At 39.0% G+C, this 115,343-nt stretch carries 91 protein-coding genes and 1 tRNA gene (2 of these 92 cut by a window edge); 44 read left to right on the forward strand and 48 right to left on the reverse strand.

Annotation, left to right across the window (positions count from 1 at the left end; genetic code table 11):
* Positions 1-372: the 3' portion of a 2OG-Fe(II) oxygenase gene (locus tag Q4597_RS02335; protein WP_215437110.1), read on the forward strand. 270 nt of this gene lie to the left of the window's left edge; the window shows 372 of its 642 coding nt (coding positions 271-642); its start codon lies off the left edge, out of view; the stop codon is at positions 370-372.
* A 180-nt stretch (positions 373-552) separates the two neighbouring features.
* On the opposite strand, the gene Q4597_RS02340 is transcribed toward Q4597_RS02335, so the two are convergent.
* Genes Q4597_RS02340 through Q4597_RS02350 form a run of 3 tightly spaced genes read right to left on the reverse strand, consistent with a single transcriptional unit; the run spans position 553 to position 3,205 of the window.
* A complete protein-coding gene (locus Q4597_RS02340) occupies positions 553-1,320 on the reverse strand; it encodes an enoyl-CoA hydratase/isomerase family protein (RefSeq protein WP_303404595.1) in 768 nt (255 codons plus the stop codon).
* Positions 1,321-1,359: 39 nt separating this feature from the next.
* The gene (locus tag Q4597_RS02345) at positions 1,360-2,694 is read right to left on the reverse strand and encodes an MATE family efflux transporter (protein WP_303404596.1); all 1,335 of its coding nucleotides are present in this window, start codon (positions 2,692-2,694) and stop codon (positions 1,360-1,362) included.
* A gap of 10 nt (positions 2,695-2,704) precedes the next feature.
* Positions 2,705-3,205: a GNAT family N-acetyltransferase gene (locus tag Q4597_RS02350; RefSeq protein ID WP_303404809.1), complete on the reverse strand. Its 501-nt coding sequence runs from the start codon at positions 3,203-3,205 to the stop codon at positions 2,705-2,707.
* Positions 3,206-3,255: 50 nt separating this feature from the next.
* On the opposite strand from Q4597_RS02350, the gene Q4597_RS02355 reads away from it, so the two are divergent.
* Positions 3,256-4,056 carry a universal stress protein gene (locus Q4597_RS02355; protein ID WP_215437101.1) on the forward strand — a complete coding sequence of 267 codons (801 nt, stop codon included), beginning with the start codon at positions 3,256-3,258 and terminating at the stop codon, positions 4,054-4,056.
* A 74-nt stretch (positions 4,057-4,130) separates the two neighbouring features.
* Positions 4,131-4,207 (forward strand) — tRNA-Ala (locus tag Q4597_RS02360).
* Positions 4,208-4,229: 22 nt separating this feature from the next.
* Here the strand turns inward: Q4597_RS02360 and Q4597_RS02365 are convergent.
* Positions 4,230-4,406, reverse strand: coding sequence for a hypothetical protein (locus tag Q4597_RS02365; protein ID WP_303404597.1), 177 nt, complete (start codon positions 4,404-4,406; stop codon positions 4,230-4,232).
* Positions 4,407-4,577: 171 nt separating this feature from the next.
* On the opposite strand from Q4597_RS02365, the gene Q4597_RS02370 reads away from it, so the two are divergent.
* The 11 genes from Q4597_RS02370 (at position 4,578) to Q4597_RS02420 (ending at position 21,605) form a co-directional block, all read left to right on the forward strand.
* Positions 4,578-5,135 carry an RNA polymerase sigma factor gene (locus tag Q4597_RS02370; RefSeq protein WP_215913572.1) on the forward strand — a complete coding sequence of 186 codons (558 nt, stop codon included), beginning with the start codon at positions 4,578-4,580 and terminating at the stop codon, positions 5,133-5,135.
* Between the two features lie 127 nt (positions 5,136-5,262).
* Positions 5,263-6,393, forward strand: coding sequence for a FecR family protein (locus Q4597_RS02375; protein WP_303404598.1), 1,131 nt, complete (start codon positions 5,263-5,265; stop codon positions 6,391-6,393).
* Between the two features lie 170 nt (positions 6,394-6,563).
* Positions 6,564-10,019: a TonB-dependent receptor gene (locus Q4597_RS02380; protein WP_303404599.1), complete on the forward strand. Its 3,456-nt coding sequence runs from the start codon at positions 6,564-6,566 to the stop codon at positions 10,017-10,019.
* An 18-nt stretch (positions 10,020-10,037) separates the two neighbouring features.
* Positions 10,038-11,516: a RagB/SusD family nutrient uptake outer membrane protein gene (locus Q4597_RS02385; protein ID WP_303404600.1), complete on the forward strand. Its 1,479-nt coding sequence runs from the start codon at positions 10,038-10,040 to the stop codon at positions 11,514-11,516.
* A gap of 202 nt (positions 11,517-11,718) precedes the next feature.
* Complete coding sequence (locus tag Q4597_RS02390; RefSeq protein WP_303404601.1) at positions 11,719-12,903, forward strand: TlpA disulfide reductase family protein; 1,185 nt, start codon at positions 11,719-11,721, stop codon at positions 12,901-12,903.
* 9 nt (positions 12,904-12,912) lie between these two features.
* Positions 12,913-14,109, forward strand: coding sequence for a TlpA disulfide reductase family protein (locus tag Q4597_RS02395; protein WP_303404602.1), 1,197 nt, complete (start codon positions 12,913-12,915; stop codon positions 14,107-14,109).
* A gap of 82 nt (positions 14,110-14,191) precedes the next feature.
* Complete coding sequence (locus Q4597_RS02400; RefSeq protein WP_303404603.1) at positions 14,192-17,002, forward strand: pitrilysin family protein; 2,811 nt, start codon at positions 14,192-14,194, stop codon at positions 17,000-17,002.
* 141 nt (positions 17,003-17,143) lie between these two features.
* The gene (locus Q4597_RS02405) at positions 17,144-17,590 is read left to right on the forward strand and encodes a protein-disulfide reductase DsbD domain-containing protein (RefSeq protein WP_303404604.1); all 447 of its coding nucleotides are present in this window, start codon (positions 17,144-17,146) and stop codon (positions 17,588-17,590) included.
* Between the two features lie 19 nt (positions 17,591-17,609).
* A complete protein-coding gene (locus Q4597_RS02410; protein WP_303404605.1) occupies positions 17,610-19,562 on the forward strand; it encodes a protein-disulfide reductase DsbD in 1,953 nt (650 codons plus the stop codon).
* A gap of 8 nt (positions 19,563-19,570) precedes the next feature.
* Positions 19,571-20,083 (forward strand): acetolactate synthase small subunit, encoded by a 513-nt coding sequence (locus Q4597_RS02415; protein WP_303404606.1) that lies wholly within the window; start codon positions 19,571-19,573, stop codon positions 20,081-20,083.
* A 22-nt stretch (positions 20,084-20,105) separates the two neighbouring features.
* The gene (locus Q4597_RS02420) at positions 20,106-21,605 is read left to right on the forward strand and encodes an aminotransferase class V-fold PLP-dependent enzyme (protein WP_303404607.1); all 1,500 of its coding nucleotides are present in this window, start codon (positions 20,106-20,108) and stop codon (positions 21,603-21,605) included.
* Between the two features lie 157 nt (positions 21,606-21,762).
* Here Q4597_RS02420 and Q4597_RS02425 read toward each other — a convergent pair whose 3' ends face one another.
* Positions 21,763-22,965 (reverse strand): GAF domain-containing sensor histidine kinase, encoded by a 1,203-nt coding sequence (locus Q4597_RS02425; RefSeq protein WP_303404608.1) that lies wholly within the window; start codon positions 22,963-22,965, stop codon positions 21,763-21,765.
* Positions 22,966-23,216: 251 nt separating this feature from the next.
* Positions 23,217-24,563, reverse strand: a complete 1,347-nt coding sequence (locus Q4597_RS02430; RefSeq protein WP_303404609.1) for an exopolysaccharide biosynthesis polyprenyl glycosylphosphotransferase — start codon at positions 24,561-24,563, stop codon at positions 23,217-23,219.
* Positions 24,564-25,073: 510 nt separating this feature from the next.
* On the opposite strand from Q4597_RS02430, the gene Q4597_RS02435 reads away from it, so the two are divergent.
* From Q4597_RS02435 to Q4597_RS02445, 3 genes are read left to right on the forward strand one after another with little or no spacing between them, the layout of a single operon-like run.
* Positions 25,074-26,363 carry a DUF5690 family protein gene (locus Q4597_RS02435; protein ID WP_368506670.1) on the forward strand — a complete coding sequence of 430 codons (1,290 nt, stop codon included), beginning with the start codon at positions 25,074-25,076 and terminating at the stop codon, positions 26,361-26,363.
* A gap of 2 nt (positions 26,364-26,365) precedes the next feature.
* A complete protein-coding gene (locus Q4597_RS02440) occupies positions 26,366-27,529 on the forward strand; it encodes a TIGR03364 family FAD-dependent oxidoreductase (RefSeq protein WP_303404610.1) in 1,164 nt (387 codons plus the stop codon).
* Complete coding sequence (locus Q4597_RS02445) at positions 27,522-28,199, forward strand: phosphonatase-like hydrolase (protein WP_303404611.1); 678 nt, start codon at positions 27,522-27,524, stop codon at positions 28,197-28,199. Before Q4597_RS02440 ends, Q4597_RS02445 begins: the two co-directional genes overlap by 8 nt.
* A gap of 85 nt (positions 28,200-28,284) precedes the next feature.
* Here Q4597_RS02445 and Q4597_RS02450 read toward each other — a convergent pair whose 3' ends face one another.
* A complete protein-coding gene (locus Q4597_RS02450; RefSeq protein ID WP_303404612.1) occupies positions 28,285-28,851 on the reverse strand; it encodes a helix-turn-helix domain-containing protein in 567 nt (188 codons plus the stop codon).
* Between the two features lie 272 nt (positions 28,852-29,123).
* Between Q4597_RS02450 and Q4597_RS02455 the strand changes: the two genes are divergently transcribed.
* The 9 genes from Q4597_RS02455 (at position 29,124) to Q4597_RS02495 (ending at position 43,390) form a co-directional block, all read left to right on the forward strand.
* Positions 29,124-32,342 carry a SusC/RagA family TonB-linked outer membrane protein gene (locus Q4597_RS02455; RefSeq protein ID WP_303404613.1) on the forward strand — a complete coding sequence of 1,073 codons (3,219 nt, stop codon included), beginning with the start codon at positions 29,124-29,126 and terminating at the stop codon, positions 32,340-32,342.
* A gap of 31 nt (positions 32,343-32,373) precedes the next feature.
* Positions 32,374-33,819, forward strand: coding sequence for a SusD/RagB family nutrient-binding outer membrane lipoprotein (locus Q4597_RS02460; RefSeq protein WP_303404614.1), 1,446 nt, complete (start codon positions 32,374-32,376; stop codon positions 33,817-33,819).
* Between the two features lie 77 nt (positions 33,820-33,896).
* A complete protein-coding gene (locus tag Q4597_RS02465) occupies positions 33,897-35,543 on the forward strand; it encodes an alkaline phosphatase family protein (RefSeq protein ID WP_303404615.1) in 1,647 nt (548 codons plus the stop codon).
* 103 nt (positions 35,544-35,646) lie between these two features.
* The gene (locus Q4597_RS02470; RefSeq protein ID WP_303404616.1) at positions 35,647-37,014 is read left to right on the forward strand and encodes an aspartate aminotransferase family protein; all 1,368 of its coding nucleotides are present in this window, start codon (positions 35,647-35,649) and stop codon (positions 37,012-37,014) included.
* Between the two features lie 2 nt (positions 37,015-37,016).
* A complete protein-coding gene (locus Q4597_RS02475) occupies positions 37,017-38,612 on the forward strand; it encodes a fibronectin type III domain-containing protein (protein WP_303404617.1) in 1,596 nt (531 codons plus the stop codon).
* Positions 38,609-39,694 (forward strand): sulfatase-like hydrolase/transferase, encoded by a 1,086-nt coding sequence (locus Q4597_RS02480; protein ID WP_303404618.1) that lies wholly within the window; start codon positions 38,609-38,611, stop codon positions 39,692-39,694. Before Q4597_RS02475 ends, Q4597_RS02480 begins: the two co-directional genes overlap by 4 nt.
* A 380-nt stretch (positions 39,695-40,074) precedes the next feature.
* Positions 40,075-40,938, forward strand: coding sequence for a UDP-2,3-diacylglucosamine diphosphatase (locus Q4597_RS02485; RefSeq protein WP_303404619.1), 864 nt, complete (start codon positions 40,075-40,077; stop codon positions 40,936-40,938).
* A gap of 22 nt (positions 40,939-40,960) precedes the next feature.
* Positions 40,961-41,968: a glycosyltransferase family protein gene (locus Q4597_RS02490; protein ID WP_303404620.1), complete on the forward strand. Its 1,008-nt coding sequence runs from the start codon at positions 40,961-40,963 to the stop codon at positions 41,966-41,968.
* A 6-nt stretch (positions 41,969-41,974) separates the two neighbouring features.
* A complete protein-coding gene (locus Q4597_RS02495) occupies positions 41,975-43,390 on the forward strand; it encodes a GH1 family beta-glucosidase (protein WP_303404621.1) in 1,416 nt (471 codons plus the stop codon).
* Positions 43,391-43,618: 228 nt separating this feature from the next.
* Here Q4597_RS02495 and Q4597_RS02500 read toward each other — a convergent pair whose 3' ends face one another.
* Genes Q4597_RS02500 through uxaC form a run of 4 tightly spaced genes read right to left on the reverse strand, consistent with a single transcriptional unit; the run spans position 43,619 to position 47,770 of the window.
* A complete protein-coding gene (locus Q4597_RS02500; RefSeq protein ID WP_215437051.1) occupies positions 43,619-44,914 on the reverse strand; it encodes a TRAP transporter large permease in 1,296 nt (431 codons plus the stop codon).
* Between the two features lie 5 nt (positions 44,915-44,919).
* The gene (locus tag Q4597_RS02505) at positions 44,920-45,378 is read right to left on the reverse strand and encodes a TRAP transporter small permease (protein ID WP_289037568.1); all 459 of its coding nucleotides are present in this window, start codon (positions 45,376-45,378) and stop codon (positions 44,920-44,922) included.
* A 1-nt stretch (position 45,379) separates the two neighbouring features.
* A complete protein-coding gene (locus Q4597_RS02510) occupies positions 45,380-46,360 on the reverse strand; it encodes a TRAP transporter substrate-binding protein (protein WP_303404622.1) in 981 nt (326 codons plus the stop codon).
* Between the two features lie 12 nt (positions 46,361-46,372).
* Entirely contained in the window at positions 46,373-47,770 is a 1,398-nt protein-coding gene (gene uxaC / locus Q4597_RS02515) for a glucuronate isomerase (protein ID WP_215437044.1), read from the reverse strand.
* 310 nt (positions 47,771-48,080) lie between these two features.
* Between uxaC and Q4597_RS02520 the strand changes: the two genes are divergently transcribed.
* Entirely contained in the window at positions 48,081-48,791 is a 711-nt protein-coding gene (locus tag Q4597_RS02520; RefSeq protein ID WP_303404623.1) for an SDR family oxidoreductase, read from the forward strand.
* 20 nt (positions 48,792-48,811) lie between these two features.
* On the opposite strand, the gene Q4597_RS02525 is transcribed toward Q4597_RS02520, so the two are convergent.
* From Q4597_RS02525 to Q4597_RS02540, 4 genes are all read right to left on the reverse strand, one after another.
* Positions 48,812-51,565: a PD-(D/E)XK nuclease family protein gene (locus Q4597_RS02525; protein ID WP_303404624.1), complete on the reverse strand. Its 2,754-nt coding sequence runs from the start codon at positions 51,563-51,565 to the stop codon at positions 48,812-48,814.
* 62 nt (positions 51,566-51,627) lie between these two features.
* A complete protein-coding gene (locus tag Q4597_RS02530) occupies positions 51,628-52,986 on the reverse strand; it encodes an OmpA family protein (RefSeq protein ID WP_215437037.1) in 1,359 nt (452 codons plus the stop codon).
* A 113-nt stretch (positions 52,987-53,099) separates the two neighbouring features.
* Positions 53,100-54,293: a glycine C-acetyltransferase gene (kbl, locus tag Q4597_RS02535; RefSeq protein WP_303404625.1), complete on the reverse strand. Its 1,194-nt coding sequence runs from the start codon at positions 54,291-54,293 to the stop codon at positions 53,100-53,102.
* Between the two features lie 4 nt (positions 54,294-54,297).
* Positions 54,298-57,405, reverse strand: a complete 3,108-nt coding sequence (locus Q4597_RS02540) for an exodeoxyribonuclease V subunit beta (protein WP_303404626.1) — start codon at positions 57,403-57,405, stop codon at positions 54,298-54,300.
* Positions 57,406-57,524: 119 nt separating this feature from the next.
* On the opposite strand from Q4597_RS02540, the gene Q4597_RS02545 reads away from it, so the two are divergent.
* Positions 57,525-58,133 carry a superoxide dismutase gene (locus Q4597_RS02545; protein WP_215437030.1) on the forward strand — a complete coding sequence of 203 codons (609 nt, stop codon included), beginning with the start codon at positions 57,525-57,527 and terminating at the stop codon, positions 58,131-58,133.
* Between the two features lie 959 nt (positions 58,134-59,092).
* Here the strand turns inward: Q4597_RS02545 and Q4597_RS02550 are convergent.
* From Q4597_RS02550 to Q4597_RS02565, 4 genes are all read right to left on the reverse strand, one after another.
* Positions 59,093-60,991: an amidophosphoribosyltransferase gene (locus tag Q4597_RS02550; protein ID WP_215913537.1), complete on the reverse strand. Its 1,899-nt coding sequence runs from the start codon at positions 60,989-60,991 to the stop codon at positions 59,093-59,095.
* 45 nt (positions 60,992-61,036) lie between these two features.
* Positions 61,037-61,963 (reverse strand): PfkB family carbohydrate kinase, encoded by a 927-nt coding sequence (locus Q4597_RS02555; protein WP_215437025.1) that lies wholly within the window; start codon positions 61,961-61,963, stop codon positions 61,037-61,039.
* 203 nt (positions 61,964-62,166) lie between these two features.
* Positions 62,167-62,802: a viroplasmin family protein gene (locus Q4597_RS02560; RefSeq protein ID WP_215437023.1), complete on the reverse strand. Its 636-nt coding sequence runs from the start codon at positions 62,800-62,802 to the stop codon at positions 62,167-62,169.
* Positions 62,802-63,371, reverse strand: a complete 570-nt coding sequence (locus Q4597_RS02565) for a phosphoribosylglycinamide formyltransferase (RefSeq protein WP_303404627.1) — start codon at positions 63,369-63,371, stop codon at positions 62,802-62,804. The genes Q4597_RS02560 and Q4597_RS02565 overlap by 1 nt, the downstream gene beginning before the upstream one ends.
* Positions 63,372-63,530: 159 nt before the next feature.
* Here Q4597_RS02565 and Q4597_RS02570 point away from each other — a divergent pair, with 159 nt between their 5' ends.
* The 5 genes from Q4597_RS02570 (at position 63,531) to pyk (ending at position 67,889) form a co-directional block, all read left to right on the forward strand.
* Positions 63,531-63,764: an acyl carrier protein gene (locus Q4597_RS02570; protein ID WP_008269813.1), complete on the forward strand. Its 234-nt coding sequence runs from the start codon at positions 63,531-63,533 to the stop codon at positions 63,762-63,764.
* 112 nt (positions 63,765-63,876) lie between these two features.
* Complete coding sequence (gene fabF / locus Q4597_RS02575; protein WP_215913534.1) at positions 63,877-65,130, forward strand: beta-ketoacyl-ACP synthase II; 1,254 nt, start codon at positions 63,877-63,879, stop codon at positions 65,128-65,130.
* Positions 65,131-65,136: 6 nt separating this feature from the next.
* Positions 65,137-65,874: a ribonuclease III gene (rnc, locus tag Q4597_RS02580; RefSeq protein WP_289037608.1), complete on the forward strand. Its 738-nt coding sequence runs from the start codon at positions 65,137-65,139 to the stop codon at positions 65,872-65,874.
* A gap of 110 nt (positions 65,875-65,984) precedes the next feature.
* Positions 65,985-66,449: an IPExxxVDY family protein gene (locus Q4597_RS02585; protein WP_215437014.1), complete on the forward strand. Its 465-nt coding sequence runs from the start codon at positions 65,985-65,987 to the stop codon at positions 66,447-66,449.
* Between the two features lie 3 nt (positions 66,450-66,452).
* Positions 66,453-67,889, forward strand: a complete 1,437-nt coding sequence (gene pyk / locus Q4597_RS02590) for a pyruvate kinase (RefSeq protein WP_303404628.1) — start codon at positions 66,453-66,455, stop codon at positions 67,887-67,889.
* A 28-nt stretch (positions 67,890-67,917) separates the two neighbouring features.
* Here the strand turns inward: pyk and Q4597_RS02595 are convergent, their stop codons facing one another.
* The gene (locus Q4597_RS02595; RefSeq protein ID WP_303404629.1) at positions 67,918-68,427 is read right to left on the reverse strand and encodes a PAS domain-containing protein; all 510 of its coding nucleotides are present in this window, start codon (positions 68,425-68,427) and stop codon (positions 67,918-67,920) included.
* 176 nt (positions 68,428-68,603) lie between these two features.
* On the opposite strand from Q4597_RS02595, the gene Q4597_RS02600 reads away from it, so the two are divergent.
* The 3 genes from Q4597_RS02600 to Q4597_RS02610 all read left to right on the forward strand — a co-directional run bounded on the left by Q4597_RS02600 (position 68,604) and on the right by Q4597_RS02610 (position 70,817).
* Positions 68,604-69,452, forward strand: a complete 849-nt coding sequence (locus Q4597_RS02600; protein ID WP_303404630.1) for a helix-turn-helix domain-containing protein — start codon at positions 68,604-68,606, stop codon at positions 69,450-69,452.
* Positions 69,453-69,776: 324 nt separating this feature from the next.
* A complete protein-coding gene (locus Q4597_RS02605; RefSeq protein ID WP_289037612.1) occupies positions 69,777-70,325 on the forward strand; it encodes a carboxymuconolactone decarboxylase family protein in 549 nt (182 codons plus the stop codon).
* A gap of 105 nt (positions 70,326-70,430) precedes the next feature.
* Positions 70,431-70,817, forward strand: a complete 387-nt coding sequence (locus Q4597_RS02610; RefSeq protein WP_303404631.1) for a cupredoxin domain-containing protein — start codon at positions 70,431-70,433, stop codon at positions 70,815-70,817.
* An 87-nt stretch (positions 70,818-70,904) separates the two neighbouring features.
* Here Q4597_RS02610 and Q4597_RS02615 read toward each other — a convergent pair whose 3' ends face one another.
* On the reverse strand, positions 70,905-71,066 hold the full coding sequence (locus Q4597_RS02615) for a hypothetical protein (protein WP_215941072.1): 162 nt from the start codon (positions 71,064-71,066) through the stop codon (positions 70,905-70,907).
* A gap of 198 nt (positions 71,067-71,264) precedes the next feature.
* Here Q4597_RS02615 and Q4597_RS02620 point away from each other — a divergent pair, with 198 nt between their 5' ends.
* Entirely contained in the window at positions 71,265-71,723 is a 459-nt protein-coding gene (locus Q4597_RS02620) for a small multi-drug export protein (protein WP_215436996.1), read from the forward strand.
* A 20-nt stretch (positions 71,724-71,743) separates the two neighbouring features.
* On the opposite strand, the gene Q4597_RS02625 is transcribed toward Q4597_RS02620, so the two are convergent.
* The 9 genes from Q4597_RS02625 to pdxA all read right to left on the reverse strand — a co-directional run bounded on the left by Q4597_RS02625 (position 71,744) and on the right by pdxA (position 80,255).
* Entirely contained in the window at positions 71,744-72,193 is a 450-nt protein-coding gene (locus Q4597_RS02625; RefSeq protein WP_303404632.1) for a 3-oxoacyl-ACP synthase, read from the reverse strand.
* A gap of 6 nt (positions 72,194-72,199) precedes the next feature.
* On the reverse strand, positions 72,200-73,921 hold the full coding sequence (locus Q4597_RS02630; protein ID WP_303404633.1) for an IlvD/Edd family dehydratase: 1,722 nt from the start codon (positions 73,919-73,921) through the stop codon (positions 72,200-72,202).
* 103 nt (positions 73,922-74,024) lie between these two features.
* Positions 74,025-75,140 (reverse strand): FAD-binding oxidoreductase, encoded by a 1,116-nt coding sequence (locus Q4597_RS02635; protein ID WP_303404634.1) that lies wholly within the window; start codon positions 75,138-75,140, stop codon positions 74,025-74,027.
* Positions 75,141-75,184: 44 nt separating this feature from the next.
* Positions 75,185-76,537, reverse strand: a complete 1,353-nt coding sequence (gene accC, locus Q4597_RS02640) for an acetyl-CoA carboxylase biotin carboxylase subunit (RefSeq protein ID WP_215436984.1) — start codon at positions 76,535-76,537, stop codon at positions 75,185-75,187.
* A gap of 84 nt (positions 76,538-76,621) precedes the next feature.
* Entirely contained in the window at positions 76,622-77,113 is a 492-nt protein-coding gene (gene accB, locus Q4597_RS02645; protein WP_215436982.1) for an acetyl-CoA carboxylase biotin carboxyl carrier protein, read from the reverse strand.
* 33 nt (positions 77,114-77,146) lie between these two features.
* Positions 77,147-78,139 (reverse strand): beta-ketoacyl-ACP synthase III, encoded by a 993-nt coding sequence (locus Q4597_RS02650; protein ID WP_303404635.1) that lies wholly within the window; start codon positions 78,137-78,139, stop codon positions 77,147-77,149.
* 179 nt (positions 78,140-78,318) lie between these two features.
* Entirely contained in the window at positions 78,319-78,516 is a 198-nt protein-coding gene (rpmF, locus tag Q4597_RS02655) for a 50S ribosomal protein L32 (protein ID WP_215436978.1), read from the reverse strand.
* Positions 78,517-78,523: 7 nt separating this feature from the next.
* Positions 78,524-79,045 (reverse strand): DUF177 domain-containing protein, encoded by a 522-nt coding sequence (locus Q4597_RS02660; protein WP_215438200.1) that lies wholly within the window; start codon positions 79,043-79,045, stop codon positions 78,524-78,526.
* 163 nt (positions 79,046-79,208) lie between these two features.
* Entirely contained in the window at positions 79,209-80,255 is a 1,047-nt protein-coding gene (pdxA, locus tag Q4597_RS02665) for a 4-hydroxythreonine-4-phosphate dehydrogenase PdxA (protein WP_215913522.1), read from the reverse strand.
* A gap of 59 nt (positions 80,256-80,314) precedes the next feature.
* Between pdxA and Q4597_RS02670 the strand changes: the two genes are divergently transcribed.
* Positions 80,315-80,911 (forward strand): riboflavin synthase, encoded by a 597-nt coding sequence (locus Q4597_RS02670; RefSeq protein ID WP_303404636.1) that lies wholly within the window; start codon positions 80,315-80,317, stop codon positions 80,909-80,911.
* Position 80,912: 1 nt separating this feature from the next.
* On the opposite strand, the gene Q4597_RS02675 is transcribed toward Q4597_RS02670, so the two are convergent.
* Complete coding sequence (locus tag Q4597_RS02675) at positions 80,913-84,713, reverse strand: transglutaminase domain-containing protein (RefSeq protein ID WP_303404637.1); 3,801 nt, start codon at positions 84,711-84,713, stop codon at positions 80,913-80,915.
* A gap of 239 nt (positions 84,714-84,952) precedes the next feature.
* Here Q4597_RS02675 and Q4597_RS02680 point away from each other — a divergent pair, with 239 nt between their 5' ends.
* A complete protein-coding gene (locus Q4597_RS02680) occupies positions 84,953-85,369 on the forward strand; it encodes a hypothetical protein (RefSeq protein ID WP_215913519.1) in 417 nt (138 codons plus the stop codon).
* Positions 85,370-85,399: 30 nt separating this feature from the next.
* Here the strand turns inward: Q4597_RS02680 and Q4597_RS02685 are convergent, their stop codons facing one another.
* The gene (locus tag Q4597_RS02685) at positions 85,400-87,211 is read right to left on the reverse strand and encodes a sodium:solute symporter family protein (RefSeq protein WP_303404638.1); all 1,812 of its coding nucleotides are present in this window, start codon (positions 87,209-87,211) and stop codon (positions 85,400-85,402) included.
* Between the two features lie 82 nt (positions 87,212-87,293).
* Here Q4597_RS02685 and Q4597_RS02690 point away from each other — a divergent pair, with 82 nt between their 5' ends.
* Positions 87,294-88,049, forward strand: coding sequence for a sulfite exporter TauE/SafE family protein (locus Q4597_RS02690; protein WP_303404639.1), 756 nt, complete (start codon positions 87,294-87,296; stop codon positions 88,047-88,049).
* A gap of 329 nt (positions 88,050-88,378) precedes the next feature.
* On the forward strand, positions 88,379-90,943 hold the full coding sequence (locus Q4597_RS02695) for a zinc-dependent metalloprotease (RefSeq protein ID WP_303404640.1): 2,565 nt from the start codon (positions 88,379-88,381) through the stop codon (positions 90,941-90,943).
* A gap of 4 nt (positions 90,944-90,947) precedes the next feature.
* On the opposite strand, the gene Q4597_RS02700 is transcribed toward Q4597_RS02695, so the two are convergent.
* From Q4597_RS02700 to cobA, 16 genes are all read right to left on the reverse strand, one after another.
* Entirely contained in the window at positions 90,948-92,009 is a 1,062-nt protein-coding gene (locus tag Q4597_RS02700; RefSeq protein ID WP_215436960.1) for a mandelate racemase/muconate lactonizing enzyme family protein, read from the reverse strand.
* A complete protein-coding gene (locus Q4597_RS02705; RefSeq protein ID WP_303404641.1) occupies positions 92,006-93,079 on the reverse strand; it encodes a DUF1611 domain-containing protein in 1,074 nt (357 codons plus the stop codon). Before Q4597_RS02705 ends, Q4597_RS02700 begins: the two co-directional genes overlap by 4 nt.
* An 11-nt stretch (positions 93,080-93,090) precedes the next feature.
* A complete protein-coding gene (locus tag Q4597_RS02710) occupies positions 93,091-94,152 on the reverse strand; it encodes a pyridoxal-phosphate dependent enzyme (protein ID WP_303404642.1) in 1,062 nt (353 codons plus the stop codon).
* 92 nt (positions 94,153-94,244) lie between these two features.
* A complete protein-coding gene (locus Q4597_RS02715; RefSeq protein ID WP_303404643.1) occupies positions 94,245-95,285 on the reverse strand; it encodes a kelch repeat-containing protein in 1,041 nt (346 codons plus the stop codon).
* Between the two features lie 38 nt (positions 95,286-95,323).
* A complete protein-coding gene (locus Q4597_RS02720; RefSeq protein WP_303404644.1) occupies positions 95,324-96,763 on the reverse strand; it encodes a rubredoxin in 1,440 nt (479 codons plus the stop codon).
* Positions 96,764-96,775: 12 nt separating this feature from the next.
* Positions 96,776-100,306 carry a nitrate reductase gene (locus Q4597_RS02725; RefSeq protein WP_303404645.1) on the reverse strand — a complete coding sequence of 1,177 codons (3,531 nt, stop codon included), beginning with the start codon at positions 100,304-100,306 and terminating at the stop codon, positions 96,776-96,778.
* Between the two features lie 141 nt (positions 100,307-100,447).
* Positions 100,448-101,791, reverse strand: a complete 1,344-nt coding sequence (locus Q4597_RS02730; protein WP_303404646.1) for an alpha-amylase family glycosyl hydrolase — start codon at positions 101,789-101,791, stop codon at positions 100,448-100,450.
* A 39-nt stretch (positions 101,792-101,830) separates the two neighbouring features.
* The gene (locus tag Q4597_RS02735) at positions 101,831-102,502 is read right to left on the reverse strand and encodes a response regulator transcription factor (protein ID WP_215913509.1); all 672 of its coding nucleotides are present in this window, start codon (positions 102,500-102,502) and stop codon (positions 101,831-101,833) included.
* Positions 102,503-102,649: 147 nt separating this feature from the next.
* Positions 102,650-103,954: an alginate export family protein gene (locus tag Q4597_RS02740; RefSeq protein ID WP_303404647.1), complete on the reverse strand. Its 1,305-nt coding sequence runs from the start codon at positions 103,952-103,954 to the stop codon at positions 102,650-102,652.
* Positions 103,955-103,998: 44 nt separating this feature from the next.
* Entirely contained in the window at positions 103,999-104,826 is an 828-nt protein-coding gene (locus Q4597_RS02745) for an ABC transporter ATP-binding protein (protein WP_155601150.1), read from the reverse strand.
* Positions 104,827-104,836: 10 nt separating this feature from the next.
* Positions 104,837-105,676, reverse strand: coding sequence for an ABC transporter ATP-binding protein (locus Q4597_RS02750; RefSeq protein WP_215436932.1), 840 nt, complete (start codon positions 105,674-105,676; stop codon positions 104,837-104,839).
* Positions 105,677-105,694: 18 nt separating this feature from the next.
* Positions 105,695-106,795: an ABC transporter permease gene (locus Q4597_RS02755; protein WP_303404648.1), complete on the reverse strand. Its 1,101-nt coding sequence runs from the start codon at positions 106,793-106,795 to the stop codon at positions 105,695-105,697.
* Between the two features lie 38 nt (positions 106,796-106,833).
* The gene (locus Q4597_RS02760) at positions 106,834-108,216 is read right to left on the reverse strand and encodes a CmpA/NrtA family ABC transporter substrate-binding protein (RefSeq protein ID WP_303404649.1); all 1,383 of its coding nucleotides are present in this window, start codon (positions 108,214-108,216) and stop codon (positions 106,834-106,836) included.
* Positions 108,217-108,469: 253 nt separating this feature from the next.
* Positions 108,470-109,228, reverse strand: a complete 759-nt coding sequence (locus Q4597_RS02765) for a Crp/Fnr family transcriptional regulator (protein WP_303404650.1) — start codon at positions 109,226-109,228, stop codon at positions 108,470-108,472.
* A 9-nt stretch (positions 109,229-109,237) separates the two neighbouring features.
* Complete coding sequence (locus Q4597_RS02770; protein ID WP_303404651.1) at positions 109,238-110,659, reverse strand: MFS transporter; 1,422 nt, start codon at positions 110,657-110,659, stop codon at positions 109,238-109,240.
* A 276-nt stretch (positions 110,660-110,935) separates the two neighbouring features.
* Positions 110,936-111,709 (reverse strand): uroporphyrinogen-III C-methyltransferase, encoded by a 774-nt coding sequence (gene cobA, locus Q4597_RS02775; RefSeq protein ID WP_303404652.1) that lies wholly within the window; start codon positions 111,707-111,709, stop codon positions 110,936-110,938.
* A 124-nt stretch (positions 111,710-111,833) separates the two neighbouring features.
* Here cobA and nirB point away from each other — a divergent pair, with 124 nt between their 5' ends.
* The 3 genes from nirB to Q4597_RS02790 all read left to right on the forward strand — a co-directional run.
* The gene (gene nirB, locus Q4597_RS02780) at positions 111,834-114,350 is read left to right on the forward strand and encodes a nitrite reductase large subunit NirB (protein ID WP_303404653.1); all 2,517 of its coding nucleotides are present in this window, start codon (positions 111,834-111,836) and stop codon (positions 114,348-114,350) included.
* 62 nt (positions 114,351-114,412) lie between these two features.
* A complete protein-coding gene (nirD, locus tag Q4597_RS02785; protein ID WP_215913502.1) occupies positions 114,413-114,790 on the forward strand; it encodes a nitrite reductase small subunit NirD in 378 nt (125 codons plus the stop codon).
* Positions 114,791-114,887: 97 nt separating this feature from the next.
* On the forward strand, positions 114,888-115,343 hold the 5' portion of the coding sequence (locus Q4597_RS02790; RefSeq protein WP_215436911.1) for a DUF4202 domain-containing protein. The gene runs 138 nt beyond the window's last position; 456 of the gene's 594 nt are visible here — the first part of the coding sequence; it begins with the start codon at positions 114,888-114,890; its stop codon lies off the right edge, out of view.

Below are 115,343 nucleotides of genomic sequence, written 5' to 3' on the forward strand. Positions count from 1 at the left end.
AAACTTTTCTTTGACCGCATTAATGATTTGGCCTCATATCTTAATAAGACTTGTTTTCTGGGAATTATGAGAAAGGAATTTCATTATGCCGTTTATCCGGAAGGAAAGTTTTACGCAAGGCATTTGGATACTTTTCAAAATGACGATAGGCGAAAACTTTCTATAGTTTGTTACCTAAACGAAGACGATTGGCAACCCGAGCACGGTGGCGAACTGGTTCTGTACCTGAATGGAGAAAACGGGGAAATACCAAAAACCATTTACCCGTTTCCGGGTAGGGCAGTAATTTTTGAAAGCCGAGATTTAGAGCACGAAGTAAAGCCTGCAAAACGCGAACGGTTGAGCATTACCGGCTGGTTAAAGACCCGCTAACCTAATGTAAACAGGGACAAACTACCTCTTGAATTTTCTTTTTGTACGAACGCGGTTTACAAAGTAGACTACCACCACAAAAAGGGCTAGAATAGGAAAAACAAGGTCGCCATTCAGGAAATTTAAAATATTCATAACTGAGATTTAAAAAAGTAAAACGTCAACTACAGTCGGTTATTGTTATTTTTTGAATTTAGAAAGCGCGTTACGGGTAAATTCCGAAAGCACCAGTTTTCCGGTAATGGCCGCTCGCTCGCTCAAAAGACTGCTCCAGTGGTCCGTACCCTGCCAGAGTACTTTTTTCCAATCTTCCAGAGCTTCTGGGTTATAGGCCGATAATTGTTCTACATGAAAATCAAGCGTCTTGTCCAATTCCTTTATATCATCAAAAACTTTAGAGAAAAGTCCTTTTTCCTGAGCCCAATACGCATTTTTCCAGTCCGTTGGAGCCAATGACAGTTCTGAAATAGCTGCCGTTCCCACTTTGCGTTCCACGGCCGGAGCAATGACCAATGGAGCAATACCTATGGTAAGTTCGGACAATCTAATGGATGCGGCTTCTGTTGCGTATACATAATCACAAGCGGCAGCAAGACCTACGCCCCCACCTACTGTCTTGCCCTGTACACGGCCCACAATAACCTTTTTACACTGGCGCATGGCATTGATAACATTGGCAAAACCACTAAAAAACACCTTGCCTTCCTCCAAATTGGATACGGCCATAAGCTCGTCAAAAGAAGCACCTGCACAAAAAGCGCGGTCACCTTCAGACCTTAAAACAATTACGGATATAGCATCGTTATCAGAGAGTTTATTAAACTCCGCCGTTAACCTATCCAATAGCTCCGCTACAAATGAGTTACTGGCCGGGTGGCCAAACTCTATGGTTGCGACCTTGTTATCTATTTTGGTATAAAGACTTCCGTTTTCTCGGGTAGTTCCCATAACTATGGTTTATTTGTTCAACAAATGTAAGTATCAAAATTAATCGATTTGTAAAAGCGGCCTAAACTTTCTGACAAACTTAACGACCAAGGCCCCACCACGAATGGCCATCCATACGGTAAAAGCTATCCAAATTCCATAAAGCCCCCAATGGAGATACTTCCCCAAAAAAAGAACGGGAACAAAACCTAGAAATGTAGCTGCCAACAGGGTGTTTCTAAGGTACTTCATTTCCCCCATACCCTTGAACATACCATCAAAAATAAAGGCAACCGTATTCATGGGCAGACCTAAGATTACGATAAAAAATACTGCATAAAAGGCATTCAGGACCACAGTTTCCTTCGAAAATAGCAGACCTATAGGTTTGTAGAACAAAAAGCCGGCAACTACTAGTATAACACTTACCAGCAGGCCGTATAACATAATTTTTTTGGCCAGCTTCCACAATCCGTTGTAATCTTTTGACCCCAAAAGCCTACCCCCCATGATATTTCCGGCTGCCGCATATCCATCAATAAAAAAAGCGGAGAACAGCCAAATATTGACCGCTATGGTATGCGCACCAATGAATTTAGGCCCCAGTTCCGTGGCCTCCCTAACGGCCAATATTAACGCCGTATTTAAAGCCAAGGCACGTACAAAAAGATTAAGGCTCATGACGACCAATCTACCCAGTTCTTGATGAACCGGTAGTTTCAACCGAAGGCTTATATCTGTTTTCGTAACCAAAAGAACAAAGGCCATAATGGCCATAATAGCCTGTGCCAAAAGGCTTGCCCATGCCGCACCTTCTAAATACATAGGCTGCATGACTCCTTCTATTCCGTAAACAAAAACAAAATCTAACAACACGTTAAGAACCGCCCCAACAATGGCAATCAACATGGGGTAATATGTATTTTGCAAACCACGAAAAATACCCATGACCGCAAATACGAAGAGCGTAAGCGGGAACCCCCATACCCGTATGGAATAATAAGACACACAATAATCTAGAATCTTGCCCGTGGCATTGAGCAATTGAAAAATATCCTTTACGATAAAAATGGTGGAAAGTAGCACGAGGATGCTCAGCCCAATATTCAAGAATATAGCTTGTGCCGGTAACGTTTTTACCTCATCTATACGCCCCGCGCCCAAATACTGGGAAATTATGGCGGATATAGCACTTCGGGTCTGACCTAAAATCCATATTAACATAGAAAGAAAGGAACCTACGATACCTGCCGCGGCAAGTGACTCCAGACCATCTACAGGAATATTGCCCACAATGGCCGTGTCCGTAATAGATAATAACGGCTCTGCAATGCCTGCAATGGTTGCGGGTATTGCTAGCTTATTAATGGATTTAAAATTGATTTCGGCCTTCAAGAGGGCGAAATTACAACACTAATTCATAACAATGAAAAGGATGTTCACTCTGTTTTGGAAAGAAAATATCACCCAATCGCTGAAATCCTCTTGCCTCATAAAACCTATGGTTTCTTTTATTCTGACTGAACGTATCCAAGCGAACCGAAGCAAAGGAATTTTCCCGTGCATAATTTTCGGCAAAAGCCATCAATTTTTGAGCGTAGCCCTTACCCTGAAAGTCTGGATGTACGGATACACGGTGTATATAGATATTCTTTCCCGATGGCGTAAGCCATTCAATAGGTACGTACTCCTCATCCATTAAAGTAGAAATCACAATAGTTCCTATGATTTGATTATCTTTCTCCAAAACATAGAGTTCCCCACGTTCCACATCTGCCTCAAATGCCTGTTTTGAAGGATAGTGCTCGTTCCATTGAAAAATTCCATAAGCTATCATTGCAGCGGCACAGGCTTTAGTTACCTCAAGAATTTGTGGAATATCCAATAATTTGGCAGGTGAGATCATTTTCATTAGTTTTATTAAATCGTAAATTTAAACGATAAATCCGAAAACATATGAAACATATACTGGTACCTATTGGTATTTCCCCCGATGCACACAAGACTTTGCAATATGCCGTTGACTTTGCCGCACAATTCGATTCTGAAATTTACGTGATGGAAGTTTTCAATGCATCCGTAGGAGCCGGTAAAAGTTTAGCTAACGTTCCTCAAAAGCTTGCAGAGAGTGGCAAGGAACGGTTAAAGGAAGTCATAGAGAAAATAGACACAAAATCTATTGAAATAAAAATAGCCACTTACAACGGTGGTATTGTTGATGGACTGAAGGATATAGATAAAGAGTTGGGTATTGACTTGATAATCATGGCTCCCAGAAGTAACGATATTACCGAAGCGGTCTATCTTGGAAATACTTCCGGAAAAATCATAAAGCAAACGGATATACCAACATTGATAGTACCCAAGGGAAGTGTCTTTACTGCTCCGAAGGTGATTCTGACTGCGTTTAAATCAGGGATTTTAAAACGAAACCGTATTCTTAATCCATTATTGGAAATCAAGAAAAAATTTGGCTCTACCGTAAACCTTCTCTTGGTAAAAACACCAGGGTATACAGACTCTGACCTAAGAATAAACACGGCACTTATGGACGTTAGCTCTCAAGTAACGATGACAGAAGCCCCTACTACCTATTTGGGCGTGTTAGAGCGCTTTGAAGCACAACACCCAGATTTATTATGTGTATTTAGACATAAAAGAGGGTTCTTCAAGAAACTTTGGGAAAAGAACACCATACTTAAATCCGAGTTCTCTTCACGTATTCCGGTACTTGTACTAAGTGTAAAGAAGGATTAAATAGGTTGTTGCAATTACTTTGCTAACTATTTTGATACTTAGTAGAAAAGTATTTCCTTTGCGCCAGCCAAAATGGGGGATTAGCTCAGCTGGCTAGAGCGCTTGCCTGGCAGGCAAGAGGTCACCGGTTCGACTCCGGTATTCTCCACCAATATTCAAAGCTTCAAGAGTAATTACTTTTGAAGCTTTTTTTGTTTTATTCCGGTTTCTTTTAGCAGTGATATCTGAAAATAAATGCCCGAGCGTTTATCTGGGTTGCTTTTTAATTCGATTCTGCCACCCAATTTCTCAATAATAGCCCTAATAGTAGCCAAACCTATTCCCGTATCCGTAGGGTTTTCTTTCCGCAAAGTTTCGAATATGTAAAAGATTTACAAATTCATCAACTTGTATTAAGATTATAATTTTATGTTTATTGGAGATTTATAAAAATTTAATTATTCACAAATGTTTTCTTAATATTAATTTTTCATCAATATCTTATATAGATTTGTTAAAACAGATAACAGCTCCCTAAATTAATGAACCTTATTCTTGAGGAAATAAGAAAAAAAAACGAAAAGGTTTTTAAAAACTTTTTTGATAAGCATTATGAAGAATTTGTTGTTTATGCTAACGGTTATCTTTTTGATAAAGATTCCAGTGAGGACATTGTACAAGAAATTTTCATCTATATCTGGGAGCATGCAAATAAATTAAATATTGAAACTTCTCTAAAGGGCTATATCTATGCCATGGTGAGAAACAAATGCTTCAACTACTTAAAGTCCATAAAGATTACTGATAATTTAGAATTATTGGATTTTAATATCAATCTAATTACTGAGCATGTTTTTAATTCTACTTCAGAAGAAGATAAAGCAATTGTATATCATCAAATTTTAAGGATTGTAGATACACTGCCTGAAAAAATGCAACAAATTGTTAAACTGAAATTTTTGCACAACTATAAATATGCAGAAATAGCAAATGAATTAGGAATTTCTATAAATACAGTTAAAACCCAACTAAAAAGAGCAAAATCAAAAATTACCGAAATGGTAACAATTCTTCTTATGTTGCTTCAAATAAATCAGTAAAAATCCACTTTATCTGACTTAAATTCATATAGTTCTAAAATATTTTGAAAAAAATATATTTTTCTTGTCACCCATTATTGTCTAATTGTTGTCATAATGTTAAAGCATGGTTAAACAAGACAGCTAAATGGAATTCAAATTAATTTTAAAGAAACTCAATAACACCCTTTCAGATGAAGAAGCCATTATTTTTCGGGAATGGTATAATGAATCTGATCTTCATAGAGAATACTTTATTAGGGTTAAGGAAAATTACCAAGATGAAACTTTTTTAATTGATATTGAAAAAGGTTGGAATGCGATAGAAAAGAAAATTAACCCGGTTGTTGTTAAGAAAACTAACTATTTAAAGTATGCCGTTGCGGCATCTATTGTTCTAGTAATTTCTATCACTTTCTTATTTAAAAAGGAAAATGTTGAAAAAGGTGTCAATCCATTAGTCACAAATAACAATATTAACATAGGTACTGATAAAGCCACTTTAACCTTAGAAGATGGTACTGTAGTAGATTTAGAGAAAGGACAACAATATATTTCTGACAATTTAGCAAGTGATGGCCAAGAATTGGTCTACAAAGAACCAAGTACCTCACCAAAAGAAATTGTCTATAATTATTTAACTATTCCCAGAGGTGGTCAATACCATGTAATTCTATCAGATGGTACAGAGGTTTGGTTAAACTCTGAATCTCAAATAAAGTATCCTGTAACTTTTGCAAATGGAAAAACCAGACAACTAGAATTAGTCTACGGCGAAGCTTATTTTGATGTGTCGCCAAGTCATAAAAATGGCGGTTCTAAATTTAAAGTACAAACAGGAACACAAGAAGTGGAAGTGTTAGGTACAGAATTCAACATTAAAGCTTATAACGATGAAGAATATATCTACACCACGCTTGTAGAGGGAAAAGTTACCATCAAAAACAATAAACAAAAAGAGATTTTAAAACCTAAGGAGCAAGCTGTTCTTAAAATTAATGACAACAATTTTGTGGTAACAGATGTTGAAGTTTTCTCAGAAATAGCTTGGAAACGAGGCCTGTTTAGTTTTAAAAATAAACCGTTAAAAGACATCATGAAAGTGATGTCAAGGTGGTATGACGTTGATGTAGTTTTTGAAAATAAATCATTAGAACATATTGAATTTAAAGGTGTTATTGACAAAAACCAAAATATAGAAGATGTATTAACTCTAATTAAAAACACCAATTTTATAAATGGCTATGACATAAAAAACAATACCATTTTACTGAAATAATTAAAAATAAGGAGGAAGAAAGCATAGACCGTGGAAAGTATAAAGCTTTATCCCCCTTTTTAAATCACTAATTAATTAAAATGTTTAACTAACTAATAACGACCAAATTTATGGAAATTAAATTAACTCCGGTTTTTTTCTTGTATAGAAAAAAGCTACTTCTGAACATTATGAGAACAGCCATTTTCTTATTGTGCTTTAGCGTTTTTGGCGCAACACCTAGTAACGTTTTTTCGCAAAATGCTAAAATTAAAATTGACAAAAGTCAAACGGTAACTGTAGATCAGGTCTTTGACTTAATTATGAGTCAAACAGATTATACTTTTATTTATCAAGTAGATATGTTTGAAAATTTCCCGAAGGTAAAACTCACGAAAGGGACCATAGATGCCAATAAACTCCTCGAAAAAAGCCTGTCTAGCGGGCAGTTTAATGTTAGTCTAGCCAATAACAAAACGATAATAATTAAAGAAACCAAACAACAACAACAACAACAACAACAACAACAACAACAACAACAACAACAAACCATAACCGGAACAGTTACCGATAAAAGTGGTGTGCCACTTGCTGGTGTATTAATTGTGTATGGCGAAAACAACCAGGAAGGGTTTTATAAAGAAGGTGTCGGCACCGATTTTGATGGAAACTATACCTTAACCTACACACCTAAAGACAATAGAACACGGCGTATTTCCGCCATTTACCTAGGTTACCTAACCGCTACGAAACTTGTAGAAGACAGATCGGTCATTAATTTTGTTCTTGAAGAAGATATTAGTAAACTTGATGAGGTGGTTGTAGTAGGATATGGCAATACCGTTCGAAAAGATCTTACAGGTTCTGTTGGTTCTATTAAAAATCAGCAAGTAACCCAAGTGCAATCTCAAACCGTGGATCAAGCTTTAGTTGGCCAATTGTCCGGTGTATTTGTTGAATCTAATTCTGGGGCCCCTGGAACCGGGGCCTCTGTAAACATTAGAGGATTAAGTCAAATTATAGGGGATAATCAACCGCTCTACGTTATTGATGGTATTCCTATTGTTGTAAATCCAAATTTTGGATCAGGTGCTAGTGCAGGAAATAGAGAAAATCCGCTGTTGGCACTGGACCCAAATAATGTAGAACGTATTGATGTTTTAAAAGATGCATCTTCGGCTGCTATATATGGTTCTCGTGCTGCTAACGGTGTTATTTTAATCACTACAAAAAAAGGGAAACGCAATCAAGCGCCTCAGTTTAATTTTTCAACAAATACAACATTTCAAAACCCAACGCGGAAAGAAGATTATTTAAATGCCGAACAATACAAAGCATTTGCTTCAGAGCAAGCTCAAATAATTCTTGATGGATTACCACCATCCTTTCAACCCGCTTTTACAGTACCCTTTGCTATAATAAATGAACCTGAAAACTTTTTTGGAAAAGAAGATACAGATTGGCAGGATGAAATTCTGAATAAGGGCGCTTTATGGAATCAGTATAACTTTAGTGTTAACGGTGGTTCGGAAAAAACAAATTATTTTACCTCGGCATCGATAAATAATCAAGAAGGTCTTTTAATAGGAAATAAGTTTACAAAGTATAATTTAAGCGCAAATTTTGATTCTCAAATAAAAGATAATTTTAAAATTGGTGCCTCTATAAACTATACGTATGGCAAAAATAATCAATCTGGCCTTTTATCCTTAAATAATGGAAATTTTAGACCAGACCTAGGTGTTTTTGATACTGATGGTAACGCTACCGAAGTACAAACTAATAACGGTTTTAGAGGTCGTACTTTTATAAATCCAGTAGAAAATTTAGGTAAAGTTAGAGATCGGGCCATTTCGCAAAACGTTTTAGCTTCGGTATACGGAGAGCTTATTTTAGTTAAAAACTTAAAACTAAGATCACAAATTAATGTGGGTTTAAATAACGATAAAAGTTCAGTATTTCATCCGTCGTTTACCTCTAGTGCCATATTAGAATCTCAAAGCAGAAACTTTCAAGGCGCATTTAAAGCCAACCAAACTACAGACGGCTATACAACTTCGTTTAGCAATACATTAAATTACAATGCAACGCTTAATGAAGACCATCGCTTAGATGTAGTTGCAGGTTTGTCATGGGATAGATTATATTTAAATTTTGAAACTCAGAATTATTCTGGTTTTCCAGATGATTTTGAACTTACTGACATAAACTCTGCAACTGATGCCTATGATTTTGGAAGCAATACTTCCGAAACAGGTTTAAATTCTATTTTTGGACGACTAAATTATAACTACAAAGACCGTTATTTAGTTACGTTTACAGCAAGAAACGATACGTCTACAAAATTTGGACCCAACAACAGACGCGGTTTTTTCCCTTCCGCAGGATTTGGATGGAATATACACAATGAAACTTTTTTTAATAACGAAAGTTTTGTTAGTAGATTAAAACTAAGAGCGAGTTTAGGACGAACCGGTAATGATAACATACAGGCATTTTCGTACCAAGCTTTCTATACTACTTTAGGAATCGGCACATTTTATGACGGCATAAATGGTGTTTCTGTACAAGACTTGCCAAACCCAGATATACAATGGGAGACTACAGACCAACTAGATTTAGGATTAGAATTTGGGTTGTTCAATGGACGTATAAATGGGGAGGCTGTCTATTTTGAAAAGAATACAAGCGACCTTATTTTACTAACACCGGTACCACACGAAACCGGATTTCAAGATTTCTTTGGTAACGTTGCCGACGTATCCAACAAAGGATGGGAATTTAATATAGGTGCAGATGTTATTAGCTCCAAAGATTTTACATGGAATACTAATTTTAATATCTCTTTTATTAAAAATAATGTTGATGCTTTAAAAGGCGGAACCAATGAAAATGATCCGTTTTTACCAGCACTAAATGGTATTCAAGAAGGAGAACCCATTGGTTATATATTGGGTTACGATGTAGCAGGCATAGCACAAACTCAAGATGAAATAGATGCTTTAAATACAGCTGCTCCAAATGGGAATTATTTTAGTGGTCTAAGGGCTCCAGGAGATTATATTTTTAGAGATATTGATGGTGATGGAGAAATTACAGATAATGACCGCAAGAATTTAGGGGATATTAACCCAGATTATTTTGGGGGATGGAATAATAAGATAACATACAAAAACTTTGATGTATCATTCAATTTTCAATTTGTACAAGGAAACAGTAGGGAGTGGACCATCCCAAGCAGATTTGCAAATAGCAGAATAGATTTAAGTTTTAATCATCCCGTTCAAGTATTGGATACATGGAGTGAAAATAATACCTCTGCCACTTATGCAAGATTGGGTTCTAGTACACATAGACCATCTGGAGGTGCTACTTCAAAAGATGTACAAGATGGTTCTTACACAAGACTAAGATACCTTGGGTTGGGCTATAATTTGCCGCAAAATGTGGTTAACAATATGGGCCTTAGTACAGTTAGGTTCACATTAAGTGGCAACAATTTGCTTACTATCTCTAATTATCCCGGTCAAGACCCAGAGAACGTTACCGTAGCTCCAGGCGGCTCATCAATATCTAGAAGTACTGATGCAGGTTTTGCCTATCCACAGGCAAGAACATTCACTCTTGGAGTTCAATTAAGTTTCTAATCAGAAAAAATGTATCAAATGAAAACGATAATATATATATATACCCTGGTATTAATTCTAATGATTACATGTTTTAGTTCATGTGAATTGGCAGAAGAAATAGATGATTTTGAGCGCCCTTTTTCTTTAGGAGCTACGGAAATAACTAATGAATCTACTGCAGAACTTGCCTTAACTGGTATTTACGCTGGTTTTGGAACTTTTATAGGCGCAGGAAACCCACATATTTACATTATACCGTCATTATTAAGTGGTGTAGCGCAACCTGGTTTTAGTAGAGATGCTGAAAGTGAAGCCATTTCAATTAATGTTCCACTTGCAACGGGTACCGTTGATATGAGAGGTGGTTATGCAAGATTATATGGTATTATCAATAATGCCAATTGGTTACTTGAAGGGATTGAAGATATACCAGAAGCTACATTTTCTAACCCCGATAGAAAAACTGAAATCATCGCAGAGGCTAAAGGCATGCGTGCTACAGCTCACTTTTATTTATTACGTCTTTGGGGCCAATTTTATGATTTGAATTCTAATTTTGGAATCGTGGTAAAAACCGCTCCAGCAACATCAAATGAAGCATTTCCTAGAAATAACGTAGCAGATAGTTATGCTATTATTATGGAAGATTTAGACAATGCTATAGCACATGCGCCAGATTTAAGAGCTAAATACTTTATCAACAAGTCTTATGCAAAAGCTCTAAAAGCGAAAGTGTTATTATATCAAGGCAATTATCCTCAAGCTGCCGCATTAGCAAAAGAGGTACTTGACACTTCAGGTAGTGATTTTCAATTGGCCGCTACAGTTACTGAAATTTTTGACAATACTAATGAAGCCCTTTTTAATTCAAGCGAGCTTCTTTTTGGTTCAAGGGGGATTACAAATGAAGAAGATTTAAGGTTAGGTAATTTTTGGGGTGGAGATTATGCAGAACTTACTGATGATTATCGTAATATTTTTGCCGAAAATGTTGTAATTAATGGTCAAACTATTAGTTACGATGATAATAATCGGTTCTTTGAGGACTTCTCTGGAGGTACTGGTAAATTTGCAGAGTTTTTCTCTCCGGAAGAGACTTTTGAAATGCTATACCATATGCGTATCGCAGAACTATACTTAATTTATGCCGAAGCTGATGCTAGAGCAAAAAATACCGTTACTGCTGATGCACTAGGAGCTTTAAATGCTGTAAGAACAAGAGCTGGAGCTACTACAACTGGTGCTGATGGTTTTGAAACCTACCCAACAAATATTACACTACCTGAGTTTTTAGAAGCTGTTAGAGTTGAAAAATGGGTTGAGTTAGGTACAGAAATGGGAGAAGAATGGTTTGATTTGGTTCGTTATGATGCAGCTGATGGTTTTGGATCTGGTTTTCAAGTATCCGATGTTAAACCTTCTGCGACTGATCCTGATAAATTTATTTTACCTATTCCATCAGAATCTATTCAATCTGGAGGTAATGTTGTAGAACAAAACCCTGGTTATAATTAATTACTAAGTTTCCAATCATCTAAAAAAATTAGATGATTGGAAACTTTATAAAACCTTCACTTTTTTAACAATATCTAGTATGCCATATTTAATGGCTATACTCTCTTTTACATGCTCACTGATACTATTTTAGGTTGTAGCTATAATTAAGTATGGCGGTAATCTCTATATAATTAATTGTTTTAATATAAAATTTGATATAATGAAAAAACCATTCAAAAAAATATTTTTTGTGGTGCTAATTGTAATAATTGCGGTCGCTTGTAAAACGCAGGAAACACATCCTAATCAGTTTACTTTAACTGGAGAAATAAAAGGGTTGTCAGGTAATTTGTTCTTTAGGCACCCAGATAAAGAATACACAAAAGAAACTCCTCCAGATACGATTAAAGTTATAAATGGTAAAATTCAATTTTCTGACACTATTTCTAAACTAACGCTAATTACTGCTTATCCAGATTTTCAAGGTCCAGATAAAAAGATATTTAAGATTCCGGCTGATAGTCTAGGTTATTTCCCGGTTAAATGTGCTTATTTCATGTTTTACGCCTTTCCTGGAGCAGATATTCAAGTTTCAGGCGAAGCCACAGACTTTATGAATGCCTACCCTAGTGGCGATAAATTTAATGATGCTTTGGCTGCAGTAAATAAACTAACGTTTCCAAACTATAATGAAATGGGAAACATTGCTGTAGCTAATACACATGAAAAAGATTCATTAATTATAACTAAGAATGAAGAAAAGGCCAATAGCATCTTTGACCAGAATACAGATGAACTAGTTACCCATATTAAAAGCAACCCAAAATCATTGGCTGCCACGTGGTATTTAAATGATTTGTTACGAAGAAGACATATTGATGAAATACAAGCTGAAGCCTTATTTAATGGGTTATCAACAGATTTATCAGAACATGAAGATTATAAAACTATAGCCACCAGAATAGCGGGGATAAAGAATACCAAAGAAGGTTCTCCTGTTCCTTTAATTAAAACAACAGCTACATTAGATGGTAGTCAATTTAATATCAATTCATTAAGGGGGAAATATGTGCTTATAGATTTTTGGGGTGTTTGGTGTGGCCCTTGTGTAAAAGAAATGCCAGAAGTAAAAGTTTTTCAAGAAAAATACAAAGATAAACTGGTTGTTTTAGGCATTAATTCTGGGGACACGAAAGAAAAAGTCCAAAAATTTATTGATGAGAACAACTATGATTGGCAACAGATACTTAGCACCAAAAAGAACACCGCTGATAATTTTGTAACCCGATTTAACGTACAAGGCTTTCCAACAAAGCTTATAATCGACCCCAGAGGAAATATTGTAAAACGATTTGTTGGAGGAGGAGAGGATGCTTTTAAATTTTTAGAAGAATTATTAAAATAAATGCTAATCATGAAAATAGGATTTAAACCAAAATATACATTAACGTTTTGCTTAGTTGCAATATTTGCTTTTACGAATTGTAAAAAAGAAGTGCCTTTTGAGGGCTATACTATTACAGGAACTGTAAGAGGTCTAGACCTAGGCACAGTAAAATTATTAGAAACTAATTTTATAGATAGAGGAGCTGAGCCTATAATCATTGATAGCACCCAAATGACAAACGGTGTTTTTGAGTTCAAGGGAATTATTGAGCATCCAGATCGTGTATCCATAACAATAGGTGATGAATTTAGAAGTACATTCTTTTTAGAGAACAGTACTATTGATTTAAATTTTGATGCAACTGAGTCAAATCGTGGTGAGCTTAAGGCAAAAGTTACAGGTTCAGCATTACAGGAAATTTATGACCTACAGCAAGCGAAAATAGATAGCATCACGAACCAGGATAAATTTGCCATTTTAAAAACGATAAGACCCAAATTAGAAGTAGCCTATAAGTCTAAAGATGAAACTAAAATAGAAGCGTTTCAAGCATGGAGCAGTCAATTTAAAGATTTGCAAAACGAACAGCAAAATGAACGAAGATCTTTTATGATTCAATATGTAAAAGATCATCCAGAGTCTGCGGTAGCACCTTGGGTTTTAAACTTTCAGTTTAGCGAAGGACGCATGTCTAAAGAAGAAATGAAAACCATTTTCCCAATATTTAAAGGTGATGCCAAACATACTGCTATGTTTAAGTATTACGAGAAGACCTATAATGATTTGTTCAAAAACTTAGGAGAAGGAGCCATTGCTCCTGATTTTAAATTGAATGATGTAAACGGCAAGGAAATAACACTATCTAAAATAAATGCTAAGTACAAATTGGTTGATTTTTGGGCTTCTTGGTGTGTTCCTTGTAGAGCTTCTTTTCCACATTTGAAAGAATTGTACAAAACATACGGAAAAGATGGGTTTGAAATTGTTGGTGTTGGAACTGCTGATGCGGAAGAAAAATGGAGAAAGGCCATAGAAGAGGATAAAACACCTTGGATGCACTTAAATGACACTGGTGCAGACCATCAATGGGGTAAGGTTGCTAGGCAATATGGTGTGCCATTTTTACCAACTGCGTTTTTAATGGATGACAATGAAAAAATCATACTTAGAAATCCAAAGAAAGAAGAACTAGATGCCAAGTTAAAGGAACTATTTGGCCATTAATAAAAGTAGCATCCTTTGTTAGGGTAAATTAAGATTTTTACTCCATTGTAATTTAAATGAATAAATATAAAATAGTAATCAAATGATAAGTAAAACGTTTTTAAAAGCTCACGTCTTTATACTGTCAATGTTATTGACATCATTTTTCTTAAGTGCACAAGAATCTGCTTCAAAATTTACCAAAGTGACCGAGCTTGAGGGTATAGAAGAATATTTGTACACGCCTAATGGCATGAACATCTTATTAGTTCAAGATAATGCAGCTCCAGTAGTAACAGTACAAATTGTTTACCGCGTTGGATCTAAACATGAAGTACCAGGTAATACCGGTTCTACACATTTATTAGAGCATTTAAATTTTAAAGGTACACCTACCTTTAATAAACGAAAAGGTACATCCATCGATAGTAAATTGAATAGTATTGGAGCAAGAATGAATGCCACTACCTGGTATGACAGAACCAATTATTATGAAACCATTCCAAGTGACCATATAGAGACAGCACTTCATATAGAAGCAGATAGAATGCGAAATTCTTTATTATTAAAAGAAGATAAAGAATCAGAAATGACTGTGGTTAGAAATGAATTTGAACGCGGTGAAAATAACCCAAATAGTTTGTTAAATAAGGAAATGTGGGCTACAGCTTATATGGCACATCCTTATCATCATAATACTATTGGTTGGCGCTCAGACATTGAAAAGATGCCTATAGAAACATTAAGAGATTTTTATAATACTTACTATTGGCCAGATAATGCAACATTGACCATTATTGGAGATTTTCAAAAAGAATCACTTTTTAATTTAGTTGACAAGTATTTTGGTAAAATCACTAAGGCACCACATGCTATGCCTCAGCCTTATACAACAGATCCAGATCAATTGGGGCCAAGAAGAATAACTATTAAGAAACCTGGTCAACAAGGCATAGTGTCTATAGGGTATAAAATACCAGGTAGAATGCATGATGATTTACCTGCATTACAAGTATTAAGTCAAATTATAGGATCTGGAACGTCTTCTATACTTAATAAAACATTTGTAGATACAGGTATAGCTCTTTTTGGGTATTCAAGCGCTTCAGAGTTTAAAGAAGTAGGATTATTGAGTGTTTCGCTAGGCATTACTCCAGATAAAGATCATGAAGAGATAAATGAACAATTACTTGAGATGATAGCCACAGTAAAAAACGATGGTGTAACTCAAGAAGATGTTAATCGCATTGTTGCAAAGCTTAATGCGCAAACCATTTTATCTAGAGATGGTTCGGGCAGTATTGCACGGGAATTAAATGAAGCCATCGCAGGAGGCGATTGGAAAGACTACATTAATGCAAATAAAAGGCTTAGTAAAGTTACAGCAGAGGATGTAAAACGTGTTGCAAATACGTATTTATTGGAAGACCAAAGTACAACAGGCTATTTTATCCCAAAAGTACCAGGAGAGAATGAGGCTATAAGTCAAAAGCCTGCCAACTATATACCTAATAATGATAATAAATATTTTTATAGAAATCCAGAGCATCCAAAAGAAGATTGTCATACAGATTCCAAGATACTATCTCAAGAAGAAATTTCTGAGATTACCTCAGCATACCAAACCATTGAAATATCTAATAAAGGAGAGAAGTTTACTCGAAAGAACATTGTAGGAATTGATGTAATTACTGCCAAAACTGGAGCAAAAGATTTTTTAACCGTATCAGCAAGTTTTCCTATAGGAGATTATTTAAATACAAATGGTAATGAAATGGTGCCATCCTTAACAGCACAAATGCTAAGTAAAGGCACCTTAAATAATGATAAATTTCAATTTTCTCAAAAACTCGAAAAGTTAGGGGTTACATTAAGAGTTAGCGCTGGCACTCATAATATGAGTATAGGTTTTAAGTGCTTGAAAAAAGATTTATATGAAGTTGTTACTTTATTATCTGAAGAATTAAGATTTCCACTATTTGATGAAAAAGAATTCAACCTTCTAAAACAGCAAAATGAAGGCAGTATGAAACGCGGAATAACAGACCCTGGAACACAAGGTTCAATCGCGCTTTCGCAAGCTGTATACCACAAAGGACATCCTAACTATACTACCGATATTAAAGAATCAATTGATGATTTAAACAAGGTGACTTTAGATGAATTAAAAGCGTTTCATAAAACCTATTTTGGCCCAGAAGACATGCATTTAGTAGCTGTTGGAGATGTTGACACTAAAGTTTTGTATAAAGCTCTTAAAGTAGCTTTCAAAGGATGGACGGGAGGAGTTAAAGCTAAGGCTAATTTTGAAAAATCAAATAAAGCTGATGCTTTGACTAAAGTAATTACAATTCCTCAAAAACCAAGTGCAGAAATGTATATAGGACAGTATACAGGAATTCAAAGAATGGATGAAGACTTTTTACCCCTTTATATGGGTACAAGTATTTTAGGTGGTGGATTTTCTGGGAGACTTATGCGAACTGTAAGAGATGAAGATGGCTTAACTTATAGCATCAACGCAAGGCATTCTGGTCATAATTATGCAGATGGTTATTGGTATGTTAATGCCTCTTTTAACCCAAATTTATTTCAAAAAGGCCTAGATGCAACCTTGGTACAAATTAAAAAATGGGTTGATGAAGGCGTAACAGAGGAAGAATTAGTCGCTAAAAAAACAAATCTAACAGGAAGTTTTAAAGTTAGCCTTTCTACTACTGGTGGCTTAGCTGGTGCTCTTTTAGACTTTGTTGAAAGAGGTTTAGAGCCTAATTATATCGATCAATATACTAAAGATATTGAAGCAGTAACTTTAGAACAAATCAATAGTACCATCAAAAAGTATATAGATTTAGATAAGTTAATTACAATCAAGTCGGGTTCGTTAGATGATAACGGTAAGCCTTTGAAGTAGACAGTATTATCTTTCGTTTTATGAACTTTAAATGGTTTGAATTAGCTAACCAATAAATTAAATCAGAATAGAAAGATAAAAAAGGGTTGTTTATCAAAATAACCCTTTTAAAAAATTTAAAAACAACCTTAAATTAATACAATGAAAAAAGCTGTTCTAATACTCGTCTTATTAGTTTTTGCAACTGGTAATTCACAAATTTTAGAACCTGTAAAATGGTCAACAAAGGTCGTAAAGATTTCAGACAAGGAATATGATTTAATGGCCATAGCTACCATTGATGCAAAATGGCATTTATATTCACAAACAGTACCCGAAGACGGGCCTATTCCAACAACTTTTTTATTTAAAAGTAGCACCAATTATTTAAAAAAGGGCAATACAAAGGAGGAAGAAGGGCATACGATTAGCGATCCTGTTTTTAATATGGAAATTAAATTTTTTGAAACTAAAGCTTTATTTAAGCAGCGCATTTTAATAAAAGAAAAAAAACCATTTAAGGTTAATGCAACTGTAGAATTTATGGTTTGTGATGATAGTAGATGCTTACCACCTACCGAAGTTGATTTAGTTTTTAATATCAAATAGCGTAAAGTACATTTCATAAATGAAGAAACTAATCTTTATAATCGTATTATTAGCCTTTTCAATAGGTAATTCCCAAGTTTTAGATCCCGTAACATGGACAACAAGTGTTGAAAAATTATCCGATACTGAATATGTCTTGGTTTCAAAAGCATCCATTGAAAAAGGCTGGCATTTATACTCGCAAACAGTTCCAGAAGATGGTCCAATACCTACCACATTTATTTATGATGATAGCGAAGGGACTTTTAAAATCGCAGGAAACACTTCAGAGGAAGCGGGCCATACAGTAGATGACCCCGTTTTTAAAATGAAGATTAAATTCTTTGAAAACACTGCAACCTTTAAACAAAAAGTAAAAGTAGAAAATGGTTTAACAGCTATTAAGGGTTTTGTGGAATTTATGGTGTGTGATGACACCCGTTGTTTGCCACCAACAGAAGTCGATTTGGTTTTTAATATTTCAGAAGATAAAGCAGACTCAAATACCATTGGTGCCTCGGTTGATTCTGCAGCTAAGCCAAAAAGTAACAATTCCAACAAAGGACTTTGGTCTATTTTTTTCATAGCGTTTTTATCTGGATTTGCTGCATTGTTAACACCATGTGTATTCCCAATGATTCCTATGACGGTCAGTTTCTTTACCAAACAAAGTAAAAACAAGGCTGCAGGTATAAAAAATGCCGTTATATACGGTATTTGTATCATAGTAATTTACGTGCTTTTAGGTACAGCGGTAACTGGTGTTTTTGGCGCCGATGCTTTAAATGCACTGGCAACTAATGTTTGGTTTAATATCATATTCTTTTTGCTATTGGTCATTTTTGCGGTGTCGTTTTTAGGTGCTTTTGAAATTATGCTTCCAAACTCTTGGGCAAATCGAGTTGATTCACAAGCAAACCGAGGTGGACTTATTGGAATCTTTTTTATGGCACTGGCCTTAGCTATTGTGTCGTTCTCTTGTACAGGACCTATTGTTGGTACTTTACTAGTTGAGGCGGCTTCTAAAGGTGGATTGGCACCTATTATTGGTATGTTAGGTTTTTCATTGGCCATTGCATTACCATTCGGGCTATTTGCAGCATTTCCAGGTTGGCTAAATTCTCTCCCTAAATCTGGCGGTTGGTTAAATACGGTGAAAGTGGTACTTGGTTTTCTGGAGTTGGCCTTGGCATTCAAATTTTTGTCACAAGCCGATTTGGTTTTACAAGCGCATTTGTTGGAACGTGAAGTGTTTTTGGCTATTTGGATAGCCATATTCGGTGCCTTGGCGTTTTATCTTTTCGGAAAAATACAGCTTCCGCACGATTCGCCATTGACACATATTTCAGTTGGACGATTAAGTTTAGGACTTGTAGTATTATCATTCACTATTTATATGATCCCAGGTCTTTGGGGTGCGCCGCTAAATTTAATAAGTGCCTTCCCACCACCATTAGAATATAGCGAGTCGCCTTATGGCGTAGGGTATTCCAAACTTGGCACTTCCCTCAATATAGACTCGCATAAAGGACTTCCGGAAGGGGCACATTTACTAGCACCTCACGATATTTTAGCCTTTAACGATTATGATAAAGGATTGGCCTATGCAAAAGAAGTAGGCAAACCCGTAATGATAGATTTTACAGGTTGGGCATGTGTAAATTGTAGAAAAATGGAACAAAACGTGTGGCCAAAGCCAAAGATTTTGAGCATCCTTAAAAATGAAGTGGTGTTAATATCATTGTATGTAGATGATAAACGTCCTTTAGAGGGTCATGAAGTAACAGATTCAAAGCTTAAACCAGGAAAAAAGTTAAAGTATATTGGTCAAAAGTGGAGTGAACTACAAACACTTAAATATAAAGCAAATTCACAACCTTTTTATGTGTTAATGGGGCATGATGAACAAAACCTTTTAGCACCGGTTGCGTATACGCCTGATGCAGATGAATATTACGCCTGGTTAAAAGAAGGTGTTTCAAAATTTAAATAGTCATTAAAATGAATATTGATTCATATTTAACAATTAATGATAGCACAGAAAACATACTAATTGTTTACGTAAAAAATGGCTTTGGAGTATTAGAAAATATATTAAAGACATTTTCTGAAAAGTTTATACATATTGAAAGTGTAAATAGTATAACTATAGAAAAACAAAAAGCATTAAAGATTGTCTTGATTGTAAAATCAAAAAATAGCCAATTAGCGAGTGTTATAGAGTTAATTAGAAACAAAGAATATACAATTGAAGTTGAGAATTATATTGATTCTGAAGTTATATATAATGAACTGGCCTATTATAAAATTTCTTATGATTACTTTTTAAACAATCCTATAACTTCTTTAATAATTAACCGACATCGTGTGGAAATTGCTGAAATAAATAGGGAGTTTATTTTTTTAGAACAAAAAGGGTCGCGAAAAGAAATTGTGAATTTCTTAAAAGAAATAAAACCACATGGGTTAATTAATTTTAATTCTTCTGGAAAAATAATAATTAATAAATATTGAATTATTTAGGAACTAGAGATATATGATGATTAATAAATTGGTTGACGAAGATCAACTATCAAATCTTGAATCTTATTTTTCAACTTTCAGGCAACATATTGTTGGAATTGATACCGAATTTGAATCGCCTTATGGAAAGAAAAAAATCATTTATGCTGATTGGACGGCAAGTGGAAGGCTCTATAGGCCTATTGAGCGTAAAGTTTTAAATGAGATAGGGCCATATGTTGCCAACACCCATACCGAAACCTCAATTACAGGAAGCGTGATGACGCATGCTTACCATAATGCCAGAAATATTATCAAAAAGCACGTAAATGCTTCAAAAGATGATGTTTTAATTACGGTTGGCACAGGAATGACGGGTGCCATTAACAAATTTCAGCGTATTCTTGGAATTAAACTAAACGAAAACTTAAAAGACCACACCATTGTTCCTGAAGAAAAACGTCCTATCATTTTTGTGTCGCATATGGAACATCATTCCAACCAAACCTCTTGGTTGGAAACCATTGCAAAAGTAAAAGTAATTCCTTCAAATGCAGAAGGGTTGCCATGTCTTGAAAGTTTGGAAAAGATGATTGAGGGCCACAAAGAGTGCCCAATAAAAATTGCGGCTATTACCGGTTGTTCCAATGTAACAGGCATTCAAACACCTTACTATGATATTGCCAAAATAATGCATCAAAACAATGGTTTGTGTTTTGTTGATTTTGCATGTTCAGCGCCCTATGTTAATATTGACATGCATCCAGAAAATGACGATGAATATCTAGATGCCATTACCTTTTCACCACACAAGTTTTTAGGAGGCCCTGGTACTTCGGGAGTATTGATATTCAATAAAAAATTATATAAGAATCTAGTCCCTGATAATCCTGGAGGTGGTACCGTTAGTTATACAAACCCTTGGGGAGACCATGATTATATTGATGATATAGAAACCCGGGAAGATGGTGGTACTCCAGGTTTTCTTCAAGCCATTAGAATTGCTCTTTCTATTCAGCTAAAAGAGGAAATGGGCGTGCAGAATATTATGGATAGAGAGCACGAATTAAATGCTATTATTTTTGAAAGATTAACAAAAATCAAAAACCTAAGATTATTGGCACCCAACCATACCGAGCGTTTGGGAATATTTTCTTTCTATATAGACGATGCTCATTACAACCTAATAGTAAAATTATTGAATGATAGGTTTGGGGTTCAAACCCGAGGAGGTTGTTCTTGTGCGGGCACTTATGGGCATTATCTTTTAAATGTAGATGAACCTACTTCAAAATCGATAGAAAAGAAAATTCTTGAGGGCTGTTTGGTTGAGCGTCCTGGATGGATACGAATGTCAATACACCCAACAATAACTAATGCCGAAATTGAATTTATTTGTAAAGCTATTGAAGAGGTAGCTGATAACCATCTAGATTGGGGAAATGATTACGTCTATAATGCTTCAAAAAATGAATATATTCACAATATGGGCTTAAACACAGAGAGCGAGATTGCAAAAAATTGGTTTAATTAAATAAATTGGTGATTACCAATTAAATGTGATACATTTTGATTCTAACTGAATTGCTTTTAGTAATTCGGGCAGGCAAAAGGTCACTGGTTCGACTCCGGTATTCTCCACCAAGTATGATAAGGTTTCAAGAGTTTTTACTTTTGAAACCTTTTTTTATTTACTTCAAAAGAGTAAATTGAAAATAAGTTCCCGAACAATTTTCAGGTCTATTGCTTAATAGTATAGTACCTCCCAATTTCTCAATAATAGCTTTAATAGTAGCCAAACCTATTCCCGTATCCGTAGGGTTTTCTTTCCGCAAGGTTTCAAACATGACAAAGACTTTTTTCCAATATTTCTCTGGAATACCGGGGCCGTTATCCTCATAATTAAATGAATAACTGTTTTCATCCTCCGCAAAAGATATTTTGATTTCTGTTAACTCTTGGCGGGAAAATTTTATGGAGTTTAAAATCAATTCTGAAAAAATCTGATTGAAGCTTTTTAAGGAGTGAACAATGGTACAGTCACAACCTATGGGAGTCAGACTAATATGAGATGTCTTGCCCAACTCCTGTGAAATATGGTTAAGCTCAGTTGCAATATGAAACTCATTATATTCAACCTCACTGTTCATTATATTGGTATAGTTCATAATACCATTAATTAACGCTTCCATATAACTAACTCTATCCTCAATGGTATCTAGCCATTCCGGAACTTCCGTATCCTTTAACAGATGTAGATAATCCATTTTAATAAAACTTACCAAAGACCCAATACCTTGCAACGGGGTTTTCATATCATGTGCCAAGCGATATGTAAAGTGCTTAAGCTGATTGTTCTTAACCGAAAGTTCTTCATTTATAATTTGCTGAAGGCTGTTTTGACGCCTAAGCTCTAACTGAGCCATAACCTGATTGGCCAATGACCTTAGACAAGCCTGCTGTTTAGGGGTAAAGTTGGTTCTTGGCAAAGTGTCTATAACACATAAAGTACCTATTGAAAACCCGTCTTTTGTGTTCAACGGTGCACCTGCATAAAATTGCACTTGTGGCCCTCCCGTTACCAACGGATTATCAGCAAAACGTTCATCCTTGCTTGAGTCTTTTACAATGAACAATTCCTCAGGAGTATTTATGGCGTGCGCGCAGAAAGCTAGGTCACGAGGGGTTTCCGTAGCGTCTATACCATAGTGGGATTTAAACCACTGCCTATCTGAATCTACCAAAGACACAAGTGCCATTGGAGTATTGCATATTTCTGCCGCTATACGGGTAATGGCATCATATTCTTCTTCCTCCAAGGTATTTAGAATCTCGAAACTTTCAAGTGCTTTAATTCGGTCCTCTTCGTTTAGAGGTTTCTTTGGTTTTAACATAAAGTCCTACGTATTACGAAATGTAAGATAAGGGGTTTAATTTGTAGGGGATAACTTACCTCATAGTTAAACTGAACGTAATTTTGAACCCTGTTATTGTTGCAACCAATAGAATTATAACTGCATTACTAAGGGTTGATGATATTGGTAAGGGTAGAATGTTATATAAAGGCATAAAAAAACAAGCATCTTTTAAAAGTGACGCTTGTTTCTAGAATGATATTTTTCACTTTTTACAGACTGAAAATTGGCTAGTATGCCTTCTCTTCACCTCTTACGGCATTTACTACAGTTGAATAAATGATACTCAGGTCTAACCCCAAAGACCAGCTTTCCGTATAAAAGATATCAAATCGGATTCGGTTTATGATATCCGTCTTTTTAATAATTTCTCCGCGGCATCCTTTAATTTGTGCCAAGCCCGTTATACCCGGTTTTACAAAATGCCTTACCAAATACTTATCAATTGAGGTTTCGTACATTTCCGTATGGGATTCCATATGTGGTCTTGGCCCCACTACGCTCATATCTCCAAGAAAAACATTTATGAACTGTGGCAACTCATCAATACTGGTCTTACGCAATATCTTACCTATACGGGTAACCCTCATATCATTTTTAGTGGCCATTAAAGTATCAGATTCCGCATTTTGGGTCATTGACCTAAATTTATAACACCAGAATGCTTTTCTATTTACCCCATGCCTTTTTTGTTTAAAAAACAATGGCCCTTTTGACTCTAACTTCATAAGAACAAATAGGATAGGTGTAAGCCATGACAATACGGCAAGTATTACAAAAGAAGAGAACAAGAGATCAAAAGTTCTTTTAATAATAGGTGCATATTCCAATTCCAACGGAGATTTACGCATAGCCAGAACTGGTATATTATCATATAGTTCAATAGACATGGAACGCGTAAAAATTTCCTTGTTGTCCGGTATGATCTTTAGCTTTTTCAAGTTATTATCGGCAAAGGTAATCAGGTATTCCAGCTCCTTTTTAGAAAGGTTTGAGGTAACGCAATAGATATAATCCACATCATTTTCCAGGACATACTTAAAACAGTCGTTCATTTTTCCCAAATATGTGGGACTCACAGAAGGGCGGTCATCAAAAAAACCTTTGTACCTATAACCTAATTCCGGTTGATCAAAAACCTTCCTGATTTTCTTAAGGTTTTTATCCCTACCTACCACAACTACGTTTCTAAAGTTTCCTCCGTACAATCTATATTTTGTCCTAACCCAATAGAACAAAGACCTATAAATGGTTATAAACAAACAAATGACCAAATAGACCGAAGCACGATACTCAAAAGCATATATTCCATTAGATTTGAAGCCGTAAAGCGCAAAATAGGCGAGCCCAAAAATACCGAGCAATCTAAAATATTTACCCAGATTGGTTTCAAACCTCTCACGTCTTTCTGTAGGGTAATAATTAAGGCTAAACGCCGCTATGAGCCAAGCCAAATTATAATAGAGCACATTGGTTCCTTCTAAATATGTAAGGGGGGTCATGAAGTAAAGTACCCCATTAACTATACACAAATGCATAAGAACTGAAAACGGAATGATTAACAACGATTTTTTCATAAGCCTAGTTTTTCAAATTGAAAAAATGGGGGTAGAAATAAAACCAAAGAACGGGTGTAAGGCCGCTTTAGATTTACCACGTATTATAATCCGTAACAGAAGTAGGTGTATTTATCTACAATAAAGTAAATGCATCTTTTCTTGAGCTAAAAGAAAATAACCGAATTGTTTTCACCAATAAACAGATTATGATAATAATAATTCAAAATAAACCGCCAAAAACAAATAATAAACAAATAATGTAATTCGTAATTTAAAAAGAAATAGTAAAGAGGTGCCGAAATCAAGAATATGAAAATTAACATTTTATTAAGAAAATGCCTTGAAGAACTATATCTACTACAATTAAAAAGCATAGAGCTATGTAGCTCTAACTTTTAACTATAGATTACGCCCCTTCCTTCACAATTAAATAATTACTGCATAAGCTTTTCTTAACGCTCAAAAATTTACAAATAGTGAATAAACATTGAATTTTGTGTTTTAATATTTACTATTTGTAAACTTTTTGTGACTCTCAAAATACATCATAAAGACATTAGGTTTTTGGCCTACGGTACATTTGCATCTTTTGGCACCTATTTCTGTATGTATGCCTTTCGGAAACCGTTTACAGTAGCCACCTATGAGCATCTCTCCTTTATGGGAATCGATTATAAAATTATCCTAATAATCACCCAAGTACTAGGGTATATGCTTTCCAAATTCATTGGTATTAAGCTTATTTCCGAACTCAAGGCCAAGAATAGGCTGCGGTATCTTCTGGTCATGATTTCCTTAGCGGAGTTAAGCCTGATTCTTTTTGGACTTGTTCCTCCTCCATACAATATCATCTTCATGTTTTTCAACGGCCTCTCGCTGGGAATGATCTGGGGAATAGTATTTTCATATTTAGAAGGAAGAAAATTTACCGAAATATTAGGAGTAACCCTCTGTTCCAGTTTCATTGTTTCAAGTGGTGCCGTAAAATCATCGGGGCTACTCTTAATGCAGGCCACAGGTGTTTCCGAAATTTGGATGCCGGCCTTAACGGGAGCTGTATTTCTTATTCCTTTTCTAGGATTTTCGGTTTTACTGGATCGCATTCCCAAACCTACGGAAGAGGACAAAATACTAAGAAAAGAGCGCAAACCTATGAACCGGGCAGACCGTAAAAAAGTGCTGTCCAATTTCTTCTTCCCGATTATAGTGCTTGTTTTTTTCTATATAAGCCTTACGGCGATACGTGACTTTCGGGATAATTTTTCGCGTGAAATATGGGATGCGGTGGGTTTTAAAGGCAATGCTTCTATCTACACCCTCACGGAACTGCCTGTAGCAATTATAGTTCTGCTTTCAATTGGTCTTTTTGCGTTCGTCAAGAATAACTATCGCGCCTTTATGACCTATCACTATCTCCTAATTTTTGGCGCCCTGTTAATTGGCTTAAGCACCTTTCTTTTTCAAAACCAATTCATAGGCCCTGTACTCTGGATGATTTTGATCGGCCTGGGATTGTATATCTGCTACGTACCGTTTAATTGCATTTTTTTTGATAGGATGATAGCCACCTTTAAGATCGAAGGCAATGCCGGTTACCTCATCTATATTGCCGATGCCTTTGGGTATCTGGGAAGCATGGCCGTTTTGCTCTATAAAAATTTTGGCCAACGCTCCGTTTCATGGTTACAGTTCTTTAGCTATGGAACCTACGCCATTGCCTTTATTGGCCTTATTGCAGCTACTTGCTCTATACTCTATTTCAAGAAAAAATACAGACGCGAACAACAGACTTTAAATAATGAACTACAGATTGTATGACCATGGAGAATAAATATGACCTAATTGTAGTTGGAGGAGGTGTTCTAGGCACTTTTCATGCCTATCACGCCGTGAACAAGGGACTAAAAGTAGCCTTGTTGGAAAAAGATGCGAAACCCCAAGGTGCCACGGTTCGGAATTTTGGACAAGTAGTACCTTCTGGCATGGACTCTAAATGGCAACTTTATGGGCGGGAAAGCTTGAATATATACAAACACATCCAATCTAAATTTGATATATCCGTTAGGCAAGAGGGAAGCATTTATATAGCCTCTAATGAAGAAGAAACGCAACTTTTACTAGAGCTGAACGCCATAAATCTGGCCAATTCCTATACATCCAAATTATTGACCAAAGAAGAATGCTTAGAGATGTACCCCGGCTTGAGGGCAGATTATGTTAAGATGGGACTTTTCTTTCCTGAAGAGGTAATGGTAGAACCGCGTTTAATGATCGGTAAATTACAAGCCTACCTAGAAGAAGTGGGCATGGATGTTTTCATGAACAAAACCGTGGTAGAATGTAATGCCCTTACCAATTGGGTACAGGTACACACTACGGATAACACAAGCTTGTCCGCCGCCAAGGTCATCATTTGTAACGGAAGTGATTTTAAAACGCTGTACCCAAGCTTGTTTGCGGAAAGCGATCTTATCGTATCTAAATTACAGATGATGCAAACCAAGCATCAGCCCAATTATAAATTACCCAGTTCTATACTCACCGGGCTTTCCATACGCCGCTATGAAGCTTTTTCGGAATGTCCTTCATACGCCTCCATTAAAGCCAAAGAAAACAGCGAAGCTTTCGAGAAAAAATGGGGTGTTCACATTCTTTTTAAACAGGCTACGGACGGTTCCGTTATTATAGGTGACTCCCATGAATATGCTCCGGCAGCACGTATGGATCATTTGGGAATGGACTTAAATATGGACATAGATAACTTTATCCTTAAGGAAGCCAAAAAAATATTTGACTTACCCACCTACCAAATTCAGAACCGTTGGTACGGCCTTTATTCCCAATGCAAAGAGGAAGATATCTATCAACATACTATAGACCGTAACATTCATATTGTTACCGGTATAGGTGGCAAAGGCATGACCGGAAGTTCGGGTTTTGCTAAAGAAAACATCAATTCAATTTTTAATTTACAAAATGCATAACATAGAATTAGCAGTATTTGACATGGCCGGAACGGTCGTTAATGAGAACAATGTGGTCTACAAAACGTTGCAAAAGGCCATTAACAAGACCGGTTATGAACTAGACCTGGATTTTGTTCTTGAGCATGGTGCCGGAAAAGAAAAACACCAGGCCATAAAAGATATTTTAAACGCCCTTAACAATCCAAAAGAACAGGCTTCCGAACCTATTTTTGAGGATTTTAAAAAACTATTGGATGATGCTTACCACGAGCTGAACGTAACCTCGTTTGAAGGTGTTGAGCAAATGTTAACTCAAATCAAATCTAAAAAAATAAAGATAGCACTGAACACGGGCTATAACAGGGCCGTTGCCGAATTGCTATTACAAAAAATGAACTGGAAACAAGGCGAGCAATATGACGCACTGGTTACAGCTAACGATGTAGTTGAAGGTCGCCCTCACCCAGCCATGATATATAAGGCCATGCAACTACTGAAAATAACCAATTCCAATAACGTATTGAAAGCCGGAGACTCTATCATAGATATTGAAGAAGGAAAAAATGCCCAGTGTGGCGTTACCGTTGGTGTAACCACCGGTGCCCATACGGAAGATCAATTAAAATCTGCTCAACCTACCTATGTATTAAGTTCCCTTACAGAACTCCCTAATTACCTGGCAGGTTAGTTATTACTAAAACAGTTTTGAACCACAAACAAACAATCCGTTTACCAGTTGGTAGACGGATTGTTTGTTTTTATATATCCAAGTCCTACACAAAAAAATACATAACCAACATCTTGGTTGGTCTGTCACTCCTGTTAACAGGCACATGGGGAATGCGACCATCAAAGAAAATAGAATCGCCTTCTTTTAACAGCACCTCTTCATTATCAATTATATAATAACATTCACCGCTCAACATATATTTATACTCATAGGCGTCCGTTGTAACCTTTTCCCGCTGGGAGTTTGGCAAAACTTCCAACAGTGTAGTTTCAAAACCTAATGAAGAGATTTGCTTTCCAAAAATATAGGTGTAATTAAAGCCAATGGCATTATCCTCTTTTTCAATACTGGTATTGTCTTCCTTTCTTGAGACAATAAATTTGGCCCCATTTATTTTGGCCATACCATTAAAAAAGTCGGTTACCTCAACTTCCAATGAATTAATAATCTTTAAGAGTACGGGTAGCGAAGGTATGGTCCGGCCATTCTCTATTCTTGAAATTAGACCACCAGTAACTTCTGCACGATGTGCAATATCGCTAATGGTCTTATTTCCCTCTTTTCTTATTTCCTTAATTCGTTTTCCTATACCAATAAGGTAGTCTTCCATATCTAAAACTTAATATACAAACTTACTATTAAATACATTTTAAGACGTTTAAACCTACAAAATAGATGTGGTTTTTAGTCAGTATAATTTTAATTAAACCGTCATAATTACAAAATCTATAATTGAGTATTTGTAAATAACGTTAAGATAACATTTTTATAACAACACCTCTCTAAACCTTGCAATAACTTAATATTTAATCACATTTCGCTTAACCTGTTCAACTGATATTTGTTGCATAATAATTAACCAAAGTTTACAAATACGAAAAAATGAAAAGAACAGTTCTTTTAGCCTTATTCACTTTGGTGGTCAGTTTGGCCGCCCGTGCACAGACCACTTTTACGGGAACGGTACTAGATGAAAACCAAGTGCCATTACCCGGTGCTTCTTTAGTTATTAAAGGAAGTGCAACCGGGGTAGCCACAGATTTTGACGGTAATTTTAGCATAGAATTACCAGAAGGAAATGAAATTCTGGTAGTATCCTATTTGGGGTATATACCCTCGGAACTCAACACAACGGGAAAAACAACAGCAACCATCGTTTTGCAACCTAACTCAGAACAATTAGGCGAGGTTGTGGTAACTGCTTTGGGTATTAAAAGAGAAGCTAAGAAATTAGCGTATGCTGTTCAAAAAGTCTCGGGAGAAGACATTTCAAAAGCAAAAGAAACCAACGTTGTAAACTCCTTAGCGGGTAAACTAGCCGGTGTTCAGGTAACCGGAGGTAATTCTGGAGTAGGTTCATCCTCACAAATCATTATTCGTGGGGAAAGTTCGTTAAACCCAAGTCCAAACGCGAATTCACCGCTTTTCGTAGTTGACGGTATTCCTATCAACAACAGTGTAAGTAGCCGGTCTAGCGAAGGTAACATGGAAGTAGACTACGGCAACGGTGCCCAAGACATTAACCCGGACGATATAGAGACCATGAACGTGCTAAAGGGGCCAAGTGCCACCGCCCTTTATGGCTCAAGAGGTGCTAACGGGGTTATATTGATAACTACAAAATCAGGAAAGAACAACAAGGGCATAGGTGTTTCTTACACCAACAACACCACATTTGAGTCTATACTAACATTTCCAGAATATCAATATGAATACGGTCAAGGATCAAACGGTCAGTTCGCTTTTGCCGATGGTGGCCAAAACCGTTCCATAACAGGAGGTGTAAACGATCATGTTGACGAAAGTTGGGGTCCTGCTTTAAACGGCCAATTGATTGCACAGCATGACAGCCCAACAACCAGCGGTTTGCGTGCGGGTGATGTTCATGTACGACCAAGAAATGCAGACGGCACTTTTGCCGATGAAATTATTGCCACTCCGTTTTTATCGAGACCCGGAAACATTAAAAGTTTTTTTGAAACCGGACATACTATTAGTAACAACATTGCGCTAACCGGTGGAAACGATAAAGGAAACTTTAGACTCTCTTTTACCGATTTACAAAGCGAGGGCATCGTACCCAATACGGATTACAATAGACGTTCATACGCACTTAACGGATCGTACCAACTTGCAGATTGGCTTAAAGTCTCCGGTTCTATGAACTATGTAAACAGTAACTCAGGCAACCGACCTGTAAACTCGTACGGTACGGAAAACATTATGTACTTATGGATTTGGTTCGGACAACATGTTGATATGGACTCGTTGCGCGATTACTGGCAACCAGGTTTAGAGGGCGTACAACAGTACAATTACAATTACAACTACCATGACAACCCTTTCTTTAATGTTTACGAAAACACGAACAGTCTTGATAAGGACCGTATTATTACCAATATGCGTGCAGACATTAAACTGGCCAAAGGTCTAGATTTCATGTTCAGAACCGGTTTTGATTATGCCAACGAACTAAATATGCGTAAAAGAGCTTATTCTACGCAGCGGTTCCCAAAGGGCCAGTATAGAGAGGATAATATTTATGCTTTTGAGCAGAACACAGATTTTCTTCTCGGCTACAACACTACGTTCAATGATGACTTTGATTTTGGCCTTTCTTTTGGGGGCAATAGCCGTATTGTTAAAAACAGATACCAAAGAGTAAGTGCCAACTCACTTTCAATTCCCGGCATATACAATTTCGGGAATGCGGCAGAACCTCTAACGTCTAGCGATTATGATGACAAAAAGGAAATTAACAGTCTGTACGCCTTTGCAAATTTTGGTTTCAAAGACTATTTGTTCCTAGATGTTACCGGAAGAAACGATTGGTCTTCTACCCTTCCTTTAGAGAACAGCAGTTATTTTTATCCTTCGGCGGGACTTAGTTTAATTCTATCGGACATGTTCACGCTTCCTAAAACCATAACTTTTGCAAAATTAAGAGCAGGCTGGGCAAGTGTAGGTAACGATACTGACCCGTACAACTTATTATCTACTTACGGCTTTGGAACAACATTCAACGGTTTTTCAAGAGTTAATTCGCCTTCCGAATTAAAACTACCGGACTTAAAACCAGAAAGAACCAATTCTTTTGAGGTTGGTGCGGACTTAAGGTTGCTTAATAACCGTTTAGGGCTGGACGTGGCTTTATACAGATCGGAAACCAAGAACCAAATTATTTCGCTACCAGTTTCCAATACTTCTGGTTATAACCAAACGGTTATCAACGCTGGTAAAGTTAGAAATGAAGGTCTAGAAATTACTTTGAACGCAACACCTGTAAAGTCTGAGAATTTCACTTGGAATACCAATATCAACTTTACCACGAATAGAGGTGAAATCTTAGAGCTCGCAGAAGAACTCCCTTTTTATCGGATAAAGGAAAACTACCTTATTGTAGGTGCCGAGGTAGGTAAGAGAATGGGAGATTTATACGGCACGGGCTTCGTAGAAGTAACGGATCCCAACAGTCCTCATTTTGGAAAATGGATTATCAACCAAGATACCGGTCTACCTTCACGAGACAATGAACTTAGAAACTTGGGTAACTACAACCCTGATTTTATGGTGGGCCTTCAAAATAGTTTCCGTTACAAAAACCTAAACCTGGGCGTTCTTTTTGATTGGAGACAAGGTGGTGTTTACCATTCAAGAACAGTTTCCATTGGCGGTACCACAGGCCTTTTGGATTTTACTACGGAAGGGCGTGAAACGGGTATTGTTGCCGAAGGAGTAATAAATACCGGAACTAAAGAAAACCCAGTATATGAAGAGAACACCATAAATGTTCCTGCATCCGGGTACTACTCTACCGTGTACAACCGAAGCAATGAGGAAACTACAATGTACGATGCCAGTTATGTAAAACTTAGAGAAGTAAAATTCGGTTACAACTTCCCTAAAAAGATGTTCTCCCAAACCCCAATTGCTTCCGCCAGTATTTCTCTTGTTGGACGTAACCTGGCTTTATGGACAGAAAATCCCCATGTAGACCCTGAAACCTTATCATTTTCGGGCGGAAGTGTAGTTCCTGGCGTAGAGGATATGGCCTTGCCAAGCACAAGAAGCTATGGATTTAATATAAACATTGAATTCTAAATAGAATTAATCACTACAATACATATTCAAGATGAAAACATCAAAAATATTTACCATAATCCTTCTATCCGGCTTAAGCTTAACGGGCTGTACCGCAGATTTTGAAGAAACTAATACGAACCCTAATGCTCCGGAAATGGTAAGTGCCAATCTACTTACCGCTACGGCAACTTCAGAAATTGCCCGCACTTTAACATCTGAAGGATATTCGGACGGAAATACTCTTACCCAGCTAATGGCAAAGAACAATTTCCCTGGCTTTGGTCAATTTGAATGGGGAGATCAAGGACTTTGGAATTTTTTCTATGAAATTTTACCAGAAGTAACAGATATTCTAGAAATCTCTAGAGCAGAGGAAACAAAGAACAGCACTTATGAAGGCATTGCCCTAACCTTAAGAGCCCTTTGTTATGCCAATTTAACGGATCTTTATGCTAACGTTCCTTACACGGAAGCTATTACGGGAAAAACAGATGCGGTTTTTACCCCAAAATACGATGATCAAGAAACGGTTTACAATGGCGTTCTTCAAGATTTAGTTGATGCCGATGCTGCTTTAGCCTTAGGTGAAGCCATTACAGGCTCAACCGGAGATGTTATTTTTGATGGTGATGCTTCAAAATGGAGAAAACTAGCAAATTCCCTTCGCTTACGTTACTTGTTGCGTATCTCAAAACAAAGAGACGTATCGGCCCAAATGCAAGCTATTGTTAGTGCGGGTAACTATATCATGACCAATGATGACAATGCTACCTTAACTTTCAGCGGAACTTCAAATACGGATTCTTGGCCGGAAAGTACAGGCCGTATAGGTGGTTTTGACGAGAAAAGCTTGTGTACTACCGGACTTGAATACCTTACCCGTTTTAACGACCCTAGATTGGATATTTGGTTTGACCGTAACAATAATGGAGAATATGTGGGCATCCCTATTGGCTTAAACCAAGATAATGCTAGAGCGTATGACGATGCCAACAGCCCTAGCCGTTTAGATGTTGAATTGTTCTATTTTTCCAGAACTGAGGCTGAGGCCTATATTATAAAAAGCTCCGAGGTGAACTTTATTTTGGCGGAAGCCGCAGAAAGAGGATTTATTTCCGGTGATGCCGAAACTTTTTACAATGAAGGAATTCGCCAAAGCATGAAGTATTGGGGCGTAACGGACGATGCGGTTATTGATGCTTACTTAGCACAGCCATCCGTAGCTTACGACGGGAGCATTGAATTGCTAATGACCCAAAAGACACTAGCACTCTGGAATGTAGATTACCAAGGTTGGTTTGATTATAGGAGAACAGGCCTTCCTGCACTTGAAGCCGGACCGGACAATGAAAACCAAGGTCTTTACCCGGTTAGATTTCTATACCCTTCTTCTGAACAAACGTTGAACAAAATAAACTATAAAGCTGCAGTAGAAGCAATTGGTGGGGATAATATAAACTCTAAGGGATGGTGGGAGACCGGAACAAGGTACTAACCTTCTTATAAACAGCAATGCTTTTGCCCAACGTAACAACCAAGGCAAAAGCATTGTTATAATTAATTTTTCAAATTATGAAACCAATTAAGTTACTTATGCCTATGCTGGCGCTCTGCGGAATATGGTCCAAAAGCGTTAATGGTCAAGAATCACCTACTTTAGACATTGAACACGTAGTGGTGATAGGTTTTGACGGACTAAGCCCGGATGGACTGCAAAATGCAGTTACCCCTACTTTTGACAAATTAATGCAAGAAGGTGCCTATTCCTTGCATGCCAGGGCAGTGCTTCCTACAAGTTCAAGCACCAATTGGGCTTCAATGATTATGGGAGCCGGACCCGAGCAACACGGGATTACATCAAATGCTTGGGAAAAGGATAATTTTACCCTACCTGCAGTAACTCAGAGTGAAGAATTCATATTTCCTACCATCTTTCAATTGACCAATGACCAGATTGCTTCTGCAGAAATAGGTGCCATTTACCACTGGGGCGGTTTTGGAAGATTGTTCGAGAAAAGTGCAGTTGATTATGATGTAAATCCGGAAACGGAAGATGAAACCGCAGTTTTGGCCAGTTCTTACATTAAAACCAAAAGACCTAAACTTACCTTCGTTCATTTTGACCATGTAGACCATGCCGGCCACGAATACGGTCATGGAACGCCAAAGTACTACAAATCCGTAGAAAAAGCCGATCAGCTTTTAAAGCAAGTTTTACATGCAATTGCAGCATCTGGTCTAAAGGACAAAACCCTAATCATTGTTAGTGCCGACCATGGCGGCTTGGGAAAAGGCCATGGCGGAGAATCACTAAAAGAAATTGAAATTCCGTTTATAGTTTGGGGTAAAGGGGTTAAGAAAAACCACAAGATCAACCTTCCTGTTTACCAATATGACAATGCGGCTACCGTTGCTTTTGCTCTGGGTCTAAAAACCCCACATGCCTGGATCGGAAAACCCGTACTCTCGGCTTTTGAAGGTTATGAAATTGAAGATGACTATATGCTTCTTGAGCAGTTGAAGGAGCCTCTAATCTCCCCAAAAGCGGATGGTTATAAAAAAGCAGGTGGACTCTTCGCGGAAACAACTTCCTTGAAAATTGAAAACCCAAATGCAAAAGGAGTAATCCGGTATACGTTAGATGGTTCATTACCAACAAAAACTTCCAACGCTTACAAAAAGGTCATCTCACTAACCCAAAATACGGTGATTAAAAGTGCGATGTTCACTAATGAAAAAATTAGCAGTCCGGTTGCAGAAGCCTATTTTAGAATTCGTCCTAAAGACCTTAAAAAACCAGTAAAATACGAGATTTTCTACGAAGACCAACTTTCTTTTCTTCCGGCCCTAGGTTCAAGAAAACCGAATCTAACCGGAAATATTTTTGAAATTACTTCCGATGAAATAAAGGATAAGATAAAATCCAATACCGTGGTACGGTTCACTACCCAAATAAGGGTAGATCAAGAAAAAAGTTTTAGGTTCTATGTTCGTTCAGACGACGGCAGTCAACTCTTTATTGACAACGAATTGGTAGTGGATAACGACGGCGACCACGGGGTAAGGACCAAAGACGGTTCGATCAATTTAACACGCGGCCTACACACCCTCAAGGTCCTTTGGTTCAATGGTGGAGGCGATGGCTGGCTTGATGTTTTCGTAGAGGAAGAAGACAAGGTCAAACAAATTTTAACCAACCCCTTATTGATCGCCAATTAAATGAAGTTTCTCAATTTTTGTTTTATAACGCTGTTTTCGCTGGGCACAAACTGTAGTGCCCAGCAAAATAGTACCAAACCCTAATCTTGGGACCACTGTCTTTATGCATCCGAATAAAAAAATAAAAACCAACAAAAGAACCGAGGGCGATATTAATTATACCCCTGCTAGACAAGCTTGGCTAGACCATGAGGTAGATGAAAGCACAAAAGCCCTCCTTGAAAAAGATGCCCGTTATTTTTTTCATCAGGCCCTATCATCTCCCTGTCTAGACGTACTTATAAACTGCGAGGGGTCCTATATAGAAAACCTGTCCGGTAAAAAATATCTTGATTTTCATGGCAATAACGTACATCAGTTGGGGTTTTCACACCCCAAACTAATACAGCGCCTTACCGAACAACTGCAATCGCTTACCTTTTCTACGCGGCGGTACACCAACGAAGCGGCTATTAATTTTGCAGAGAAATTGGCTTCGCTCTTGCCATCGGATTTAAACCGTACGCTTATGACCCCCAATGGCAGTGCCGCTATTGGCATCGCCCTTAAACTGGCACGGGCGGTAACCGGCAAATTTAAGGTTGTTTCATTTTGGGACTCCTTTCACGGCGCCTCGTTAGATGCCATAAGCGTAGGCGGGGAATCTGTTTTCAGAGAACACATGGGACCCATGATGCCAGGGGTAGAACGTATTCCGCCACCTGTTACCTACCGCGGCATTTACGAAGGCAACGAATCTAAATGTCTGGAGTATTTAGAATATGTATTCGCAAAAGAAGGAGATATTGGCGCCTTCTTGGCAGAGACCGTAAGAAATACGGATGTACAACTTCCCTCAAAAACCTTTTGGAAAGAAGCCCGGAAACTTTGTGATACCTATGGCGTACTCTTAATTTTAGATGAAATTCCTATAGCCATGGGACGCACCGGAAAAATGTTCGCTTTTGAACATTATGATATAGAGCCGGATATCCTTTGTTTAGGAAAAGGGTTGGGAGGTGGTATTTTTCCACAGGCAGCTATCGTTACACGTGATTCCTATAATAACTTCAGTGATATTTCTTTGGGTCACTACACCCATGAAAAGAGTCCGCTTGGAGCTATAGCCGCATTGACTACCCTAGAAATTATTGAAGAGGAACTCCGCCTGGATAAAATCAAAAATCTTGAGCAAATTATGCACCAAGAAATGAATCGCCTAAAACAAAAACATTCAATTATAGGTGATGTTAGAGGCCTAGGGCTTTTATGGGGACTTGAACTTGTAAAAGACCAAAAAACTAAAGAAAAAGCAATTGACGAAGCCGAAAAAGTAATGTACGAATGTTTAAAAAACGGACTTAGCTTTAAGGTCTCCGCTGGCAATGTTCTCCAACTTGCACCGGCACTCACCATTTCTGAGGATACGTTAAAAGAAGCCGTGCAAATTCTAGATAATTCCCTTACTTCGTTAAACCTTGAAACCAACTGAAAATGAAAAACAAACACCTTTTACTCCTGCTTAACCTTATGCTCTTTTCACTAGTGAACGGGCAAAAAGACCAACCTTCTCTATTGGTACATCCATACTTACAGGATGCCACTCCTAATTCCATTAAAGTACTATGGCAAACCTCTAGCGGCGAAGAAAGCATTGTTGAGTGGGGCACGACACAGAAACTGGGCAAAAAGACAAAAGGTATCGCTTACGATATCAACTTTACCCATTCTAGAATTCACGAAGTCCAGATAGAAAACCTGAAAAGGTTTACCACCTATTTTTATCGCGTACGTACAGATAATGTGGTCTCTGATATTTTTCAGTTTAAGACACCTCCTTTTTCGAGCGATAATCAATCGTTTAATATGCTCGCCATGAGCGATATGCAAAAAGACCATCAAAATCCGGATAAATTTTCTGAGATTGTAAATGAAGGTATCATTCCCTACCTCAAAACTGAATACGGTGAAGCGCTTCCGGAGAATTTAGCCTTAGTAATGGTTCCTGGAGACCTAGTAGAAAACGGCACGAAATACGACCAGTGGAAAGATGATTTTTTTGACCCCGCGCAAAATCTGTTTGCGGAGGTTCCCGTCTATCCAGTGCTAGGTAACCACGAAAAGAATTCGGCTTATTATTTCAAATACTTCAGTCTGCCCAAAAACGGAACTCCCGCCTATGCGGAGCATTGGTGGTACAAAGACTATGGAAATACGCGCATCATAGGTCTCAATTCTAACGAGGGTTACCGAGACATACAACAACAATATACTTGGTTGAAAGAGGTCCTGGCAGAAACGGCCAACAATCCGGATATCGACTTTGTGTTCGCACAATTGCACCATCCGCATAAATCGGAATTGTGGATACCCGGAGAGGAAGAGTCTACGGGAAAAGTTGTTAAACTCCTTGAAAATTTCACTACGGAAACCGGCAAACCCAGTCTTCATTTTTTTGGTCATACGCATGGCTATTCCAGGGGGCAATCCAAAGACCATAAACACCTATGGGTCAATGTAGCTTCGGCCGGTGGAGCTATTGATAATTGGGGCGAGTTTGAAGGTCGTGATTATGACGAATTTACCGTAACCCAAGATGAATACGGATTTGTGATGGTAGAGGTAGACGCCACCGAAGGCAATCCTAAATTCACTTTAAAACGAATAAGCAGGGGCAACGAGAACCAGTTTAAATCCAATGAAAAGACAGACGAAATCACCATTTACGCAAAGAGTCACAAACCCGATGCGCCACAAGCCATTTCCCCAAAAGGAGAAAACATCCCCTTTACGGGAACTACATTAAAAGCGGGAAAGTTTAGCAGTTCCTTTAACGGGGCATACCATGCGGCCGCACATTGGCAAATAGCTACGCAACCTGATTTTTCAAAACTAGTCCTAGACCATTGGAAACAATCGGAAAATTGGTACTATCTTGAAAACAGACAGGAAGGAGATGACTTAACGGATGAGCCTTCCAAGAGACTGGAACCAAACACCACGTACTATTGGCGCGTTCGCTACCGCGATCAGCACCTGAATTGGAGCAACTGGTCCAACACTCAAACTTTTAAAACCAACAACCCATGAAAAAGTTGACACTCTGTATTCTTGGACTTCTTTTATTTGTAAAAACCAACGCCCAAGAGAACGATACTAAAGTGGTTCTGATAACTTTGGACGGGTTGCGATGGCAAGAGCTCTTTTCAGGAGCAGACCCGCTTTTGGTTTCCAACCCTACCTATGTTCATGATACCACGGCATTGAAAAATCTATTTTGGAAACCCTCGCCACAGGAAAGAAGAAAGGCCTTAATGCCCTTTGTTTGGAATTCCATATCGGAGATGGGACAAATTCACGGTAACCGAGAATTGGGGAGCAAGGTAGACCTCACCAATAAAATGTGGTTCTCATACCCCGGTTATAATGAAATATTGACGGGTAAAGCAGATGATTCCCGTATAGATAGTAACGATAAAATACCCAACCCCAACACTACCGTTCTTGAAATGGCCAATTCTGATGTGCGGTATAAAAACAAGGTCGCAGCTTTTGGTAGCTGGGATGTCTTTCCTTTTATCGTAAATGAGGAACGCTTGGGCGTACCCGTAAATGGCGGATTTGAAATTGCCAAAGGGAAAGACCTTAGCGAACGAGAAAGATTCCTGAACGAGCTACAACCAAGAGTACCCAGCCCTTGGGGAACGGTTCGTTTGGATGCCTTTACACACCACTATGCTATTGAGCATATGAAGAAAAACCATCCTGAATTAACTTACATTGCCTACGGTGAAACCGACGATTTTGCACACGATGGCGACTATCAGGCCTATTTAAAATCTGCCCATAACACAGATGCCTTACTAAAGGATTTGTACGATTTTACACAGCAAGACCCCTTTTACAAAGACCAGACCCTCTTTATAATTACTACCGATCATGGCCGTGGAACCCAACCTTTGGAAACTTGGAAAAGTCATGGTGAAGACATAAAAGGTGCCGGACAGGTATGGATGATTCTATTTGGAAAAGGTATTGATCCCCAAGGCGAAATTTCAACACCGGAACAACTATATAGCAACCAAATTGCCCCAACTATTTTAAAGGTCTTGAGCTTAAAAAGCGCACCTCATAGCATGCCGAAAAAACCACTATCCTTAGAAAAAAAATGAATCTATAGTTTATATAATGATAGCTTGATATTAAGTTAACTCTACAACAGCCACTTTAAACGAATTTTGCGCTGTGATTATTTGAGTTAATCTAGTTTGAGTTAGTTTAGTAAAACCGGTGCACGTCTCAGCATCGGTTTTTTTTATGCTCAAAAAAGTGCAGCTCCAAATGTAAAGATTAGCTAACAAATTGTTAATCTACAGTTTACGAACGAGTAAACTAAAAGACCAATCTTTATCCAAACTTGTTTTCTCTATATGAAAATAGTTCTTGTATACTTGTCCACTCTTGTGGTAAACCTTCTAATCTCACAACTTAGAAGCTACTTTTCGCCCTTAAAATTCAAGAAAATAAGAAAGCGTAGCTACCCCTCCATACAATGAAAAAAAGACCCGTAGATATTGTTGTCATTTCGGACATACACCTTGGAACTTATGGATGTCAAGCCAAGGAATTGATCAAGTATCTAAAATCCATAAACCCAAAGCAAGTAGTATTGAACGGTGATATTGTTGATATATGGCAGTTTAATAAACGATACTGGCCAAAATCGCACATGAAAGTGGTAAAACTGCTAATGGAATGGATTACCAAAGGCGTAAAAGTGCATTACATTACCGGTAACCATGATGAAATGATGCGTAAATTTTCCGGCTTTAAACTAGGTTCTTTTAGTATAGTAAATAAGTTGGTACTAAACGTTCATGGCAGAAAAGCTTGGATCTTTCATGGGGATGTTTTTGATGTTACCATGCAACATTCCAAATGGTTGGCCAAATTAGGGGCCATTGGTTATGACACCCTTATTGTTATTAACAGTGCGGTAAACTTTTGCTACAAAAAATTGGGAAAGGGGCCTGTTTCCATGTCCAAGAAAATAAAGAACAGTGTAAAATCTGCCGTAAAGTTCATTAACAACTTTGAGCGGACCGCTGCGGATATTGCCATAGAGAATGAATTTGATTATGTAATATGCGGACACATCCATCAACCTGAGATTAAATCCATAGAAACGGAAAACGGCAAGGTGATGTACCTGAATTCCGGTGATTGGATAGAAAACCTTACCGCGCTTGAATATTCCCATGGAGAATGGAAACTCTATAAATATGAAGATGATTTGTACATACAGGCGTACAACTCGGATAGCAATGACCATGTTGACATGCTGGAGAAAAAAGAACTTTTTCAAAGCCTAATGTCCGAGTTTAATGACATGGTAGCCTCAAAAGTAAAAAAATGACCAACCCCAAAAAGAACAGTAGATGAAAGTACTCTATGCGATACAAGGTACTGGAAACGGGCATTTAAGTAGAGCCCGGGATATTATACCATCCCTAAAAAAAAATAACATTGAGCTAGATTTACTGGTAAGTGGTACCCAAGCGGATATTAAACTACCCTATCCCGTTAAATACCAATTGAGCGGATGGAGTTTTATTTTTGGAAAAAAAGGGGGTGTGGATATGTGGCGTACCTATGCCAAAACCAACTCGGCTAGAATAAAAAAAGAAATTAAAAGCGTTCCGGTTGCGGCGTATGATTTGGTCATTAATGATTTTGAACCCATTTCCGCATGGGCGTGTAAAGCAAAAAACCTGCCTTGTATAGCCCTTAGCCATCAAGCGGCGGTCTTATCGCGTCACGCACCAAAACCAAAACAAAAAGACCACTTAGGAAAGCTCATTCTTGAGAAATATGCACCCTCTACTACACAGTACGGCTTTCACTTTAAAGCATATGATGATAGAATCTTTACTCCCATTATTAGGCAGGACATAAGGTCTACCACAAGAACTTTGGGCGAACATTATACCGTGTACCTGCCCTCCTATAGCGATGAAAAATTGCTTAAAATGCTATCGCAAATAAAGGATGTTAAATGGCAAGTGTTCTCTAAGCACAACCAGAAAGAGATATTTTCCAATAATATTACCATTAGCCCAATAACCAATGAAGCTTTTGTAAACAGCATGGCAAATAGCAAAGGAGTCCTTTGCGGCGCCGGTTTTGAAACGCCGGCAGAAGCTTTGCACATGCAAAAAAAATTATTGGTAATTCCTATGAAAGGCCAATATGAACAGCAGTGTAATGCAGCGGCATTAAAGGAAATGGGGGTTCCTGTTGTTAAATCTTTAAAACTGAAGCATCTGGATAAAATTAAATCTTGGATAGATACCAATACCAAGCTAGATGTGCACTACCCAGATAATACAGATGAGATAATTGAATCCGTTTTGGAAGAATCATTATCTACTTACACCGGCAAATAATTTTAAATGGCGAATACGAGTGCGCAATCAGCTTTTGACTTGCAACCTGATGATTTTGGAGAAGATTTTGTTTGGGGCGTATCCACAGCAGCTTACCAAATTGAGGGAGCCCATACGGCAGATGGAAAAGGAAAGTCTATTTGGGACGAATTTGTCACTAAAAAAGGTACCATTTATGAAAATCAACATGCAGAAATAACCTGCGATTTCTACCATAGATATAAAGATGATATCCTTTTAATGAAATCCATGAATATTGAACACTACAGGTTTTCAATATCATGGACAAGAATTCTTCCGGACGGTACCGGTGAAGTAAACCAAAAAGGAATAGCATTCTATAATGATGTAATAAGTTTTTGCCTTAAATGCGGCATTACGCCTTGGGTAACTCTATACCATTGGGATCTGCCTCAAAATTTAGAACAATTGGGAGGTTGGGCAAATAGAAAAATCTTGGACTGGTTTGAACATTATGTGACTATTTGTGCCAACGCGTTTGGTGATCGGGTAAAAAATTGGATGGTTCTAAACGAGCCAATGGTATTTACCGGAGCAGGTTACTTTTTAGGGATACATGCTCCTGGTAAAAAGGGACTCAAAAACTTTCTGCCTGCCATTCACCATGCTGTACTATGCCAAGCTCTGGGCGGGCGGTTACTTCGTAAGATGGTACCCAACGCCTTCATAGGAACCACTTTTTCCTGCTCACAGATTTCTCCTCGGTCCCATAGTAGAAAGGACGTAAAAGCAGCGGACAAGGCCGATGCTCTTCTGAACCGCCTTTTTATCGAGCCCAGTTTGGGCTTGGGTTATCCGGATGAAAGTATTCCCGTTCTCAGGAAAATAAAAAAATACCAAAGACCGGAAGACGCTCAAAACAGTATTTTTGAGTTTGATTTTATCGGTATTCAAAATTATACCAGAGAAGTTGTTAGGCACAGTTATACCGTACCTTATTTAAGGGCGAAAATTGTAAAGGCACCGGAAAGAAATGTTCAGACCACATTAATGGATTGGGAAGTTTATCCCCCAAGTATTTATGAGATGCTGAAAAAATTCAACGGTTATAAAGGAGTTAAAAAGATATTTATTACCGAAAATGGGGCCGCTTTTGAAGACTCTTTAGAAGGTGAACATATAAATGATAAAGAACGAACTTCATATTTACAAAACTACCTGAAACAGGTTCATAGGGCACAGACCGAAGGACTAAAAATATCCGGGTATTTTGTATGGACCTTTACCGATAACTTTGAATGGGCAGAGGGCTATTATCCCAGGTTTGGTTTGGTGCATATTGATTTTACAACTCTAAAACGCACCATTAAAGCTTCAGGCATGTGGTACAGTAATTTTTTGAAGGACAAGAAAAAATCAGTACCGTCCGAAGCCAAAAAAACCGATGTCCCCATCGGTTAAATTCTATTCAAGCTAATTCAAATAAGAACGTATGCCGGATATCGCGGGGCAAAGATGCCCTTTAATCACTTATCTGTCATGACCTTAACTTTAGGGGTTTATTACCGTTGTGTTAAGCCGTTATAATTCTGTTGATCTTGAATAAATCCCATAAAAAAACTAACAATTGCCAAGCTGATTTTCTAAAAACCCTCTTCGCAATTGCCAGTTTTGGAACCTTTCTAGTTTCTATAAATCAAACAAACTTGGCAACCATAAACTAAGTTGCGGAATGTAAGTCACAAGAAACAGTGCAATTATCATGGCTATAAAAAGTGGAAACAGCGGTTTTATCACTTTTTCTATAGTGGTGTTGGCAATACCTACCCCAACAAAGAGAACCGAGCCCACTGGCGGTGTACAAAGCCCTATACAAAGGTTAAGTACCATAATGATTCCAAAATGTACCGGGTCTAGGCCTAATTTGGTTACTACCGGCAAAAATATAGGTGTAAAAATCAGTACGGCAGGCGTCATATCCATAAAAATACCTACAAACAATAATAGTAGGTTTATGATAAGTAGTATAACAATTTTGTTATCGCTAATCCCCAAAAGCCCAGAGCTGATTTCTTGTGGAATATTCTCGTAAGATAAAGCCCAAGACATACTCATGGAAGCACCAATCAGTAACATAACAATAGCCGTTGTTGAAGCGGAGTCCAAAAGAATTTTAGGGAGCCTGTCAAATGATATTTCCTTGTAGAAAAAGCCCAACAGCAAACTATATAGTACGGCTATGGCCGAAGCTTCCGTTGCAGTAAAAACACCAATTACAATACCACCTATGACCACTACAAGCATGAACAAACTTGGCAAAGCATCAACAAGGGTTCTAAAAATCTCTTTAAAAGAACTACGTTTTCCTACTTTATAGCCTTTTTTCTTTGCCCAAAATGAAGCCACTATCATAAGAAAGAGTCCCGTTAAAATACCGGGAATATACCCAGCTAAGAACAATGCGGCAATAGAGGCCCCACCACTTGCCAAAGAATAGACAATAAGTACATTACTTGGTGGAATAACGAGACCTGTAGTAGCCGCAGTTATATTTACGGCCGCACCAAACTCCCTAGAGTATCCTTCTCGCTCCATTTCAGGCCCCAAAATACTTCCCATAGCAGAGGCTGCCGCCATAGATGAACCAGCAATGGCGCCCATAAGCATGGCAGAAACAATATTGATCAATGCCAGCCCACCGGGCAAAGCGCCTACCAAGGTTTTTGCAAAAGCAATTAACCTATGTGCAATACCCCCTTTATTCATAAGTTCTCCCGAAAGTATAAACAATGGTATGGCCAATAGTGCAAAACTATCCAGACCGGTACCTATACGCTGAGAAACCGTAGTAAAGGCCGGTAACACGGGAATGCTAACCAACATGGTAAGAACGGAAGATATGGCAATACTCCATGCAACAGGGGTTCCTATGGCCAACAAAACCACAAAACTTAGCACCAAAACTAAAATTGGTAAATACTCCATAATACTTAGTCTTTAAGAAGGTCAGATATTTTATAATAGATGATAAGCACACCGCTTATAGGGATAACAAGGTAAACCAAGGACAGTGGTACTTGCAGTGCCGGTGAATGCTGATCTAACACATGTGTGATATAAACCAAACGGGAACCACCAATAACCAAAGCCCCAAGACTAAATAAGATGACCAGCCAATGCACCACTAACTGTAATTTCTTTTGGGTTGCCAAGCTAAAACGTTTTGGTAATACGTCTATGGCTACATGAAGGTTCTTGCCCGATACGTATGCCGCACCCAAAATACCGATCCAAATCATTAAATATCTGGCAAGCTCATCCGTAAACGAACTAGGTGAACCCAACAAAAACCTGCTGAACACCTGCCATAATACATTTAAGACCATAACTCCCATTATCGTAACGAGAAAATAGGCCAAGGCTTTGTCTATGCTTTTCCTTAATTCCATATTATTTGGTTGCTTGTATTTCTTGAATCAATTTATAAATGACCTCGTCATCTTTGTATTTGTTGAACGAGTCTTTTATTTTTTCCGAAAAGAGTGTTTTGTCCGGTCTTATGATTTCCACACCTGCTTTTTCAACTTCGGCCAGTGCTTCATCTTCGGATTCTGCCCATAATTTACGCTGGTAACCAATAGAGCCATCAACCGCTTTCTTTAGCCAACCTTGCTCTTCTTCTGATAGGCTATCCCACAAATGTGTGCCTGCCAAGAGTACATCCGGCAATACGGTATGTTCGTCCAAGGTGTAAAATTTGCAAACTTCATAATGTCTGGACAAGTAGAAGCTAGGCGGGTTGTTCTCTGCCCCATCTACAACTCCCTGTTGTAATGCCGTGTACAGTTCTCCCCAAGAAATAGGAGTTGGTGAACCTCCAAGGTCCTTAACCATATCCATGGCCGTGACACTCTCCATTACCCTAATCTTTAATCCCTCTAGGTCATCCGGATTGTTAACAGGTCTGTCTTTAGTGTAAAAACTACGGCTTCCCGCATCATAATACCCTAGCCCTTTAAGCCAATATTTTTCGCCATCGTTCAACAATTCCTGACCAATGGGCCCATCAAGTACATCAAAGGAATGTTGTCTATCCCGGAAAAGGAAGGGCAGACCTAGCACTTTCATTTTAGGAGCAAAGTTTTCCAAAGTTCCAACAGACACCTTGGTCATATCCAGACTTCCTATTTGCAACAGTTCCAAACATTGACGTTCGGTACCCAATTGTTGATTGGGATAGATTTCCAACAACATCTTGCCTCCAGAAATTTCTTTTAGGTCTTCGCCCATTTTAACCATGGCCTTATGTACGGAGTGGTTTACATCCAAGCCATGTGCCAAGCGAATGGTACGGTTGCCACCAAGGTCCCCACAACCACTGACTATGAGTATTCCAAGACAGAAAAAAACAAATTTTAGATTTAATTTCATAGGACAACCAAATTAGAGATCAAAGTACTCTTTAGCGTTATTGTAGCAGATATTTTGCACCATTTTACCTATCCATTCCATATCGTTAGGCAATTCTCCTTTTGCCATTTCGTTACCGAAAAGATTGCAAAGTATACGACGGAAATACTCATGTCTAGGAAAAGAAAGGAAACTTCTTGAATCTGTTAGCATACCTACAAAACAGCTTATGAGCCCCATGTTGGAAAGGGTATTGATCTGATCGATCATACCGTCTTTTTGGTCTAAAAACCACCATCCGGAACCCCATTGGACTTTTCCTTTTACACTACCATCATTAAAATTACCTGCCATAGTTGCCATTAAGGCATTATCGCGCGGATTGAGATTATACAATATGGTTTTGGTAAGTTTATCTTTACTGTCTAGCGTATCAAGAAATTTAGATAAGCTTTCGGCCTGTGTATAGTCGCCAATGGAATCCCAACCCGTATCCGGGCCAAGTTCAGATAACATTCTTGTATTGTTATTACGCAATGCTCCCAAATGAAACTGTTGTACCCAACCAAATTCATGATAGGTTTCCGATAGGTATAATAGGATGGCACTCTGAAATTTTACGGCCTCTTTAGGGCTTATTTCTGCACCTTCCCTTCTTTTCTTGAATATTGTTTTTACTTCGGCCTCCGTAAAGTCCTCTGCATATAGGTGAGATAATCCGTGGTCGCACACGAAACAGCCGTTAGAATTAAAAAATTCGATACGTTTCCGCAATGCATCGCATAACTCATCATACGAAGTAATATCACACTCGGAAGCCTTCTCTAAACTATCTATGTATTCGTTATAGGTTTCGCTTCCAATTAAAATAGCTTTATCAGGTCTAAATGCGGTACTTACCTTAGTAGTAAAGTCGCTTTTTGCCAATTGTTGGTGATACTCCAAAGTATCAGTAGGATCCTCTGTAGTACAGAGTGTAGTTACATTCATCTTACTGATCAGTCCCCTAGAAGTAAATTCTGAAGATTGTAGCATTTCTGTGGTAGCATCATAAACTGCAGAAGCATTTTTTCCGCTCAATGTATCCGTAATACCAAAATATCTTGAAAGTTCAAGATGTGTCCAATGGTATAAAGGGTTTCTCATAGTATGCGGAACAGCTTCGGCCCATTTCATGAACTTTTCCTTATCGGAAGCATTTCCGGTAATGTATTTTTCATTTATACCAAGAGTCCTCATCGCCCTCCATTTATAATGGTCGCCGTTGATCCAGGCACTGGTTATATTCCCAAAAACCCGGTTTTCCGCTAAATCTTTCGGCGGGAGGTGGTTATGGTAATCTATGATAGGCATTTGAGCCGCATACTCATGATAGAGTGACTGTGCCTGCTTACTTTCCAGTAAGAAATTATCATCTAAAAATTTGCTCACTTTATATCGTTTTTTCTGGCTTATACTAATTCCTATAGACAAGAACCTATTTTCCGTTGTTGGTAAAACAACCTTAAACCCCTAAAATAGGTTTCTATTCTGGCATAGACAAGAAAAATTATAGAATCAGCACTCAAGCGCTAAAGTCAATGCAAATATTAACAATTTAGCTTGTTAAAATTGCATAAATAGTATCATCTGAATGATTTTACCCCCGTTTTAGAACGGATAACTTCTTATTTAAGAAAAGAATAACGCTCCCAACTTTTTTTGGTCTTTTGAGAGAATTATTTTTATAAAAAAATAACAAATGGACCTAAAGAATAAAGTAGTTTATATAACAGGAGGCTCAAAAGGTATAGGTTACGGTGTTGCCGTAAAACTATTAGAGGCGGGAGCTAAAGTAGCCATAAGCGGGCGAACATTAAGCACTGTACAAGAAGCCGCAAAACAGCTTAGTGCCCAAGACCGGGTGCTGGCTTTGGCCTCAGATGTTTCTAAAATAAGTGACGAGAAAGCGGCCGTTAAAAAGATATTGGACCAATGGGGGCAGTTAGACGTAGTTTTGGCCAATGCGGGAGTAGGATATTTTGCGCCTGTAGACGAACTTGAGGACGATGCTTGGCACAAGATGATAGACACTAACCTAAGTGGTGTTTTTCATACGCTAAAAGCTTCGGTTGAGGCTTTAAAGAAATCAAAAGGGTATTATATAACCTTGGCCAGTTTAGCGGGCACCAATTTCTTTGCATCGGGTACGGGTTATAATGCCACTAAGTTTGGTGTAGTTGGATTTACCCAAGCGGCCATGTTGGATTTACGAAAGTATGATATAAAAGTATCTACCATTATGCCCGGTTCTGTGGCCACGGAATTTGCCGGTAACGAACCCGACGAAAAAGATGCCTGGAAAATACAGCCCGAAGATATTGGAGAACTTGTTCTGGATTTATTAAAAATGAACCCTCGTACTTTACCAAGCAAAATTGAGGTAAGACCTACTAGGCCGGACAAAAAATAAGATTTCCATGAGTTAGGAGGTTATACTTCCTTCTCCGTAAAGGGGACTTGAATGTTACAAATTTCAGTGATTAGGGCGGTTAGCTCTGTATAAAATAGGGAAAGGGTTTCTTTCCCTATTTTTGTTTCTTTTTTTGCGCCGTTGCCCGCTTTATCCTTTGTGGCAAACTTTAACACACCGGAACTTAGTTTTTTAAACGATATGATTCCTGCTTCCATAAGCACCTTAGGGTGTTCCGAAGCGTACATTGTAGCGTAACAAAGCAGTTGAAAAGCTTTACTGAATTTATAGTCTGAAGTTATGGATACACCGTCTACAATTTCCAATTGACCTCGATCAACACTTCCCGTTTTATAATCAATGATTCTTAGGACCCCATCTACTTCATCTATTCTATCTAACTTCCCTTTTAAATTTACCGGAAAACTCACTTCCGGAATATCCAATGAAATTTTTAGATTGGCCTCCAACCCTACTATTTTTATTTGATGCTTTTTGACATCCGCAATTTCTAGGTTGATGAAATTTTCTATGTATCGTAATACCACATTAAAGGCAATCAGGTTTTTTCCTCTTGAAATATCGCCGTCCAAATAGGTCTTGGCAAAATGCTTTTTAACCAATTCCGCAACTCTGGTTTTTGCTTGGACCAATATTTCCTCGCTTAGTATTTTTCCAATAAAAGGGGTATAAAGCTCTTCTAGGGTATCATGTACTATAGTCCCAAAGGTATTGGCAGCGATAGTTTCCTCAACCTCAAGTACATCATCTATTCCTAATAAATTTCTTTTATAAAAATCGATAGGGTTACGAACATAGTTACTTAAAGATGTTGGTGAAAACCCTTTTAGCGCATGGGCCTTGATAAGTTCAATTAAACTATTGTCCTTTTCAATAGATTCTAATGTGTGGTGTTTAGGTGAAATGGAGGGCGATGCTACACTTTCATTAATCGTAGCGCTTCTGTTCTCATCCGTTAGCAGCTGGTTTATAAGCCTACTACGCTCACCACCTTCCAAAACATCCGGCTCTGTATTATAAAGTATGTAGATATTTTTTGCGCGTTGCAATAGCCTATAAAAGTGATAAGTATAAACCGCATCTTTCTCCTTAAATGTAGGCAACCCCAACTGCACTTTTAAATCGAACGGAATAAAAGAATTATTAGATTTTCCGGAAGGAAGAATACCTTCATTAACCGATGTAATAATTACTGTCTCAAAATCTAGATTGCGGCTTTCCAACATCCCCATAACCTGAAGCCCCTCCAACGGTTCACCTTGAAAATCCAAGGTCTCGGAAGACAATAATTCGCGATAGAGGCCCAACAAAGATTTTAGGTCTGTAATAAAATCATACTTCCCTACCAGCTCTGATAATTGGTTAAACAAATTAAAGTATCTATATAAATATTCTAAGGATAACGCATCTTTAGAATCATGTAATTTGTCCTTAAGCCCAGCTATTATCTGTAAGCAATGTTCTAGAATTTCCTTTGGTGTAGGGGTATGTTCATGAAAAAGTAACTTGGAGGCAACGGCAACACTACCCTCTGCCTGTTTAATATGCTCCGTAGTAACATAGACCCAATTCTTATTTTTTATGACCTCCTCAAGAGATTGTTCATTTCCCCGATTATCGCCTCCTAAAAGTACGTGTACGTACGGGTGCGCCAAAAACGCTAGTATATTCTGATAGAACCATCCTTGATCATTTCTGTTTATATATAGATTCAAAAATTGATCGAACAAACTGGCCAAAGGAATCTTGTTCAAAGGATACCCCATGGTAACGTTCACATTCTCGATACACTCGGGTATGGAGTTCAGAATGGGGTTCAACAATGATTCATCTCCCAATACTACTGCGGTTCGTTTTAAATCTACAGCCTTTTCCGCATGAATACGCTCAAGTAAATACGCGGTATATTTGGCCTGTGAAACGTTTCTTGGTACACCTACTACATTAATCTGCTTATCCCCTAAATAGTGGGAACTAACTCCTTTAAGGGCATTTTCTTTAAGGTAAGGCCAAGTTTTTAGATGTTGTCTTAGAAAGAATCCCGCATCATGAACAGGGTCATTTAGAAAGTACGAATCAATATCCCAATATATATCGGATGGGGCGTGATCAAGAATATGTTGAATAATTTTGGTCTCCGCAGTGTTCAACGCATTGAACCCGATGAAAACGAAAAATTTCTCTTGATTATCCTTTAAATATCCATCCAGTTCAGAATGGGCCTTACGGTATACCAAACCTTGATGCCCTAAACCTATGCTGAGTAATGCATTGTTGAAGCTGTCGTACAAAGATTCTAGATTATTCCAAAAACGGAGGTAATCCTCCATCATTTTGGTTTTCTCCTTTTGAAGCGACCAATGGGTTACTTCTTGGATAGCCGCTAGATTGGAAAATAGCTTTTTGGCATCAACCAAATACCTGTCTATCTCATTAAAATCCTGTAAAAGAGTTTGTGCCCAATTAGAAAAACTATAGAAACTATCCTTCTCTTGTGAAGTTTCCTTTAGGTACGTATTGTATAAAATGAACAGCTGTTGCGTGTTACTGGCATAGGAAAGACCCGAAATCTTTTCGATAAAAGTTTCAATACTATAAATCTCAGGTGCAAAAAAAGTGCTGTTAGCAGATTTTGCTATGGCATTTTTAAGGAAAGTACCTGCACGCTTGCTTGGAAGCACAAAAACAATATGCTCGTGCGAACTGTGTTTTTCCCAAACCTCTTTGACTACTTCTTCTAGAAAACTCTGCATAGTCAAAAATAAAAAAAGCCCTGACAAATGTCAGGGCTTTTAAACTTATTTAGTGAGGAGAATTACTTTACTAAGTTAATCTCAACTCTTCTGTTTTCTTTTCTACCACTTCTTGTGTTGTTAGAAGCGATTGGCTTGTCTTCACCGTAACCGATAGCAGACAATCTGAACTCTTCAATACCTTTATCTACTAAGAACTCTTTTACAGAAAGTGCTCTTGACTCAGAAAGGCTTTGGTTCAATTTCTGGCTACCAACGCTATCTGTGTGACCTTCTACTGTAAATTTAGCAGTTGGGTACTCTTTTAAGATAGTGATGATGTCAACCATTACAGAAGTAGACTCAGCTTTGATAGAAGACTTACCTGTATCGAACAAGATAGTTCTAGCGTAGTCATTCAATTGCTTCTGTACTTCTTCAGTAACTTCAGGACAACCAGCGTTAGCTACAGTACCTGCAACATCTGGACATTTATCATCTTTGTCCAATACACCGTCACCATCAGTATCAGGCCATGGGCAACCTTTGTTCTCAGCAGGACCTGCTTCGTTAGGACACTCATCGTCACCATCGGCAACACCGTCACCGTCAGCATCAGGACAACCAGCTAAGTTAGCCAATCCAGCTTCGTTAGGACATTTATCATCTTTATCAGCAACACCGTCACCGTCAGCATCAGGACAACCGTTCATTTCTTTTGAACCAGCTTCGTTAGGACAAGCATCTTTGCTGTCTTCGATTCCGTCACCGTCTGCATCAGGACAACCATTGAAAGCTTCTAGACCAGCAACTTCTGGACAAGCATCATCTTTGTCATATACACCGTCACCGTCAGTATCAGTACCACCAAACTTAACAGAGATACCTGCTAAATGTTGCCAGTGCTTACGACCGTAATCTTCAAAAGCGTGCTTGTAAGTAGTCTGTACAGTAAGACCGATGTTTTCAGTAAACCAGAAGTTTACACCAACACCACCGTTAACAGTACCAGCACCAATTTCATCAACCCAAGTGTAACCACCACCTATTTCTACGAACGGGTCAACCACTTTTTGATCAAGGAAGTTATATTTGATAGTACCATCTAAAGCGTAGTGCGAAAGATCGTCAACTCCTATATCTCCTAATTTACTGATTTTGTTCAAAGATCCTCTAACGCCTACAGAAAGACCGTCACCTACAGATCTAGACACACCAACATAAGAAATAGAAGGAAGAATATTCCAGTGATCAGAAGCGTTGAAAAGCTCATTACCGAAAGAACTAGTCTGAGTCGGGAAATTGTCATCGCTTGTCGGATACACATCTATGGCATTTACTCCGAACTGTACTTGCCATGGATTATTCTCGTCTTGCGCTTGTATGTTATTGATGCCTACAATAAGGACAGCAACAACCAATAATTTGCTAAGATGTTTCATGTTAAAATTTTTAAGTTTAAGTGTTTATTAGCTGCAAATGTAAGTTGTTAAATATTATTAACAAAATCAATTTCTTATTTTTTTTAACGCATTTAATACCGTAAATAATGCATTTAAACGATTTTTAAGTCCTTCCCAACCTCTATAAAAGCCCCTATTGCGCGGTCTAAATGCCTGATTTCATGGGCAGCAGATAATTGAACACGTATTCTTGCCTTACCTTTAGGAACTACAGGGTAGAAAAACCCTATGACATAAATTCCTTTTTCCAACAAACGGCTCGCCATTTCCTGCGCTAATTTAGCGTCATACAACATTACGGGTACAATGGCAGATTCTCCGTCTATTATATCAAATCCAGCATCTGTCATTTCCTTTTTAAAGTAGGCGGCGTTTGCCTGTACCTTATCACGCAAAGAAGTATCGTTTTCCAAAAGTTCAAACACCTTAATAGATGCCCCAACTATGGCTGGCGCCAAGGAATTGGAGAATAGATACGGTCTTGAGCGTTGCCGCAAAATCTCAATAATTTCTTTTTTACCCGAGGTATACCCACCCATGGCGCCTCCAAGAGCTTTGCCCAAAGTACCTGTAATGATATCTATCCGGCCCATTACATCCTTTTCCTCTAACGTACCTTTTCCCGTAGGACCTATAAACCCAGTGGCATGACACTCATCTATCATGACCATGGCATCATACTTTTCGGCCAAATCACAAATCTTATCCAAAGGTGCAACAAGCCCATCCATAGAGAAGACACCATCCGTAACAATGATTTTAAAACGGGCATCATCTGCATTGGCCTGTTTTAGTTGTTTTTCCAAATCCTGCATATCACTATTCATATAGCGGTAGCGCTTCGCCTTACATAATCTAACCCCGTCAATAATAGAAGCATGATTAAGCGAATCAGATATTATGGCATCTTCGGCAGTTAACAAAGGTTCAAAAACTCCACCATTGGCATCAAAGGCAGCAGCATATAATATGGTATCTTCCGTACCGTAGAAATCGGCTATTTTCTTTTCAAGCTCTTTATGGATGTCTTGGGTACCACAAATAAAACGTACGGATGACATCCCAAATCCGTGACTGTCCAAAGTATCCTTTGCCGCTTGTATTACTTCCGGGTGAGATGATAGCCCCAAATAATTATTGGCACAGAAGTTAATGACTTCTTCTCCTGTTGAAATTTTAATTTCCGCCCCTTGCGGCGATGTAATTATCCTTTCGCTTTTATAAAGGCCTTCTTCCTTTATACTTGCAAGTTCTTTTTCTAAATGTTCCTTTATTTTTCCGTACATATAGTTATATGAATTCTGGTGTTACTTCTTCGTTAATGTAAACAATGATTTTATTCTCTACAACATAGCCCATATCCGTTAGGGCATCAGCATAGGAATAGAGCTGTTCTTTGTATTTGGGATTTGTCTTTCCCGTTTTATAATCTATAAGTGTTGCTTTCTTATCTTTTAACACTACTCTATCCGGACGCAAAATCTGACCTTTGGCGGTTATAATATCCTTTTCATTTTTAAAAGTGTAGCCATCCTTATAATAAGAGTTAAGTTTAGGGTGCTTAACCACATGTTGCAGTTTGTTTCTAACCTTATCTAATTCCTGCCCTTCTATTTCCCCTTGTTGTACCGCTTTCTGCAGTGCAGGTTCAATATCGTCTTCCGTATTTATAAAACCTAATATATAATGTATAAGGTTTCCTTTTGAAAGGGCCGCCTCCCTTTCCGTATCCCACAGGAGTCCCGAACGGGTCAATATTTTAAAACTAGACCGGTCCTTATGCGTATAACTATAATCTATTTTCTGTTGCTCCTTTGTTTGGTGAACAATAGGGGCATCCTCCAACACTCCAAAATTATATACCAGTTCATCATCAGACCATAACCCCTTACCTTTTAGATATTCAATGAACAGACCGGAATAATAATCGGTTTTATGCTGTCCTTTTGAAAGGTCTTTTTCCGTTATTACATAAAGTGCTTTCTCTGCCCGTGTTAATGCCACATATAATAGGTTAAGGGCATCCAATTCCATTTTATGTTCTTCTTCTGAATAAATCTGCGCAGCCTCCGCCCCATAATTCTCAACTTCTTTTTTTTCAGTGACCAGAATTTCTTCAAACCCATCAAAAGCATCGGCATTAAGCGGAAGCCATATTTTTTTATCCATCCGTTTGTAAATATGCTCATTGGCAAACGGAAAAATAACAATAGGGAATTCCAGTCCTTTGGATTTATGCACGGTCATTATACGCACGGCATCAATATTGTCGGGTGCCGAAATACTAAGCTTGCCCTTCTTCTTTTCCCAGAGATTCAAAAAGGCCTGAATTCCTGTACCTTCCTTCTGTTCGGTATCAAGAACAAAATCCATAAAAAACGTAATATAAGCATCAGAACCCTCCACCAAGTGGCATTGGCGAATTACCCTCTCCAAGCCATCATAGACCGACAGTTGTTTGAGCTCATTAACATCAAGATTGTATTCGTTTAAAAAAAGTTGGTCTACCCTTTTAAGATTTTCATATATATATTGATGTCTGTTATTTTTACTTTCGGATAGAAAAGCCAACAGGTCATAAGCTATTTGCAAATTTCCCGGATTACCTATATAGGCGATAAGATTGGCCAAAAAACGTACTTTATCACTACTGCTCAACAAAAGACTCTCCGAAGATATAGTAGGGATATTCTGCTGTGTGAGGAAATCTGCCAACATTACACCTTGCCGATTCCCTCGCACCAAAATACAGATGTCTTCGTAGCCGTATTTTTTATCGATCACCTCCGCTATAGTGTTCAGAACCTCCTTGCAATACTGCTCGTCCTTGCTCTTGTCATCTACCTTTTCAATAAAAGCAAGCTGTACGGTGCCGCCTTTTTTGGAGTTATAGCCTTGTTGATTACCATCTACGAACATGGTATTGTACATAGCATCGTTCAAAAACGGACTGGTAGCCGTAAAAAAGTCGTTATTGAACTTAATGACCTCATCATAGCTACGCCAGTTGGTTGGCAGGGATTCTGTTTGCGCGGGAATTGCAAACGGACTCACCGTCTTGTTCACCAAATCCAAGAACTGCTCTGCCCTACCGCCACGCCAACGATATATTGCCTGTTTGGCATCGCCCACCAAGAATAAAGACCCTTTATTACCCTGAAGGTCCTCTCCCTCTAAGGCATGACCAATAAGAGGTATAAGATTGTTCCATTGTAATGTAGAGGTATCCTGAAATTCATCTACAAAATAGTGTTGGTACTTTTCACCCAAACGCTCATAAATAAAGGGCGCAGGTTGATTTTTTATTTCTTTGGATATAATGGTGTTGAATTCCGCTATTGAAAGTTGGTCCCGCTCGTTCTGTAAGCTTTTGACCTCTCTCTGTATAGCGTTCAAAACTGTTAGAGGAACTAGATTTGAATATGCATTTTTCAAAAACGCTAGTTCGTAAAAAGTGTGCTTTATCTTATTAAAAATCTCGGAAAATTGGGGGTGTAGCTCATCTAGGGTAGCCTTGGTAGCGTCAGCGGTAGATTTGTTATAAAGTACCGTATCATCAAAATTTTGCTTCCATCCGGCGTTAAAATCGATTGCCAAATCTCCCGTTGAAATTTTTTCCATGAATTTTGGAAAGTACCCTCTTGTAAAATCAGAAAACTCAAGTCCGTTTTGTTCTATCAATTGCAAGGCCAAGGCTGCAAAACCAACAAGACTTTCTTGGGTAGCCTTAATCCTGGTCCTCAAGGTTGTTTTCAAGCTAACAAAATCCTCTATGTTCTTGTCCCTCAAGTTTTGGAGATGCTCGGCATGGTTCTCCCTAAAAAGAAGCTTACCAATATTACCTAGGTCATACGCTATATCCCAACTTTTATCATCATCTATTTTTTCTAGGGCAAATTCCAGCAAAACCTGAGTTAGCTGTTTATCCGTTCCCGCCTTATGAACCAATTTTGCTACGGCCTCGTCCAATAATAGGTCCGTATCTAATACAACCTCAAAATTCTGTGGTAGTTTTAAATCCTTGGCAAAGGTTCGTATTAACCTATGGGTAAACTTATCAATGGTAGAAATATCAAAAAAAGCATAGTTGTGCAGGATTTCCTTTAAGGTGCGTTGGGCTCGTTTTCTAAGTGTATCTGCATCTATGCCCAACTCGCGCATTAAATCAATAAAAAGAGGAGGCGCCCCAACCTCATCAGTTACCTGCCCAAATTTGAACAAACTCTCCAAAATACGCTGCTTCATTTCATTTACCGCCTTATTGGTAAATGTGATAGCTAGAATTTTACCAAAACGATTGCCAGAGGAAAGAACAATTTTAAGGTATTCTTTGGTTAACGTATGTGTCTTTCCAGAGCCTGCCGAGGCATTATATATTTTGAAAGTGCTGTGTTGCAAGTGCTTTTTTATGCAAATTACTAATTCTAAAAAGGTTCTTAACAAATTATTTAGTGAATTTCTATGTTAAAAACTGTAAATTTGATTTCACTAAATTTTAATCTAAAAACACATATAAAATGGCTTTTGAACTACCAAAATTACCTTATGCATATGATGCATTAGAACCACATATTGACGCTAGAACAATGGAAATTCACCATACAAAACACCACAATGGTTATACTACCAAATTAAATGGTGCTATTGAAGGAACTGCATTGGAAGGTAAGTCTATTGAAGACATCTTAGAAAACCTAGACATGTCTAACGGTGCCGTTAGAAATAATGGCGGCGGTTTCTACAACCACTCTCTTTTCTGGGAAATTATGTCTCCTAACGGTGGCGGAAAACCTTCAGGAGAACTTGCTGACGCTATTGACAGTGCTTTTGGTTCTTTTGACGCTTTTAAAGAAAAGTTTAGCGGAGCTGCAGGAACCCGTTTTGGTTCTGGCTGGGCTTGGCTTTGTGTACAAAAAGGCGGAAAAGTAGAAGTATGTTCTACTCCAAACCAAGATAACCCTTTAATGCCGGATACTGGTTGTAGCGGTTTTCCTATTTTAGGTCTAGATGTTTGGGAGCATGCATACTACCTAAACTACCAAAACAAAAGACCTGATTACATCAACGCTTTTTTCAACGTTATTAATTGGGACAAAGTAGCTGAACTATATGCTGCCAACAAATAAGAAACACAGCATACTTTAATAGAATTCATATTTACAAAAAACCCATCCTGATTTGTTTCAGGATGGGTTTTTTCTTGTTGTTTAAAAATAGAAAAGGGCGGAGAAGTCTCCACCCTTTTCGTCCCAAATCTTACCATAAACTTAACCTACTTATGCTATGGCGATACTAAAATACTGGTATTGTGGGAAATAAAAAAGAAATATTTAGGGTTTTTTTTTACCTCAATTGCTCATAAAAACGCCTGAACACACCATAAAGGCTAGTGTTTACAAGGGTTTAGACAATAAAAAAGGCGGAGCGAAGCTCCACCTTTTTTCCCCAAATCTTACCATGAACTTAACCTACTTATGCTATGGTTCTCCAAATGTAGTGCTACATGGCTCCTAAAAAAAAGGTTTTGGACTAACGATCAAAACTCTAGTTGAAATGCAAAATCAACACAAATACTACCTTTTAAAATTTTTAGCGGAATTGGAAAACTTATAACCCTATTTTGAAGAAATCCTTTATGATGAAAAGAGGAAAGTGTAGAAAATAAAAAGGCGGAGTTAGACTCCGCCTTTTTCCCCAAATCTTACCATGAACTTAACCTACTTATGCTATGGTCCTCCAAAGATACAACCGCATTAAGCCCTACAAAAACATCTTTGTCCAAGCGTATAAAAATCGGTTAAAGGGATGAAACTTTAAAAAGGGAGACCATTAAGGTCTAAACACATTAAAAATTGATATTGTATTGGAGCGTACAACTGAAGAAAAGTAGCCCCATAAACTTGTAGAAAATAAAAAGGTGGAGTAAACTCCACCTTTTTGCCCCAAATCTTACCATGAACTTAACCTACTTATGCTATGGCAAGTTCAAATGTAATCTGACCTCCGTCCAAGCGGTTAAAAAAACGCCAAGTAGCGGATATTATCGATGAAATACATTATTTGTGCATTTCACCGATAAAGCCAATTAGTATGCACGTTCGTTCTTGCCTTCGTAAAAATTGATAAAGGCTTTATTTACTACTCGGTTACCACCCGGGGTAGGATAGTCTCCGGTAAAATACCAGTCACCTAAATTCTTAGGACACGCTTCGTGAAGCGCCTCCACACTTTGATAAATAATCTCTACCTCGGCCTTAATCTCTTCCGGACTAAGCAGCTCCCCAATTTTTGCGGATATTTCCTCTGGAGTAAAAGGTGCGTAAAATTCTTTAACGTAATTCACTACATCCTTATCCTTGCTACTTACCTGCTCTAAACATTTATCATAAATATCATCAACAACGTTCATTGTTAAACGTTCTTCATGTAAGGCCAATGCCGCTCTAAAAGCAATAAAATCTTCTAATTTGGCCATATCAATACCGTAGCAATCCGGATACCTAATTTGTGGTGCAGATGATACAACTATTATCTTTTTAGGCGATAAACGGTCCAATATCCTAAGGATACTCTTTTTTAATGTTGTTCCCCTAACGATACTGTCATCAATAATTACCAGATTATCTCCCTTCTTTACAGAACCATAGGATATGTCGTAAACATGTGTAACCAAATCATCGCGGCTACTGTCTTGCGTAATAAAGGTGCGCAGCTTTGCATCTTTAATGGCTACTTTTTCAATTCTTGGACGTACCTCTAAAATTTCATGAAGCTCCTCACTAGTAATCTTTGAGCCAATAGAGAGTATTTGCTCCTCTTTTCTCTTATTCAAATAGTTTTGCGCCTCCCTAACCATTCCAAAAAAGGAAGTTTCCGCAGTGTTAGGTATGTATGAGAAAACCGTGTTCTTAATATCATAATCTATTGACTCGAGAATTTGTGGAAAAACCAATCTTCCCAACATCTTTCGTTCTTGATAGATTTCTTTATCACTTCCCCTTGAAAAATAAATACGTTCAAACGAACATGCCTTTCTTTCTGTAGGCTCTAAAATTTGATTGATTGACGATGAGCCATCCTTTTTAATGATAATTGCACTACCAGGATCAAGTTCTTTGACCTCTTCGTAAGGCACATTAAATACCGTTTGTATAGCAGGCCGCTCAGAAGCAACTACCACAACCTCATCATCTTGATAATAATACGTAGGCCTAATACCTGCTGGATCCCTAAGAACAAAGGCATCTCCATGCCCCAAAAGACCGGCCATGGCATAACCACCATCCCAATTTTTGGCAGCTCTTTTTAGTATCTTATGAACCTTAAGACGTTCCGCTATGATAGGTGAAGCTTCCTGCTTGGTATATCCTTCCTTTTTTATTTGCTTGTAGAGTTTGGCAACGGCATCATCTAAAAAATGACCTATTTTCTCCATTACGGTTACCGTATCCGCCATTTCCTTTGGGTGCTGTCCGATCTGAATTAAATTATCGAACAGCTCATGTACATTGGTCATGTTAAAGTTACCCGCAACAATAATATTACGGTGCATCCAGTTGTTCTGCCTCAAGAAAGGATGTACACTCTCTATACTGTTTTTCCCAAAAGTACCGTAGCGCACGTGACCCAATAGCACTTCTCCTATATAAGGTATGTTCTTTTTCTGAGCCACAACATCATCTACATATTCCGGGTGCTCTTGTAACGTGGTATTAATACGATCGTTTATTTGCGCAAAGATATCCTGTATAGGTTGTTGAGCAATAGACCGCACCCTGCTCATGTAACGTTCCCCTGGAGCTGTATCTAACTTGATACTTGCAAAGCCCGCACCATCTTGACCACGGTTGTGCTGCTTTTCCATCATTAGATACATCTTGTTTACCCCGTAAAAGGCCGTACCGTACTTCTCTTTGTAATACTCCAACGGTTTAAGCAACCGTATTACCGAAATACCACATTCATGTTTAATCGCGTCACTCATTATAAATCTACGTATTAAAAAAGCCCCTAATATAGGGGCGTGTCATTATTTTAATTCTATGTCAAACTGTGTCAAGGCCTTAAATTGATGCAGCCTTTTAGTAACCTCTTCCCTTTTTAAATCTTGCATACGCTCCGTCCCAAATCGTTCTACACAAAACGATGCTAAATTAGAGCCGTGGATAACGGCATTTTTCATATTGTTGAACGAAAGGTCGTTAGTGGCCGCCAAATATCCTGAAAAACCTCCTGCAAAGGTATCTCCCGCACCTGTTGGATCAAACACCTCTTCCAGAGGTAAAGCCGGAGCAAAGAAAATTTTCTCCTCATGAAACAAGAGCGCTCCATGTTCTCCTTTTTTGATCACCAAGTACTTTGGGCCCATTTGCTGAATAGCTTTTGCAGCCTTTACCAAAGAGTATTCATTGGTCAACTGTCTTGCTTCTTCATCATTTATGGTAAGTACATCTATATGTTTAATGACCTCCATTAACTCTGGCAACGCATTGTCCATCCAAAAATTCATAGTATCCAATACTATCAACTTTGGTCGTTTTTCCATTTGGTTGATTACGCTTAGCTGAACACTAGGGTGCAGATTACCCAACATAACTACATCAGCATCTTTAAACCCTTCGGATACTACAGGGTTAAAATCGGCCAAGGTATTCAATTCCGTTGCTAAAGTATCTCTAGAGTTAAGATCGTTGTGGTACTTTCCTTTCCAATAAAAGGTTTTTCCGCCTTTTACAATTTCCAAAGCACTAAGATCTATCTGCTTATTTGTTAGAATATCTAAATATTCTTGCGGAAGGTCTTCTCCCACAATAGATACGATTCCTGATTCTACATTATACTGGGAAGCCGCCAAACCAATGAAAGTTGCTGCACCACCCAAAATCTTATCGGTTTTCCCGAAAGGAGTTTCAATTTCGTCAAAGGCAACAGTGCCCACGATTAGAAGTTTGCCCATGCAATTTTAAGTTTAAGCTGCAAATATACGCTTTTGTAACGCTATTACGTGCAAATATACCCTTACAAAAAAAGCTTGCGAATATTACCTTTCCAATTTTTGCACATCTCATTATACGCCAGTTTTCTGAGATGCAATGCATTGTCTATAAAGAAATAGATTATAATTTTTTGTCCAAATACTTTGTGGCCCTGTACTCAACGCTACTTGCGGCCAAAATCCGCAGGAATCTCTCCCCACACCTTAGTTTCCCATTTAACGATCGGGGTGCTGTACGAATTGTTTTTTAACCACTCCAAAGCTCTCCTAATCAAATCAAAAACTTCTTTGTTCTTAGGTGTTTCCTGTAGTTTAGTATTGCACGTTTTTTTACGCACCCAACTCATAGCCGTACGGGAATCTGTATAAATAATCCTATTACTCTTATTGTTCTTTAAAAAAGCTAACCCGTGTACTATGGCCAAAAACTCTCCTATATTATTAGTGCCTTGCTGAAAGGGCCCTTGCCTAAAAAGTTTTTTGCCCGTTTTTGTATCTACTCCTTGGTACTCCATAATTCCTGGATTACCGCTGGAGGCCGCATCTACGGAAATGGAATTGTAGTTTGGCGTTCCATACCTTTGTATAAGTTCAGGCGTTAAAACAGGCTTCCCCTTTTTCTTTCCTTTAAAATCCTCATAATTACCATTAAAGGCTTTTTTGGCCTTTTCAAACGTTTCAAAAGATTTGTACTGAGCCCCTTTAAATCCTGTAATTGCAGCTTTACAAGCTGCCCAAGAATCATAAATTCCAGGTTTTTTCCCTTTCCAGACCGTATAGAACTTTCCTTTTTTAGCCATTATTCTACTTCTAATAGTTGCGCTATAACCTTTGGGAAATATTCGTATTCGAGATCGTGTACTTTTCCGGCTATACTCTCCGCAGTATCATCTGCAGAAACTGACGTTTTTGCCTGCTTAATTACAGCTCCCTCATCATAATTTTCATTTACATAATGAATAGTGATACCGGTTTCCGTCTCATTATTGGCCCTAACGGCTTCATGTACATGATTACCGTACATACCTTTGCCACCGTATTTTGGCAATAACGCTGGGTGAATATTTACAATTTTATCAGGAAAATTCTCAACCAAGTTCTGGGGTACTTTCCAAAGAAAACCCGCTAACACAATAAGATCCGGTTTAAACGATTTTATAATATTCAGCACGCATTCCGTTTCATAAAAAGCAGTCCTGTTAAAATATAACCCGTTAATTTTAAGCTTATTACACCTGTCTAAAACTTTTGCCCCAGTTTTATTGGTCAATACGGCACTAATGTTCACTTCAGGATTATCTTGAAAATACTTAACAATGTTTTCAACATTAGATCCAGAGCCGGAAGCGAGTAATACAAGGTTTTTCATGCAGCAGATAAGGTTACAAGTAGCAAAATATTTAGGTCAAAAATACCGCTCTTATCCTGAAATTTTATAAATTACAAGACATTTTAACGACAAATAGTGGATTTAGTCCAAAGTTTTTTATTTTTGCAACCAATTTAATTTTTTAAAAACAATATTATTATGTCAGACATTGCATCAAGAGTAAAAGCTATCATCGTTGATAAATTAGGTGTGGATGAGAACGAAGTAGTAACGGAAGCTAGCTTTACTAACGACCTAGGGGCCGATTCTTTGGATACCGTGGAGTTGATCATGGAATTCGAGAAAGAATTTGATATTCAGATTCCCGACGATCAAGCTGAGAACATCGCAACAGTTGGCCAAGCCATTAGCTATATAGAAGAAGCGAAGTAATCTTTATGATTTCTTGAACGAGATTCAAAATTATCCATGTGGTAACCATTATCGCATGGATAATTTTTTTAATTTACGCTTGACTTACTAAGTAAACCAAAAATCAGGTTCAATGCAATTAAAGCGAGTTGTAGTTACTGGGTTGGGTGCGTTGACTCCCATAGGTAACAATATTGAGGAATATTGGGAAGGTCTTAAAAACGGAAAGAGCGGTTCTGCTCCCGTTACCTATTACGATACCGAAAAATTTAAGGTAAAATTTGCCTGCGAGCTTAAGAATTTTGACCCTCTAGAGCATTTTGACCGCAAAGAGGCCAGAAAACTAGATAGGTTTGCACAATATGCCTTGGTCTCTTCGGATGAGGCCATTATAGATTCCGGTCTTGACCTTAACGAAGTAGACAAGTTTCGTGTTGGGGTTATCTGGGGCGCCGGTATTGGTGGTCTGGAGACTTTTCAAAACGAAGTAATGAACTTTGCGGAAGGTGACGGAACCCCTAGGTTCAATCCATTTTTTATACCCAAAATGATTGCGGATATTGCTCCCGGGCATATTTCTATCAAGCACGGTTTTATGGGGCCTAACTATACCACCGTTTCTGCATGTGCATCATCGGCCAACGCCATGATCGATGCCCTAAACTATATTCGTTTAGGCCATTGTGATGTTGTTGTTACTGGAGGTAGTGAAGCTGCAGTAACCATAGCAGGTATGGGTGGTTTTGGAGCTATGCACGCTTTATCTACTAGAAATGATAGCCCTGAAACGGCCTCTAGACCGTTTGATGCTACCCGAGACGGATTTGTTTTGGGTGAAGGTGCAGGTGCATTAATTCTAGAAGAGTATGAACACGCCAAAGCGCGTGGCGCAAAAATATATGCAGAAGTTGCCGGTGGAGGGCTTTCTAGTGATGCCTACCACATGACCGCACCGCACCCGGACGGGATAGGAGTGGTACAGGTAATGAAAAACTGTTTAAGGGATGCTGGTCTAAAACCGGAAGATGTAGATACCATTAATACGCATGGTACATCTACTCCCCTTGGAGATGTGGCAGAACTAAAGGCTATTAGTGAAGTCTTTGGCGACCATGCCCCTAACATCAATATTAATTCTACAAAATCAATGACCGGCCACTTACTGGGTGCTGCCGGGGCTATTGAGGCCATTGCTTCAATTTTAGCTATGCAACATAGTTTGGTTCCTCCAACTATAAACCATACTACCGTAGATGAGAATATAGATTCCAAACTAAACCTAACCCTTAACAAAGCCCAGAAGCGCGACGTAAACGTTGCCCTGAGCAACACCTTTGGGTTTGGTGGTCACAATGCCTGCGTAATTTTCAAAAAATTTAGCGAGTAATACAGTATGGGATTTCCTTCCAATATATTTAATTCCCATCCTAAAGAGGATGGGGATTTTTTTGGGGGAATGACTTCTATTTTGGGTTTTAAACCTAGAAAGCTGGCTATTTACAAAAAAGCTTTCATACACCGCTCCGCTAATGAAAAGGACAAGGACGGGAATCCTCTAAACTATGAACGTCTAGAGTTTTTAGGCGATTCCATGCTGGGAACTATAATTTCCAAGCACTTGTATGATCAAGTACCCGAAGGAGACGAAGGCTATCTTACCAAGATGCGCTCAAAAATTGTAAGCCGCAAACATCTAAACGAACTTGGTAAGGATTTAGGACTCATAGACTATGTAAAAAGTCGTATTCCCAAATCCCATTTTGGAGAAAACATACATGGCAATGTTTTTGAAGCGTTGGTAGGCGCCATCTATCTAGATCGTGGCTACAAGTATTGCGAAAAGTTCATTAACCAAAAGGTTATAGAGCCTTATGTAGACATAGAACAACTAGAAGGTAAGGTCATAAGCTACAAGAGTCTTGTAATTGAATGGTGCCAAAAACAGAAAAAAACGTTTGACTATGACGTTTACGATGATACTGGTAATGACGCGTTAAAGCATTTTGCGGTAAAACTTACTATTGCAGATACGGTAGTGGCAAAAGCAAGGGCCACTTCTAAAAAAAAGGCAGAGGAACGTGCTTCAAAACGGGCCTATTACGCATTACAGGATAAGATGGACAAGTCTTAAATTGTAATTTTATGTAACCAAAATGTTATAGTTTGTTCAAAAATAGTTTTAGCCTTATCTAATCTAGGCGTTGTACGGTATTAATATTATCTTTACCACTTTGTGCCCCTATGGTAGCAGTACATAAAATTACGAACGACTTTTACGAAGATACATTCGATTTAGTTGCGTTGCATAGTAGCCTTGAAGATTATGCCATAGCCTACGCTCTCAATCTTCATTTAAAATCGAGCTTTAAAAGGTCGCCCAAAGACCTTGACCTCACCGGTCATATTACAGTTCCCATTTTTGAATGGAAAGATGATATTAACGATAGGTACTGGACCCTATTCACAAATAACGGTCTAGCAGAGGACACAAATAGTAGAAAAGGGCTGTTCAAGGACGAACCCTCTTTCACAACATTTCACATGGTGCCCGAACACCGAGATGTAGACTATTTTTTAAAAATAGAACAAGATGGGTTTATTAATATGGAAAATCTTGTGAGAACACTGCAAAACATACCCAAAATTATAACGGCTTACGCCATAGAAACTGACAAACTCAAATCTAAGAACAATTTAATTTTTTGATCAATGCCAAGTAATAAAAAAACAAAAATTGTAGCCACCCTAGGGCCGGCCACAAGTAAAAAAGAAGTGCTGAAAGATATGATGGAGGCTGGTGTAGATGTCTTTCGCATCAACTTCTCACATGCAGATTACTCAGATGTTACAGAACGTGTAAAAATGATACGGGAACTCAATGAAGAAACCGGTCGTAATACCTCCATTCTTGCAGATTTACAAGGCCCTAAACTTAGGGTAGGTGTTATGGCTAGTGAAGTTGTAGTTTCCCCAGGTGATGAAATTACTTTTGTTACCGGCGAGCCTTTTGAAGGTACTTCCGAAAGGGTATATATGAACTATGCCGCTTTTCCTCAGGATGTTAAGCCAGGTGAGCGTATCTTGCTTGACGATGGTAAATTAATGTTTGAAGTAGTTGCTACGGATAAAAAATCCGAAGTAAAGACCAAAGTGATACAAGGTGGTCCGTTACGCTCCAAAAAAGGGGTTAACCTGCCTAACACCAACATCTCTTTACCTGCCCTAACGGAAAAGGACGTTAAGGATGCCATTTTTGCTATTTCTTTAAAAGTAGACTGGATCGCACTTTCCTTCGTTCGTTTTAGCCAAGATCTTATTGATTTACAAGCAATCATTAAGGAGCATGCCGATGAGAAAATTCCGATTATAGCTAAAATTGAAAAGCCTGAAGCCGTTGAAAACATAGATAAGATCGTTGCTTATTGTGATGGGTTAATGGTTGCTCGTGGCGATTTAGGTGTTGAAGTGCCTGCACAGGAGGTTCCGTTAATTCAAAAGCAATTGGTGCTAAGGGCCAAAAGAGCTCGTATTCCAGTAATTATCGCCACACAAATGATGGAAACGATGATTACAAGCCTTACGCCTACACGTGCCGAGGTTAACGATGTGGCCAACTCCGTTATGGATGGGGCAGATGCCGTTATGCTTTCCGGTGAGACTTCCGTAGGTAATTACCCGGTTCAGGTTATTGAAAAAATGGCAAGTATTCTTCAAAGTGTAGAAGGTTCGGAGCTTATTCAAGTACCTCATGATCCACCGCATATCCGCACAAAAAGATATATTACCAAGTCCATTTGTTATCATGCCGCCATTATGGCCAACGAAATTAAGGCAAAAGCCATTTCTACGTTGACCAATAGTGGATATACTGCATTCCAGATTTCTGCTTGGAGACCAAGTTCCCACATTTTAGTATTCACCTCTAACAAGCGTATTCTTACGCAGTTGAACCTTCTTTGGGGTGTTCGCGCTTTTTATTACGACAAATATGTCTCTACGGATGAAACTATTGAAGACGTAAATAAAATGGCATGTGATAAAGGCCTTTTGGAAACAGGCGATATGCTAATTAGTTTAGCCGCAATGCCCATGAAGGAAAAAGGTATGGTAAACACGCTACGTGTTACCGAAATAGAAAGTAAATAAATAGTAATGTATATTGAAAGAAGTGGTCTTAGGCCACTTCTTTTTCAAATGCAATAAAGTTGACGAGTTGACCTCTGTTGTTGAATATAGGCTCTGCTTTTATTTCACAATGGTATGTACTTCCGTCCTTTTTATAGTTTAGAACAACGGCCTCAAAAGGAACCTTTCTTTCGATGGCCGTTTTTATTTTGGCCAAAGCTTCTCTGCTAGTTTCCTTGCCCTGAAACAGTTTAGGTGTTTTTCCAATAACCTCTTCCGGTTTATAGCCCGTCATTAAAACTAGGTTTTCCGTAGCATGTACTATAGTCAATTGGCTATTGGTTACAACCACAACCTCTTCGCCCAATGAGGACAACAAATCCGTTTTATCATACGCCCATCTATTCCGTTGGGCCAAGGCCTGTATGTATCTCAGGTCTTTTCCGCTTATACAAAGTTTCTGAAAATTAAGACTGTGCAGGTCCCAAGAAACCAATGGCACAGGACTAATATTTGTCTTGCTAAAAAATTTATCTACCGCTTCATCGTACGCCTTCATACTCTTAATAGTTAAATTGACCACTATTTTGATTTCCTTTGGTAATAGTACAAAAAGACTTTTTGCCTAACAAACAGTTAGACTCGTTTAACAACAAAGATTAACTTTCCAAGTACCATTTGGGTAAGGTTATCATTACAAGGGAGACTAATTTTAAAACATCCAATCTGCTGCAGATGAAATTTGAATTCAATGATACAAAACTAGGCTCTCACTTAGGGTTTACGAATGATATTAAAAAATACCAGAATCAATTTTCAATACAATCCGGAAACATTTGTATGCTCTGGAACCGTAATAACTTGCCTCTAGAACTACACATAGATGGCATGCCCATTGAGCTATTACCGGATCAGCTAGTTACTACTACCTACCTGCAGCATGTTTCCTATGAAAAAACGGAATTGCCATTAACCGCTTTTCATTTCAACAGAGAATTCTATTGTATTAATGATCACGACCATGAAGTATCTTGTAACGGCATTCTATTTTTTGGAACCCAAGACCTCCCGATCATAACTATTCCTGTAGAACAAAAACGCAAGTTCGAGACTTTGTACGAGGTGTTTCAAGATGAATTTTCCACACCCGACGGTATACAGGGAGACATGCTTCAAATGCTGTTAAAACGACTTATAATTATCTGTACACGTCTGGCCAAGGAACAACTTATCGTAAAAAAGTTAAATAATGACCAGGTTGAAATTATAAGAAAGTTTAACGTATTGGTAGACACGCATTACAAAACCAAAAGAAAGGTTAGCGATTATGCAGAGCTTCTTTATAAAAGCCCAAAAACGCTTTCGAACCTGTTTTCCATTTATAACCAAAAATCACCACAACAGATTATTTTAGATCGTTTGGCACTTGAAGCAAAACGATTGATAAATTTTACGGACAAGCAAAACCAGGAAATTGCATACGATCTAGGCTTTAATGATCCAGCACATTTCAGTAGGTTTTTTAAAAAAATGACCGGTACATCTCCCTCTCAATATAGAGAAATAGCCCCAATTTCTTCGTAAAGGGAAATTTCTACAAGCGGTCGGGCAATCGCTCCTAACAAACAGCCTCACTTACTTCGCATCTTTGCCTTGTAATTAAAAAACAACGCAAGATGAATTTAAAACATATATCCCTTTTTAACCTAATAGAGATTTTTTCTCATCCCAGAAAACAATTGCAAACTATAAATGCAAATGTGCATTGTGAGCAAAAACATCATCATGATTTTTATTGTGATGCTGAAAAACCGCATGTAGAACTTTAGAACAAAAACAAGTTAATAATCGTCATAGAAACGGAGCACTAGATATATGCTTCATTAAACTGACAAAATATCTAAAATTATGAGCAATTTTAATGTACCCAAAAGAGAAGAAGTAAGCACAGGCAATCAAGCCATTTTTGATAATTTGGAAAAAGCTGTTGGCTTTGTACCCAACCTTTACGCTACGTATGCCTATTCTGAAAATGCGCTAGCTAATTATTTAGCCTTAAGCAACGCAAAAACATCTTTGAGCGCCAAACAAAAAGAGGTAGTGAACTTAGCAGTGAGCGAAGTTAACCAATGTACCTATTGCCTTTCTGCGCATACGGCTATTGGAAAAATGAATGGATTTAGCGATGCTGAAATTCTTGAGCTTAGAGCTGGGAAAGCATCTTTTGATGCTAAATTGGATGCCCTTGCCGGGTTTGCAAAAAACGTTACTGAAAACCGTGGAGCAGCCGATGAGGCTATAGTTGAGAAATTCCTTAATGCAGGATGGACTAAAGAGAACTTAGTAGATACTATTGTATTGGTAGGAGACAAAACCATTTCTAACTACTTACACAAGACCACAGATGTTCCTGTAGATTTTCCAGTTGCAGCACCATTACAATCTGTTGAAGCTTAACATAAATCTAGCGCAACCTTTATAGCGCTGGGCAATTAAAGTCCTTTTAAATTTAAATAAATATTAAAAACCCGTCTTTTTAAAAAAGACAAAATTCAAAAAATTATGAAAAATATTATCGCAGCATTAGCATTAGTTTTCACCGTGGCATTTTCAGCAAATGCTCAGGACAAAATGAGCAAAAAAGTAAAAACAATTGCCTTGGAACAAACTCCGGGCGAGTTTACTAAAAAACAACTTACCGTAACACCGGGTACGTATGTTTTTGAAATTGCCAACAATGGAGTTGGTCATGATGTTGGTTTTGTTCTAGTAAAAAAAGGAGAGGATATTAGCAAGCCTGAAAACCACATTCAGACTGCCTATGTAACAGAGGTGGTTGCTACTGGAAAAACACAGTCATCTAAACCTACGGTATTGGAAAAAGGGGAATATGTATATTTTTGCCCCATGAACCCAACTGCTACTGACAATAGTATTCTTGTTCAGTAACAACGGTAGACTATCTTCTAGAAACATGAGACCATAAAAAAAGGGAACCTATTAAGGTTCCCTTTTTGTTATTTGTAGTGCTCAGAACTATTTATTGTCCTCAAGTTTGATGACTTCAGTTCTAGCATCGTTGTTGTTCTCTTCCTCTAGCTCATCTGCAATATCTTCCAATTCAGATTTTACACTGCACGAAAAGGCAGTCATTGAAACAAAGGCCAGTAAAAATAATTTTGCAAATAAAGATTTCATAGGTTTAAGTTTTGGTTAATACTATCTGCATTCTAAAACTCAGATAGATAGATAATATTGTACCTCTTATCGAAAAGTTAAAATCTGTTAAAAAGAACCTTCTATTTTTGAGCGGCACAATTTTTGGAATTATTTATGAGTTCCAATGGTGCTCAAACCCCATGGATTAGTAGTTTAGCGCTTCCAAAAAAAAATGTTGTGATTATAGATTTCATTATTGCCATGTTATGGAGCCTTTCTCCTTTTGGGGAAGCAAAGGTGGGTATACCCTATGGGTTACTCAATGGCCTTAATATCTATCTGGTATTCTTGCTTTGTTTTGCCGCCAACGTACTTGTTTTTCCGCTAATGCTCTTCTTTCTGGAGAAAGTAAACCGCTATTTTTTACGCTGGGGATTTTATAAGAAGTCGGCTATTTTCGTGGCGCGGCGGGCTAAAACCGGTTCAGGCGATAAAATAAAACGTTACGGATTCTGGGGACTCATCTTTTTTGTAATGCTTCCGGTGCCCGGCACAGGGGTGTACGCTGGTAGTATTGCATCCTATCTTTTTAAAATTGAAAAAACCAAAGCCTTTTGGGCCAATACTATAGGAATATTCTTTTCCTCGGTTATTGTTTGGTCTGCCACTTTGGCATCAATGAAAGGTATTGGGTAACACTTTCTTTTTCTTGACAACTATCTAATTTCAATAATCTTAATTTCTTGACCGTTAAAGGTGGTGCTGGCGCCCTGTTCTTTTCCAAAGAGTAGTTGGGCTATTGGGGTTGCAGCAGATATACAATAAACACTTTTCCCTTCGGATTTGAATTCGCCTGCAGAAATTGCTAAATAATAATCCGCTTTTGAAGTAACCACCCAGCTCCCAAGACCCACAACGGTCTTTGAGGCTTCCTTAGGTACTTTAGATAGTGTTTGCTTCATTTTTTCGGCCTCCGCTAACAGTTGCCCCAGTTTCTCGCGTTCAAGCTGTAACATTGCCCTACCGGTTTCATGCTTGTCTCCCGCACTACTTTTTGTTTCTGATAACAATGAGGTTTGTATGTCCTCTATATTTTTCTGAATCCTGGCTACACGTTCAATAACGAACGTGGTACAGAACTGATGTAGCTGCTCTTTCTTTATCATGTACCTTTAATGTAAATCCCTATCTACCTTAGCTCCGGAACCTCCTACCAAAAAATCCAGATCGGCACCCTTATGCGCCTGTTCTACATGGTCTATATACATTTTTACATATCCTCTATCCGCCAAAGGTTTAGGCGCTTTCCATACCGCCTTACGTTGTTCCAGTTCACTTTCGGCAACCAATAGATCAAGACTTCTGTTCTCCACATCTAACTGGATTAAATCTCCATTTTGTACCAAGGCCAATGTTCCGCCCACCGTTGATTCCGGGGAAACGTGTAAAATTACGGTTCCAGCAGCGGTGCCACTCATACGACCGTCCGATATTCGAACCATATCCGTAACTCCTTGCATCAAAAGTTTTTTAGGAAGATCTACGTTGCCCACTTCCGGCATACCTGGGTAACCTTTGGGGCCCACTCCCTTTAAAACAATTACACTGTTCTTATCTATATCTAAATTAGGATCATCAATTCTAGCATGATAGTCTTCCATGCTTTCAAAAACAACCGCTTTTCCGGTATGCTTCATTAATTCCTTTGATGCGGCCGAAGGCTTTATTACTGCCCCGTTCTTACACAAATTACCTTTAAGCACCGCAATGCCCGCATTTTGTTGGACGGGTTTTTCCACTGATGCTATAACATCAGTATCATAACAAACCGCCTCATTATAGTTCTCCGTAATGTGTTTTCCGTTTACGGTAAGGGCCGTATCATGTAGCTTGGACCTTAACTCTTTCATGACCACGGAAATTCCGCCAGCATAAAAGAAATCTTCCATTAAATGCTTTCCGGAAGGCTTCAAGTTTACCAATAGAGGCACCTTGCTCCCCAAGACATCAAAATCTTCCAAATTTAAATCTACACCTATTCTACCCGCAATTGCCGTAAGATGAATAATGAGGTTGGTAGACCCCCCAACCGCAGCGTTAGTAACTATAGCGTTCTCAAAAGCTTCCCTAGTCAATATTTTTGACAATTTTAAATCCTCCTTAACCATTTCTACAATACGCCTTCCCGAGAGCTGCGCGAACAATTTCTTACGGGAATCCGCCGCGGGAATTGATGAAAAACCAGGTAAAGTAAGTCCTAACGCTTCTACCATTGTTGCCATAGTTGAAGCTGTTCCCATAGTATTGCAATGCCCAATACTCCGGGCAACACAAACTTCGGCCTCGGTAAAATCGGCATCACTAAAACCATGTACGCTTCGTTTTTCCTTGATCATCCAATTCATAGAACCGGAACCCATTTTTTCTCCCCTAAACCTACCGCTTAACATTGGGCCACCAGGAACTACAATAGTGGGTAAATCTACACTACAAGCGCCCATTACGGTGCTGGGCGTAGTCTTATCGCAGCCAGTCAACAAAACAATTCCGTCAAGAGGATTAGCCCGTATGGATTCTTCCGTATCCATACTCGCCAAATTCCTAAAAAGCATAGATGTTGGCCTCATAATAGTCTCCCCTAAAGACATTACCGGAAACTCCATAGGAAAACCACCAGCTTCAAGAATTCCTCTTTTAACCACTTCCGCAAAATCTCGTAAATGCCCATTACAAGGTGTAAGTTCTGACCATGTGTTGCAGATTCCAATAACGGGTTTGCCCGTGAAATAATCATCTGGATACCCTTGGTTTCGGAGCCAAGAACGGTGCACGAAGCCCATTTTATCCTTACCACCAAACCATTCACTACTACGCAGGTGCTTCTTATCTTTCATATAAATTAGGAGAGGTTCGTTCAAAGTAGTTAAAGTAATGAATCTAGGCCAGCCTGCAAAACTATGGTATTATCAAGGCTACGCTTAGGGGAAACCAAATAAACTATGCAATTAAGTCTGCTAAGTTATGACCTATTGTACTCCCAATAGCTATGCCCATGCCTCCTAACCTAACACCACAATACACATTTTCCGAAAGCTGCTTGACTATAGGTTTCTTTTGCATACCCGTTCCCATAATTCCGCTCCACCTGTGATCAATGGTAAATGGAGTCTCGGGCAGAATTACTTCCTTCAATAATTTGTCTAGATGTACCTGAATCAATTGTGAATTACCAAACCGATCTGTTTCCTCTCCTTTAAAATCAAGATTTCTACCACCTCCAAACAAAACCCGATTATCTATATTCCTAAAATAATAATAGCCCTCATCAAAATGAAAGGTTCCCTTTAGAGGCAAATTTTCAATGGGTTTGGTAATCAATACTTGCGCCCTTGCGGGCTTAACATCCTCACCAATTAATTGCGGAGCGAAACCATTGGTAGCGATGAGCATTTTTTTAGATGAAAATTCAAACCTATTTGTTTTTATTTTGACGCTGGAGCGGTCTGCGGAAAAATGCTCTACGGTAATGGAATTAAGTATAGTAATTCCTGCCTGCTGTACCAATTTTAACAGTCCGTTCATCATTTTTCCAGTATCCAACTGCCCTTCAAACCTATGGGTAATATAATTTTCCTTTATCCCTTTAAAACCAAAGGTATTAGGAGACCCGTGAAATGCATCTGCTTTAAAGATCGGGTGCAACAGTGCGTTAATTTCAGATTGGTTTTGCACACACTTCTGATATAGCTCCTGCGCCGCATCAAGAAACAATTCATGGCCACCGTTTACCTGAAAATCCATTGCTTTATCGCCCAGGTTTTTACGGAGTTTTTGTATTCCTTTCCAGCGCTGTGCGACCAGTTCGATCACTTCTTGTTCGCTATGTATATCCAAGTCCGCCAAAATTTCGGAAATACTCCCAAAGCATGCAAATCCAGCATTTTTGGTGCTCGCTCCTTGAGGCAAAAAACCCTTTTCCAAAATAAGGATTTTCGCTTTTGGAAATCGCTCACGAAGACGCAAAGCACAGTTAAGCCCCACGATACCACTACCCACAATAGTGAAATCAACATTCGTTAACCACGTTTTATACTCCCAATAACTTAGCTCCATTTTACTGTATAAAAAAACCCCGATAAATATCGGGGTTTTAAATCTTATTCCGCTGGTGGCGGATCCATTTTGAAATCTTCCATAAATGCGGTAGTATAATTACCTGCTAAATAATCTGGGTGATCCATTAATTGCCTGTGGAACGGTATAGTTGTTTTAATGCCTTCAATTACGAACTCATCTAAAGCCCTTTTCATTTTATTGATAGCCTCTTCACGTGTTTGCGCAGTGGTTATCAATTTTGCAATCATAGAATCGTAATTTGGTGGTATGCTATAGCCACTGTAAACGTGCGTATCCATACGAACACCATGACCTCCTGGAGTATGTAAGGTAGTAATCCTACCCGGTGAAGGCCTAAAGTTATTGTAAGGATCTTCAGCGTTGATTCTACATTCAATAGAATGAAGTTTAGGTAAATAATTTTTACCAGAAATAGGCACGCCTCCAGCTACAAGTATCTGCTCACGAATTAAATCGTAATCAATAACCTGTTCCGTAATAGGGTGCTCTACCTGAATACGGGTATTCATTTCCATGAAATAGAAATTTCTGTGCTTATCTACCAAAAATTCTATGGTTCCCGCTCCTTCGTATTTTATGTACTCCGCAGCTTTAACGGCTGCCGCTCCCATCTCTTCACGAAGTTTATCCGTCATAAAGGGTGATGGGGTTTCTTCTGTAAGCTTTTGGTGTCTTCGCTGTACTGAGCAATCTCTTTCCGATAAATGACATGCCTTACCGTATTGGTCTCCAACAATCTGAATTTCAATATGTCTTGGCTCCTCTATCAGCTTTTCCATGTACATACCGCCGTTGCCGAATGCTGCGGTAGCTTCCTGTACGGCACTCTCAAAAAGGTCTTCCATTTCCTCTTCCTTCCAAACGGCGCGCATACCCTTACCACCACCACCGGCAGTTGCCTTGATCATAACGGGATACCCCATTTTCTTGGCAGTTTTTATGGCATCTACAACATCTTTTAATAAACCGTCCGAACCAGGAACTGTAGGAACGCCGGCCTCTTTCATGGTTTTCTTGGCAGAAGCCTTATCTCCCATACGGTCTATGTGCTCACCGGAAGCTCCAATAAATTTAATATCGTGCTCTGCACATATTTTGGAGAATTTAGAATTTTCCGAAAGAAACCCGTAACCTGGGTGAATGGCATCGGCATTTGTAATTTCCGCTGCCGCGATAATATTTGGTATTTTCAGGTACGATTCGCTACTTGGAGCAGGACCAATACAGACGGCCTCATCAGCAAAACGAACATGCAAACTCTCTTCATCTGCCTTAGAATAGACGGCTACGGTCTTTATACCCATTTCCTTACAGGTACGTATAACACGTAACGCAATCTCTCCCCTATTTGCAATTAATATTTTTTTGAACATACTTTTTTAATTTAAATTCCAAAATCTAAGTACCAACAATCCATTCCCCTAAAGGGAACCTTATTTGGGATTCAGAATTTATAATTATGACGGATCTACCAAGAACAATGGTTGATCAAATTCTACAGGAGAAGAATCCTCAACTAAAATCTTAACGATTTTACCAGAAACCTCAGATTCAATATCGTTAAAAAGTTTCATTGCCTCAATAACACAAAGCACATCTCCTTTTCCGATAGAAGTACCCACTTCTACAAACGCACTCTTATCCGGTGATGGCTTTCTATAAAAAGTACCGATTATTGGCGATTTAATAGTGATATACTTAGACTCATCATCTTTTTTCTCTGTTTTGGCCGTATCGGCCGCAGCAACCTCAACAGTTTGTGCCGGAGCTTGCGCAGACATCATCTGAGCTTGTGGCATAGGAATCTGTTGCACATAGGTTGTTTCGTTTCCAGAATCCGAAGTACCCGTTTTAATGGTGATTTTTAAATCCTCCATTTCCAACTTTACTTCACTGGCCCCTGATTTTGCTACAAACTTGATCAGGCTTTGAATTTCTTTAATATCCATGGATGTTATTTATTTAAATGATCGGTATTTAATTTAATAAGCCCATTTTAGGTAAATGGAACCCCAGGTGAAACCTCCGCCAAAAGCGGCAAAAACAAGGTTATCGCCTTTTTTCAACTGGCCCTCAAAATCAGCCAACAGTAACGGTAAGGTTGCCGATGTGGTGTTACCGTATCTTTCTATATTCATAAGAACTTTAGAACTGTCCAGACCCATTCTATTGGCCGTAGCATCTATAATTCTCTTATTAGCTTGGTGTGGCACCAACCAAGAAACATCTGTATGTTCCAAGTTGTTGCGTTTCATAATTCTCTCCGCTACATCTGCCATATTGGAAACCGCAAATTTGAACACCGTTCTACCATCTTGGTAGATAAAGTGCTTTCTATTCTTAACCGTTTCTATGGTAGCGGGCATTAAAGAGCCTCCTGCATCCATTCCCAAAAATTGTCTTCCGGAACCGTCTGCCCTTAAATATTCATCTTGTAATCCTAGACCTTCTTCGTTAGGTTCGAACAAAGCCGCACCCGCACCATCACCAAAAATAATACATGTGGTACGATCTGTATAATCTATTATTGAAGACATTTTATCTGCCCCAATCAGCATTACCTTTTTGTACCTACCGGACTCTATGTAACTGGCCGCGGTTGACATGCCGAATAAAAAACTGGAACAAGCCGCCAAAAGATCATAGGCAAATGCGTTTACAGCCCCAATTTCGGACGCTACAAAAGCCGCTGTAGATGCCACCATACTATCTGGTGTAGCAGTGGCTATCATTATTAGATCAATTTCTTTTGGATCAATATTTTTTCTTTGGATCAGGTCTTGCGCAGCTTTAATAGCCAAATACGAAGTACCTTCTCCCTCTTCGGGTTTTAACACCCTTCTTTCTTTTATTCCCGTTCTGGAGACAATCCATTCATCATTTGTCTCTACCATATCTTCCAGCATGTTGTTGGTAAGAACAAATTCCGGAACATACCCTCCTACAGCTGTAATTGCTGCTGTTATTTTACTCATCTTAAAGTTGATTTGATATCAGAAACCTTCAAAAATGCCTCAAAATTGGTGAAAATTAATCAATTTTTATCAATTCGTCCTGTAAAACTATGCGTTTTTGAGATTTCAGTAGTAGAAATAAAAAACTCCCGTCATTAAATACGGGAGTCGTGAATTCATTATTAAGATAACCGATACATTTATGCTTCAGCCTCTTCAGTCTTATCGATCAAAACTTGACCTTTGTAGTATAATTTACCTTCATGCCAATGCGCTCTGTGGAACAAGTGCATTTCGCCAGTAGTTGGATCAGTAGCCAAAGTTGGTGCTACTGCTTTATAATGGGTTCTTCTTTTGTCCCTTCTGGTTCTCGATATTTTTCTCTTAGGATGTGCCATTTAAAACTTATTTATCCGTTAACAGTTTCTTTAATTCGTCCCATCTGGGATCACTCTCTTTTTTCTCTTTCTTTGGCTGCAGTTCCTCAAGCTTTTTTAAGGCTTCCGATTGCAACGTACCATCTAATACCCCTGGGTGAATTCTTTTTTGCGGTACGGCCAACACTAACATTTCGTATACGTATTGTGCAATATTGACCTGATGTTCTCCGTGGGGAATGATTAGAATTTCATCATCTTCATCATTATATTCTTCCCCAAATTTGACCACGAGTTCCAAATCTGCCTCTATGGGCTGATCAAAAGGCTCGTTGGTCAGGTCGCAATTTACATTAACCGTGCCCTGGGCTTTCATCTCTAACTCAAGCATTGTGCTCATCTTGTTCAAAACAACATCCAACTTAATGTCTGCCGCGTTGAACTCTTCATACCCAAAAGATTCAAAGAACGGGTTATTAATCGTATACTCAAATTCGTGTTTTCCTTGTCCTAATCCAGAGAAAGGAATGTTAAACTCCTTTTGCTTCATCATTTCAACACTGATTTTTATACACCGCCAGATTAAAGGCGGGTGCAAAGATACTATTATTTAATAAACTTACAACCCTTTTTTAATTGGAATTCAATAAGTTCGCCTATCTTTTAGACCATTTCTTGAAATTAAAGCGAAACATTGGCCCAAAAACAAGCTTTTATCTCCTTATACGCTGCTTTTGCAAAGGGTTTTCAGTAAGTTCTTGATATTCTTTTCTATTTTTAAAAATATGTAAAGCAGTAAAGACCGCTTCCTTAAACGAGCTATGATCCGCCTTGCCTTTACCTGCAATCTCATACGCCGTACCGTGGTCCGGAGAGGTTCTTACCTTAGAAAGGCCTGCTGTATAATTAACCCCTTTACCAAATGAAAGCGTCTTAAAAGGAATAAGCCCTTGATCGTGATAGGCCGCTAGAATGGCATCAAAATTTTTGTAGCCGTCCGACCCAAAAAAACTGTCCGCAGAATATGGTCCAAAAACCAAATGGCCCGATTCTGACATTTCCTTTATGACCGGTTTCATGACCTCATCGTCTTCTTTACCTATTATACCGTTATCTCCGCTATGCGGATTAATGCCCAACATGGCTACCTTGGGAGCGCGAATTCCAAAATCCATTTGCAAAGATTTCTCTATGGTGCGCACCTTATTTCTTATTAATATAGGATTTATGGCTGCCGGAGCGTCCTTTACGGCAACATGATCGGTAAGCAAACCAACTTTAAGGTCATCCGTAACCATGAACATTAAGCTCTCCCCTTCCAATTCTTGGGCCAAGAAATCAGTATGGCCGGGAAATTTGAAATCGTCTGCCTGAATGTTATTTTTATTGATCGGGGCCGTAACCAGAGCATCTATAGTATCATTCTTTAAAGCATCAACTGCCGCCCGTAAAGACTTAATAGCATATTTACCTCCTTCTTCGGTAGCTTCTCCAAACTTAATTTTAGGAACTTCTTTCCATACATTAACTACATTTATCTTACCGTCTACCGCTTTAGAAGCATCTGTAATGCCATGATAATTAATATTCAGGCCCAATTCTTTTTTCTGAAAAGAAATGGTTTTGTTGGATGCAAATATGACGGGTGTACAAAAATCCAGCATGCGTGCATCTTCAAAGGTCTTGAGTACTACCTCACAACCTATTCCGTTTAAATCGCCTATAGAAATACCCAGTTTAATTTTTCCTTCTTCCTGCATCTTATTCTTTACCTTTGCCTAATAATCTAGGGTACAAAACTACTTAAATTTAACGGAACATGTTTACGGGCATTATCGAAACTTTGGGCGAAATACAGCAATTGGAACAAGAGGGCAGTAACCTTCATATTACGGTTAAATCTTCATTAACGCCAGAACTTAAAATAGACCAGAGCGTATCTCATAACGGGGTTTGTTTAACGGTAGTTTCTTTGGATGAAAACAGCTATACCGTAACAGCTATTGATGAAACTTTACAGAAAACCAATTTAGACGACCTAAAGGTAGGTGATAAAGTAAACCTTGAGCGCGCCATGATTCTTGGTTCTCGCCTAGACGGCCATATTGTTCAAGGCCATGTAGACCAAACCGGCACGTGTACCGCCATTGCGGAGAAAGACGGTAGTTGGTTCTTTACTTTTGAATACGATGCCGCTACGGGAAACCCTACTATAGAAAAGGGTTCTATAACCATAGACGGTACCAGCCTTACAGTGGTAAATTCCGAAAAGAACAGCTTTAGTGTGGCCATTATTCCCTATACCTACGAACACACCCGTTTTAAATCATACCAAATAGGTACAACGGTAAACTTAGAGTTTGACGTTATTGGCAAATATGTAGCCAAGCTTATGTCTTACCAGAACAACGGGTAAACTATTTTTTACCTGAAAAGCTTACTTTGGTTTCCTTCTTACTTTTCTTAAACCCTATTAGTTGCTGCTTGGCATCTAAGGCCGCTTTTACGTAGGCCTTGAAGTCTTTGTAATCACTTGCCGGAATACGTTCTTTTGAAGTTTTAGCCTCTATGGAAACATGCAGTTCATTCTCTTTAGCCAAGTCATAGTTTATTTTAAACTGATGCTTTTTAAAACTATAATCCGCACTTTCCGGAATTTCAACAAAACGCTCGTCTTCTTTCAGTTTAATAACATAACTAGACTTGTAAACGTCTGCATTTTCATACAACAGATAATCAATTGGAAAAGTACGCTCGTCATCTTGGATTATGGACGTGTTATAAGCGTTGTTCACCGCTGGAATACGAAACACCCTCATACTGCCAATTTCATCCAATTTTTCGTTAACCGTCAGGTCTGACGTGTACTTTAAAACAGGCGAACGTAGTTCATAATGTATGTCATGAATACTATCCATGGAAAAATCTTCTGAAATCCTACTTTTAAAATCGTCCGTAATACTCTTCTTTACTACCTCATAATTGTTCTCCTTAAAAATAGCTGCATAATGAGCGTTTATGCTTCCCTTTAAAACAGATTCTATTCTTAATTTATGAGAACCTTCTCCAATTACATACTCCATGTTACTTTCCAGCACCGTGGTAGTATGGTCAACATTTCTTAACTTGTAAATGCCCTTCTTTACATCTTCCATCCATTTATTGGGGATATCCAAAGCAGTAGCACTTTCTAAACTGGTAGGTATAGACTTATAGGGCATATTGTTGTCCGTAAGTTCCAAATACTGGGGTTTACCATCTATAAATACCTTGGCTATACAGTGATTAAAATCTTGACTTGGCAATACCATGGTGCTTTCGCCATAATCTGAGGTAAGCACCAAAACTAAATGCGACTTTAGACCGGCCATTTGGGCCAAGGTGACATACAGCGTTGAAAAGTCCTTGCAATCGCCTAGCTTAGATTTTATAGTTTTTGAGGGCCGCTGCGGAACATATCCACTTTGTCTAAAACCTACATGGCTATAGCTAAAGTTCTCCATAATATAATAGTAGATCTTAGAGGCCTTTTCGTCTTCCGAAAAAGAATCGCTTCCGGATGGGAAAATTGTTTTATAGGCTTCTTTAACATCTGAGTTGATAACGATTTGTGGGCGTACCAAATCTGAATACCAATTGGCTATCTCATCCCAAGAACCTATTGTGCTTACGTGTACATAGCTAGCTACATCACTAAGGCTAGGCATAAAGTTCTCCTCTGGCGAAAGTTCTTTCTGATCAATGGTCTCCCACTCATGGTATACATAATCATCTATTGTTCGCTTTTTATAGCTGACATCCCCATTAAGTGTTTTAGTATTGAAGTCCTTGCCCTTAGGCACTAATATTTTTAAGGTGTTCTTATGAATAGGGTGAAAAGAATCAAACTGAAAATAGTCTACATGGTCTTTATAAAACCTACCGCTATTGGCATAACTACTTTCATAATCTACGTAGATGATATCGCCAATTTCAAGATTGTTAAAAACAATACTGGAACCGCTTCTAGACGCGGGAACAATTTTTTTATTAGGTTTTACTATTTCGGATTTTGTAATGTGATAATTGCCACTTAAACCAAGGTTTACCTCTTTTAAAGATTCTATACCACTATCGCTGGTAATCTCAACCACATAACGCGTCTGAGACTTACCGCCACCTTCCGGATACAGTTGCAACAGACTTTCATCCAACAAATAATTATACCCATAGTTGCCCTTAACTCCCTTATTACGGGTCTGGGCCATAAATTCATATATATTGGGTGTAGCTAGTTCTTCTAGATAATCCTTGGCGTTGGACAAATCGTCTATTTTCTTGCGTAAGGAGGTATTTGCGCCATTATGTCCAAGTGATTTTTTATACCAAACCAGAGCTTCCTTTTTACGTCCGGATTGCTCTAGAGCCGTACCTTTTAATTCCATGGCCACAAATGAATACGGGAAATTCTCCAACATTTGATCTATATAAGGTAAAGACGCTTCATACTTCTTATATTCATGTTGGTAGGCAATATAATCGGACAAGTAGATATTATCGTGATCCACCAAATTATATCGCTTTTCAAAAAGGGCCAAGGCCTCTTCCTTTCGGTCTTGCTTGTTATAAAAAGCAACGAGAGATTTTAATGCGCTGTAATCAAAATAGGTGTCATCTATATCTTCTAAAATCTGTATGGCCTTATCGTCTTCATTCAAATAGGCGGAATATATATTGAGGTAGACTTTTAGGATACTCAACTGATCCTTATAATTATCGGTAATGGTCTGTAACGTTTCCTTTACGGCAGATTTATTTTCTTGCCTAATATTCAATAACAATTTAGCCGATTGTTTTAAAATATCCATATCCGTAGAAGCCGAAAAGTCCGCTACAAATGCCTCAAACTCCTGTAAGGGCAGTTTAAAAAGTTCCCGAGATTCCTCAAAACGATAGATGTACGACAGATAGTAGTTTTCATCATCGCTTTGGATATTTTTTTGCAACTCCTTTGCAGAAGCATAATCCTTTTCCTTTGTATAACACTCAATATGATATTTTCTAAGAAACGAGCTTTCCGGATAGGCTTCTATCCATGGTTGTAAAGTTGCCTTGGCCTCATTGAATTTTGAATTTCTCAAATACGCACTTACCAAGCATATCGTGTTGAAAAAATTGTTTGGGTCTTTCTTTAATTTATTTTGAAAAAAGGCTTCTACGTCATGTGTCAATACTTTGGGAGCAATACGCTCCAATGAACTTTTTTGATAGGCAACTGGGGTTGCACTGTATTCCAAATCGGTAAAAGCGTGTCCTTCTTCATCTGTAATTCTAACAATAAAATAGGCTATTCCGCTTTGGTCCGCGCTCTTTACTAATAATCGGTTGTTTCCGGCAGGAAGGTTTACGAGCACATTATAGGCATCCAAATCGGTAATGCCATCATTGGTGTTTTCATAGATGAGTACATCATTTAGCCAAACTCTTGCAAAAGATGAACTACCTAAACGTACTACTGCTTTTTTTGCTGATGGATTGCTTATAAAACTTTGTGCATAATTTACGCCACCACCATATTCTGCGTGGTTAGAGTAATATTGATACGCATCTTTCTCACGCCCCCTTTGTGTATACCAATTGATAAATCCGTTGCTATTGGCGTTAAAATCCGTTTTGGAAGTAGTATTCTTTTCCGGAGCATATTCCGTAGCCAAACCACTACCGTTCAAATTCTCAAAACTACCACAAAACTGCCAAGCCTTAATAGCTGGTATTTCATAATTCAATTGGTCGTACGCTGCCCAATCATCGGAATGTTGAGCTACGGCAGATTTGAGGTACCTAAGCGACTCCTTAACAGTTGTATTTTTAATTCTTTCTAATGGTACGCCATTTATGTTAGCCACATTTTTTCTGTTGAATCCTGTTGTTAAATAGGAATCGAAAAAGAAATTATGGTTCCACAATGCGTAGAGGTAATATTCAAAATCCGGCTGGGCAACTACGTTTGTAATAAAGCCATCGGCAGAAGTAAATGTACCATTCTCATTGGCTATAAGTTCATTGGTTAACAAATCTGGCAAACTACCCTTGTTCTTTTTCTGAAACTTAACTTTAGCCTCCTCTCTCTGATTCTTTAAAAGAAGCTGCCAATAAGCATCTATTTTTTTGGTTTCTTGAGCTTGGGAACAAGTTGCAGAAAAGACAAAAGCCACTAGAAGAAGACGATAAAATCTCATACGTAGGTAGGTTTGGTTAAAGTTTGGATAAATTATAACGCAAGTTTTCTTTAAATGGTATGCTTAGCTACAATCCTGAAAAAACCAACATGGAATTCAGAACTACCCATTTCTACAATTAAAGACCGAACAACGATTTTATACAATAAGCTCACCTAACAGGCGTTGATTCTAAAGGTGTTAGCCAATAGCACCTAAGCAAACCTGGAGGCTCCCAATCCTCCTTTAAAAACCTACTTATGAAAAAGCGCATTGTATACCTACTTTGCAGTGTTGTATTGGTGTTGACCGCAAGCTGTTCTAAAGATGAAGAAGAACCAAGTCTAGTAAGCGGAGAGGCCAAAATCTCAAACGACACTGGAATTTCTTTCGCCAACTCAACCGGATTTTCCGCAGATTACGTGACTTTCAAACTCAGAAAAGGTACTGGAGCAGAAAAGGAATATGGACAAAGTTTGAGCAACTATAGCCTAACATCACTAGAGCAAGGGTCTATTACTATTTACCAAATGCAAGTGTTTGACAATGAGGAAGAGGTTTCCTTTAAATCCTACACCTACGATGAAGATGGTAATAGAAGAGAGATAAAATCTACTTCAATAATAGAAATAAATCAGGATGAGGTACTACAAATTATTTTGGAGAGTGTAGAGTAACAACCGTACCACCTCATCTTTTTATCTCATTTAAAGTATATTTTCTTTCATTTTGTTCCAAGCCCGTATAAGCAGGAAGCCCGAGACTACGGCAATTCCTGTAAGCAATAATGCGGCTTCGGTTCTACCGTAAATCCAATATCCGGTTGCGAACATAATTGTGTAGATAAGAACACACCCAAGAACCATTGCGGTAATACCTTGGGGCACGCTCCACTTTTCATTATTGTTCTTAATTTTTTCTCCATCGGCCTTGGCATCATCAACCACTTTAGACCAACCTGGTCCCCCCGGCTGAATACGCTTATAAAATGACCGAAGCGTTTCTTTAGATTCAGGTTGTGTCATAAACGTTGCCGTTAACCAAATAGCAGAAGTAACCACCACTACAAAAGGATACTCGGCCCAATCCGGAAAAACTCCTGTTGTTTCAGCAAAAAGAACTGCCCCCAAAGAAGTAGTTTTCAATACAATTGAAATTACCCCTGAAGCAAACATAGCCGTAATTTCACTCCATGCATTAATACGCCACCAAAACCATCTTAAGATAAAAATGAGTCCGGTGCCCGCACCAAAGGTCAATAGAATGTCAAAAATCTGAAGCGCATTCTCAAGTGCCAAAGCCAAACCTGCACTCAGGATCATAAGTACAACAGTAGAAATTCTACCCACGGCCACCATTTGCTTTTCAGTAGCATTAGGGTTTATCTGTTGCTTGTAAAAATCAAATACAATATAAGATGAACCCCAGTTTAACTGTGTAGAAATAGTACTCATATAAGCTGCGATCAAAGAAGCCAAGACCACACCTAAAAGTCCGCTTGGGAGCTTGGTCAACATGGCGGAGTAGGCCAAATCCTGTCCTAGTTTGTCTTCCGCAATATTAGGAAAAGCCTCATGAATACTTGCAATATCCGGGTAAACCACCAATGATGCCAATGCCACCAATATCCATGGCCAAGGCCTTAAGGCATAGTGCATGATATTGAAAAAGAATGTGGCGCCAATAGCATGATTTTCGTCTTTTGCGGCCAACATACGTTGCGCAATATAACCTCCACCACCTGGTTCAGCACCCGGGTACCAAGAACTCCACCACTGTACGGCCAACGGAATAATAAAAAGGGTAATCAATGCCTTTTTATTACTGAAATCAGGAACAATATCAAGTTTCCCCATTACATTTTCATGCGCTATTAACGCCTCAATACCACCAACCTCGGGTATATTTACCAAATAATATGCGGCGCCTATAGCTCCGGACATGGCTACAAAGAACAAAAGAAAATCAGTATAGACCACTCCTTTAAAACCTCCCAAAGCACTAAAGGTAACGGTAATTAATCCCGCGCCAACTACGGTTTCCCATGGTTCTAGACCTAACATAATACCACCGATCTTAATAGCGGCCAAGGTTACGGATGCCATTGTAATAATATTGAAAAGTGCACCTAGATATACGGCCCTGAACTTTCTTAAAAAGCTTGCCGGAGCACCCCCGTAACGCATTTCATAAAATTCTAAATCTGTGTTTACATTGGACTTACGCCAAAGTTTGGCATATACAAAAACAGTTAAAAGACCGGTAATCAAAAAAGCCCACCAAACCCAGTTCCCAGAAACCCCATTGGTCCTAACAATGTCCGTTACCAAATTAGGTGTGTCGGTAGAAAAGGTAGTAGCCACCATTGAAAGACCCAATAACCACCAGGGCATAGTTCTGCCGGACAGAAAAAACTCGGATGAGTTCTTACCCGATTTTTTAGAAACGTAAAATCCAATACCTAGGACAATTGAGAAAAAAACAATGATAAAACTATAATCTAGAGTGGATAGTTCCATTAAAGAGGGTTGGTTTTGGGATTAGTCTTTAAAGATATTATTTTTTAGGATACTTTTGCCTTTTTCATACAAACCTCTTCCTGTGCTTTTAACTACTTCTTTTGACATTACACTTACTGCTTGGGCCCTTGCATTTACAGCTGCAACCGTTATTGGACTCTCAAAGGCTGGCATTAAAGGAATTGCAATTGTAAATGTTACGTTAATGGCACTTGCCTTTACTGCAAAAGCATCTACCGGCATAGTAGTTCCCCTCTTGGTGATGGGCGATATTTTTGCCGTTATCTATTACAACAGACACGCCAATTGGGCACATATCATAAAATTCTTGCCGTGGATTCTCGTTGGGATAGCTTGTGGAGTATTGATTGGCAACGATCTGGATGAAGGGCTGTTCAAAATTGCTATGGCCATCATCATTTTGGTGAGCGTGCTTATGATGTACTGGTGGGATAGGCGAAAGTCCAAATCAGTTCCCACACATTGGCTATTTGCAGGCCTTGTAGGAACCATTGCCGGTATTACTACCATGATAGGCAATTTAGGTGGTGCGTTCAGCAATATTTACTTTTTGGCCATGCGCGTTCCCAAGAACGAATTCATTGGTACCGCAGCCTGGTTATTTCTTATCATCAACGTTTTAAAATTACCGTTGCACATTTTCGTTTGGGAAACCATAACCATAGAGACTCTTCTGTTTGACCTAAAACTGGTTCCTGGAATTATCTTAGGTGTTTTCTTGGGTATACGTCTGGTAAAAATCATAAAAGAGGATTTCTACAGAAAAATGATTTTGGTCTTGACCGCACTAGGAGCCATCATGATCTTGATTAGGTAGTAAATGCTGTTACTTGGTGTTTGTGGCTTCTTACAAAACACCTTCTATTTCCTATTTTTTTCTTAATAGATTGACATACAACTTTCAGAATTGTATATTCAACTCAACTATTTAATACGGGTTGCCGTATATATTAGGGCTGCAGGCGTACGCTATTAATAACCGATACAATTTCTGTTAAAAGCGAGTAAGACTCAGCCAGCGCCATACTAAAGTAAGAACTGACACGTTCGCTACTTATACGAAGACCCATCACGGGCATATTTAAGGGGCGAACACCGACTATCACCTACAATCCCAAATTGTAGGAGCGGTTAATATTTATATCAATGAAACAATTTTTTATATACATAACGTTGCTCTTTGTGGCTGCATCCTGCAGTACCATAGGCATAGCCAATAAAGGCAATAAAAAGGGTAAAACAGAAAGCGTAGCATCAACCAGTGCCAAGGCTTACGATCGTTTAATCTCCAGTGAAGCTATTACCAGCAACGGTCTTTTTGATGTTCACAAAGTAGGGGACAAATACTATTTTGAAATTCCTGATAGCCTTTTTAATCGAGAGATGCTTGTAGTAACCCGGTTTATAAAAACTCCTTCGGGAGCCGGTAATTATGGTGGTGAGAAAATTTCCGAAAACACCATCACTTTTGAAAAAGGACCTTCAAACAACATTTTTCTTCGTATTTCTACTTTGGTAAGCTCTGCTAGTGAAGATGATGCTATTTCCAAAGCGGTAAATAATTCTAACATTACCCCCATTCTTGAAGCTTTTGCCATAAAAGCTACCAATGAAGACAAGCAATCCCATGTTATTGAAGTAACTGATTTTATAAATGGCGAAAACCCGCTCTTGGCACTTAGTGGTGATCAAAAGGACGATTACAAACTCACCTCTCTTGAAAAGGACAAATCCTATATAAAGGAAATAAATTCGTTTCCCGTTAATACGGAAATCAAAACGGTCAAAACCTATAAGGCAAGGTCTAGCGTTGATAAGAGAAAAGAGCTTCCCGCAGCAATTCTTGCCGGAGTGGTTACATTGGAAATCAACAACTCTTTTATCCTGCTTCCAAAAGTTCCCATGAAAAAAAGACTGTACGATGCCCGTGTGGGGTATTTTGCAAGTTCGTATTTGGAATTTGGAGACGACCAGCAACAAGTAGATCGGAACACTTACATACACAGATGGCGATTAGAGCCCAAACCTGAAGATTCCTTAAAATGGCAACGAGGTGAGTTGGTAGAGCCCAAGAAACCTATTGTTTATTATATAGATCCTGCCACCCCTAAAAAGTGGAGGCCTTTTCTTATTCAAGGAATTAATGATTGGCAAGTTGCCTTTGAGCAAGCCGGGTTTAAAAACGCAATTGTTGGTAAACCATGGCCGGAGAACGACAAAAGTATGAGCCTAGAAGATTCCCGTTTTTCGGTACTTCGTTATTTTGCCTCACCCTCCAAAAATGCATACGGCCCTAATATTGTAGACCCTAGAAGCGGCGAAATATTGGAGAGCCACATTGGCTGGTACCACAACCTCATGAGCCTGCTGCACAGTTGGTACATGGTTCAAGCCGGTGCTGTTGACGAGCGTGCAAGAAAAATGGAATATGACACGGAACTTATGGGTAATCTCATCCGTTTTGTGGCTTCGCACGAGGTAGGTCATACGCTAGGGCTTAGACATAATATGGGCGCCAGCTATGCTACTCCCGTTGAAAAATTGCGGGATGCTAAGTTTTTAAGAAAAAATGGCCATACCAGTTCAATTATGGATTATGCCCGTTTTAACTATGTTGCACAACCGGAAGATAGTATTCCTACGGAAGATTTAATGCCACGAATAGGCGATTATGATAAATGGGCCATACAATGGGGTTACTCCCGGTTTGTCGATGATTTATCCGCAAGGGACGAAAAAGAACTCTTGAGCCAAATGGTGGTAGATAGTGTATCTGCCAACCCAAGATTATGGTTTGGCGGGGAAGGGCGCGATTTTGACCCTAGATCACAGACCGAAGACTTGGGTGACGACGCCATGCAAGCCAGCATGTACGGTATTCTAAACTTACAGCGTATTGCTCCCTACCTTAAAAAATGGACGCAAGAAAAAAGCAGCGACGATTATGCCAATTTAGACCAGATCTACAAGGATTTGGTCGGGCAGTACAGTGACTATATTTTTCACGTTACCAAGAACATTGGCGGAATTTATGTAACACCAAAAACCATGGGTGAAGAAGGTGAAGTATACCGCCCCGTGGATAAACAAAAGCAAAAGCAGGCATTGGTATTTTTAAACAATTATATTTTTAAAGAACCCAAGTGGTTATTGCGAAACGAAATTTTGAACGCCATACAATCACCGCAATCAAAAGAATCCGTAACCAAGACCATGGAGAGCGTTATGCTTAATCTTTTAGGTGGCAGTAGGTTAAGTAGAATGACTTTTATTGCAGAGCGATACGAAGATGAAGATCCCTACCTTCCCCAAGATTATATGGATGATTTGAACCAGTTGGTTTGGGGCGATATGAATGTTTTCTACCAAACGAATGCCTATCGTAGAAAATTACAGAAATCTTATGTTGCCAACCTGATTACGCTTTACAAACCGGACGAAGCAGAAGGTTTGGTAGAAGGTATCTTGGCTAAACTTTCCGAAGGTTACACCTCTAATACGGATGTGCGCTCATTGGCCCTTGATAACCTTTTGAATTTACAGGGAAAAATTAAGCGGACCATTCCCGTGATGACCGATAGACTGACCATTGCCCATTTAAATTATCTTAAAAGGGAAATTGAATCAGTTATTGGTGAGACCAAAGATGTAGATCCGCTATTTATTCCTTTCCGTAGAGATATTTCTATTCAGGAAAGTGAGGAGAATTAATTGGCTATAGATGTATTATTCCTAAACCTGGAGCGTCCGATGGGTACAGCACCCCTTTTTCTAGTTTGAACAAGCCTTTAAAAGGGTCGTCTACCACATCTAAATGCCCATCTAGATCGGCATAACAAATGTTGGGTCTGGAAAGTGCAAAATGAAGTCCCGCAGAAATACCCAACGCACACTCATCATTACAACCCACCATAGTTTCAATCCCTGCCGATTTAGCTACGGAATTAATATGCATTCCTTCAAAAATACCTCCCACCTTCATCAACTTAATGTTTACCATATCCACCCTTTCGTTCTGGGCAAGCCGGAATACATCGGTTAAGGTTTTTAAGCTTTCATCGGCCATTAAAGGAATATCTATCTGGTCCATAACTTCACCCAAGCGCTCTTCCCGCTCCTGTTTGGTAGGCTGTTCAAAAATCTCAATACCTATCTGGCTGGTGGCTTTTACAAATGCTACGGAATCTACCACGGAATATCCTTGGTTTCCATCAAAGCGGAAAGTAACTTCTGGAAATTTCTCGTGCAGCAAGGTCATTTTTTCAATGTCCTCGGCAAGGTTGTGCCCGCCCTTTACCTTTAAAATTGAAAACCCCTGCCTAACGAATTCCTTGGCCTGAGCCATGGTTTCCTCTAAAGATAAAATACCAATCGTTATACTTGTTGGAATGCTTTGTCTGTAACCGCCTAGAAACTTATACAATGGCACATCTGCTTTTTTTGAAATGATATCAAAAAGCGCCATGTCTACCATAGCCAATGAAGACGATTTCCGGCCCAATAACTTCTTTAATTCCTTTAAAACATAAGCGTACATAAAAGGGTCCTTGCCTTTTAAAAAAGGAATGATAACCTCTTTTAGAGCTGTTTCTACTTCCTTAGGATGTTCTCCCGTAACTATTTTATCCGGAGCGGAACATCCATAACCGACTATAGCACTATCCGTTTCAATTTTAAGAATGAAATTTACCGTATCATCTATCGTTTCGTAAGCAATAGTATAGGGTTCGGACAGTTTAAGGTCTAGCCGCTCATAAGACACGTTGGTTATTCTCATTTAATCTTTTCCTTTAGTAATGCTACCAGTTTTTTAGCACCATACTTTAGCACATCAAAAGCAGGCAACTTTGTTTCAAGAGTAATCTGCTTGCATGCCTCCAGAATCTCATCTTCCTCCATTTCTTCATGGTTAACGGTAATGGCAATTACCTTTTTACCAGAAATAACTTCAATAGCATTGATCTGTTCTGTTAACGAATGCATTTTATAGCCTGGAAACCCATCATATTCCAGTCGTTTTGGAGCATGTTGCAATATTACGTAATCAGGTCTTCCTGCTGCTAAAATTTCAAAACCACCTGGGTAAGCAGGATTCATTAAACTACCTTGCCCTTCAATAACAATAACATCAGGCTTTTCATTTTTATAGGCACTTACCACGGCATGTTCAATCTCCCCCGAAACAAAATCGTTAATACAACTGTCCATTACCATACTGTACTTTGCACCTTGCATCCAAGCAGTCTGTCCGGTACCAATCATTTGGGCCTTTTGACCGGCATCTCTAAACCCGTGAACCAACAACCAAGCAGTGGTACGCTTTCCCAATGCGGAATCCGTGCCCAAAACAGCCAATTTTAAACAATCTACTTTTTCAATTTCCCCAGTAAAAAAATGAAGTTTGTCCCGATCCGGTGTTTTACGAACATCGCGGACCCGACAGTTATTTTTAGTGGCAATTTCCATTAACGAAGCATCATTGGTCAAAAAGTCGTGTAAACCACTATCTACGTTCCAACCCATTTCCAGAGCTTTTGAAATGGTAGTCTTTGCTTCTTTTGGTAATCGCCCCCCATCGGGTGCCAAACCAATAACAAGAGATTCCGGTGTATTGCCAGAAGCACCCAAAGTTTCTACTGCATCCTCTATGGTTGCAAAAACCGGGATTCCGCTGGGTTTCCCATCAAGTACCTCACCAGCGTCCCTAGAAGCATAATTTGTATCCAATACGCCAACTACCTCATAACGTTCGGTAAAACGAACCAAACCATGCGCAGTTTTTCCGTTAGGAGTATTAAAAGCCCCTTCGCAATAGATAAGGGCCTTTCCATCAATTGATTTCTTCATTTTCTTAAATATTAATTTTTTGCCGTCAGAACCGCTACAAAACGGTCTGGTTCAAAATTCATTTTTTCGTCAAGTTCCAGTAGGGCTATTAGTCCAGCTGTGGAGGCAGGCAAAATGCGAAAGCCTTCCTTTTTGGCCAGTAGGGCCGTCATATCCTTTAATTTTTTATCGCTGATATTATACGCCTCACCATCGGATTCCCTCAAGGCATACAACGCTTCTTCTCCGTCAAAACTATGCCAGTTAATAAGCGGCTCATTGTACTTGGTCTCCTTAATAGCTTTGGGATCCAAATCCTTGCAATAGTCCAGTCCCAGTAAAAACGATTGAATAATCGGATTTTTTCTTGATGATGAAGCCGCTACCATTTTGGGTACCCTAGAAGTCTTGCCCCTTTTATAAAGGCTAACGAACCCCCGATAAATTCCAGCGAAAAGTGTACCGTTGGAAACAGGTACCGCACAGTACTTTGGTGCATCTCCCAAATCTTCAAAAATTTCTAGGGCAATCTGCGAATAAGCACTGATCTGCAAAGGGGTATTGGCTCCTCCTGGATTACCATCATACCAACCGTTATTTTTTGCGAGTTCGCTACTTTCTTTTACGACATCTTCATAGCTCCCGGGCCTACGAACAATTTCTGCACCCAGCAATTGCATTTCTACAACACGATCGGTATGAAAAGTTTCCGGAATATAAATTCTACAAGCAATACCGGCCAAGTTGGCGGCTAAGGCTACAGCAACACCATAGTTACCACAAGTAGCCAAAGACACCACTTCAAATTCCCTACGGAGGGCATCATAGATTTGTGCAAAGGCAATACGGTCTTTTTGTGTTCCCGTGGGGTTATCGCCTTCGTACTTAATGTACAGCTGACGAATATCAAATTCCCGCTCCAGAGTTTTTGCGCGGTGCAAGCCTGTATCTCCTACTTCAAGATTTATGATATCTTCATACGACTCTAAACGATCTACCAAGGACTTACTTTTGTCCCTAACAAATTCGCTTAGTTTTTTGGTCTCGGAAGACACCTTGTTCTCTGCGGTTTTCACACCGTCTCGTAAATCCATTTTTATAATTTGATATTGGGGAATTCCCTATCAAATGTAATATGTTTTTAGTCACGATGTAAAAAATAATTTTAAAATTATTCGGCTGAAAATCAATCTTCTACGCTAAATTTTTCCATAGTGGTCAGTTCTGGCGAACCGCCTCTGTTCCCACATCCCGAAGCAATATATACACCGTCTTCAAAAAGCACAAGACCACTACCGTGCCTACCTTCTACCATACTGGGCAAGGTGTGCCATTTATGGGTGTTTAAATCCAAAACCTCAACATCAGCATGTGCTTTTTCCTGTGTTGTAGATTCACCCCCAACAACTATCAATTCATCATGAAATAGTGCAGCGGCATTACCTGCTCTTGGCGTCGGAATATTTTCCGGTAATGTCTCCCAAGTATCACTTTTTATATCATACACATCAACCTCGGCTATGGTTCCCCCAAAAACGGAATCAGGATCAATACCGGAATTTCTACCTGCCGGGGCGTAAATCTTTCCATCTGCTAAAACCGCCTGAAAATGGTCTCTTGCGCGAGGTGCGTCCGCCAGAACCTCCCACTCGCCAGTACTTGGGTCGTAACTGTCCATCCAATTTTTATAATCACCTATATGACCGTTCTTTATTCCGCAGGCAATATAAATCTTGCCTTCATACAGTACGTTTCCTGTAGAACCACGTCTTCTTTCCTCTGGAATTTCATCTCCCTTAGACCATTCATCCGTAGCAGGGTCATAGATATAAATATGCTCTGTTGGGGTTTCTGCCGGATATTTACCCGTTAGTGCCGAAATAAGGTATATTTTATGCTGATAGACCACAGGCTGAAAGTGGTGCATTTCAATAGGAGGTTTACTGCCTTCTGACCAGCTTTGGGTGTTGGTGTCATAGATACTTACAGGGCGAATACCTCTTCCCCCTAACAAATAAAATTTATCATCTACGCGAACAAAGGCCGCTTCATGGCGGGCTACGGGTTTGCTGCCATCTGCCGAAGCTACCAGTTCCCAAGCCATCGTAGGTTTTTGAACGGTTATCTCATCTACCGGTTTTTCAACATCCGCTTTTTTGTCCGGATTGTCCTTACATGCCGTGAATAGTAGAATACCGCTTAATAGGCCAAGAAATTTTTTGTTCATTTGGAAGGTGTTTTAGGTACTATCCAAATGTAACAAAATCAGCTCGAAAAATTCAGTTCCGTTTTTTCAAATTGGGATTTTGGTGCTTCACATACCGAACAGGTATAGCTATCGGGCAACTCTTTAAATGTGGTTCCTTTTGGAATATTGTTCGTAACATCTCCATACAACGGGTCATAGACCGTAAAACAGGATTGACATTGGTGAATGGTCTTGGTTTCCTGTTCCTCAACTTTTTTAGGCGTTTTATTTACTTCAACCTCCCTGCCCAGTTGATTAAAGTATTTTTTACTGAGTTCCATTAATAGACCGGGAAGTTCAATCTTATCTACATCTTGGGCGTAGGCCAGATATTTTTGGGTATTGGGGTCAAAATTTACAAAATGAAGCACATTATAGGTAGGCCTCACATCAAAATCCTTAACAATGGTGGGCGAACTATTTTTTTCGATAATTACCGAAGCAAAATGGGACCGCTTACCCACATCATTGCTTATACCAAATGTAAGCCCGTAGGTACTAATATCATTCTGATCAAAGCTACGGACCAAGAATTTTTTTAGTTCCAATGCTTGGTTATCATCTACCGGCAAATGCCAGTTCATTTCTAGCTGTGAGTGTCTTACATTAATACCCCATTGCCCTAAAAAGCGTTCCAAGGCGGGTCTACTCTGCTTTTGAATACCTTTTACCACGAAGGATTTCCATGGGGTAATACAGATTTTACCTATGCTATTGTCTAAACAAAAACCGCAGAATTCCTTAAGAAACGATAGATCATACCGGTTGTTTCGCCAATACAGGCCCAGCCAATATTGATCTAGCCCCATACGGTTCATTCCCTCATAATACGGGAAGGTAAGATAGGGTACTTTTAGTTCCTTTTCTATGGTCTTGTTATTCGTATCCAGATTCTTGTTCAAGACAAAAAACAGTTCCTCTACATCTTGAATGTCTTCATAAATATCCTCAATGGCCTTGCATATGGTGGTAATATCCCAACTGTAAATTAAAACAGGGTAATACGCCGCTTTTTCCCATTGCGGCAGCTTTACGTTTAAATACCAATAATCTTCATTTTCCGAAGCTATAAAATTAAGGTTACCACTAAAAAGGGGCACCAATCTTTGTTTAGGGTCTGTGATGTTGATTTTTAATTTTGGCAAAAAATCAAAGCCCTCCAAAATATAGAGATAAGTAGAACCTTTAAGCCAATGGGTCATATCAAAAATATCTGCAGAAACGTATGAACTTACAATATTCTGATACGTTCTATCAGTAATAATATTGGTGTTGAACTTTGATATACGCTCAAGTTGACCTTCTTCTACGCCTTTTAACGGGAAGAGTAAATCCTGCCGAGAACCAAAATAGACTTCATTTAGGCCTGCAGCTTCCAGAAGACCTATAATATCCTTGAGTTCCCCCGGTGAGGTAACTCCTCCTTTTATTAATATGCGGTGCAGATCATCGTTCATAATCCCGTTTTTTTAATTTGCTAATTGTAGTTGTTTGTCCAATATGGCCTTCACTTCCGGTTTGCAACTGCCACATCCTAAACCTGCTCCCGTTTCCGAGCATAACATGTTAAACTCTGAGCAACCACCGGCAATGGCGTCAATAACATTTCCCTCTCCGACCTGACTGCAAGAACATACCAATTTTCCCTTTAGAGGAACGGAAGTAGTTGCCCCTCTAAGCAATTCGTTTCGTTTTTCGGACAGTTCTATTTCTTCTTCTATCAGACGTTTAAACTCGGCAAACTCATTTTTATCGCCCATTAAAATCGCGCCTTTCAACGTATCGTCCTTTACAATGCACTTTTTGTAGAAGCGCTTGCTCACATCCATCAAAATAATCTCTTCGTAACTACTGTCGTCCGATGGTGCATTTACCATACCAATACTACACAGGTCAAGATTTTCGAACTTCAGGATATTCATAAGAACTGAGCCATTATAGATACTGCTATAATCGCCTAAAATATAGTTAGCGGCAATATCTGCCTGTTGTTCTGCGGCCGATGTTATTCCAAAAAGCGAATTATTGAACTCCGCTATTTCGCCCAAGGCAAAAATAGATGGGTTATTGGTCTGCAAATATGAATTTACCAGAACACCCCTTCTTGTTATTAAATCGGCCTTTTTTGCCAATTCAATATTCGGCCTTGTTCCTATAGCGTAAACAATGGCATTACACTGAATGGTACGACCTGTTTTAAGGTTTACCAACAACCTAAACGGATTCTCTTTTTCCTCAAACACCGTACTGACTTCATTATCAAAATACAGGTTGATGTTCCTTTCGGTGACATCTTCCGCTAGAAGTCTACTTGCCACCCGATCCAGCTGACGCTCCATTAAACGCGGTGCCCTTTGTACAATACTTATATTGATGTCTATCTTTTTAAGTGCCGCGGCCAATTCCAGTCCTAACAGACCTCCACCAACAATTACTACATGTTGTTCTGTTGCCGGCAATCCTGTTTTTTGGAGGTATTGTTTCAGTTTGTCCGCATCTCCCCTTTCGCGCATGGTAAACCGCCCCGGGAGGTCTATTTGTACCTCACTTGGTACAAAAGCACGGCTACCTGTGGCCATGACCAGCAAATCGTACGAATGTATCAATCCATCACTATCGGTAACCTGCTTCATCGTTGCATTTACGTCACTAATCCCAATTCCCGAGTGCAAGTTGACGTTCAGCTTTTGTAATTCTCCAGATTTTAACTTCTCCAATGCTTCCCAAGAAAGCTCATCGCTTACATATTCCGGCAATAGTACCCTGTTATAAAAGGGGTCCTTTTCTTTGGAAAACACATGCAATTCGTCTTTTTTATTTTTCTCCCGATAGGATTGAATAAACCTGTATGCAGCCGCACCTGCCCCGATAACAATTATTTTTTGAACCGGTTTTACGAACTTCTCTACCTGAACTGCACAGTATTTAAAATCGGGCTCTTTAGAAACTGGGTCAACAATATCATTGGTAAGGTTATTGGCCCTGCCAAAATCATTATTCAGGACTTTCCCCCAGTGCATAGGAAGAAAAACAACACGTTCGCGAATATCAAAATTGATTTTCACTTTTACCTGAACTTCGCCCCTTCTACTTTTAATAACCGCAATATCCCCCTCTTTTAACTTGCGCAGATAGGCATCTACCTTGTTCATTTCTAAATAGGGCTGCGGAATATGGGTCAATAAACGTTTTACTTTTCCGGTTTTGGTTCGGGTATGCCACTGATCTCTTACCCTTCCTGTATTTAACACTAAAGGGAAATCAATATCTGTTTCCTCAGATTTATTATATAGACTCTGTGGCGCATTAAAATGTGCCTTTTTATCATTTGTATGGAAGTTAAAATCTGTAAACAAACGCGGTGTTCCCGGATGGGTCTTGTGGGGAACCGGCCATTGAAAGCTACCTTCGTTTTTTAATCTTTCATAAGACAGACCTGTAATATCAATATTGGTACCTTTGGTCAAAAGGCAGTGCTCATCATAAACTTCGCTTGCATTGGCGTAATCAAAACCTTCATAACCCATGGCCTGGGCAAAACGCCAAAGAATTTCGGCATCTGGCAATGCTTCTCCCGGTGCATCAATAACCTTTGGTAAATAACTGATCCGTCTTTCCGAATTGGTCATCGTACCTTCTTTCTCCAACCAGCCGGCCGCAGGCAATAAAAGATCGGCAAATTTTGTGGTTTCCGAATTATGGCTAATATCCTGAACTACTACAAAAGCCGCATTTTTAAGGGCCTTTTCAACTTTCTTTACGTTGGGCATACTCACAGCCGGATTTGTACAAATAATCCAAATTGCCTTTAGTTTTCCACTTTCTAGCGCATCAAACATTTCTGTTGCAGTATAACCCGGTTCCGAATTGATTTCCTTTCCTCCCCAAAAATCCGAAACCTCTTTCCGGTGCTGCGGATTGCCCAAGTCTTTATGCGCGGCCAAAAGACTGGCCATACCACCTACTTCACGGCCACCCATAGCGTTGGGCTGCCCCGTTAATGAAAATGGCCCACAACCCGGTTTTCCTATTTGCCCTGTTAACAAAGAAAGATTCAACAAAGACACATTTTTAGAAACTCCTATTACACTTTGGTTAAGCCCCATCGTCCACATACTAATGAACTTATTGGCGTCTCCAATATATTGTGCCGCCTTCCGGATATCCGAAACGGGAACGCCACATTTTTCGGACGCCTGCCTAAGGGTAAGGGTAAAAGCACTTTCCTTGCAAGCCTCAAAATTTGAGGTGTGTTTTTTAATAAAATTCTTATCTATTTTTTTCTTTTCGATGAGCCATCTTGCCATGGCATTAAAAAGGATAACATCTGTTCCCGGAAGGATTTGTAAATGTATATCTGCCGAAGCACATGTCTGCGTTTTTCGCGGGTCTACAACAATTATTTTTACGTTGGGATTTGCTTCTTTGTGCTGTTCCAAACGTCTATAGAGAATAGGATGGCACCAAGCAGGGTTGGCTCCAGCAATCAAAAAACAGTCTGCCAGTTCAATGTCTTCATACGAAATAGGAACAGAATCCTCGCCCAAAGTTTTTTTATAGCCTACCACGGCAGAGCTCATACAAAGCCTACTGTTGGTATCTACATTATTGGTTCCAATAAAGCCCTTGGTAATCTTGTTCACCAAATAATATTCCTCAGTAAGACATTGTCCGGATACGTAGAAACCGACACTATCCGGCCCATGTTTGGCAATAATGCTCTTAAAAACGGCTGCGGCACGCTCAAAAGCGGTGTCCCAAGCTACTTTTTGCAACGGGTGATTCCTACTCCATCGCATTTGCGGATGCATAATCCGGTCGCTGGTATCTTGGGCAACATAATTCAAGTTTCTTCCTTTAGAGCATAACATACCCTTGTTGGAAGGGTAATCAGGGTCTCCGTCTACCTCAATTTTCCCTTTATTATCAACATCTACCAATATACCGCAACCTACACCACAGTAGGAACAAACGGTTTTATGTGTTTTCTTTTTTAACATTGCTTTTCCTTTTTGATGTAAACACCAAAATTAGATACAGCAAGTTATAAAATTACGTATATATACGTAGTGTTTTTTTCGTAATAGTTTGATGTTTTAATCGCACATCAATAAAAAAAGTGCCCTCTAGCTACTTTTCGATCAATGATACAGGATACGGCCCCAACATGGTGGAACCTCCACAGAAAGACCTGTTTTGTTGGGTATTAGACAATATTCTGGGTTAAGAAAATCCGTAAAACCCTTGGCAAGCAGACCTTTTACGGGAATGTTTACCTTAACAGGTTGGTTAGACATATTTACAATAACGACCACTGTTCCATCCTTTTCTTTTCTAGAAAAGGCATATTGTTCTTTTTTAACCAGCAAAGTTTCATACTTACCCGTAGAAAGCGCCTTACATTTTTTACGTGCGCCAATAAATTGCTGTATAGCATCTAATAACTTTGGGTGTTTTGCTTGTTTTTTTAGGTTTTTCAGCTCTACACTTGGGCGCAGCAAATCATCACTATGTGCGGACTTTTTCCCTTCAAAACCCCACTCACTCCCGTAGTAAATGGCAGGTATTCCCGGAAGCATAAATAGTAATAAGTATAGAGGGAATAAATGTTCGGGTTTCTTTAAAGTACTGGCGGCACGGTTAACGTCATGGTTGTCTACAAAAGAATAGAGCGCCAAATCTTTATAAATTCCCTTAGGACCAAAATCCCGTTCAACAGTTTCGGAAATTTTACTGAAGTCCTTTAAATTAAAACTTTCATAAATAGGCGTGTGGTAATCGTAATTGGTAACGGAATCTAACATTCTATCATTGGCCCACCGGTTATAATTGCCATGAACCACCTCACCCATTAACCAAAAATGAGGGTTTCGTTTTTTACAAAAGCGCGCAAGTTCTTTCATAAAGTCAAAATCCAACACATCTGCGGTATCTAAGCGTAGGCCATCAATTTTATAGATGTCCATCCATTTGGCAACGGCACCTAAAAGATAATCCCGAACCTCCTTATTTTTAAGATTGAGTTTTACCAATTGATAATAGCCGGCCCAAGTGTCATAGGTAAACGGGTCTTCTAACAGGCTACGCTTCCCAAAATCTACATTAGAAAACCAATTGATATATGTTGAATTCTTTCCTAACTTCTTAAGGTCTTTAAATGCAAAGAAATCTCTTCCTACGTGGTTGAAAACACCATCTAAAACTACACTAATACCCAGCTCATGTGCATCTTTTACCAAAGCAATCAAGGCAGCGTCATCACCTAACCTTCGGTCTACTTTATAATAATCCACGGTATCATACCCATGGCTAGATGATTCAAAAACAGGACCAATATAAAGCGCGTTGCAACCCAGCTCCTTTATATGCGACAACCAAACGTTGAGCACCGAAAGTCTATTAATGCTGACCGAAACCAAATCGTTGGTTTTATCCGCGCCCAGAAGACCCAAGGGATAGATATGATAAAAAATGGCGTGGTCCATATGTGCAAATGGGTACCGAATAAATTTAGAACAGCAGTGCTACACCAAATTAAACTGTTGCGCTTTTTTTGAAAGGTCGATTAGGTTTTTGACTTCCATCTTACGCATAAGGTTAAACCTATGTGTCTCCACTGTACGTTTACTGTTCTGCAATTTTTCGGAAATCTGCTTATTGGTCAAACCGGACAAAACCAATTTTAATACTTGGAGTTCTTTATTGGTCAAATCAAAAGGAATATTTGTAGGTGTAGCTTTTTTAGGACTTTCAACAGTATTAGTAGTGGAGCTCAATAAACTATTGACCAAAACATTTGAAATATCGCCACTATAGTATTTGCCCCCTTCCCGCACGGCATGAATGGCTTTAAGAAATTCTGTTTTCCCTGTGTCTTTTAACAAATAGCCTAGTGCACCGGCCTTAACAGACTTAAGAATATACTCCTCCGAATCGTGCATAGAAAGGATGATACATTTTACAGGCGAGTTTTGAGCGCTCAGTTTTTCAACAGCCTCTATTCCTGTCATGCGTGGCATTCTAATATCTATAATCAATAGATCGGGCGAGTTCTTATTCACCATTTCAATGGCCTCGATACCGTCGGAAGCTTCGGCAATAACTTTTAAATCAGATTCACTCTCCAATAAAGACCTGATACCATCACGAACCAAAGAATGGTCATCCGCTAAAATAATACTTGTTGTTTGATCCAAAATATGCGTAATTATACGTACAAATATAATCGATTTTTATAAAGGGAGTTACACAAGCTACTATACCGATTTAAAATCTGTTTAAAACAAAAGAACCGCCACAACAAAAAGGTTGTAACGGCCCTATCGAAGCATCTTAAAATAATTTTATTGCTTGGCCGTATTTAAAAATTTAGGCTTCATAGTTAACTGCACCCAAGCCCAATTTTGTGCGCTAGAGGCGTCTGCTTCTGTTACTCCTTTTAATTCATACATGCCATCACTAGCAAACATTTGGGAATAGCCTATGGCCAACCCGTATCCTTTAAAGGTCTTTGCAAAAACCAAATCAACTTCCGTACCTAGGGACTTCTCGCCACTTGGCAACTCCTGCTCGCCACTAAAGTTCAAAACCTTTACCATTAAACTAGAGGTCTCGCCCAAAGCGAACTTAGCACTGGCATGAATATCCGTTAGCCCAACGGAATTAGCATGGTTGCCTACGTAGAAGTAATCCATAAACCCATTAAATTTATGGTTGGTTCCGTAAAGCGGAAAGAAAGCTTCGGTCTTATCCGTAGTACTGGTGTCATTTCCACTAATGATTTCGGCCCCTAACCCCAAGGAAACACCTTTAGACACCTTGTAGGTCAAGTCCAATCCTAAAAGATATGCTCCGCTGACATCTATACTATTTTGACGTTCACCAGTCTGCAAATAGGCGTTAAGCGCTGCTCCAAAACTTCCTTTTTTATAGTTTAAATGTGTACCCAGCGTAACCAAATTGCTTACACCATCTGCAACTTGAGCATCTGCATCTCCTGTAAAATTTTGAAAACCATTGTTCATTATCAATCCGCTTGCGGAAAATGCTTCTCCTTTATGTCTCAAATAGAGGTATTGCATGCTTTTGTACGAGAAAAACCCAGTAGTATTATAGGCCGTACCAACTGATTGAAACCCTCCCGGATTTCCAGTAGTTGCCGTAAAGTCCTGATTAAAGGCAAGACCCAGGTCCATCATAAATTTACCTTTTTTGTATTGCAACAAAGCTGCATCATGGTTACGTGCCTGCATAGCCCAATCAACACCACCTAGGATTCTTTGATCATCGTAAACAAGCATTTGGCGACCTATTTTAGTGGAAAAACCTTCCGCTAATTTAATATCTGCCCATGCTTGAAAGACAGAAAACGAATTGTTGCTATCCTCAGGTTTTAGTTGCCTGTTCTCTCCCCAGACCATAACATCTTGCAAGCTCATGTAAAATTTAAAAGCTTCGGTTTGATAACCGGCGTTTAGTCGTAAACGTGTTGCAATAGCAAAGCCAGGGTCTAGGGCATCGGGGATAATGCTACCAAAACCATTACGGTATTCTGTACGGGGCTTAAATTCGCCATCGAGAACAAATTGCGCAGATGCAAATTGAATCGTAAGCATCAATACAAATAATAGGGTGTACTGTTTTTTCATAATATAGGTCTTAATGTGTGATTGTATTAGTGTTTAGTTATGGTTTAATGTTCTAAGAAGTCTATTAAGTGTTTTCGGTATGTATAGTAATCATCATGTTCCAATACGGATTTTCTGGTTCTAGGCCTTTCAAATTCAATATCTAGGATGTCGCCTATTTTAGCCCTTGGCCCGCTGGTCATCATTACCACACGGTCCGCCAAGAAAATCGCTTCATCCACATCATGGGTGATCATTACCGCCGTAATTTTTTCTTTGTTCCAGATTTCAATCAGAATATCCTGTAATTCACCACGGGTAAGCGAGTCTAGCATACCAAATGGTTCATCTAGAAGTAATACCTTAGGTTTAATGGCAAAAGCCCTAGCGATACCAACCCTTTGTTGCATACCTTGGGAAAGTTCAGATGCTTTCTTGCCAAAAGCACCGTCCAGACCCACTTTATGAAGGTAGTATTTAGCTATATCTTGACGCTGTGCCTTTGTAGCATGTGGAAAAACTTGATTCACGCCTAGCAGCACATTTTCAAGCGCTGTCATCCAGGGCATAAGACTTGGTGATTGAAAGATAACGCCCCTATCCGGCCCAGGTCCTTTAACCGGATTGCCCAAAACGGATATATTTCCACCTGAAATAGGGTTAAGGCCGGCTATCATTGAAAGCATAGTGGTCTTACCACATCCGGAATGGCCGATTATGGTGACAAATTCCTCTTTCATTATCTGAAGGTTCAAATGTTCCAGTACCACATAATCTCCTTTTGGTGTGGGGTATACTTTCTTAAGATCGTTTAGATCTAACATTACCTGAGACGGATAAAAAATACCGTTCTCCGTTGTTCCCAACTCTGTTTTTTCTATTGTTTCGGACATAGTTCTAGGTTTAGGCTACAAAACTTTTAGGTGCTATTTCTGGAAGGATGTAATCCTGTTGTGAAACCGATTTTCTTTGGTCTCCGATATCCATCAAATACTCGATAATGGCATTCCTTGTTTTCTTGTAATTTGGATTATCGTTCATGGCCGTCTTATCCCTAGGCCGTTCAATATCTATTTTAAACTCTGGTCCTAGCGTAGCATTTGGACCCGGTTTTAAAGGAATAATCCTATCTGCCATGTAGATACCCTCATCTACATCATTGGTTATCAACAATGCCGTACGTTTATCCTTGCTCCAGATATTTAGGATTTCATCTTGAAGGTTGCCACGCGTTAAAGCATCCAGAGCACCTAAAGGCTCATCCATGATTATCATTTCAGGATTCATGGCCAATGCCCTGGCAACCGATACACGTTGCCTCATTCCTCCTGATAGTTCTTTAGGTCTTTTATTTATAGCAGGGCTTAGACTTACCATTTCCACATAATCGCTAACGCGTTTCTTCAACTCTGCTTTGCTCAACTTTGGAAAAGCTTCTTTGACCGCCATATACACATTTTGCCCAACGGTTAGCCACGGTAGCAAAGAATAGTTTTGGAAAATAACGCCTCTTTCATGACTGGTATCTACAACCGGACTTCCTTTAAAGAGAACTTCTCCACTTGTAGGCTTTAATAATCCGTTGATAAGGTTTACCAATGTAGTTTTTCCACTTCCGGTAAAGCCTACGATGGCAACAAATTCCCCTTCTTCTATCGTTAGGTTGATGTCGGATAATACGTTTGTAACGTTCTCATCCGTACCATAACTCTTGTATACATTGTTTAATTCTAAATATGCCATTTGTTATGATTTTAAGGGTTATGCCATTTCATTTTTGTTGAAAGAAACCAAGTTCTGCACGGAGAGCATTATCCTGTCCAAAAGGAATCCGATGATACCGATTACGAACATCGCAACGATGATTTTTGCGTTGGAGTCATTGGCCCCGTTCTGAAACTCTTCCCAAACAAAAAGTCCCAACCCTTGACTTTGTGCCAATAGCTCAATTGCTATAAGTACCATCCACGCTACGGAAAGCGTAATACGCAGACCGGTAAATATCAATGGGAGGGAAGATGGTAAAATCACCTTAAAGACTTTTTGAAAAGTGCCCAATTTTAAAACTTTGGCAACGTTGATATAGTCTTTGTCTACCGAGGATACACCCATAGCAGTATTTACCAAGGTGGCCCACATGGCACAGAGACCTACACTTATAAAGGATATTACAAATGCGTTATCCGAACTGTCTCCTATGTAAAGGGTCTTTACGATCATAAAGACCAACAAATACCAAACCACGGGGGATACTGGTTTGAAGATTTGAATGAACCAGTTGAATGCGCTGCGCAGAGATGGGCTCAACCCTATGATAATACCGATTGGTACAGCAATTAAAAGTGCTAATAAGAATCCCGCAAAAACTGTTTTTATACTTGTAAGAACGATATCCACAAAAGAAGCTCGGCCTGTGTAAACAATAGCATCCTTGCCTTGTGCTACCAACTTAGCATTGGTTGCAGCCATCTTTTCCTCAAAGGCCGCCTTATCCGCAGTTATAACTTTGTGATCTGCAATTAGAGATTGAAGCGAACTCCATACTTGAGAAGGAGAAGGCAGCGTATTAGGTTGGCAACTACTTTCTCCGGATGCGATACATGCACGCTCTGCATCCGCAGCTTCCTGCCCACGCTCCGTTAGCGCCTTTTCAATTTTATAGGCTGCTTCCTTGTTGTATAGTGCTTTTGACCCTAAGTGCCATAATCCCAAGAACAATAGAACGGACAATACGGTAATACCTGTTTTCTTCAAGGATGAAAAAATATCTCCCTTTTGAAATTTAGGGGTAAGCTTAGCTACCACCGGCTTTAAGAATGCAAGTCCTTGACCTTCCTTTTTAAGTGTTATATCTTGTTCCATAATACATTAATTTTGCTTCGATTTACTTACTCTGTATCTTAATCCTTGTTTCCTATGGAGAAACTATTGATATATCCTATCGGATTTTTTGCATCAAACGAAGTTCCGTCTATAAAGTCTGTAGTTGCTGGTTTGTATCCGTCCGTATCAGGAACATCACTGGATGGAATTTGACCTTCCGCCACTAAAAGTTCCGCAGCTTTTTTCCAGATGTCAGGACGATAGATATCCTTGATCGTTTCACCATACCACTCAGCTGATTTTGTTTCTGGAATCTGTCCCCATCTACGCATTTGAGTTAAGAACCAAATACCGTCCGAGTAAAAAGGATATGTAGCATTGTACTTGTAGAAAACATTAAAATCAGGCATCTCACGCTTATCTCCTTTTTCAAATTCAAACGTACCGGTCATGGAGTTTGCCAAAACCTCTTCAGGTGCACCAACATACTGAGACATTGAAAGTATTTTTACGGCTTCGGCCCTGTTAGATGGCTCATCTAACCATTTTCCTGCTCGTATCAAGGCCTTTGTAACAGCTATGGCCGTATTTGGATTTTCATTTACAAATTTCTCCGTCATAACAAACACTTTCTCCGGGTTGTTCTTCCAGATATCGTAATTAGTAGTTACAGGTACACCAATACCTTTAAATACCGCTTGTTGGTTCCATGGCTCTCCTACACAGTAACCATATATAGTTCCTGACTCCAATGTAGCTGGCATCTGTGGCGGTGGTGTTACGGACAACAACACTTCAGCATCTATCTGGCCCTGTACGTTATCCGCAGTATACATACCTGGGTGAATACCCGCTGCTGCCAACCAATAGCGAATTTCATAGTTATGTGTAGATACAGGGAACACCATTCCCATTTTGAACGGTTTACCACTATTCTTATACTCGGTAATAACTGGTTTAAGAGCGTCTGCCTTAATCGGGTGTATAGGTTTCCCCTCTGAATCTGCCGGTACATTTGGCTTCATTTTAGACCAAACGTCATTGGACACCGTGATTCCATTACCATTTAAATCCATTGAAAAAGGAGTTACCAATTTGGCTTGTCTACCAAAACCGGCTCCAGCTGCAATCGGTTGTCCCGCCAACATATGAGAACCGTCTAATTGACCATCTATAACTCGATCTAAAACGTTTTTCCAGTTAGATTGTGCTTCTACGGAAACAAACAGTCCTTCATCTTCAAAGAAGCCCTTTTCCTTGGCTATGGCCAAAGGAGCCATATCTGTTAACTTTATAAAACCGAAAGTCAATTGCGGTTTCTCAATATCCAACATCTTTGTTTTTGATGCCACCGCTTCTTCCGTAGAAGCTTCGGTCTTTTTTGCTTCTTTTCCTCCACAAGCCATCACAACTGCAGCCAAACTCGCAAACAATGATGCTTTTGTAAAAATGGTTTTCATATTCAATTGGTTTTAATTAAACTACGTATTAATACTTATTCTTGACAAATGTATACGTAATTGTTTGATCTACATATGGTATATCATAGGTTAAACCCTCTTTTTACACCAGCTTCAAACCTGCCAAAACACAGGTTTATGTTATTTAATGCTGAATTCCAACATGTTAGACACATCTACCTATTTGAGTATAGATACGTAGTGGTACGGATTAATAAATATTGAGTAATTGTAGGGAAAGTGTACGGTTTACTTAACTGTCCAAATAAAAGTTATGCTCGGATATTTCCCGTTTGAGAAGCGAGCTATCAATAATTTCAACACGCTTGCCTTTTGTGTTAATCAAATTATCCTTCTTTAGTGCAGAGAATACTCGTATAACTTGCTCTTCCGTAGTTCCGGCATAATTTGCATACTCCCTTCTACTTAAAGCGACATTGATAAAATTATTTTTTCTACCAAATTTACGCTCTATATAAATCAGGGTATCTATGACACGCTCACGCACAGTCATCTGTGAAATTGATTTTACTTTAGCCTCACTTCTATTGAGCTCATTGGCATAAAATAACATGAGATCATATGTAAAATTGGGAGCTGTTAATAGTACTTTTTGCAGGTTTTCTTTTGAGAAGTAACAAAGGTTGGTATCCTCTAGGGCCATAGCACCAATACTATAGTATTCGTGGGTTCCAAACCCCCTATGCCCAATTATTTCACCAAAGTTGGCAAAGCGAACGATTTGCTCCCTTCCGTTAATACCGGTTCTAAAAACCTTAACTTTTCCAGATTGAATAAAGAACAAGCCGTTTACGGGAGCTCCTTCCATAATAAATTGCTGGCTCTTTTTACAAGTGAACTCCCTCTTTTCCTCAACAAATTCCGATACCAATGCACTAAGTCTTAAGTTTCTTTTAATAAGACAACCACTATTTGTACAGTCCTCACAAGAAGTGTGGGCCAATTTTTTCTTGGTTCGAGCCGTATTCGTATTTGCCTGTGTAGAAATCATATTGACTTTTTACTTATTCGCTACAGCAAACTTAGGCGTATTGGCCTTGTTCATTTCTAAAGCCGTAGCCTTCTCGTCTTCTGTGGAAAATTTTATTGCTAGCGATAGACCAGCTGCAACAACAACACAAATTCCTATAATAAAGTACCCACCTGATACTGCTGTAGAAGCTGCCGCGGATTGCGCTGCCCTAACCGCCTCTTCTCCCAAGTTTGTATTTGCGGCTATCGCTTGGGTTTCGGCCAAAGCGGATTGTGATTTGAGAAACATTGCCGCAACAAAGGCCCCAACGTTTCCGCCAGCTCCTACAATTCCCGAAATAGAACCAATTGCTTTTTTATTAATGAACGGCACAACGGAAAAAGTAGCTCCTTCAGCCATCTGAACGGATAGACTAAACGCTATCAAAAATAAGATACCAAAGGCAATACTTGTAGTAGTTGAAAATATGGTAAGCATACAACCTTCTATAGCTAAAATTATCCCCAAGAACACAACTCTACCTCGCAATCCTTTCATTTTCCCGAATCTATCTCCAAAGAAACCTCCCAAGGTTCTTGCAAAAATATTCATTAAGGCAAACGATAAAACCAGATTACCCGCCGTAGAGCGCATTAGGCCAAACGTATTTTGCAAATAATCATCCATTGTTCCATATACGGTAAGCTCCATTCCAAAAGAGGCAGCATATACTACAAATAGTATCCACACCCGATAATCCTTTAAAACACTTACAAAGCTTTCTTCATCTTTCTTAAGTTTGGGCATCTTACCCTCTTTCTTAAGCTGAGCAAAATTACCTTCCGGAGTGTCCTGTGTAAAAAAGTAATAAACCACTCCCATTAGCATTGCAATTACACCGGCAATTACCATAGAATAACGCCATGCTACCTCATCCGCAACGCCAAAACTCACCACGGCAGCCGCAATTAAGGGCATTCCCAAACGGTTGGCGCCACCTCCTAAATTTCCCCAACCTGCAGATGTAGCATTGGCCGTACCCACAATATTAGGAGCGAACATTATAGAAGTATGAAACTGGGTAATTACAAACGATGCCCCAATAAAGCCAATGAACAAACGGCAAATTAAAAATTGAGCAGGTGTTTGAACGAATCCAAGTAATATAACAGGTATAGCTCCTATAAGAAGTAAATACGTATAACATAATCTGGGACCATATTTATCACATAATTTCCCAATGAGAAGGCGTGCGAACACCGTTCCGGTTACCGCCAATATAATAGAGTTCCATTTCTGCTCAGGAGTAAGCCCTAAGTCCTTTACAACATCCGGCATGAACGGTACAATACCAAACCATGCGAAAAAACAGATAAAGAATGCTACCGAAGTTATCCAAAACGTACGAATGGGCATACTTTTAATATTTCCGAGTTTTAAGCTGGTCGCTTTTTTAGATTGTGTTTCCATAATACAAATGTTTTAGGTTAAACAATATTCAAAACTACGTATATTTATACGTATTACTACGTATGTTTTTAAAATATGTCACATTTCTAAGTATTTTTACGAAACCAAAAAATATATTGAACCAAAAAACAGATATCTAAAAAAAAGTGCTGTATAAAATGACAATATCATATTCCCGCCAAAAAAAGAGCTCTGCAATATGCCTTACACAGACACCATACAGAGCTTTTAGCAGAGGCTTCAGTACAAAATATACGTACGTAACCTATTTAGATTTTAGAAGCTAGAATGAAGTACACGCTGCACTTCTTCCTCAAAAAAACCGGGATGCTCGGCCACTACATCACCTATTACTATAATACCGGGTTTAGAGCGATCAATACTAGATTTCCCTGAAGCCATACTACCCAATGTACCCACAATACAGGATTCATTTGGCATCGTGCCATTTTGAATTACAGCCATTGGAGTTAAAGACCCCCTATATTTATTGACCTCTCTAATTATTTCCGATAATTTTCTCACTCCCATTAGTATAACCATAGTTGCGGAAGACTGCGAAGCGAACTTTAAATCTTCTGAGAACGAACCATCTCTTTTTGTTGCCGTCATTACCCAAAAACTACTACTAACACCTCTCTGCGTCATAGGTATTCCTTGACTAGACGGAACAGCTATAGTACTGGAAACTCCAGGTACCACGGTTACAGGAATACCAAAAGATTCCACATAGGCTATCTCTTCATGGGCCCTACCAAAAACAAATGGGTCGCCCCCTTTTAAGCGAACTACATGACCACTCTCAAATGCTTTTTCTACTATTAGGATATTAATATCATCTTGATTGAACGAATGCATCCCACATCGTTTACCTACGTATATTTTTGGAATACCGGCATCAATCTGTTTTAATAATTCTTCATCTATTAATGCGTCGTACAAAACCACATTGGCCGACCTTAAAGCCTTTAAACCCCTTATGGTAATAAGGTCTGCGCTTCCCGGACCCGCTCCTATCAATGTAACTTTTGGCTCTTTTACTGTTTTCATAACTAGCAGTTTTAAAGGATTGTTTTAGTAATTCCTCAACAAAACTACGTAATTATTTCGATAAAAACAGATGTTTTATACGTATTTATACGTAATATTGCTAAGTAGTTTAAAATCGAAGCCTATGAAAACCATTATTGTTGTCGGAAACGGCATGGTCGGATATAAGTTCTGTGAGAAAATCGCAGCCCGAGAAGAATCTGAAAATTTTAAGATTATCGTTTTCGGTGAGGAACCAAGAGCGGCATACGATCGTGTACACTTAAGCGAGTTCTTTGGAAATAGGGATGCCAAAGCCTTGGAACTTGCCCCTATGAGCTGGTATACAGAAAATAAGATAGAACTGATCGTTAATGAACGTGTTACGGACATTCACCGTAAAACAAAAACGATAACCACAGGAAGCGATAAAGAATATGCATACGACTACTTAGTACTGGCCACAGGCTCAAGTCCTTTTGTACCTCCTATAAACGGAGTAGAGAAAGAAGGTGTCTTCGTATACCGCACCATAGAGGACCTGGAAGCCATGCTCAACTATGCGGAAAAGATTAAAGCAAAAAAATCTAATGGTCGTGCGGCAATATTAGGCGGTGGTCTTTTGGGATTAGAAGCAGGTAAAGCCGTGATGGACATGGGTCTTGAACCCCATGTTGTAGAGTATGCCCCTAAACTTATGCCAAGACAACTGGATTCCCGAAGTAGCAATGTCCTTCAACTTACCTTAGAGAATATGGGCATTAACATACATTCCGGAAAAGCTACAAACCGTATTCTAGGAAACGGGGCCATTACAGGAATGGACTTTGGCGAAGATGATACCTTAGAAGTAGACATGCTCGTAATTTCAGCAGGTATTAGACCTCGTGATGAACTCGGAAAAACTTGTAATCTAGAAATGGGAGTTCGCGGTGGCATTGTTGTAAATGACAGAATGCAGACCTCAGACCCTAATATATTCGCTATTGGCGAAGTGGCATTGTACAACCAAATGATTTACGGACTCGTAGCCCCAGGTTATGAAATGGCCGAAGTGGCCGTAAACCAAATTATAGAGAGCTCCGAAGTGGTTATGCGTTCAGAAATTGATATGTCCACAAAACTAAAACTGATCGGTGTTGACGTGGCTAGTTTTGGAATACCTTATATGCCTGCGGACAAGGGCCTTTCTATTATTTATGAGAACAAGACCAAAGGGTTGTACAAACGTATAAACGTAAGTCACGATGGCAAAACCCTATTAGGAGGAATTATGGTAGGCGATGCAGAGGATTATAGCATTCTACACCAAATGTACCTTAACAATATTCCTTTGCCCGATAATGCCGAAGAGCTCATTGTTGGTGCCCGTGGCGAAGGAGGTTCCGCATTTGGCAGCGCCATGGATTTACCGGACACGGCCGTAATCTGTTCCTGTGAAGCTGTTACCAAAGGAGCCGTTTGCTGTTCCGTAATAGACGATGGCAATGAAACCGTAAAGGACGTAGCCAAAGCTACCAAAGCCACAACAGGCTGTGGAGGATGTAAGCCCATGGTTGCCGATCTGGTAAAAGAAAGCCTAAAAAGCTTAGGAAAAACGGTTAAAGAAAGCATCTGCGAGCATTTTGACTACTCCAGACAAGAACTTTTTGATATTGTTAAGCTCAAGGATATTAAAGATTATGACCAATTGCTGGACGAAGTAGGAAAAGGACATGGCTGTGAGGTCTGCAAACCCTTGGCCGCTTCAATTTTTGCCAGTATATACAATGAAACGGCCAACCGTCAAGAAACCATACAGGATAGCAACGATCGTTATTTGGCCAATATACAGCGTAACGGAACCTACTCAGTTGTTCCTAGGGTAGCTGGAGGTGAAATTTCGCCCAAGCAGTTAATGGCCATGGGTAGGATTGCCAAGAAGTACGACTTGTACACAAAAATAACGGGAGGACAACGTATTGATATGTTCGGTGCTAAATTGCACGAGCTGCCCCTTATTTGGGAAGAACTTATTGCCGAAGGTTTTGAAACCGGTCAGGCTTATGGAAAATCGCTACGTACGGTAAAGAGTTGTGTTGGTTCTACATGGTGCCGATACGGAATGGACGAAAGCGTAAGTTTTGCCATTGAAATTGAAAACAGGTACAAGGGTATACGCTCTCCCCATAAATTTAAAGGCGGGGTATCTGGATGCATCCGCGAATGTGCCGAAGCCCGAGGCAAAGATTTTGGATTCATTGCCGTTGAAGGCGGGTGGAATGTTTACGTAGGCGGAAACGGTGGGGCCAATCCAAAACATGCCGAGCTACTGGCCGAAAAAGTGGACAAGGAAACTGCCATTACATATGTAGACCGTTTTATGATGTTCTATATAAAAACAGCTCCGCCACTTACAAGAACCGCGGCTTGGCTAGACAAACTGGAAGGCGGTATTACCTATCTTAAAAACGTAGTTATCAATGACTCACTAGGTATTGTGGAAGAATTGGATGCCGATATGCAAAAATTTGTTGATACCTATAAATGTGAGTGGAAAGAAGCCGTAGAAACTCCAGAAATAAGGGAACGGTATACCCACTTCATTAACTCGGACGAACCGGATGATAATATAGAATTCGTATCGCTTCGTGATCAAAAGATGCCTAAAGAATGGGCTTAATAGAACTTGAAAATCACGAAAAAAAGTGACAAACAGAGTAATCCCAAACTAAAAACAACATTATGATCGCAAATCTAAGTACATATGAAACCGTACAGCCAGATAACGTAAAAGTCTGGTTTAAAGCAGGACCCGCCAGTAAATTCCCAAAAAATGGCGGGGCATGTATAAAATATAAGGACAAACAAATTGCCATTTTCAATTTTACACGCCAAGCCACTTGGTACGCGTGCCAGAATCTTTGCCCGCATAAAATGGAAATGGTCCTTTCCCGTGGAATGATCGGAGAGGAAGATATGCAACCAAAAGTAGCATGTCCGCTTCATAAGAATACGTTTTCGCTAAAAACAGGAGAAAACCTAAACGGGAGCTTGGATGCCATTGCCACCTACCCGGTTAAGGTAGAAGGGGAATTTGTGTTCGTTGGCTTTTCGGAATAAGTGATTTTTTCGGCAAATCTTTAGAAAGACGTTATAGCCATGCAATAGATTCTCTACAGGTCTCAAGGTATTTGTATCTTAGACCAAAATTAAACTTATGGCCATTTCCGATAAATTACAGCAAGCCTTTTCTTTGTTCGATAAGGCAAACGAGCAAGATCCCCATACAGAAATAACCCCTTCAGGGAAAACATATCCCAAAGAATTGCTTTATGCACTTCGTATGACGGAAAAACTGAACGACTTTGCCCCCAAAGCATCAGAAGCCTTGCAATTAACGGCAAGATGTCAACATATATGCAGATGGGAAATTCCACGGGAATCTTATGAAATGAACCGTACGGGGTATCTTAAATGGCGCCAGGACCTAAAAAAATTCCATGCCCAAAAAGCTTCTGCTATTCTTGAAGAAGTGGGTTACGATCAAGAAACCATTGAGAAGGTCGCTTTTTTATTGGAGAAGAAACAATTAAAGAAAAATGAGGACACACAAACCTTAGAAGATGTTATTTGCTTGGTGTTCCTTGAGCATTATTTTGAGCCCTTTGCGTCT

The organism is Zobellia sp. 1_MG-2023 (assembly GCF_030549125.1).
Taxonomy (GTDB): Bacteria; Bacteroidota; Bacteroidia; order Flavobacteriales; family Flavobacteriaceae; genus Zobellia; species Zobellia russellii.

Excerpts from the sequence above, each read along its gene's own strand:
- Q4597_RS02550 (WP_215913537.1), bottom strand. The coding sequence starts at position 60,991 with ATGAGTGACGCGATTAAACATGAATGTGGTATTTCGGTAATACGGTTG.
- Q4597_RS02650 (WP_303404635.1), bottom strand. The coding sequence starts at position 78,139 with ATGAGTAAAATAACAGCAGCAATTACAGCTGTAGGAGGGTATGTTCCG.
- Q4597_RS02380 (WP_303404599.1), top strand. The coding sequence starts at position 6,564 with ATGAGAACAGCCATTTTCTTATTGTGCTTTAGCGTTTTTGGCGCAACA.
- Q4597_RS02410 (WP_303404605.1), top strand. The coding sequence starts at position 17,610 with ATGAAGAAACTAATCTTTATAATCGTATTATTAGCCTTTTCAATAGGT.
- Q4597_RS02490 (WP_303404620.1), top strand. The coding sequence starts at position 40,961 with ATGAAAGTACTCTATGCGATACAAGGTACTGGAAACGGGCATTTAAGT.
- Q4597_RS02500 (WP_215437051.1), bottom strand. The coding sequence starts at position 44,914 with ATGGAGTATTTACCAATTTTAGTTTTGGTGCTAAGTTTTGTGGTTTTG.
- Q4597_RS02660 (WP_215438200.1), bottom strand. The coding sequence starts at position 79,045 with ATGAAGCAAAAGGAGTTTAACATTCCTTTCTCTGGATTAGGACAAGGA.
- Q4597_RS02340 (WP_303404595.1), bottom strand. The coding sequence starts at position 1,320 with ATGGGAACTACCCGAGAAAACGGAAGTCTTTATACCAAAATAGATAAC.
- pdxA (WP_215913522.1), bottom strand. The coding sequence starts at position 80,255 with ATGCAGGAAGAAGGAAAAATTAAACTGGGTATTTCTATAGGCGATTTA.
- Q4597_RS02470 (WP_303404616.1), top strand. The coding sequence starts at position 35,647 with ATGCATCCGAATAAAAAAATAAAAACCAACAAAAGAACCGAGGGCGAT.
- Q4597_RS02415 (WP_303404606.1), top strand. The coding sequence starts at position 19,571 with ATGAATATTGATTCATATTTAACAATTAATGATAGCACAGAAAACATA.
- Q4597_RS02680 (WP_215913519.1), top strand. The coding sequence starts at position 84,953 with ATGAAAAAGCGCATTGTATACCTACTTTGCAGTGTTGTATTGGTGTTG.
- Q4597_RS02560 (WP_215437023.1), bottom strand. The coding sequence starts at position 62,802 with ATGGCTAAAAAAGGAAAGTTCTATACGGTCTGGAAAGGGAAAAAACCT.
- Q4597_RS02595 (WP_303404629.1), bottom strand. The coding sequence starts at position 68,427 with ATGAAGGCGTACGATGAAGCGGTAGATAAATTTTTTAGCAAGACAAAT.
- Q4597_RS02700 (WP_215436960.1), bottom strand. The coding sequence starts at position 92,009 with ATGAGAATAACCAACGTGTCTTATGAGCGGCTAGACCTTAAACTGTCC.
- Q4597_RS02695 (WP_303404640.1), top strand. The coding sequence starts at position 88,379 with ATGAAACAATTTTTTATATACATAACGTTGCTCTTTGTGGCTGCATCC.
- Q4597_RS02705 (WP_303404641.1), bottom strand. The coding sequence starts at position 93,079 with ATGAAGAAATCAATTGATGGAAAGGCCCTTATCTATTGCGAAGGGGCT.
- Q4597_RS02350 (WP_303404809.1), bottom strand. The coding sequence starts at position 3,205 with ATGATCTCACCTGCCAAATTATTGGATATTCCACAAATTCTTGAGGTA.
- Q4597_RS02720 (WP_303404644.1), bottom strand. The coding sequence starts at position 96,763 with ATGAACGATGATCTGCACCGCATATTAATAAAAGGAGGAGTTACCTCA.
- Q4597_RS02565 (WP_303404627.1), bottom strand. The coding sequence starts at position 63,371 with ATGAAAAACCTTGTATTACTCGCTTCCGGCTCTGGATCTAATGTTGAA.
- Q4597_RS02395 (WP_303404602.1), top strand. The coding sequence starts at position 12,913 with ATGAAAATAGGATTTAAACCAAAATATACATTAACGTTTTGCTTAGTT.
- accC (WP_215436984.1), bottom strand. The coding sequence starts at position 76,537 with ATGTTCAAAAAAATATTAATTGCAAATAGGGGAGAGATTGCGTTACGT.
- Q4597_RS02770 (WP_303404651.1), bottom strand. The coding sequence starts at position 110,659 with ATGGAAACACAATCTAAAAAAGCGACCAGCTTAAAACTCGGAAATATT.
- Q4597_RS02405 (WP_303404604.1), top strand. The coding sequence starts at position 17,144 with ATGAAAAAAGCTGTTCTAATACTCGTCTTATTAGTTTTTGCAACTGGT.
- Q4597_RS02610 (WP_303404631.1), top strand. The coding sequence starts at position 70,431 with ATGAAAAATATTATCGCAGCATTAGCATTAGTTTTCACCGTGGCATTT.
- Q4597_RS02520 (WP_303404623.1), top strand. The coding sequence starts at position 48,081 with ATGGACCTAAAGAATAAAGTAGTTTATATAACAGGAGGCTCAAAAGGT.
- Q4597_RS02670 (WP_303404636.1), top strand. The coding sequence starts at position 80,315 with ATGTTTACGGGCATTATCGAAACTTTGGGCGAAATACAGCAATTGGAA.
- Q4597_RS02475 (WP_303404617.1), top strand. The coding sequence starts at position 37,017 with ATGAAAAACAAACACCTTTTACTCCTGCTTAACCTTATGCTCTTTTCA.
- Q4597_RS02760 (WP_303404649.1), bottom strand. The coding sequence starts at position 108,216 with ATGAAAACCATTTTTACAAAAGCATCATTGTTTGCGAGTTTGGCTGCA.
- Q4597_RS02420 (WP_303404607.1), top strand. The coding sequence starts at position 20,106 with ATGATGATTAATAAATTGGTTGACGAAGATCAACTATCAAATCTTGAA.
- rpmF (WP_215436978.1), bottom strand. The coding sequence starts at position 78,516 with ATGGCACATCCTAAGAGAAAAATATCGAGAACCAGAAGGGACAAAAGA.
- Q4597_RS02460 (WP_303404614.1), top strand. The coding sequence starts at position 32,374 with ATGAAAACATCAAAAATATTTACCATAATCCTTCTATCCGGCTTAAGC.
- Q4597_RS02505 (WP_289037568.1), bottom strand. The coding sequence starts at position 45,378 with ATGGAATTAAGGAAAAGCATAGACAAAGCCTTGGCCTATTTTCTCGTT.
- Q4597_RS02685 (WP_303404638.1), bottom strand. The coding sequence starts at position 87,211 with ATGGAACTATCCACTCTAGATTATAGTTTTATCATTGTTTTTTTCTCA.
- Q4597_RS02450 (WP_303404612.1), bottom strand. The coding sequence starts at position 28,851 with ATGGAAGACTACCTTATTGGTATAGGAAAACGAATTAAGGAAATAAGA.
- pyk (WP_303404628.1), top strand. The coding sequence starts at position 66,453 with ATGCCAAGTAATAAAAAAACAAAAATTGTAGCCACCCTAGGGCCGGCC.
- Q4597_RS02355 (WP_215437101.1), top strand. The coding sequence starts at position 3,256 with ATGAAACATATACTGGTACCTATTGGTATTTCCCCCGATGCACACAAG.
- kbl (WP_303404625.1), bottom strand. The coding sequence starts at position 54,293 with ATGTACGGAAAAATAAAGGAACATTTAGAAAAAGAACTTGCAAGTATA.
- Q4597_RS02715 (WP_303404643.1), bottom strand. The coding sequence starts at position 95,285 with ATGAACAAAAAATTTCTTGGCCTATTAAGCGGTATTCTACTATTCACG.
- Q4597_RS02750 (WP_215436932.1), bottom strand. The coding sequence starts at position 105,676 with ATGGCATATTTAGAATTAAACAATGTATACAAGAGTTATGGTACGGAT.
- Q4597_RS02730 (WP_303404646.1), bottom strand. The coding sequence starts at position 101,791 with ATGGACCACGCCATTTTTTATCATATCTATCCCTTGGGTCTTCTGGGC.
- Q4597_RS02530 (WP_215437037.1), bottom strand. The coding sequence starts at position 52,986 with ATGAAACATCTTAGCAAATTATTGGTTGTTGCTGTCCTTATTGTAGGC.
- Q4597_RS02710 (WP_303404642.1), bottom strand. The coding sequence starts at position 94,152 with ATGGATTTACGAGACGGTGTGAAAACCGCAGAGAACAAGGTGTCTTCC.
- nirB (WP_303404653.1), top strand. The coding sequence starts at position 111,834 with ATGAAAACCATTATTGTTGTCGGAAACGGCATGGTCGGATATAAGTTC.
- rnc (WP_289037608.1), top strand. The coding sequence starts at position 65,137 with ATGGGATTTCCTTCCAATATATTTAATTCCCATCCTAAAGAGGATGGG.
- Q4597_RS02635 (WP_303404634.1), bottom strand. The coding sequence starts at position 75,140 with ATGGAGCTAAGTTATTGGGAGTATAAAACGTGGTTAACGAATGTTGAT.
- Q4597_RS02555 (WP_215437025.1), bottom strand. The coding sequence starts at position 61,963 with ATGGGCAAACTTCTAATCGTGGGCACTGTTGCCTTTGACGAAATTGAA.
- Q4597_RS02755 (WP_303404648.1), bottom strand. The coding sequence starts at position 106,795 with ATGGAACAAGATATAACACTTAAAAAGGAAGGTCAAGGACTTGCATTC.
- Q4597_RS02740 (WP_303404647.1), bottom strand. The coding sequence starts at position 103,954 with ATGAAAAAACAGTACACCCTATTATTTGTATTGATGCTTACGATTCAA.
- Q4597_RS02465 (WP_303404615.1), top strand. The coding sequence starts at position 33,897 with ATGAAACCAATTAAGTTACTTATGCCTATGCTGGCGCTCTGCGGAATA.
- Q4597_RS02600 (WP_303404630.1), top strand. The coding sequence starts at position 68,604 with ATGAAATTTGAATTCAATGATACAAAACTAGGCTCTCACTTAGGGTTT.
- Q4597_RS02525 (WP_303404624.1), bottom strand. The coding sequence starts at position 51,565 with ATGCAGAGTTTTCTAGAAGAAGTAGTCAAAGAGGTTTGGGAAAAACAC.
- Q4597_RS02725 (WP_303404645.1), bottom strand. The coding sequence starts at position 100,306 with ATGTTAAAAAAGAAAACACATAAAACCGTTTGTTCCTACTGTGGTGTA.
- Q4597_RS02675 (WP_303404637.1), bottom strand. The coding sequence starts at position 84,713 with ATGAGATTTTATCGTCTTCTTCTAGTGGCTTTTGTCTTTTCTGCAACT.
- Q4597_RS02545 (WP_215437030.1), top strand. The coding sequence starts at position 57,525 with ATGGCTTTTGAACTACCAAAATTACCTTATGCATATGATGCATTAGAA.
- Q4597_RS02495 (WP_303404621.1), top strand. The coding sequence starts at position 41,975 with ATGGCGAATACGAGTGCGCAATCAGCTTTTGACTTGCAACCTGATGAT.
- nirD (WP_215913502.1), top strand. The coding sequence starts at position 114,413 with ATGATCGCAAATCTAAGTACATATGAAACCGTACAGCCAGATAACGTA.
- Q4597_RS02745 (WP_155601150.1), bottom strand. The coding sequence starts at position 104,826 with ATGTCCGAAACAATAGAAAAAACAGAGTTGGGAACAACGGAGAACGGT.
- Q4597_RS02430 (WP_303404609.1), bottom strand. The coding sequence starts at position 24,563 with ATGAAAAAATCGTTGTTAATCATTCCGTTTTCAGTTCTTATGCATTTG.
- Q4597_RS02625 (WP_303404632.1), bottom strand. The coding sequence starts at position 72,193 with ATGATAAAGAAAGAGCAGCTACATCAGTTCTGTACCACGTTCGTTATT.
- Q4597_RS02480 (WP_303404618.1), top strand. The coding sequence starts at position 38,609 with ATGAAAAAGTTGACACTCTGTATTCTTGGACTTCTTTTATTTGTAAAA.
- Q4597_RS02585 (WP_215437014.1), top strand. The coding sequence starts at position 65,985 with ATGGTAGCAGTACATAAAATTACGAACGACTTTTACGAAGATACATTC.
- Q4597_RS02570 (WP_008269813.1), top strand. The coding sequence starts at position 63,531 with ATGTCAGACATTGCATCAAGAGTAAAAGCTATCATCGTTGATAAATTA.
- Q4597_RS02440 (WP_303404610.1), top strand. The coding sequence starts at position 26,366 with ATGGAGAATAAATATGACCTAATTGTAGTTGGAGGAGGTGTTCTAGGC.
- Q4597_RS02375 (WP_303404598.1), top strand. The coding sequence starts at position 5,263 with ATGGAATTCAAATTAATTTTAAAGAAACTCAATAACACCCTTTCAGAT.
- Q4597_RS02425 (WP_303404608.1), bottom strand. The coding sequence starts at position 22,965 with ATGTTAAAACCAAAGAAACCTCTAAACGAAGAGGACCGAATTAAAGCA.
- fabF (WP_215913534.1), top strand. The coding sequence starts at position 63,877 with ATGCAATTAAAGCGAGTTGTAGTTACTGGGTTGGGTGCGTTGACTCCC.
- Q4597_RS02615 (WP_215941072.1), bottom strand. The coding sequence starts at position 71,066 with ATGAAATCTTTATTTGCAAAATTATTTTTACTGGCCTTTGTTTCAATG.
- Q4597_RS02510 (WP_303404622.1), bottom strand. The coding sequence starts at position 46,360 with ATGAAATTAAATCTAAAATTTGTTTTTTTCTGTCTTGGAATACTCATA.
- Q4597_RS02765 (WP_303404650.1), bottom strand. The coding sequence starts at position 109,228 with ATGATTTCTACACAGGCAAATACGAATACGGCTCGAACCAAGAAAAAA.
- Q4597_RS02370 (WP_215913572.1), top strand. The coding sequence starts at position 4,578 with ATGAACCTTATTCTTGAGGAAATAAGAAAAAAAAACGAAAAGGTTTTT.
- Q4597_RS02390 (WP_303404601.1), top strand. The coding sequence starts at position 11,719 with ATGAAAAAACCATTCAAAAAAATATTTTTTGTGGTGCTAATTGTAATA.
- Q4597_RS02385 (WP_303404600.1), top strand. The coding sequence starts at position 10,038 with ATGAAAACGATAATATATATATATACCCTGGTATTAATTCTAATGATT.
- Q4597_RS02605 (WP_289037612.1), top strand. The coding sequence starts at position 69,777 with ATGAGCAATTTTAATGTACCCAAAAGAGAAGAAGTAAGCACAGGCAAT.
- cobA (WP_303404652.1), bottom strand. The coding sequence starts at position 111,709 with ATGAAAACAGTAAAAGAGCCAAAAGTTACATTGATAGGAGCGGGTCCG.
- accB (WP_215436982.1), bottom strand. The coding sequence starts at position 77,113 with ATGGATATTAAAGAAATTCAAAGCCTGATCAAGTTTGTAGCAAAATCA.
- Q4597_RS02630 (WP_303404633.1), bottom strand. The coding sequence starts at position 73,921 with ATGAAAGATAAGAAGCACCTGCGTAGTAGTGAATGGTTTGGTGGTAAG.
- Q4597_RS02445 (WP_303404611.1), top strand. The coding sequence starts at position 27,522 with ATGCATAACATAGAATTAGCAGTATTTGACATGGCCGGAACGGTCGTT.
- Q4597_RS02485 (WP_303404619.1), top strand. The coding sequence starts at position 40,075 with ATGAAAAAAAGACCCGTAGATATTGTTGTCATTTCGGACATACACCTT.
- Q4597_RS02400 (WP_303404603.1), top strand. The coding sequence starts at position 14,192 with ATGATAAGTAAAACGTTTTTAAAAGCTCACGTCTTTATACTGTCAATG.
- Q4597_RS02455 (WP_303404613.1), top strand. The coding sequence starts at position 29,124 with ATGAAAAGAACAGTTCTTTTAGCCTTATTCACTTTGGTGGTCAGTTTG.